Source organism: Lysinibacillus sp. CNPSo 3705, from assembly GCF_028674935.1.
Taxonomy (GTDB): Bacteria; Bacillota; Bacilli; order Bacillales_A; family Planococcaceae; genus Lysinibacillus.
On sequence record NZ_JAQZSD010000012.1, the window covers coordinates 1 to 86,518 of the forward strand.

At 34.0% G+C, this 86,518-nt stretch carries 82 protein-coding genes and 1 pseudogene; 47 read left to right on the forward strand and 36 right to left on the reverse strand.

Going from position 1 to position 86,518, the window contains the following annotated elements; translation table 11 throughout:
• Nucleotides 1-111 precede the first annotated feature (111 nt).
• The 27 genes from PVA17_RS07320 to PVA17_RS25525 all read left to right on the forward strand — a co-directional run bounded on the left by PVA17_RS07320 (nucleotide 112) and on the right by PVA17_RS25525 (nucleotide 31,693).
• Nucleotides 112-654 carry a hypothetical protein gene (locus tag PVA17_RS07320; protein WP_274067305.1) on the forward strand — a complete coding sequence of 181 codons (543 nt, stop codon included), beginning with the start codon at nucleotides 112-114 and terminating at the stop codon, nucleotides 652-654.
• On the forward strand, nucleotides 651-1,415 hold the full coding sequence (locus tag PVA17_RS07325; protein ID WP_274067306.1) for a hypothetical protein: 765 nt from the start codon (nucleotides 651-653) through the stop codon (nucleotides 1,413-1,415). Before PVA17_RS07320 ends, PVA17_RS07325 begins: the two co-directional genes overlap by 4 nt.
• A 30-nt stretch (nucleotides 1,416-1,445) precedes the next feature.
• Nucleotides 1,446-2,444: an Ig-like domain-containing protein gene (locus PVA17_RS07330; RefSeq protein WP_274067307.1), complete on the forward strand. Its 999-nt coding sequence runs from the start codon at nucleotides 1,446-1,448 to the stop codon at nucleotides 2,442-2,444.
• A 69-nt stretch (nucleotides 2,445-2,513) separates the two neighbouring features.
• Complete coding sequence (locus PVA17_RS07335) at nucleotides 2,514-3,011, forward strand: hypothetical protein (protein WP_274067308.1); 498 nt, start codon at nucleotides 2,514-2,516, stop codon at nucleotides 3,009-3,011.
• A gap of 217 nt (nucleotides 3,012-3,228) precedes the next feature.
• The gene (locus tag PVA17_RS07340; protein ID WP_274067309.1) at nucleotides 3,229-9,765 is read left to right on the forward strand and encodes a peptidoglycan DD-metalloendopeptidase family protein; all 6,537 of its coding nucleotides are present in this window, start codon (nucleotides 3,229-3,231) and stop codon (nucleotides 9,763-9,765) included.
• A complete protein-coding gene (locus PVA17_RS07345) occupies nucleotides 9,765-10,361 on the forward strand; it encodes a distal tail protein Dit (protein ID WP_274067310.1) in 597 nt (198 codons plus the stop codon). The genes PVA17_RS07340 and PVA17_RS07345 overlap by 1 nt, the downstream gene beginning before the upstream one ends.
• A 1-nt stretch (nucleotide 10,362) precedes the next feature.
• The gene (locus PVA17_RS07350) at nucleotides 10,363-11,019 is read left to right on the forward strand and encodes a hypothetical protein (protein WP_274067311.1); all 657 of its coding nucleotides are present in this window, start codon (nucleotides 10,363-10,365) and stop codon (nucleotides 11,017-11,019) included.
• A 10-nt stretch (nucleotides 11,020-11,029) separates the two neighbouring features.
• A complete protein-coding gene (locus PVA17_RS07355) occupies nucleotides 11,030-11,671 on the forward strand; it encodes a phage tail domain-containing protein (protein WP_274067312.1) in 642 nt (213 codons plus the stop codon).
• Between the two features lie 22 nt (nucleotides 11,672-11,693).
• Complete coding sequence (locus PVA17_RS07360; RefSeq protein WP_274067313.1) at nucleotides 11,694-15,458, forward strand: phage tail spike protein; 3,765 nt, start codon at nucleotides 11,694-11,696, stop codon at nucleotides 15,456-15,458.
• Nucleotides 15,459-15,470: 12 nt separating this feature from the next.
• Nucleotides 15,471-15,956, forward strand: coding sequence for a PAAR domain-containing protein (locus tag PVA17_RS07365; protein ID WP_274067314.1), 486 nt, complete (start codon nucleotides 15,471-15,473; stop codon nucleotides 15,954-15,956).
• 27 nt (nucleotides 15,957-15,983) lie between these two features.
• Complete coding sequence (locus PVA17_RS07370; RefSeq protein WP_274067315.1) at nucleotides 15,984-17,147, forward strand: hypothetical protein; 1,164 nt, start codon at nucleotides 15,984-15,986, stop codon at nucleotides 17,145-17,147.
• A gap of 53 nt (nucleotides 17,148-17,200) precedes the next feature.
• A complete protein-coding gene (locus tag PVA17_RS07375; RefSeq protein WP_274067316.1) occupies nucleotides 17,201-17,941 on the forward strand; it encodes a hypothetical protein in 741 nt (246 codons plus the stop codon).
• A 91-nt stretch (nucleotides 17,942-18,032) separates the two neighbouring features.
• The gene (locus PVA17_RS07380; protein ID WP_274067317.1) at nucleotides 18,033-18,632 is read left to right on the forward strand and encodes a hypothetical protein; all 600 of its coding nucleotides are present in this window, start codon (nucleotides 18,033-18,035) and stop codon (nucleotides 18,630-18,632) included.
• Nucleotides 18,633-18,653: 21 nt separating this feature from the next.
• Nucleotides 18,654-18,986 carry a hypothetical protein gene (locus tag PVA17_RS07385; protein ID WP_274067318.1) on the forward strand — a complete coding sequence of 111 codons (333 nt, stop codon included), beginning with the start codon at nucleotides 18,654-18,656 and terminating at the stop codon, nucleotides 18,984-18,986.
• A 25-nt stretch (nucleotides 18,987-19,011) separates the two neighbouring features.
• Nucleotides 19,012-20,094 carry a hypothetical protein gene (locus tag PVA17_RS07390; RefSeq protein ID WP_274067319.1) on the forward strand — a complete coding sequence of 361 codons (1,083 nt, stop codon included), beginning with the start codon at nucleotides 19,012-19,014 and terminating at the stop codon, nucleotides 20,092-20,094.
• Entirely contained in the window at nucleotides 20,087-21,295 is a 1,209-nt protein-coding gene (locus PVA17_RS07395; protein WP_274067320.1) for a discoidin domain-containing protein, read from the forward strand. The genes PVA17_RS07390 and PVA17_RS07395 overlap by 8 nt, the downstream gene beginning before the upstream one ends.
• Before the next feature lie 5 nt (nucleotides 21,296-21,300).
• Entirely contained in the window at nucleotides 21,301-22,455 is a 1,155-nt protein-coding gene (locus tag PVA17_RS07400) for a discoidin domain-containing protein (protein WP_274067321.1), read from the forward strand.
• A 51-nt stretch (nucleotides 22,456-22,506) separates the two neighbouring features.
• Nucleotides 22,507-23,715 carry a discoidin domain-containing protein gene (locus PVA17_RS07405; protein ID WP_274067322.1) on the forward strand — a complete coding sequence of 403 codons (1,209 nt, stop codon included), beginning with the start codon at nucleotides 22,507-22,509 and terminating at the stop codon, nucleotides 23,713-23,715.
• A 1-nt stretch (nucleotide 23,716) separates the two neighbouring features.
• Complete coding sequence (locus tag PVA17_RS07410; RefSeq protein ID WP_274067323.1) at nucleotides 23,717-24,661, forward strand: LamG domain-containing protein; 945 nt, start codon at nucleotides 23,717-23,719, stop codon at nucleotides 24,659-24,661.
• Between the two features lie 44 nt (nucleotides 24,662-24,705).
• Entirely contained in the window at nucleotides 24,706-27,012 is a 2,307-nt protein-coding gene (locus PVA17_RS07415; protein WP_274067324.1) for a LamG domain-containing protein, read from the forward strand.
• A 33-nt stretch (nucleotides 27,013-27,045) separates the two neighbouring features.
• Nucleotides 27,046-28,947: a DNRLRE domain-containing protein gene (locus PVA17_RS07420; RefSeq protein WP_274067325.1), complete on the forward strand. Its 1,902-nt coding sequence runs from the start codon at nucleotides 27,046-27,048 to the stop codon at nucleotides 28,945-28,947.
• A 25-nt stretch (nucleotides 28,948-28,972) separates the two neighbouring features.
• Entirely contained in the window at nucleotides 28,973-29,425 is a 453-nt protein-coding gene (locus PVA17_RS07425; protein ID WP_274067326.1) for a hypothetical protein, read from the forward strand.
• Between the two features lie 69 nt (nucleotides 29,426-29,494).
• Nucleotides 29,495-29,908: a hypothetical protein gene (locus PVA17_RS07430; protein WP_274067327.1), complete on the forward strand. Its 414-nt coding sequence runs from the start codon at nucleotides 29,495-29,497 to the stop codon at nucleotides 29,906-29,908.
• A 17-nt stretch (nucleotides 29,909-29,925) separates the two neighbouring features.
• Complete coding sequence (locus PVA17_RS07435) at nucleotides 29,926-30,204, forward strand: phage holin (RefSeq protein ID WP_274067328.1); 279 nt, start codon at nucleotides 29,926-29,928, stop codon at nucleotides 30,202-30,204.
• Nucleotides 30,205-30,206: 2 nt separating this feature from the next.
• On the forward strand, nucleotides 30,207-30,878 hold the full coding sequence (locus PVA17_RS07440; protein ID WP_274067329.1) for a M23 family metallopeptidase: 672 nt from the start codon (nucleotides 30,207-30,209) through the stop codon (nucleotides 30,876-30,878).
• 470 nt (nucleotides 30,879-31,348) lie between these two features.
• Nucleotides 31,349-31,540, forward strand: coding sequence for a hypothetical protein (locus PVA17_RS25520; protein WP_483308012.1), 192 nt, complete (start codon nucleotides 31,349-31,351; stop codon nucleotides 31,538-31,540).
• A gap of 60 nt (nucleotides 31,541-31,600) precedes the next feature.
• Complete coding sequence (locus PVA17_RS25525) at nucleotides 31,601-31,693, forward strand: hypothetical protein (RefSeq protein ID WP_483308013.1); 93 nt, start codon at nucleotides 31,601-31,603, stop codon at nucleotides 31,691-31,693.
• Between the two features lie 241 nt (nucleotides 31,694-31,934).
• Here the strand turns inward: PVA17_RS25525 and PVA17_RS07450 are convergent, their stop codons facing one another.
• From PVA17_RS07450 to PVA17_RS07475, 7 genes are all read right to left on the reverse strand, one after another.
• Nucleotides 31,935-32,669 (reverse strand): hypothetical protein, encoded by a 735-nt coding sequence (locus PVA17_RS07450; RefSeq protein ID WP_132359321.1) that lies wholly within the window; start codon nucleotides 32,667-32,669, stop codon nucleotides 31,935-31,937.
• A gap of 316 nt (nucleotides 32,670-32,985) precedes the next feature.
• Nucleotides 32,986-33,777 carry a GNAT family N-acetyltransferase gene (locus PVA17_RS07455; RefSeq protein ID WP_274067330.1) on the reverse strand — a complete coding sequence of 264 codons (792 nt, stop codon included), beginning with the start codon at nucleotides 33,775-33,777 and terminating at the stop codon, nucleotides 32,986-32,988.
• On the reverse strand, nucleotides 33,770-35,569 hold the full coding sequence (gene abc-f, locus PVA17_RS07460) for a ribosomal protection-like ABC-F family protein (RefSeq protein ID WP_274067331.1): 1,800 nt from the start codon (nucleotides 35,567-35,569) through the stop codon (nucleotides 33,770-33,772). The genes PVA17_RS07455 and abc-f overlap by 8 nt, the downstream gene beginning before the upstream one ends.
• A gap of 103 nt (nucleotides 35,570-35,672) precedes the next feature.
• Nucleotides 35,673-35,813 (reverse strand): RAxF-45 family protein, encoded by a 141-nt coding sequence (locus PVA17_RS07465; RefSeq protein WP_166672191.1) that lies wholly within the window; start codon nucleotides 35,811-35,813, stop codon nucleotides 35,673-35,675.
• A gap of 271 nt (nucleotides 35,814-36,084) precedes the next feature.
• Nucleotides 36,085-36,561, reverse strand: coding sequence for a YjdJ family protein (locus tag PVA17_RS07470; RefSeq protein ID WP_274067332.1), 477 nt, complete (start codon nucleotides 36,559-36,561; stop codon nucleotides 36,085-36,087).
• A gap of 288 nt (nucleotides 36,562-36,849) precedes the next feature.
• Nucleotides 36,850-37,077, reverse strand: a complete 228-nt coding sequence (locus PVA17_RS25350; RefSeq protein ID WP_132359465.1) for an RHS repeat-associated core domain-containing protein — start codon at nucleotides 37,075-37,077, stop codon at nucleotides 36,850-36,852.
• 70 nt (nucleotides 37,078-37,147) lie between these two features.
• On the reverse strand, nucleotides 37,148-38,176 hold the full coding sequence (locus PVA17_RS07475) for an AbrB family transcriptional regulator (RefSeq protein WP_132359329.1): 1,029 nt from the start codon (nucleotides 38,174-38,176) through the stop codon (nucleotides 37,148-37,150).
• A 223-nt stretch (nucleotides 38,177-38,399) separates the two neighbouring features.
• On the opposite strand from PVA17_RS07475, the gene PVA17_RS07480 reads away from it, so the two are divergent.
• The 4 genes from PVA17_RS07480 (at nucleotide 38,400) to PVA17_RS07495 (ending at nucleotide 40,722) form a co-directional block, all read left to right on the forward strand.
• Nucleotides 38,400-38,849, forward strand: coding sequence for a LytTR family DNA-binding domain-containing protein (locus PVA17_RS07480; RefSeq protein WP_132359331.1), 450 nt, complete (start codon nucleotides 38,400-38,402; stop codon nucleotides 38,847-38,849).
• 1 nt (nucleotide 38,850) lies between these two features.
• Nucleotides 38,851-39,258, forward strand: a complete 408-nt coding sequence (locus tag PVA17_RS07485) for a DUF3021 domain-containing protein (RefSeq protein WP_132359333.1) — start codon at nucleotides 38,851-38,853, stop codon at nucleotides 39,256-39,258.
• 350 nt (nucleotides 39,259-39,608) lie between these two features.
• On the forward strand, nucleotides 39,609-40,364 hold the full coding sequence (locus tag PVA17_RS07490) for a DUF2087 domain-containing protein (protein WP_132359335.1): 756 nt from the start codon (nucleotides 39,609-39,611) through the stop codon (nucleotides 40,362-40,364).
• A gap of 16 nt (nucleotides 40,365-40,380) precedes the next feature.
• Nucleotides 40,381-40,722, forward strand: a complete 342-nt coding sequence (locus PVA17_RS07495; protein WP_274067333.1) for a GIY-YIG nuclease family protein — start codon at nucleotides 40,381-40,383, stop codon at nucleotides 40,720-40,722.
• Between the two features lie 283 nt (nucleotides 40,723-41,005).
• On the opposite strand, the pseudogene PVA17_RS07500 reads toward PVA17_RS07495, so the two are convergent.
• From PVA17_RS07500 to PVA17_RS07555, 12 genes and pseudogenes are all read right to left on the reverse strand, one after another.
• A pseudogene (locus PVA17_RS07500) lies at nucleotides 41,006-41,364 on the reverse strand (MmcQ/YjbR family DNA-binding protein).
• Between the two features lie 170 nt (nucleotides 41,365-41,534).
• Complete coding sequence (locus PVA17_RS07505) at nucleotides 41,535-42,350, reverse strand: YitT family protein (RefSeq protein WP_132359341.1); 816 nt, start codon at nucleotides 42,348-42,350, stop codon at nucleotides 41,535-41,537.
• Nucleotides 42,351-42,470: 120 nt separating this feature from the next.
• A complete protein-coding gene (locus tag PVA17_RS07510; protein ID WP_337993601.1) occupies nucleotides 42,471-43,796 on the reverse strand; it encodes a M48 family metallopeptidase in 1,326 nt (441 codons plus the stop codon).
• A 377-nt stretch (nucleotides 43,797-44,173) separates the two neighbouring features.
• Nucleotides 44,174-45,283: an acyl-CoA dehydrogenase family protein gene (locus tag PVA17_RS07515; RefSeq protein ID WP_274067334.1), complete on the reverse strand. Its 1,110-nt coding sequence runs from the start codon at nucleotides 45,281-45,283 to the stop codon at nucleotides 44,174-44,176.
• A complete protein-coding gene (locus tag PVA17_RS07520; protein ID WP_132359345.1) occupies nucleotides 45,283-45,762 on the reverse strand; it encodes an SRPBCC family protein in 480 nt (159 codons plus the stop codon). Before PVA17_RS07520 ends, PVA17_RS07515 begins: the two co-directional genes overlap by 1 nt.
• 18 nt (nucleotides 45,763-45,780) lie before the next feature.
• Nucleotides 45,781-47,028, reverse strand: a complete 1,248-nt coding sequence (locus PVA17_RS07525; RefSeq protein ID WP_274067335.1) for an aspartate aminotransferase family protein — start codon at nucleotides 47,026-47,028, stop codon at nucleotides 45,781-45,783.
• A 185-nt stretch (nucleotides 47,029-47,213) separates the two neighbouring features.
• Nucleotides 47,214-48,230 (reverse strand): SDR family oxidoreductase, encoded by a 1,017-nt coding sequence (locus tag PVA17_RS07530; RefSeq protein ID WP_274067336.1) that lies wholly within the window; start codon nucleotides 48,228-48,230, stop codon nucleotides 47,214-47,216.
• A gap of 2 nt (nucleotides 48,231-48,232) precedes the next feature.
• Entirely contained in the window at nucleotides 48,233-48,613 is a 381-nt protein-coding gene (locus tag PVA17_RS07535) for a DUF5367 domain-containing protein (RefSeq protein ID WP_132359351.1), read from the reverse strand.
• 143 nt (nucleotides 48,614-48,756) lie between these two features.
• Nucleotides 48,757-49,074, reverse strand: coding sequence for a Rossmann-fold NAD(P)-binding domain-containing protein (locus PVA17_RS07540; protein ID WP_274067337.1), 318 nt, complete (start codon nucleotides 49,072-49,074; stop codon nucleotides 48,757-48,759).
• Between the two features lie 16 nt (nucleotides 49,075-49,090).
• Nucleotides 49,091-49,246, reverse strand: coding sequence for a hypothetical protein (locus PVA17_RS07545; RefSeq protein WP_274067338.1), 156 nt, complete (start codon nucleotides 49,244-49,246; stop codon nucleotides 49,091-49,093).
• Nucleotides 49,247-49,796: 550 nt separating this feature from the next.
• Complete coding sequence (locus PVA17_RS07550; RefSeq protein WP_132359355.1) at nucleotides 49,797-50,369, reverse strand: TetR/AcrR family transcriptional regulator; 573 nt, start codon at nucleotides 50,367-50,369, stop codon at nucleotides 49,797-49,799.
• Between the two features lie 98 nt (nucleotides 50,370-50,467).
• A complete protein-coding gene (locus PVA17_RS07555) occupies nucleotides 50,468-51,247 on the reverse strand; it encodes an SDR family NAD(P)-dependent oxidoreductase (RefSeq protein WP_132359357.1) in 780 nt (259 codons plus the stop codon).
• 403 nt (nucleotides 51,248-51,650) lie between these two features.
• On the opposite strand from PVA17_RS07555, the gene PVA17_RS07560 reads away from it, so the two are divergent.
• The 5 genes from PVA17_RS07560 (at nucleotide 51,651) to PVA17_RS07580 (ending at nucleotide 56,654) form a co-directional block, all read left to right on the forward strand.
• On the forward strand, nucleotides 51,651-52,100 hold the full coding sequence (locus tag PVA17_RS07560; RefSeq protein WP_132359359.1) for a PTS sugar transporter subunit IIA: 450 nt from the start codon (nucleotides 51,651-51,653) through the stop codon (nucleotides 52,098-52,100).
• A 5-nt stretch (nucleotides 52,101-52,105) separates the two neighbouring features.
• Entirely contained in the window at nucleotides 52,106-52,369 is a 264-nt protein-coding gene (locus PVA17_RS07565) for a PTS sugar transporter subunit IIB (RefSeq protein ID WP_132359361.1), read from the forward strand.
• A gap of 49 nt (nucleotides 52,370-52,418) precedes the next feature.
• Complete coding sequence (locus PVA17_RS07570; RefSeq protein ID WP_132359363.1) at nucleotides 52,419-53,687, forward strand: PTS ascorbate transporter subunit IIC; 1,269 nt, start codon at nucleotides 52,419-52,421, stop codon at nucleotides 53,685-53,687.
• 334 nt (nucleotides 53,688-54,021) lie between these two features.
• The gene (locus tag PVA17_RS07575; RefSeq protein WP_132359470.1) at nucleotides 54,022-54,996 is read left to right on the forward strand and encodes a BMP family ABC transporter substrate-binding protein; all 975 of its coding nucleotides are present in this window, start codon (nucleotides 54,022-54,024) and stop codon (nucleotides 54,994-54,996) included.
• Nucleotides 54,993-56,654, forward strand: coding sequence for a methyl-accepting chemotaxis protein (locus PVA17_RS07580; protein WP_274067340.1), 1,662 nt, complete (start codon nucleotides 54,993-54,995; stop codon nucleotides 56,652-56,654). Before PVA17_RS07575 ends, PVA17_RS07580 begins: the two co-directional genes overlap by 4 nt.
• A gap of 293 nt (nucleotides 56,655-56,947) precedes the next feature.
• Here the strand turns inward: PVA17_RS07580 and menC are convergent, their stop codons facing one another.
• From menC to PVA17_RS07595, 3 genes are read right to left on the reverse strand one after another with little or no spacing between them, the layout of a single operon-like run.
• Entirely contained in the window at nucleotides 56,948-58,057 is a 1,110-nt protein-coding gene (gene menC, locus PVA17_RS07585; RefSeq protein WP_274067341.1) for an o-succinylbenzoate synthase, read from the reverse strand.
• 14 nt (nucleotides 58,058-58,071) lie between these two features.
• Nucleotides 58,072-58,431: an oligopeptide/dipeptide ABC transporter ATP-binding protein gene (locus PVA17_RS07590; RefSeq protein WP_337993602.1), complete on the reverse strand. Its 360-nt coding sequence runs from the start codon at nucleotides 58,429-58,431 to the stop codon at nucleotides 58,072-58,074.
• Between the two features lie 36 nt (nucleotides 58,432-58,467).
• A complete protein-coding gene (locus PVA17_RS07595; RefSeq protein ID WP_132359369.1) occupies nucleotides 58,468-59,040 on the reverse strand; it encodes a helix-turn-helix domain-containing protein in 573 nt (190 codons plus the stop codon).
• Nucleotides 59,041-59,124: 84 nt separating this feature from the next.
• Here PVA17_RS07595 and PVA17_RS07600 point away from each other — a divergent pair, with 84 nt between their 5' ends.
• Entirely contained in the window at nucleotides 59,125-60,090 is a 966-nt protein-coding gene (locus PVA17_RS07600; RefSeq protein ID WP_274067342.1) for a DMT family transporter, read from the forward strand.
• Nucleotides 60,091-60,419: 329 nt separating this feature from the next.
• Here the strand turns inward: PVA17_RS07600 and PVA17_RS07605 are convergent, their stop codons facing one another.
• Together PVA17_RS07605 and PVA17_RS07610 are read right to left on the reverse strand one after the other, a co-directional pair.
• On the reverse strand, nucleotides 60,420-60,860 hold the full coding sequence (locus PVA17_RS07605; RefSeq protein WP_132359373.1) for a GNAT family N-acetyltransferase: 441 nt from the start codon (nucleotides 60,858-60,860) through the stop codon (nucleotides 60,420-60,422).
• Nucleotides 60,861-61,371: 511 nt separating this feature from the next.
• Nucleotides 61,372-62,343, reverse strand: a complete 972-nt coding sequence (locus PVA17_RS07610; protein ID WP_274067343.1) for a DMT family transporter — start codon at nucleotides 62,341-62,343, stop codon at nucleotides 61,372-61,374.
• A gap of 244 nt (nucleotides 62,344-62,587) precedes the next feature.
• Here PVA17_RS07610 and PVA17_RS07615 point away from each other — a divergent pair, with 244 nt between their 5' ends.
• Together PVA17_RS07615 and PVA17_RS07620 are read left to right on the forward strand one after the other, a co-directional pair.
• Entirely contained in the window at nucleotides 62,588-63,445 is an 858-nt protein-coding gene (locus tag PVA17_RS07615) for a LysR family transcriptional regulator (protein ID WP_274067358.1), read from the forward strand.
• Nucleotides 63,446-63,505: 60 nt separating this feature from the next.
• Nucleotides 63,506-63,715, forward strand: coding sequence for a hypothetical protein (locus tag PVA17_RS07620; RefSeq protein ID WP_274067344.1), 210 nt, complete (start codon nucleotides 63,506-63,508; stop codon nucleotides 63,713-63,715).
• A gap of 523 nt (nucleotides 63,716-64,238) precedes the next feature.
• On the opposite strand, the gene PVA17_RS07625 is transcribed toward PVA17_RS07620, so the two are convergent.
• On the reverse strand, nucleotides 64,239-64,634 hold the full coding sequence (locus PVA17_RS07625; RefSeq protein WP_132359385.1) for a VOC family protein: 396 nt from the start codon (nucleotides 64,632-64,634) through the stop codon (nucleotides 64,239-64,241).
• A gap of 118 nt (nucleotides 64,635-64,752) precedes the next feature.
• Nucleotides 64,753-65,631 (reverse strand): LysR family transcriptional regulator, encoded by an 879-nt coding sequence (locus PVA17_RS07630; RefSeq protein ID WP_274067345.1) that lies wholly within the window; start codon nucleotides 65,629-65,631, stop codon nucleotides 64,753-64,755.
• A gap of 103 nt (nucleotides 65,632-65,734) precedes the next feature.
• On the opposite strand from PVA17_RS07630, the gene PVA17_RS07635 reads away from it, so the two are divergent.
• The gene (locus PVA17_RS07635; protein ID WP_274067346.1) at nucleotides 65,735-66,502 is read left to right on the forward strand and encodes a sulfite exporter TauE/SafE family protein; all 768 of its coding nucleotides are present in this window, start codon (nucleotides 65,735-65,737) and stop codon (nucleotides 66,500-66,502) included.
• 291 nt (nucleotides 66,503-66,793) lie between these two features.
• Here PVA17_RS07635 and hblA read toward each other — a convergent pair whose 3' ends face one another.
• The 6 genes from hblA to PVA17_RS07665 form a co-directional block, all read right to left on the reverse strand.
• The gene (gene hblA / locus PVA17_RS07640) at nucleotides 66,794-67,906 is read right to left on the reverse strand and encodes a hemolysin BL binding component B (protein ID WP_274067347.1); all 1,113 of its coding nucleotides are present in this window, start codon (nucleotides 67,904-67,906) and stop codon (nucleotides 66,794-66,796) included.
• A gap of 23 nt (nucleotides 67,907-67,929) precedes the next feature.
• Nucleotides 67,930-69,162 carry a hemolysin BL lytic component L1 gene (hblD, locus tag PVA17_RS07645; RefSeq protein ID WP_274067348.1) on the reverse strand — a complete coding sequence of 411 codons (1,233 nt, stop codon included), beginning with the start codon at nucleotides 69,160-69,162 and terminating at the stop codon, nucleotides 67,930-67,932.
• Nucleotides 69,163-69,208: 46 nt separating this feature from the next.
• The gene (gene hblC, locus PVA17_RS07650) at nucleotides 69,209-70,528 is read right to left on the reverse strand and encodes a hemolysin BL lytic component L2 (protein ID WP_132359395.1); all 1,320 of its coding nucleotides are present in this window, start codon (nucleotides 70,526-70,528) and stop codon (nucleotides 69,209-69,211) included.
• Between the two features lie 496 nt (nucleotides 70,529-71,024).
• Entirely contained in the window at nucleotides 71,025-72,062 is a 1,038-nt protein-coding gene (locus tag PVA17_RS07655; RefSeq protein WP_132359397.1) for a Fic family protein, read from the reverse strand.
• A gap of 444 nt (nucleotides 72,063-72,506) precedes the next feature.
• Entirely contained in the window at nucleotides 72,507-74,003 is a 1,497-nt protein-coding gene (locus PVA17_RS07660) for a serine hydrolase domain-containing protein (RefSeq protein ID WP_274067349.1), read from the reverse strand.
• A gap of 901 nt (nucleotides 74,004-74,904) precedes the next feature.
• Nucleotides 74,905-76,047, reverse strand: coding sequence for a serine hydrolase domain-containing protein (locus PVA17_RS07665; RefSeq protein ID WP_274067350.1), 1,143 nt, complete (start codon nucleotides 76,045-76,047; stop codon nucleotides 74,905-74,907).
• A gap of 472 nt (nucleotides 76,048-76,519) precedes the next feature.
• Between PVA17_RS07665 and PVA17_RS07670 the strand changes: the two genes are divergently transcribed.
• Complete coding sequence (locus PVA17_RS07670) at nucleotides 76,520-77,473, forward strand: protein kinase family protein (RefSeq protein WP_274067351.1); 954 nt, start codon at nucleotides 76,520-76,522, stop codon at nucleotides 77,471-77,473.
• 431 nt (nucleotides 77,474-77,904) lie between these two features.
• Here PVA17_RS07670 and PVA17_RS07675 read toward each other — a convergent pair whose 3' ends face one another.
• Entirely contained in the window at nucleotides 77,905-78,636 is a 732-nt protein-coding gene (locus PVA17_RS07675) for an HAD-IIB family hydrolase (protein WP_274067352.1), read from the reverse strand.
• Between the two features lie 84 nt (nucleotides 78,637-78,720).
• Between PVA17_RS07675 and PVA17_RS07680 the strand changes: the two genes are divergently transcribed.
• The 4 genes from PVA17_RS07680 (at nucleotide 78,721) to PVA17_RS07695 (ending at nucleotide 81,445) form a co-directional block, all read left to right on the forward strand.
• Entirely contained in the window at nucleotides 78,721-79,383 is a 663-nt protein-coding gene (locus PVA17_RS07680; RefSeq protein WP_132359409.1) for a Crp/Fnr family transcriptional regulator, read from the forward strand.
• 280 nt (nucleotides 79,384-79,663) lie between these two features.
• Nucleotides 79,664-79,819, forward strand: a complete 156-nt coding sequence (locus tag PVA17_RS07685; protein WP_274067353.1) for a hypothetical protein — start codon at nucleotides 79,664-79,666, stop codon at nucleotides 79,817-79,819.
• A gap of 836 nt (nucleotides 79,820-80,655) precedes the next feature.
• On the forward strand, nucleotides 80,656-81,075 hold the full coding sequence (locus PVA17_RS07690; protein ID WP_132359411.1) for a DUF4183 domain-containing protein: 420 nt from the start codon (nucleotides 80,656-80,658) through the stop codon (nucleotides 81,073-81,075).
• A 49-nt stretch (nucleotides 81,076-81,124) separates the two neighbouring features.
• The gene (locus tag PVA17_RS07695) at nucleotides 81,125-81,445 is read left to right on the forward strand and encodes a DUF4183 domain-containing protein (protein ID WP_132359413.1); all 321 of its coding nucleotides are present in this window, start codon (nucleotides 81,125-81,127) and stop codon (nucleotides 81,443-81,445) included.
• 595 nt (nucleotides 81,446-82,040) lie between these two features.
• Here the strand turns inward: PVA17_RS07695 and PVA17_RS07700 are convergent.
• Nucleotides 82,041-82,415: a YugN family protein gene (locus PVA17_RS07700; protein ID WP_483308014.1), complete on the reverse strand. Its 375-nt coding sequence runs from the start codon at nucleotides 82,413-82,415 to the stop codon at nucleotides 82,041-82,043.
• Between PVA17_RS07700 and PVA17_RS07705 the strand changes: the two genes are divergently transcribed.
• Nucleotides 82,349-82,579, forward strand: coding sequence for a hypothetical protein (locus PVA17_RS07705; protein ID WP_274067359.1), 231 nt, complete (start codon nucleotides 82,349-82,351; stop codon nucleotides 82,577-82,579). The two genes, PVA17_RS07700 and PVA17_RS07705, sit on opposite strands and share 67 nt — an antisense overlap.
• A gap of 306 nt (nucleotides 82,580-82,885) precedes the next feature.
• Nucleotides 82,886-84,043 carry a Ger(x)C family spore germination protein gene (locus tag PVA17_RS07710; RefSeq protein ID WP_274067354.1) on the forward strand — a complete coding sequence of 386 codons (1,158 nt, stop codon included), beginning with the start codon at nucleotides 82,886-82,888 and terminating at the stop codon, nucleotides 84,041-84,043.
• 616 nt (nucleotides 84,044-84,659) lie between these two features.
• Here PVA17_RS07710 and PVA17_RS07715 read toward each other — a convergent pair.
• Nucleotides 84,660-86,300: a sensor histidine kinase gene (locus PVA17_RS07715; protein WP_274067355.1), complete on the reverse strand. Its 1,641-nt coding sequence runs from the start codon at nucleotides 86,298-86,300 to the stop codon at nucleotides 84,660-84,662.
• Nucleotides 86,297-86,518: winged helix-turn-helix domain-containing protein (locus tag PVA17_RS07720; RefSeq protein ID WP_274067356.1), on the reverse strand; the 222-nt coding region annotated here is incomplete at its 5' end. The genes PVA17_RS07720 and PVA17_RS07715, both read right to left, overlap by 4 nt.

The window sequence follows — 86,518 nt, forward strand, 5'->3', positions numbered from 1 at the left end:
GATAACCATTGTATGTATAAATATTAATATAAAAAATACATAACCTCTTTTCTAATTCATTACTGATGAAACCTTCAAAATTGCACCCTTCTTTAGGAGGAATAAAGGAGAATGAAAATAGTAAAAAACATAACCGAATTTTATCATTTATTAGTAAATGATGAAAAACTCCTTCGTTTACTGTACTACATGCCAAAGGATCGACTTGATGATCCACTTGATGACTTAAAAATGGATGTATCTCAATTACCTGAGAAAGACAGTATACTTAACAATTTAATAGTTATAGGTGATAAAACTAATGATCTAGCATCAGACACAAATATTTGTAGAATTTGTTTATACACAGGTACTCGTATGCCACAAAAAAATTATCTAAAAAACTTAAATCAATTTACGGATAATCCTTATTCTAGCACTCAACAGTATATCTTTGATATTTATACGCCTGTTTCTGTCAATAATACTGATTTTCGGCTCGATTGGCTCGGCGAAAAGCTAAACGAAGTATTGTTTCAAGAAGATGTTGAGGAGTTTGGGGATTTAAGATTCCATAGCGGATTCCCAATTACGAATGCTCCTAATGACTTTGTTGGTTATCGTTGGACTTACATTATGCCTTCAGGGCAACAGCCAATGGGATTTAGATCATGAATATCAGCACTAAAAAGGCATTTGGAAAACCGATTAAATATAAAGGTTTAAATATTTACCCTGTAAAAATGAACGATGCAGATGAATTTTATGATGCGGTACAATGCTTACTTTTACCTAAAAACGATTTTCCACAACCAGAAATAATTAGAATGTCTTACTTCCTGTTTTTACTTGCTATGTCTCAGAACGACGGTGGACACGAAATATTAGAAAAATTACTTTCATTATATCGTTTAGTTTTTAAAACTGATGACATCCAAATTTCAATGAATGAAAAGGGTATGGCCTTTATAATCGTCAACGGAATTTCTTTGCATGAGCGTGATTTTGATAAAATTAAAACTTTCATAAGTGAACAAAATCTTATTGATTTAGATGATGAATTTATCGACCCTGGTACAAAGAAAGCCATTCAAGAAGCACGTGCATTTATGGCTAAAAGAAAAACAAAACAGGCAGATTTAGAACAACAAATAATAGCATATCATTGTAAATCCGGCTTACCCTACCATGAAATTGAACAACTAACTCTTTATCAATTCCACAAAGGATTAATTCGTATGGACTATATGATCAGTAGTGATGCAATTCTTAATGCACGCTACTCCGGAATGATTGAATTCAAAAATGAACAAGATCTTCCACACTGGTTAGGCCATATTGAAGAGCCGGAGAAAAATGAGGATGTCATTATTACAAAATCAGCATTTGACCAACAAATGAAAAAACTAGGACTTGAGCCTAGTTCAAATAAATAATAATAATAACTAAAAGGATGGTAATATTTTATGACACAACAAAACCAATTTTTAACTTCAGTAGCAAACGTTCGTTTATTTGATCGCTTAACAGATGAATTAATTTTAAATGGTAAGACTCTTCTAAATTCATCTATGACACAAGCAATTCAAACACAAGCAATTCACGCAGGAAAAGGCTCTAAAAAGGTGTATGAACTTAACTACCAAAAAGAATTAACATTTTCTATTGAAGATGCTGCTTTCGATACTGCCTATATCGCTTTACAAAATGGTACAGAAATCAACCATCAACTAGCTGAATTCTTTACTGACGAAATTATTTTACTTGATGCAGACGGTAAAGGTACCTTAGCTGATACACCTGTTGGAAAAGTACACGTAGAGCAACTAAACGGTACATTTACACAATACGCGCCTGCTGGTAAAGATATTTCTGTCCCTGCTCTAGCTGGAAAAGAAGTACAGGTTGTCTATGCTGTTCAGGAAATGATGGATACAATTGAAATCTCTGCTGATTCCTTCCCTAAAGCAGTTCGCATGGAATTAAATGTCGATATTCGTTCGAATAACGGAAAAACTGGTGAAGTGATTATTGAAGTGCCCAACTTCAAGCCAAATGGAGCTGTTGAAATTTCAATGACACATGAAGGTGTTGCTTCTTCTTCCCTAGCAGGTAGCTCACTTGCAGATAAAAAAGGAAACTATGCATATATCAAGCTTCGTAATTTATCTGAGGAAAAAGTACAATTTACTGCCCTTGCTGCAAATCCTTCTCGCTTAGTTCTTGATTCTGCTGTTGCTGGGGATTCTCAACGTATTACAGTATTAGGTATTCGAGGCGCAGGCTATAGCAATGTACTTTTACAAAACAATGAGTTAACTTGGAAATCGAAGAACACGTCAATTGCTACTGTAGATGCAAATGGTGTCGTTACTTTAGGCGCTGCTGCAAAAGCAAATGATCAAACGACTATTGAAGTAACTGATGGTACATTTAGTGAAACAATTGCTGTAGATGTTATTTAAATAAATTAATTTAAAATGGGTAGAGATTTCATTCTCTACCCTCTTTATTTCTAATGAAGGAGTTCAAAAATGACAAAACGTGAAACGAAATTATCATTAGCAGATATACAAAAAAATGCAGATGCCTTAAATAAAAAGCAAATGTTTTACATTGATCAAGAGCAAGGAAAGTTTATTTATTTTTATCCTAAATTTAGTAAACGTAAAATAACAATTTTGATAAGTGAATTAGCTGATACAATTGAATATGTTCAACAAAACAAACTGGATTTCTTTCAAAATGATCATGAATTAAATAATTACATTTTATTTTTAATCATTAAACATTTTACTGATTTACAAACTGAATTAAAAGATAAGCCAATTGAAACGCATTTTGCAACAATGAATCAACTAGTAGACATTGGCTGGTATGAAATATTTTTAACTGAAATGTTTACAATGAATGAGATTTCCAATGTGTTAGAGGAAATTAATAAACGACTAAACATAAGTTTCAAATATTTAGAAATAGAAAAAGAGTTCTTCAATATCTTAAAATCAAACGTTGTTGAGACAACCAAATAAACATCCTAAAAAGAACGACTAAGGAACTTCTGATTTTTAGTCTTTGCAAATAAATTTTTAAAATTTTGAACTACTCCCCTACCTGCTTTAGGTGGGTATTTGAACATTTTAGGATATTTACTGTCTTATTCATTATTAAATAAAGATAAATTGATCAATACAGCTGCCATACAGTAGCTGTTTTTTCTGTTGTCTAAAAATTAGGAGGGAAAACCGATTGAGTACTGGTGGTGGACAAACAAAACCAACGGAGCTATTAGTCGCTCTAGGTATCAATGACGAGATTTCTAAGAAAAATATTAATACATACATACAACGATTAAAAAACATACCTAATCTAACAATTAACTTAGATGTAAAAGGACATAACACACAAATCTTTATCGAATATGAAAAACAAATAAAAGCGTTAGAACGGCAACTCGAAGCCTCTAATCAAAAACTAAAAAATATTGGAAACGGAGCATCCCCTCCCCTTCCATTTTTCGATGAATTCAAACAACAAGTCACTCACTCTGTAAAATCTATAGCCACTCTAAATAAAACTTTCGGAGATTTAAAAATAAATGTCAACGCATTTTACAAACAACTAGCAAAAGTCCCTACCGGCGACCTACAATCTCTTGAAAAAATATTGACCCAACTGAAAACAGAAATGCAAACAGTCAATACTAATGAATTTAAATTAAACGGCATTCAAGAAACACAGCAAAATTTACAAGCTTTAGAAGCCAATTTAAATAACATCTATGAACTACAAAAAGCATATGCAGACACTGCCGACTTCGAACAATTAACCTCAAAAATCGTTGAATTAAATACTCAAATTACAAATATCCAACTAGGTGAAGGTTTAAATATTACAGGTATATCGGATATTCCAAACCAATTAGAGAAAATTAATCAGGGTATTATCGAGTTCGGAAACAATACGAAAGTCGCCGCTCAAGATTCTACTAATCTCTTAACCTCGTTTATTGATGGAGCAAAACGAGCTTTTGAATTAACAGAATTTATTAAGAAAAAGAGAGAGGAAATTAAACCTCCTAAAATCGATGAAGATTCGTCATCGATCGAAAAAACTTCTAATTATGATTCAACAAACGTATCTTCTAAGAAAAATAAAAAACGACGTAATAAAGTTAATAATACTAAAACAAGTGAAAAAGCTACTGCAAAAATAGCGGAAGAAGCATCTTCAAAGATAGGCGGCGGACTTGCGGCAATTGGCGGTCTTGCTACTATCGGAAGAGGTCTCCTAGCATCAACAGGCATTGGTGCAGCATTAGTTCTTGCAGAATTCGGCATAAACAAATTACAAGAAAGCAGAGCTAAAGCCAAACAAATGGCTGAAGAATTAAAAGCAGAACAAAAGAATATAGTGGACTCTTATATTGCTAATGCCCCAGATATTGATAGCCTCACATCCAGATATGGTGAATTAGAGAAATCCATAGCATTAGGCAATACAGATTCTTCTATCTTAACCGAATATCAAGAGATTTCGAATCAACTTGGAGAAATCTTACCTCATATTGTTGCCCGTGAGGATGAATTTGGAAATAAGATTATTGGTTCTTCAGAAGCTTTGAAAGTAAAAATCGAATTGCTTAAAGAACAGCAAGCTATCGAGTCGCAAATTGCTGAACAAGCGGCCAAAGAAAAACGTGATGAAGATATAAAAATTCGAAAGAAATCTATCTCTGATCTAATGAATGAGTATGACAGTAAGATAAGTGGAGCTGCAATAAGCTTAACGCAAAATGCCCAGACTCCATTAACAACAGAAAGTGTGAAATTTTATGATGATCACTTAAAGCCATCTCTAAAAAAACCAGAAGATTTCGATAATAAAATAAAGGAAATAAAAAAACTTCAATCTGATGCTGAAATAAGTGGCAACAACTACCTGGCGGATCATTACAAAAATTTAAGTGACGCTGTTAAGCATCATAAAAAGGAGATTATTGAAACCGAGAAAGAGATTAATCTAAGTGTCTTAGCACAAAAAGATGACTACATTTCCAATATTGCTGATGTTATAAGCGAAAATGAAAGATTAACTGATAGTATTAAAAACAATGCTGAAGGTTTTGCAGCACAATTAATTGCCGCAGTAGATGCAAGTGATGTAGATACTTTGCAAAAATCATTAACCTCATTATTTTCAAACGAGGATGCAACTACATTAATAAATGATGTTATAGGTTCTTTCCAAAATATGGAGAATTCTACTTCTGAAACTTTTGACTCAATGGCTGCCCAGACTAAAGATAGAATAGGAAATATATCTGAAGATTTATCAAAGCTAGGTTTAAGTGAAAAAGAAGTAAGTAGTATTACAGATTCGTTGAAACAACGATTTAAAGAGACTACTCAGACACAAAAAGAACTTTCTATTGAAATGAAAGTTAATAACTTGACATTCGCTGAAGCAAAAGAAAAAGTTTTTGGTTATAAAGATGAAGTAGAGAAACTTACAACGAGTTATGAACAACTAGCAGGTGTTTCTCAGAAAAAAATTAGTGACACTTCAGATTTATTATTACAATATGAATCATTAACTAATCAATTAAAGGGATATAATGAAGAAGAAATTCGTAACCTTAGTCAAAAAGGAAATTTAACAGCGGAAGAACAGCGCCTTATAGATTTATTGAATTCAAAACAGTTAATCATGAGTAGTTTAAATACAATCTATCCAATCCTTCTTGATAAAGATGGTAAAGCAATAACCTTAAGTGAGGAAAAAATTAATGCTATTCAGGCCGAAAATCATGCAAATGAAACATTATTAAAAGCATACCAATTGGCTCGAGATGGAAAATTAACTGTTGAACAGCAGATGACAGTAGATGCAGCAAAAGCTGCTAAAGATCGAATTGAGATTAGAAGAAGTGAAATCCAGTCATTAATGGCGGTTAATTTAGGTTTACAAGAAGTTATTGACAACCAAAATAAGGGGTCCAAAATGACCGATGGCGAGGGTCTTGGAGCAATGAGGGCTTCTATGATTCAGGCTGCTAATAATGCGAAAATCGAGGATAAAACAAAAGAGTTAAATACCTTTCAAAAACAGTTAGATAGTAATATATCCTCAATTGACAAGTTTATTTCTTCCAATAGGTCTTCTCAAAATGCAACCAATAAGGCAAATAAAGCAGCAAAAGAAGCCAATAAAACTACAAAAGATTCCATCTACATTACAGATAAATATAAACAATCATTAGATAATTTAAATCTTGAGATTGAAAAACAAGTAAAAATTCAATCTTCTTTACCGAAACATTCCAATGAATATCGAAAATCGCTTCAAAACCAACTTAATCTTGAAAGAGAAAAATTAAATTTACTTGAAAAACAAGAGAAATCTATAAAATCCCAAATAGCATCTGGAAAGATCAATAAAACAGGGACTGTTTCAAATACCTCAACAACAACTACTACTCAAAAATTAAGTGGTTGGTCAGGTAGAATTTCAAGTAACTTTGGCTATAGAAATTTAAACGGTAATTCAGATAATCACCGTGGTATAGATATCGCAATGCAGCGGGGTACTAAGGTAGATGCAAACATTAGTGGTAAAGTAATTGCTAGTGGTCTAGCAGGAAAAGATAATGACTACCATTCATCCTATGGTAATATCGTCGTTATTCAGGATGAAAATAATTTAAAACATATATATGCCCATTTAGATAAAGCGGTTGCTAAATTGGGTTCAACAATCGACGTAGGACAGCAAGTCGGGACTGTAGGCTCCACTGGTAAAAGTACTGGTCCACATTTACATTATGAAATTAATAAAAATGGAAATATACCAATTAATCCTACAGACTACATAAATAATGCCAGGTCAGGTATTGTAAGTTCAACAGGTATTACTGCAGTTGAAACAACTCAACAAGCCATCGATCAGGCCAAATCTGAATTAGTAAGTATGCAAAGGGACATCCTTAATCAAAAGGAATTAATCTCCAAAATAGAAAAAGATATTATTGATTCCCAATTATCTTATTATGATTGGAAACGTACTAACATACAATCTAATTTAGATTATGAGGATGCTAAGATAAAATTAGTTGATAAAAGTTCTAACAGATATTCGAAGACAATTGATTTACAAACGAAATATTTAGAGCAAAAACAAGCAGTTAATAACCAAGAATTAGAATACATAGAAGGTTTAATTAAAAAAGGTTCTTTGTCTGCAAACACTCTTGATGAAATGAAAAGCAGATTATTAGAATTAAAGACTGAAATGCTTGACACTAATAATGCTATTTCGCAACTGGCCTTAAATAAGCTTGAAACATTTAATTACCAACGCAGTTTACCAGAATCACAGCTTGAATATGAAAATGTCAAAATTAAAGAGCTAGATACGAATTCAGCTAGATATGCAAAGACGTTACAGCTAATGACCACATATATGAATCAAAAACAAAATGTTAATCGTAGCGAGTTGAATTATTTGCAGCAACAAATTGCAAGTGGTAAACATTCTGGAGAAGTTTTAGAAAAGCTAAAAGAGCGTTATTCACAGCTAACAACTGAAATGAAATCTTTAGACATTGAAATACGCGAAAAAAACTATGAAATAATCCTCAATATTAAAACTCATTACGACGAAAAAAATGATGCCATTCAGTATCAAATTGATAGAAGTAAAATTATCCAGTCTATGTACAAAGAAGGCTCGGCGGATGCAACGCGTGAAATAAATTTCCAAATGAGACAAACACAGATTTTAATAGACAATGTTGCAGCATCAATTGCAAGAATCCAACAAGAAATGCTCCACCTAGATATAAATTCAAAAGACTATAAGGATTTAAATGCTCAACTTCAAGATATGTCTCGTAATTGGTGGAATTTGAAAGCTAATTTAAAAAGTTATAATGATGAATTGAAAGATACTAACGATAAAGTAGAAGAAGAACTTGCCAATAAGTTATTTAATGCCTACAAAGAATACATGCAAGAAAAACGGGACGCACATATAAAAAGTATTGACGAGGAAATTAAACAGGAAAATGAGCGTCACGATAAGGTGATTGACAATTATAAAGACGAAATGGATTTATTTAGAAAAAATGTCCAAGACAAATTGAAACTAATTGACAGACAAGAAGCCCAACGCGATTATAATCAGGATATTAGCAAGCTTGAAAAAGAACGTGGCGATGTTCAGGGACAATATAATCTACTTCTACTGGATAATTCTCATGAAGCAAAAGCGAAACGTAAAAAGCTACAAGAACAGCTTCAACAAATTGATGAGGAAATTTCCGAAAAACGTCGTGATCGTGAAATTGAGTTACGAAAAGAATCTTTAAACGATCAGTTAGAAGCGAAAGAAACTGAGATTAGTAAAAAAGAAGAACTTGAAAATGAATATCATGAAAAAGAATTAAATTTATTAGATGAGAAAAAACAATATTGGGAGCAATACTATACAGATCGGTTAAATGATGAACGAAAATTACAGGAATTTAAAGATAAAATTCGTAATAAAGAATTTGAATCTTTAAAACAGGAATTTGAGGAACATAAAGCTTGGTTAAAAGAAAGTATGCCTGAGTTAGAGAAAACTCTTACTGACTCTATGGATGTGGTTGGAACTTCTATTAGACAAAACATTATTGATGAATTAGAGCACGCTCTAAAATTAATGGAAGAGTTCGGGAAAGCACAAAATGAAAATGGCGAGTATGGATCTTCAAAAAATAATCCAACTAATGGAGATAGTAGTTCTTCCTTATCCTTAGGTGATAAGCAGGTGCTTTTAGCAAAATATATGACGGATGTTCTTACTAAAGATGAGAGTCCTGGTCGTCAAGCTAGCATTAGAGAAAAAGCACATGCATTAGCGGCTGAAGGTAGAAAAAATAACTCTTCAATTACGGCTAATACTAGTTTTGATAACTATATTAATACATTAACCCAAGATCAGAAACAAGAATTAGCGAATTATTTCAAATCATCAGCAAATACGGTTGTTGATTCTAAGTATCTTCAAGATTATATAACAGACTACGGCAATATATTGTCAGGTTCTGGAACACACTATACAGAAGAAAAAAGTAAAACGATTAACCAAGGTGATAAAGAAATTTTATTAGGAAAATATTTCACTGAAGAACTCGTTACACAAGAAAGCCTTCCATCTAGACAATCACTAATTAGAGAAAAGGGACATCAATTAGCAAACAAAGGTAGAAATCAAAATAATGGTACAATTCCTTCAGCTTTAAGTTTTAGAGCAGCTCTTAATAATTTCTCAAAAGAAGCACTAGAAGATTTTGCAAATTTTGTAGAAACAAACATTAGCCAATTTATAGAAACACCCTACTTACGTAGTGCAGCAAAAAGAATGGCTGCACAATTAAAAAACTCTGCTTCTGCCTTCCAAGGAGGAATGACGAGTTATTCAAGCAATGGTATCGACGGATTTGGAGGCAAAGCGATGATTGTTCATCCAAATGAATTAATTAACTCCCCTATCGATACTAACAACTTGCTATCAATGGCTAATATTATGGAAAGAGCAGGCTTATTCTTCCGACCACTTTTAGATCAACTCCCATCATTCAGCAATACTCTAGGTACTGTTCAAACCGCTTCTGCTTCAACTTATGGAGATATCAATATTGAATTTAACATAGACAAAATGAATGGTGATATGAATGATTTAACGAGATTTAGCAAAATGATTAACGCAGATTTATTACGTAAGAGAGGGATGAGAAACTAGTGTTAGAATCAATTCATTTTATGTATGACAATATCTCATCTAAGGATATGGGGGTTTATATAGGATGGTCTTCAGGCAACTTGTTTGAAGAAAATCTTCTTCCCACGCGACGAATTGTTGAGAAAAAAATAGCTAATAATGAAATACCTTACTTTCAGAGAGTGGAGCATGAACCACTCTCTTTTAAATTATCTTTTTATCTAGAGAATTGGGTAAATGATGGAGATTTAAGAAAAATTGCACGTTGGCTTTTCCAGCCATATTACAAGCCACTTGTGTTTGATCATAGCCCTAATAGAGTAATGTATGCCCTTGTAGAAGGTGATTCTACTTTAATCCATAACGGGCTAAAACAAGGTTATGTTGAATTAACAATTAGATGCTCCTCCCCCTATACATATTCTCACGAGCATATCAGCGATGAGATAGAATTCAGAGAATCGAATAAAAGCTATATATTAAAGGAAGACACCTCTACATTTGCTCAAGGTGAATGTCAAAATATGAAGATTACAGCAAATGGATTGACGATTGATGAGATTAATAACACATGGGGCATTCTGTATGCCAACATTAATAATTGGGGTGACATGTAAAATGGAAACGACAAAAAAGCTAGGATTAAAAATAGTAACAGATTCATCATTTGAAAAGGATGATATAAAAGAGACAGTTATCAACTACGGTACAAACTTTAATAAGCTAGAAAAATATCTTACAACTTCAGTTCAATCTATCGAAGAATTACAGGATAATACACTTTACTCCATGGGTCATATCCTTTGGAACAAAACACCTAACATTGGTGGCCACATTGGATGGGTTGCAACCCGCGAAGGTATTCACGCCAAAAGATGGAAACCTAATAAAAATTATATCGTAGGCGATTTAATAAAAGCAGAGCCTGATAATGGTGGACTGTACGAGTGTGTGGTTGAGGGCAAAAGCACCACTACCCTCCCTACTTTTCTTACAGGTATCAATCAAGAATTTTACGATGCTAATGGTATGAATTGGCGAGGAGAATATAACTACGAAGTGGGCGATCTTATTTTTCCTACAAATGGCAGTAAACAATTCTACTATATTTGTGAAACTGCCGGTTATTCCTCCCCTTCTGAGCCGGAATGGTTTTCTATCCAAAATAATACGGCCTTTGTAGATGGCTCTGTTGTTTGGAGAAAAGCTCAAACAATTAAGTGGAAACGAATTGGCAACAGCTGTGATTTTAGACCATTCGGAAAAATAGAATAGAGGTGCTTATATGAAAAGCTGGGGTTCCCTATTAAGTGTTAAAGGCTCATACACCTCCAAAGCTCATTTAATTTCAACAGATTCACCAAGTTATTTAACGACCTTTGCTGCCGACATTATAAATGTACATGCAAAACAAGTTCAATTTTTTTATTCAGTATCCTATGATCACATCACATGGACAGATTGGAAAGAAATAAATTTCAATGATACAAATCTTTTGGATCAATATGATCTCAAAGGATTATTTTTTAAATATCAAATTACAATGAGTGCCTCTAAAGAACATGAAAGGCCTTATATACAATCATTTTCAATCCAATTTGACCCATGTGCTATTTTTGAAAACTTAGGTGATTTCATTGTTAAACCTAAAGTTTGGCTTAGAAAAAAGAACGGTAATGGAGACATTGAAATTACCAATACGATGACCAACCAAAAGATGCAGTTACGAAATTTAATCAATGATGAGGAAGTATTTATTCATTGTCAGAAAGAGGAAATTGTATCGAACAGACAAAATCTAGGGGTCTATCGATATGACGATCATAATGATGAATTTTTAGAGTTAGTTACTGGGAAAAACTATTTGAAAGCAAATGGAGACTTTGATATGCAAGTTAGATATCAGCACGTATTTATACAACAATAGTTCCCTGAAAGGAGGTGATAAAGTGAATTTAGGTGATATTAACTATAACTTAAAAGCTGCACAACCAAAAGTTTTCCTCTGCAAGCCAGATAAGAAAACCATTGCATTATTAAGTGAAGCATATGATATTAGCTACAATACAAAATTATCTGTATTAAACGAATTATCCTTTAAAATCCCAACAGTAATCGTTGAAGACGGAATTCCAAAGGATAATGAAAACATAAAAAAAATAAAGAACCGCTATTTATTTAAATTTAAGTTTGGTTCTATCACGGAATACTTTTTATTAAATGAATCCAACAAATCTTATAGCGAGGACGAGTTTATCCAATACTCCGCTCTATCCCTAGGGGTTCAACTTAGCGACAAAAATATTAGAGGTTATGAGGTAGTTAGTAAAACACTCTCCCAAATTTCCGAGGAAATTTTATCATCAGCTAATACTAATTGGAAAGTCGGATATGTAGACAGCTTTTTTGAAACGTATCGTAGTTATGAAGTATCTTCCAATAACATACTTGAAATCATTTATGAGCTGGCGAATATTTGGAATGCTTTAATTGTTTGGGACACCATTAAATTCGAAATTAATTTCTATAGACCTGAAAACATCGGCAACAATAAAGGTTTTTACATAAGAGATGGAAAATACTTAGAAAGCTTTAATTTCTCAACGAACACAATCGACACAATAACTCGGTTAAAGGCTTATGGTCAGGATGGGCTAACAATACATCGATTAAATCCCACTGGACAACCTTTTATTGAAGATTATCGATATTATATCTATCCCTTCAAACGTGAAAATGGGGTAGTCATTCGTCACTCGGAATATATGAGTGATGCATTATGTATGGCATTAGAAGACTATCAAGCATTGATAGAATCACTCTCAGAAAAGTTCACTAATTTAACTAGTTCTATTACAACACAACTCTCCATTATTCAAACGGAGGAACAACGCTTTAGCAATCTTCTAACAGAACGAATTATTATAGAGGACGAGTTAGATTTATCCAATGCGAATTTTCAATCTGGTACCCCTGCTCATCAGGATATTATTAATCGATTAGAAGAAAAAAGAGCCGAAATTTCTAATCAAGAAGCTTTTATTAGAGATTTAAAATACCAATTAGGTAGTTATGAAAATGAATTAGAAGTATTAAGAAGCAAGCTACTAAGAGAAAATAATTTTTCCAAAGAATTATTAACAGAGCTCTCTAACTTCGAAATTGAAAAAGAATATATCAATGACTCGATAGTTGAAGAGGCAGATTTGCTAGAAGAAGCAAAAGAAGTTTTTCGACAGTTTTTAGAGCCTAAAATTAAATTAGATATGAATATGATTGATTTTTTATCTATCGTAGAATGTCAAAATGATTGGGACAAGCTTAATCTAGGTGATATCGTAAGTGTTCGGTATGACAGATTACAGGTTGATATAAAAGCTAAGATTACGGAAATTACATATGATATTGAAAGAGAAACCATCTCAGTTATTATCACGAACGAAATTGATGAACAAAATACATGGTTAGATAAAATTGAAAAAGCCGGAAATACTTCCACTCTCGTTCAAATGGAGAAGTGGAAATGGAGTCTATCTGAAGAAAATAACGGCGCCATCAACGACATTATTAATAATAAATGGAATGCATTGAAAAACGCTGTGACAGCTGGCTATAATCAGCAAATCGAAATAAGTGAACGCGGTATTACTGTCAAAGATTTAACGGATCCCTTAAGTTGGCTCGTCATTCAAAATGGCTTTCTAGCAATCACAAATGATAACGGGAACTCCTGGAAGCATGCGATTTCAAAGGATGGTATTTTCGGGGAAAGAATTTTTGGGAAAATTATTTCGGGAGTTAACCTTGCAATTGAAGATGAATCAGGTATTTGGTTGACACGTGGTTCACGTACTACAATTTATAATCGCAATCGAGATGAAGTAATGCGCCTAGGACTTGTAACAGACACGGGTGAGCCTGAATGCTTTGGTTTAACTTCTTGGAATGATATCACACGGGTTGCCATTACAACTTGTGAAGGCTTTTCAGTTAGTCAAAAAGATCGTGACTCCTGGAAAAAAATATTATGGGCGAATACAGATGGAACACTATACTCTCAAAATATGGTCGCTGAAAATATTAAAATCGTCAATAACTTAGACCAATTAATTTTAGATGCCGAGAATAACTATTTTGATATTGGTTTGTTTGACAAAATTGTTGCGGATGGTAAATTGACGACACTTGAAAAGCTAGAGCTTATAAAAGAACTATATAAAATTCATTCAGACTATAAGCTCCTTCTTCAACAGGCTCAAAAATACATAAAGAGTGAAAGAGATAATCTTACGGACGTAGATGGAGAATTTAATACAGCAACACAAACGTTCCCTACTGTCTACTCTACGACTGATAGATATTCAACAAGTGCTTTAAAAAATGCCTATTTGGCGTTAATGAATTATATTTCAAACTATATTAAAATCATTAATAACGGTTATTTAGAATCTCAGAACTTAAATATTGATATGACTGATCCACTTACTGAATCCACGAGTCCAATCGAGAATCGTGGTATTTTTGTGCAAAAGTTTAAAAGTTACTATGATGAAGCAACTCGCCTACGTCAATCAATCGAAGACTCCCTCTTCTATTCAGGTATTCATATGGGTTCGTATAATAACAATTTAATTATGAATGAGTTTGGCTTTATTGCTGTACGTAGTGATGGTAAATATCGTGCATTCCTAAACGCTACAAATGGTCTGGCCCTTCAAAAGTGGGAAAATAATAAATGGGTAAGTAAATTATTTGCTACTTTAGGTGATCCGAAATGGGAGGATGGGACACTTTATGCTGAAGGTTTAGTAACCAAAAATCTTCGGATCGTTGACGGAGATTTAGGAGACGCTATTAAACTTCATTGGAAGGACGGCATTACTATTTACGGCAGAAATGGCGAGATCATAAAACTAAATGCTAATGAAGCCATTTCAATTTACGTTAAACATGATAAAAAATTTTACGTTGGTACAGACGGTAGGCTCTATGCAAAGGATATTACGACACATAATCTTAAAATTGTAGATGGTTTTCTCGGCGAGAAAATTATCTTTGATCAAAGTAACGGTATTACGATTAATGGTAATAACAAAGAACAAATACGTCTAAACGCTAATGAAGGTATTGCCATTGACGCTAACGGCGATAAACGCATATGGATTGGTAAAGATGGACTTATATATGCGAAAAAGCTTCAAATTATGGGCAATGATACGGATGAAATGATTAAAGACATAGATGGAAGCTATATCTCGGATTTAACCGTCAATAAATTAAAAACACTGAACTCCAATAAGCCCCAAGACTTTATTCATATTAAAGACAACTTCTTTAAAATTAAAACAAATTATGGTGGTTCTGAAAAAGACAAACTAACGATTACAGTTAAAGAAACTGGAGATGCTGCCTATCCTCATATGACTTGGGGAGCCGGCGGTAATGGAGGTTCAGGAAACAATGTTGGCTATCAGTATAAAAAAATGGATGGTTTCTATTTCGATTACATAGGTACAGATGGTCAAAAACGAGAATTTGCGCTGAAAAACAGTGATGACTCCATTGTTATGAGAACTCCTCATTCGATGAACTTCGAAGGGAAAAACATTAATCTAAAGGCCTCTACTGCCATTACTTTAGCTGTAGGTGAAAACAAAATTGTCATTAGTTCTACAGGTGTTAAGGTGAATGGCTCTCGAATTGATCTTAACTAAGGAGGTATCATCATGCCTGGTGTAGCAACAAAAGGTAATAAAATACAAACTAGTATGACTTCCAATCATATTAGAATAAAAAAACCCAATGAATATACTTGTGAGCCTGGCTATATAGGCGGTGAGTATTATTCTGGTTATTGGTATGGAGGAGTATGTTACGGTGTTTTAACTCCCCCCTCCTCCCCTTACATTTATGATAATATTAACGGGACAATTGATGGTGAAGTCAACGAAGGAAGCTCTAATGTTTTCGTAAATGGTAAGGCAGTCGCATTTTCAGGAGCCAAAACGTTAGAAAAGGATACATATACAGTGCCTAATGGCTGGACTGTTGAAAGCGGTAATCATACTAGTGCGCACGGCTCCATAACCAGAGGTAGCTCTACAGTGTTTGTCAATGGTAAACCACTTGTTAGAAATGGTGATTCAGCATTAACCCATGCCAACTCAACAACCAAAATAAATGAAGGCTCTAGTAATGTGTTCTCAAATTAAAAAACCGTTAAGAAAGAAGGTGATAATTTGTCACTCCCTATTAATTATTTAGAATTTAAAAACCCTATTCATATTGTTTGGCGAAAGGGAACAGCAAATGATCCATTTATTGATAGACTTGATATTGCTCGTGTAGTAAACCAACGTGTTTTTTTGCTAGAAATCCCCGATCAAATGTACAAAGTACGAATTACAGGCATGTTTGAAATTAACTATGAAGCATTTATAAAAAAGAGCATCGATAAAAATGAATTTTATGTAGATTATACAAATGGCTTCGTGTATTTTCATACATCACGAGAAGCGGAGACCATTTCTATCAATTATAAAGGAAGAGGTCTTATTCTCTATCCGTCCACTCGTATCGTTCATTATGATGGTACCGATTCAACAGAGACATTACATGAAATCATTGAAAAAAGTAAATCTCAAGTCCAAGAATTAATTGATAGAACAGATAGTTACGAAGAATATTTAAAACGTCTTGTCATTGCCATCAATAATTCAAATCATGCTACTGACCAAGCTTTAATTGCTACACAAAAGGCTAAAGATGCAACAGAGCTCGTAAAAGATGCATACGAAACAACAGTCTTAATTTATCAGCCATATGTCAATACATACGATGATATAGCGAAAAAATTCCCCTATCCTGAAGTTGGATGGACAACACAAGTATTTGATACAGGTATACGCTATAGATGGAACGGCAAAGATTGGGTTCCTATCGATGCTTTAGGAGGCAATGTTCCCTTAGCAAATGAAGTGATAAACGGCTTAATGAGTAAAGAACAATACATAAAGCTTAAAGGTATCACAAAATTTGTGAATGAAAAAACAATTGTATTTATTATTCCAAAAGACATTTTACAAGGTATTCAAGACCCACATGTTGTATTTGACTGGAATGGAGAAATTACAGAGATAAAAGCCTCCGTTTCCTCCAAAGGCTCACAACCAACCCCAATTCAAATTCAAAAATCAGCGAATTTTAATGATTGGGTTGATATTACGGATAATCCAGTAATGATTGTTGCAGATAATTATCTTGATAATAAAGCCCATACATTAACTGAAACGAAAATACAAAAGGGTGATATTTTTAGATTACATATCCCCTCTTTTTCTGTTGATGCACAAAATTTATCAGTCAATATAAAAATAATGTTAAACGACTCTCTAAACCCATAATGGCTTAGAGAGTTTTTATATACAAAAAACTAGGAAGAAAGAAGGAATTTTTAATGAATAACAAACCATTGGTATCTTGGTATGAAGGAACAAATGAATTTTCTAAGAAAGTAGACTACACAGTAAATTATGGTACTGTAGATGCTTCCTCACCTTCACCGAAAAAAACATTCTTTATTTGGAATAACAGAGGGGGCCAGGAAGATTGCCCTAAAATGGAGGAGGTAACGTTTACAACTCGCGATAGAGACGGTGGTACTACCGTAGAAGCTGTTCGAGACAACTGGTTTAGAGTTCGTGTTGATTCTTTAGGTGAAACAGATGAAAAATTTTGGACGGAAGTTGGTAAAGGTGGAGTCGATACAAAAAATCCAACAGGTCTTAAGGACATAGGAACAAATGGTACTACGACTAACAAGTTTGCTGAAACAGCTCAAGTATGGTCAAGTCTTAAAACGTTCGCTTTAGGTGCATATGTTAAACCTACAACACCGAATGGATATATTTATAAAGTAATCAATGCGGGAGAAACAAGTGAAAAAGAGCCGTCATGGTTGAAAGTTGAAGGTAATACCTTTTTTGATAACAGTATTGAATATCTTCCAGTAAAAATTGAAAAAACACCAAATGCAAAAGAAATTTTAGGTTTGGCAAATAACACGAAGGAAGATGGCTCTAACGCTCACTTAGCAGGCGGTAACTTTGTTCAAATTACTGTCTATGCAGAGGTGCCAGTAACAGCATCCGCAGGGAAAAATTCTTTAGTACAGCGAGTTTCTTACCGCTACGTTTAATCAATTTAAATCAAGAGGGTTAGGGGGAACTTTCCCTACCCTTTTTTATTGGATTTTATGAAGCTTCAATACAATGAAGGGATTGATAAATATGCTATTTGCAGATTCAAAAAATGTGCAAGCAATCGGTCTTCCTTTTAACTGGAATGCCGATTATGCAAATGGAAAAAATTACGCTGAGTATGACCTGCTCACGCATAAAAAAAATGACTTTTATTTAGTACAGAAAAATCAGGTCGTTCGTTTTGGTTTGTTTGGTCAAGGGATGAAATTTTTCTTCGAAATGTCAGATGGTTCATTCAACTTAATGAGAAGAAGAATTGAAGTTGAGTATATTGATGAAAATGGAAAAACTTATCATTTAACAACAAATTTTGAAAACAAAGACCTTATCACATATAAAGAAGCCTACGCTGACTACAGTAATGCACAAGGTGTTCAACGCTCAAATATCAAGTCAATTAATTTTGGCTACAAAACAATTTACAAGAAAGATGATGTGCAACTATTCTTCCAACCTGTCGTATCACTCCCCTTTAACGAGAGTGCCTTTATTGAAGTCAAATTAACATCGAATAAGGACATGAATGGTTATTTGGCATTCAAATCAGGAGGGATTGAAGTAGAACGTTTCTATGCCCCTTTAGAAGCCAATAGAGCAGGTCAGATTAATTGGGTTATCAAAAACTAACATAAAGAGAGGAAATGCACTATGAAACGATTTTGGCTACGTCTTCCTGAAAAAAATGATTACTTAGAAATAACAGCTACGAACAATAAGTTATCATTGTTTGAATCTTCAACTGAAAAAGCTTACACAGTAGACACAGGGATATATTCACTTGAGAGGTTAAGAGACAATCTTGTTAGTAAAGGTTTAGACGCTAGGATTGGAGAAATCAAAGATTCTAAAAATTTTAAATTCATTGTATTGTTTTTAAACAATTCATTCACATATGTAAATGGTAGTTTTATTACTTTTATTGGTGGCATAGAGTCCATTGACACAGGAGATAGACTAGAAGGAAACATAATTTATATTTAAAAAATTCAGGAAAGGAAGATACTCTATGACAGTTGTAGGCGGTAATTTAGAACGCAAAGAAATTGGATTGACTATTGGTGTTTCAGGAACTCACTATAATACTGAGATTAATAGAACAACAGGTCTTCTTCAATTGATGCAGATTGATGTTGATGGTCATGGAAACCCTATTTACACCAAACAAGGTTCTTGGACTTCTGATGTAGTTGACTTAGGCGATAAGTTTAAGGACTTCGAAAAAGTATTTACCACTAACACAAATAAAGGAGCAAGCTCTTTCGCAATATTAACTAGAGTCTCAGACAATGGTATAGATTGGTCTAATTGGACAGCTATAGCTATGGATGGAGCTATTCAATCTGATACTAAACAATTTATTCAAGTGAGAATAGATTTATTTGCAGGTTTTGTGGTAGATGAATTTATTATAGCAAAAAGTGATTTTGAGAAAAATGAGTTCATTGAAGAAAGAGAAGTTTCATTAGGAAGATATGTAACACCTAAACTAACATCAAACACATCTTCATTAGAAGGGTTTGCTTTTTCTGCAACAGAGTTCCATACTGGCAATTATCCTCCTTGGAAAGCTTTTGATAAAGCAGACACAAGCGAGGGTTACATTACAAAAAGTGGTGTAATAGAAGGTATTCTTGGATTTTGTTTCAATAGTGGCAAAAGGATTACAAAGTACAAAATCAGAAGCATGGCATATAGTAGTGTTTTAAACTCAATGCCCAAAAATTGGATTGTCCAAGGAAGCAATGATACTACAGATGGTATTAACGGCAGTTGGTATGATTTAGACACTCAGAGCAATCAAATTTGGACTACAGCGAATACCGATAAAGTATTCGATATAACAAACAATGCTAGTTATCGTGCTTTTAGAATAAACTGGACAGCGAACAATAATTTCACAGCTTATTCAGGTATAGGAGAACTAGATTTCTATGAAGATGGTGCAACTGCACTAAATCTTAAACGTGAATATGAGAATGACATGACATTAGATAAAACTTGGTCAGATACAGGAAGTATTCATAAAAAGAAGATTAATCGTAATGATTGGGTAAAAATTGATAAATTGGAGGTGCGCACAATTGACTAAGACGCTTATTAAATTCTATCCTCAAATGACTTCTAATACAACTCCTTATCTAACCACATCAAGTGAAACCTATAATGCCACAAGATTGTCTTGGCACGCATTTGATGGCAATGCCTCTACAGACTGGGCTAGTAAATATGTCACAGGATGGCTAAAAATAAATTTTCTAGAACAAAAAAAACTTTCTAATATTTATATTCGTGGAGATGCTACTGCAAGATATTCCCCTAAGAATTTTACAGTTCAAGTCTCCAATGATGATGTAAATTGGGAGTTAGCGTATACTGGAACCAATATCACATGGAATGATAATGAAACAAAAGTGTTCCCTATAGAATTGGCAGAGTCTGGATATAGATATTATAAGATTAATATCACTGCTAATAACACTGGATTATATTCTACAATAACAGATATTTATTTTGATGAATTATTACCTAGTAACAAAACTCTTATTTTACATGATGATGAATATAAGAAGTTCATCCCAAAAACATACTTTCAACCTAAGGATACTAATCTTGTTCCTATAATGACTAGCAATACCACACCGAAAGGAAAAGTATCAGCAAACTACGAAGCTGACCCTGCTTGGGGTGCTTTTGATGATGGTACGAAATCTAGGTCTTTTTGGTTTTCTTCTGACAGTGGTAACCCTAATAACCAATGGCTACAATATGAATTTGTAGAAAGTAGAATTGTGAATAAAGTATCTTTACAATCTTTATCGGTCATATCAGGGGGAAATTATGGGATTAAAAATTTCACAATATTGGGCTCAAATGATGGTGTTAACTATGATGTGTTGTTTAATGGTGTTCATCCAAACAACAGTAGTGAAGTTTTTTATGATTTCCCAAATAAAAATAGCTATAAAATTTATAGAATCAAAGGAAATAGCTACAATAGTGATGCACAAATGTTAATTAGCTCTTTCAAAATGTTCGGTGATGAAGTGTTGGGCAATCCTTCTCATTGGTCAACAGTTTCCTCTACACTTCCAACTTCTACACAGTTTTCTGAAAAAGGTATGGACAACCTATCTCCCCTACTTGACCGCAAAGCAACAGAGCTAGAACCCCTAACAATGTCAGATAAAAGTGAAATTTTAGGTTTTGGTGAGACAGGAAAAGTATTCAGCAAAACTATTTATTTAAAGAAATATTTTGACATTAAAAGCACAAGAACAGAGGTGAAGTAATTACAATGGTGAATTATACTGATAATATTATACCAAAAATGACAAGTAACAGCACAAATGGATTTATAGCTACAGCTAGTAGTGAGTATAGTAGCAATTACCAGCCTTGGGGAGCATTTGATAGAGGGGATAATTATTGGTCTTCATCAAGTGGTTCTTCTAGTGGTTGGATTTCATGCGAGTTTCCAACACCTAGAAAGATTATAAAATTTACTATTAGAAATAGAATTGATGCATCTTCTCCCATAGTTTTTTCATTCGATGGATTTGATGGGGTCAATTGGATAGTTCTATACAAAGAAGACAGGGCCTCATTTTGGAAAGATGGTGAAAAAAGAGAGTACTATGTTAATAATACTAAGGAATATAAAAGATATAGAATTAATATTTCTCAGTCTCAATCTGTTGGTAGATACCCCGAAATAGCTGAAATTGAAATGATGGAAGAGTTAATTTACAAAAAGACTCTTCTTCAATCAAATAAAAAAGTATATTCACTAGAACCAATTGATGCTATCTATGAAACTAAAATGACCTCTAATACTGCCCCCTCTCCATTCGTGGCTAGTGCTAGCAGTGAATATAATTCAACATACCCTGCATGGAAAGCGTTTAATGGTACTAATACAGGTGGTAGCTATGATTATTGGAGTAGTGTTGCAGGAACAAAAGCTTGGATACAAATTAATTATGGCAAAAGAGTTCAAGCTAATATCCTTGAGTTAAGTGCTTCAATGACTACTCAAGAATTAGCGAATGGTATGCCGAGAGACTTCAATATTTTAGCGTCAAATGATAATTCTAATTTTATAAAATTATCTGAATTTAAAGACCAAACGTGGAAAAATGGAGAAACTAAAGTATTTAAGTTTAGAAACAACATTGCATATCAGTATTACAGAATAGAGGCATTTAGTACTAATGGATATGGATATGTATGTATTGGTGAAATATTATTCAAAAACATTGCAAATAATATTATAGAAGTACCAAAAGCAAGTGTGAATAATTTTGTTAACTATGGTACTAATACTTCCAAAAATCTAAACAGAATTATTGAAACTAAAGACTACATTTTACAGGATGAAGTCTCAAAAAATGAACAAGGTCTTTGGACAACTAAAATAGATAGGAAACCACTCAGCATTAGTTTTAAATAGTGCTGAGTTTTTATTTTAAATTTCTTAATACAATAAGGAAGGAATGACTAAATGGCAACAATTGGTCAAGCATTAACTTCTCCCGAAAGTGGTTGGAGAAGATATGATGATACAGATGACTCGTTTAAATATAGTGGAGATTGGAACACATCTGTAGGTGCAGGTATGTATAATGGTTCTAGAAAATATTCAAGCATAGTTGGAGATAAAATTTCTTTTTCATTCAATGGAACAAAATTGAGAATAATAGGAGTATTGGTAACAAACTCAAACACAAATGGAAGTAAAACTATAAAAATTAATATTGATGGAGAACCATATGTATTCTCTAATATAAATTCTTCTACAAGTGCTTCTAGTAATGTTGACCAAGCGCTACTTTTTGAAAAAAGTGGTCTTAATTTTTCTAACCATGTGGTTGTTATAGAATTAGCTTCAAATTTCTTTTGGTTTGACGCTATTGACATAGATGTAAATGGAGAAATATTTAGACCTCCTAATAAAAAACTTTTAATACGTAACAACAGCACTTATTACTCTCTTTCAGAAAACACTCTAATTCATCTATCTGACAACTCTATTAAAAACATGATTTTACATGGTATTGAGCAAGGTAAAGAGATTCAATTAGATGTACCTTTTGATAAACATAGATACTTTAATGACACACCTGTTGATGGTGCGAGTGGCAAAGTGTTTACACATGATGTTGGTAAAATTAATACGTTGAATATCAAAGAAATAAGAGAGAGTAAGTTTGTACCTACTTATAATATGATTGCTACAAGTATGACAGCTAACAATGCTCCTTCTCCTTTTGTAGCAAGCGTTAGTTCTATACATTCTGACCCCTACCCTGCTTGGAGAGCTTTTAATGGTACAGTTATTGATATGGCAGACGCTTGGATTTCGAGTGGTAGCTATGTAAATGGCATAGGCTCAGAATGGATACAAATAGACTATGGTGAATCTAAGTTTGTAAACACTTTGTTTCTAACACATAGAGCAATATCAACATCTAGCTACTCTCCAAAAAAAATAGAAATATTAGGTTCTAATGATGGGAAAACATTTGATGTGTTACATACTGATGATAGTCAAATAGCATGGGGAGTAGGAGAACGCAGAATCTTTACATTTAATAACACACAAGCATACAGATACTATAGATTGAAGATATTGGAGATTCATGGTACACAAGCAGGTTCTTATGTTCAAATAGGGGAAATTCAATTTGGATACAAAGGAGAGGTGAACTAAATTGGCAACAACAGAGCAATTATTAGCAAAATACGGTGTCGCATGGTTTGGTTTTGATGAAGCAAGTGGAAATGTTGTAGACAAGCTAGGCAATGGCTATACAGGCACAGTTACAAACGTAACTAGAGTTGAAGGTTGGAATGGTGAAGGGAAGGCACTAGACTTTAATGGAAATGGATATGTTGATTTCGGTAGAAATTTACTAAATGTAAATGATTTTTCAATTAAGTTTAAAGTTAAAGTTAAGTCATTCCCAACTACAACACCTGCTACTATTCTTCAAAATGAAAATCAATCTACAGGAAATGGACTAGGATATCTTTTTTATCTCTATAATAGTGGGTTATTATCATTTGAATGGTTAACTTCTCGCTCTCCATTTACTATATCTAATGCTGTAGTAACAAGCAAGCCTATAGAGTTAAATAGATATTATGATATACTAATCACTCAAAAAATTATAGACTCAAAACAAATGATATATATATATTTAGATGATGAGTGTGTTGGAATGTCAGTCAGTTCTATAAACTTTAGATTAGGTGGAACTAATCTAATGCTAGGAGCAAACGGATTGACAAGCTACAGGTATTTTTTTAATGGTCAAATTGATGATTTAAAAATCTACAACAAAGCTCTCTCCCCTTCTGACTTCACTCAAAAGCGTTTAGTAGTTAAAACAACAGACAATAAAAACCTTGTTTTATCCCCTACTTCAAATCGTGTAAAAGAGATTCCAAACACAGCAGAATATATGATGTTAGCTCAAGGTGGAGTAGTAAAAGAGATTGATTCAGCAGTTGATAGTCAACCTATTGATTTTACTAAAACTACAACTGAATATGAGATTGTGACTAATAATAAATCAGTATTAGGAAAAGGTAGAATGTTTACTATTCCTATCGGTAGTGATTTTAAAACAGCAATGATTGAGGACAACTATTAAACTAGTTGTCCTTTTAATACTGAAAAATATTGGAGGTCAATACAATGGCTAATAGTAAAGATAATTTAAGTAAATATGGTAAATCATTTATTGGTTTTGATGAACCTAGTGGTAACGCTATGGACTCAATTGGTGGAAACACAGGAACAAATTTCAATACCAATAGACTTGCAGGGTGGAATGGCAAAGGTTGGTCTATGAATTTCAATGGTTTGGCTAGTTATTTACAATTTAATGCTAAGGTCATTCCCATTGGAGCAAAAAGTATTAGATTTAAAATAAAAGTTAACGAAACATCTCTATCTACTTTTAAGTATATCTTATCTAATACTATTGAAAAAGGCAGTGGTTTAAGGTTTGTCCTACAGACAGATGGCTCTATTTTAGTTAGTTTATATCAAAACAGCGAACAGGTTTTTCAAACAGCTACATCTAGAAAGATACTTGATGGTCAATGGCATGATGTGTTATTCACATGGGATGGAACAATAAGTAGTAATGCCATAAAAGTTTATATTGATGATTTAAGTGTTCCTGATAAACAATCAACAGCAATCACAAAAGAGACAATAAATCCTACAAATAACCTTATAATAGGAAAACACACCATTTCTGACGCACATTTTTTTAATGGTCAACTAGACTCAATCGAAATCTATGATAGAGTAATCTCCCCTATCCCTGACAAATACCTAGTGCAACACAACTCTGATTACAAATACCATGATGGCACTTCTTGGCAATCAACAACAAACACAGAAGAAAACTTCATTCAGTATGGCATGAACAATTTTGACCATATTAAAGAAGCTCAATGGAAAGAATTATCAGGTGATAAATCAGTAGTAATGTGGTCTGATTTTGAGGATAAACAATTTGCTTCTGTTGTTTTAAACAAAAAGGATTTCAAAGCTCAAGATTTACTTGGTGAATCACCTCAAGCAATTTACTACACTGACTCAGACACTTCGAAAATCGTTGTAGAGACAGGTGTTGATCCTTATAGTGTTTATGACTACATTGGAGAACTCCCTACTGTAGTGGCTTATACAGAGTCCACAGACGACATTATTGTATCAACAACTACTGAGCCATTCGACATCTACGATGAATTTGGTGATAGCGTTGAGGTACTTTACTACACTGATGATGAAGCCGTAAAAGAGGCTGATTTAATCCTTGAAGCTAATTGGTCACCTGTCGATGAATTGGAAGGTGACTTCGAAGTTGTGACATGGACTGATGAAGCCCCTGAGACTGCTCAGAGAGTGCTTGAAATGACGGCAGTACCAAAACCTCAGTTCATTAAATTAGTAAATCCGAAACGCTTGTACGGATATCTAGATGATGTTTTTGTTAATGATATTTCTCAATCATACCGTGATGAGGCTCGATACTTTGTTACTGGAGAAGATACTTCTAGATGGTATGTATGGGATAAATCAGCACAGACATTTGTTGTTTCTGATGCTTCAACAGAAGAAGCTATTCTTAAAAATGGTATGAAGTACCATGAGTTAAATAGTATCACTGATAAGCAATGGAAAACATGGGGAAAGCATTATATAAATATTGGTGTGTTCTTAAAAGACAATCCTCGTGACACGATTGTTTCAGTTGTTGAGAGTATCTCTTATGAAGATTATCTTCCCCGAAATACGACTACTATTGAGAAAACAAATTTTTATATTTTAAACACAACTGCTAAGATTGATCTTTCTTTCGTTGGAAATACGCTTAAAGGTGTTTTAAGTGACGATGATCTAACTCGTGTTCAATATCGGGTGTTACTAAATGGTGGTTATTATTATCCTGCTGATGGTAGCTTTACAAAATTAAGCGAATCCCCTCATAACATTAACCTATCCATTAGTAGTAAAGATACTAAAATCGACAATTGGAATAACTTAAAAGTAGAATTCCAGGATTCCTTTGGTACTACTGATTATTGGCAAGCAAACTTCATTGGAACATATTCAGGTCTTATCTTTAAAGATGTTTATGGTAAGTATTATTCAAATGAAATCGGCGAGGTTTTAAAGTATCTAGACTTCGGTATTATTATAGCAGGCCAGACAACGGTGGAACATGAAATTTTCCTAAAAAATCAGTATGGGTATGATGTTAAAAATATACACTTGTACGCAAATACATCTAATTTCCCTACTGGAATGTCGATTGAGTTCAGTGAGAGTTCGGCTCCTTTTACTCCCTATCCTGAGCTAAAACTGAATAGAACACTTCAAAATAATGAGGAAATGTCATTCTTCGTTCGACTTACAACTGAATTAGGCGCAACGCCTGACGCTAACGGTTCATTTGACATTATCGTGAGAGCAGACAAAGCCTAATCACAATACAATGTGATAAGGAAGTGAAAACCTATGGAAGAAAATATTAATTCCGATCGAATTGAGCGGGAACTAGCAATTTCACCAATTACGGATTCGTACTTTATTAATGCTAAAGATGAAATAAAACCGAATAATCGTTTTAAAGCAAAGTATAAATTATTCGCGGTAGGATTTTCAGATGTTTCAACCGAACTAATTGTAAAACAGTTTGACAACTCCGATTTGGTGACAGAGATTACACCGCGAGCAATTGATGCAAGTGAAAAAGAAACCTATATTAATATCGTTTATCGGGATAATTCAACTGTTTTGGCAGAAATACAACCATACATCCACAATTTTGTTGAGATAGAAATTGAAGTACGTCCTCACAATAGAATGGTAGCTATTTATGAAGTGCAGCAGCCTCCTATCGCCACTGATGTGTTTAACCCAACTCAAGATGCTTTCACCCGCGAGAAATTAGACTATCAATCCATTAACTACGGTGGATATACATCTATGGTAGTTGGACGAAGTGAAGATGATATTTGGCGCTCCTTTTTACAGTTTGATTTACACTCTATCCATCCATCTTATATTTTAACCGACGCAAAATTACGTTTGTATTATAGTGGCACAGTTCCAGATGGTATTGATTTAGAACTTTTTAATGCAAATAAAGCCTGGTCAGAAAATAACATTACCCATTTAAACAGACCAACACCTATTGAGCTTGTGACAGACCAATATACAGTGAATAAAAAAGTAGGCTTCGTAGAGTTCAATGTAGTTAATATCGTTAAAGACTGGACTTCATTAAATCAACCAAATAATGGCTTTATTATTCGTGTATCAAATGAAACCTCTACTGGACAAGTAATCTTTAAAACTAGAGAATCTTCACTGCCTCCAGAGTTACTTATCGATTATTACGATTCTAGAATTTTCAGCATCGGTAAAAGCCAGCATTTAACAGAGATTTATATCTATAAAAGACAAGATTCATATATAAATACTGAGATAACGGTTGATTCAGTATTTGATTTTTCCAAACAGGAAACTGAAATATATGTACATAGAAAAGAAGTTCCACTAGATATGGATATATTCACTGAAATTACAGTGAACCAACCATATGTAAATGCAGAAATGATTGTAGCTATCCCTCTTGAAAGTAATAAATTTACAGAAATTAGTATTAGGAATCCTCGAGTAGATAAAACAAATGCAGAGATTACAATAAATAAACCAATCATTCCTGCTAAAATAACTGTTAGGAAAAGTGATAGCAATCCCATTTTAACAGAAATTATTGCATCTAAACCTAATATTCCTGTCAAAATAACAATTCCTTCTTATGATGACAGCACAATAATGGCAGTAATCGAAACGAATGATATTCATATTAATGAAGTCGATACAGTAATTATCGTTTCGATAGATACGGTTAAAACAGAAATTACTCCGCGGGTAAAAGATGAAGAGAACTTATACACTGAAATTACAGTAAGTAAAAATATAATACATACTGAAATCTATGTTAACTATTCAGACGATATTTTTGTTGAAATCGATGCAAATGTGAAGAGTGATATCGACACAGAAATAATAGCGAGCATCCCTATTATCCCTATTGAGCTCACAGTACAAAAATATGATGAGGATATTATTCTGACAGAAATATTTAGTGCTTACACTTCAAATATTTTCTCTGAAATTATTGTACATCAAGTTGATGATATAGAAACGGTTATAGATATTAAAGCAACTAGCAATATTGCTACTCGAATAATTACCTCTAAGCCTATTATATGGAGCGAAATAACTGTTCCTACATGGGATGAATCAACTATTATAACAACAATTGAACCCCGTATCTTTATGGTTAACAATGTTCAAACAGTTATTGTAGTTAACGGCGGCGTTTCAGGATACGCATTTATTATGTAACAACTATAGAAAAAGGAGAATATACATGATTATTAAAAACTATGAAATTGGCGAACTACAATCTTTTTTATTCAACTTACTTTTAAAGGGAAAAGAATCTCGAATGCGAACAAGATTTTTAAAGCTTTTAGAAAAGCAATTAAATCAAATAAATTTGGAAAGACAACAATTAGTAGCTGAGTATGCTGAGAAAGATGAACATGGAGAAGTTTTATATAAGCTAGAAACAGTCGATGGCAATGAAATTGAATTTCCGATTTTCAGTGAAGATGCTGAAAAAGAAGTTCAAAAACAAATTTTAACACTTCTCAACGAGGATTTTATTATCGAAGAAACAGCAGACAAAATTGACATGTTAAATACTCTACAAGAAATTATTTTGAATTGTGATTTAGAATTTACTGGTAAAAAGGCTACTATGTATGATAGATTTTGTGAAATTTTTGAAGAAATGAAACATCCAGAGATTACTCAGTAAATTTCTTATAAGGATAGGTGAGGTTTAATCCCGCCTATCCTTTAATAATTTATAAAAGTCGGTGATTACATGCAAAATGAAAAAATTGGCGAGAGATTGGCTAGTGTGGAAGTTGAAATAAAAAATCAAGAAAACCGAATTTCAAAATTAGAAGGTAATCATGAATTATTGTATCGCTTAACATTAGTATCGGAACAACAACAAGAGATGAATAAACACCAGCAAATCCAATTAAATAGAATGGATAAAACGTTTAATAATATCAATATGAACCTAACGAAATTAAATATGACACAGGATGAATTACAGGAGGATGTAAAAGGTATTGGAAAACGAGTTGATAGCATTGAAGATGATTTAAAGCTGGAATCTGCAAAGGACAGTATTTTGATCAGCGACATGATAAAGCAATACCTTCATTGGTGGATACTCATTCCAACAATTATTATTGGTGGTCTAATTTTAAAATCATTAGGTCTATAAGAAAGGAATTGATAGCTATGAAAATCAATTGGAAAGTTCGCATCCACAATCCTCAATTTTGGATTACGGTAGGATTATCAATTATTACACCCCTATTCGCCTATTACGGCATTACAGGAGCTGATTTAACTACTTGGCATAGTGTATGGGCCTTAATCCTAAATGCAGGCTCTAACCCATATGTATTAGCCTTAATGGCTGTGAGTACATATAATGCAATTTTAGACCCTACAACTGCTAGCTTGAATGACTCAACACGAGTATTAGCAATTAAAAAACCGAAAAGAGATGAGTAATAATGGCGAATTTTATTTGTCCTGTGAAGAACGCGAGATTAACGAGTAAATTTGGATGGAGAGATATCGGCTATGGAAAGGAATGGCACCAGGGTGTCGATCTAGCCTCAATAGGAAAAGTTCCTGTTTATGCTAGTGCTGCTGGAGTTATTAGTCGAGCTCAAGTGTTAAGCAGCTATGGGAATGTCGTTATGATAAGACATACTATCAATGGGAAAACTTATGAAACGAATTATGCCCATTTAGATTCCTCTTGCGTTCAAGTTGGACAAAGAGTGAAGCAAGGACAGGCAATTGGTATTATGGGTAACACGGGACGAGCATTTGGAATACATTTGCATTTTGAAATTCATAACGGTACCTGGGAAAAGGGTCAACCGAATGCTATTGATCCTATGAAATTTATTACATTAACGAATAAAACTACTAATGAAGGAGAACTAACGATGTCACAATACAATGAATTGCTAAATAAAATTAAAGAGCTTGAGGATGCTTTAAAAACAAAACAAGCTGTTATCCCTACTCGCAAAGCTACCGAAACTCACAATGCTGCATGGGAATGGTTGAAATGCCAAGGCATTACTAATGGCTCAAATCCTCAAAATTTCCTAACACGTGAGCAATTCGCGACAATGTTAAAACGATATAACGATTTATTCAACAAAAAGTAACCTACTTTATACATAGTTTTACCCTACACTAACATTACTTGGCGACAAATCACAAATAGATCTATCCTTAAAAATCCTATTTTTATGTTATCGTGCTGTTGTTTGCACTTATTTAATATGTGTTAGAGAGAACAGAATGAGCCGCTTGTGGCAACAGATGTTTTTGGCGCCTAAATGTCAGCTGCAGGATGTTGGTTACGAAGGCATTATCATAGGACGTTATGTTTTTTCCTTTACTTGCTCGCTCCATGGTCAATAAAAAGCATGTCAATCATTGAGCTTTACTTGGAAGCTCCAAACATTGACGTGCTTTCCGTATGATTCTAGGACACTTAGTATAGATGAAAGTCATTTAATAAAGATTCCTTGTCCTTGTGGTTGCAAACCACCATTTATACCTTTTTACAACCCCAGCTTGTCATTATTTAGTGTACGTTACAGACGCTGGTCAGTTAAAGACTCCGGATAATATGATATCAGTAATTGATACAGCTACAAATACTATAGTCGCTACCATTCCAGTAGGGCTTCAACCTCAAGGCATTGCTTATACTCCGAATGGTGCGTTAGCTTACGTTGCAGATGAAAATTCAAATGCAGTATCTGTTTTAAACACAGCAACATACAGTGATTGCGACCATCCCTATAGGGTTATCTCCTGATCAAGTAACTATCTTGCCAGACGGAAAACTTGCTTATGTCACAAATCAACTTGACAATTCGTGTCTGTAATAGATACAGCAACAAATACGGTAATCGATACAATCCCACGGTTTAACGGGCCTACCGGAAAAAAATCGGGACAATCTGCATGAAAAATCGGGTCTCTAGAGATAAAAAACAGGCCTATTTCCATGTTCATCTACATAAAAACAGACATATTTTCTATTGCAGTGTAGTCAATAAAAAGTATGTCTGGTTGATTTTGTTATAAAGTTTGTTTACGACTACTAATTCCTTGTTGTTCATTACCTTCAAATTTGGTAACTTCTGATTCAAGAGATAAAAGTGGGGCTAGCTCAAAGCTAACCCCACTTAAACCACATTACATAGCCTTTAAGATTCTAGTACATTTAAAATAGCATCAAGATCATTGACAGCAATATCTAGGCGTTCCTTCGCCTCGATATTTTGCTGTTTTAATTGACTAAACTCTAGTAAATTTTTCTCATGCTTTAACTTGATAGAAGACAAGCGTTCAATGCGCGATTCTACCTTTTCTATTGCTTGCTCACAAACTGCTGTCCATATCTTTTCTGACTGCTGCATTTCATTCGTTGACGGGTTGTGATGACGCATAATTCGTGCATATACTGCTTCAATTTGTTCAATTAGTTCTGAATAAAAATGACGCTCAACACGAGTTGTTTGGAATGTTGGGTGCTCTACCTCTTTTGCATATGGGGTAATTTGACGAAGCAGCTTTCCAGCATTTTCTCCGAAACCATGCGATAAATTCAATACATTCATTAACTGTAAAAGCAAACGAATTTCTTCTAGATTAATAAGCTGTGAATCGATGCTTTCCTTTAGCTTTAAGGATTCCATATAGCGTCGATCAAAGTGCTCAATTTCACCATTGCGTTGTTCTACTAAATGATCACCTGCATTGTCTTTTAAGCTTTTAATATAGCGAATTGCATGGCTTTTTAGCTCTTCCATCGATAGCAAGTTGTCATTGTCTTGTTGTGGCTTTCCTCGTTGAACATACGCAAATGCATCCATTTTTTTGGGCCATTGTGCTGCTGGGGTTTCATCTGAGACATTATAGCGTATATAAATTCCGTGCATTCCATATCCTCCAAGTCCATTAAACAAGTATCTCTAAAGAGAGTAAATCGAATTCGCTATTTTTTCAAGTAAAAAACTTTTAAAGATTGAAAATCCTTCTTTCGAAACATCAATTCTAATATCCCGAGTAGTCGATACTGTTCTGGATCACTCTATTTATCAAATAGAAGGTCTTCCCCCTTTACCTCTGACAAGCTTTGTTTTACACAATTTGAACATATTCTACGACTAAAATTCTCAAAATTAAACCCCCAAAAGCACCATTCCTATGGCGTTTGCTGTCCTACAGTGGCAAAATTTTTTTCGTTCATCCTAATTAAGTCTCTTGTCGTATTTGCTTAATGCTTTTACCCTCAGTAAAGGCATGAATTGATTTTATTGTGCCTACTGATTTGAAGTTTGCCCTGTCATAGACCTTGGCGACCTGTTCATTGATAGGCAAAATCCAGAGATATTCTAACCCTTTCTTTACCGACTCTTGCTGAATATATTGCAGAATATATCCAATCAATCCTCGTCCTCGATGGCTTTCAAGTGTTGCTACACTCTCAACTCTCCCTTGATTTCCTGAGACGAAAATATTGGCAGTACAGCAAGCTGTGCCATCTAATCTTAATAAATAATACGTAAAATACGGAGAATAATAGGTTTCCTCAAAAGCTTTTTTGATTAATGCAGGCTCCCCAAATGTAGAAATGCTCATTTCTACGGCTAACGCTTCCTCCATATTTGCATCTATTACTCGCTCAATCTGTATGGCAGGATTATGTGATAATTGCGAGTATTCACCATTCCAACACTGTACATCATCAGTAAAACTTTCATAATGTAAGCCATGATTCTCTAATGCTTCTATACATGACTGATTTTCCTCCACATTGTATAAATACAATCTTGGGGTGAGAGCTTTTGCTTGATAAAAATCCTTGATTTTCTTTAAAAACATATCTGGTTCGACAATCTTCTTCCATATGTGTGCATGATTGGCGTCATAATATGTTGGCATTTCATTATTGTAAAATAATACTCCTTCATGACATGTTTCCATCTCACTAAAACTTTTAATATAATCAATATCTAACTGCATGATATGCTCTATTTTATACATGTTCTGTTCCTCCCTCAATCCATTTTTCATATAAATCCTCTAGCTGCTGCTCAAGCTTTTGACGTTGCTCCTTAGCAAGTGTCGGCTCCTTTAATCTCCTTTCAAGCTTTTCAATTTGTTCTTCTATCGCTAGCTCTTTTTTAACAGCATATGGTTTTTCAGACACTTCTTTTTTAACTGGTTCTTTTACTATTTCTGAGCGTTTTTGTCTTGCCCATTCATAATCCCCTTCAAATACTTGAATGTTTTCATGGTCAATCCATGCAACTTTTGTAAAAATCTTTTGTAAAAAATAACGGTCATGCGAGACGCCAATTATGGTTCCTTCAAAGGACTCCAGTGTATCCTCCAATACCTCTCTCGCTTCAATGTCTAAATGGTTAGTTGGTTCGTCCAGCATCAATAAATTGATATCCTCATGCATTAACTGTGCTAGACGTAAGCGCATCTTTTCACCGCCACTTAAATCCTTCACTTTTTTAAAAACGTCATAGCCATAAAATAAAAACTGAGCCAGAATATGGCGTGCCTCAGCCTCTGACACAGAGACACTCTCACGAAAGGCATCTATTAAGCGAATGGCCGGATTTTTATGCTCAAATTGCTGTGATAGGTAGCCAATTTTAACACTGCTGCCGACTTGACAAGCACCTTTATTAGGTTCAACTTCACCTAACATCATTTTTAATAACGTTGATTTCCCACTGCCATTACCACCAACAATCGCCAGACGTTCTCCGAAGTAAACCGCTAAATTACTTTCCTTAAATAACGATTTCTCAAATGCATGGCTAATACCCTTCATTTGTACAACCTCTTTACCACTACGCTCAGCCATCGTTAATGCTAAATTCATTTTCTTTTTCGTTAGGGGCTTCTTCACACGCTCTATACGGGCTAGTGCTTTCTCCATACTTTTAGCACGACGATGCAAGCCAGCATTTGGCGGGTTTGCTTCATTTGCCCATTGCTTTAAGCGCTTTATTGTTTCCTGCATTTTTTTTATTTTCTTTTGCTGTTCTTCGTATTGAGCAAATTGCTGTTCAAGCTTAGTGTCCTTTTGTTCGACAAATGCATCGTAATTACCAACGTACGTAAATGCCTCTCCATCTTCAATTTCAATTATTTTATGAGCCATTTGATTCATAAAGTGGCGATCATGTGATACTGCAATAACAATTCCTGCAAAATTTCGGACATAATTTTCTAGCCATTCGATTGCCTGCATATCTAAATGATTGGTCGGTTCATCTAATAGTAAAATAGAAGGATTACTTAAAAGGATTTGCCCTAGCATTACCTTCGTTTTCTCCCCACCACTTAAGCTACTAAACGGTTGCTCAAGCAATGGTGTTATCCCTAAACCATTTGCAATCATCGCTAATTGCGCATCAATTTCATAGCCACCCTGCAGCATAAACTGTTCCTGCACATGACCGTATTGCTGGAGTACCTTATCTGTTACAGCTAACTGCATTTCCTGCTCAAGCTTTGTCATTTTAGCCTTTAATGCATAAATTTCCGCAAATGCTTCCTCCAGCACTTCCTTCACTAAGAACGTAGGATACTGCGGAATTTGATGTAAATAACCAATCGTCGCTTCCTTACTTTTTATGATTCGTCCTTTATCTGGCATATCTAAACCGGCAAGTAACTGTAATAGAGTCGTTTTCCCACTGCCATTCACACCAACAATGGCGACATGCTCCCCTGTATTTACTTCTAATTGAAGTCCTTCAAATAAAACATTTCCACCAATAATTTTTTGTATTTGTTCAGCCTTAATTTGCATCGTTTTTTCCTCCAATGAAACGTGCGAAAAACATCTAAATACACAAAAAAGACTGCTCGATTAACAAGCAGTCTTTTCCTCATTAGTTTGTGAAAAAGAATGGTTAATTCGCTACGTTTGATATTTGATTTTGCTTAAAAATGGACAGACCTATCCCGTTGTTCGCAAAATCGAAAGTAATAACACGTGCAAAATACATAGCTGTATCCACCTTTACACATGTTTTCGTAGCGTTTTTATTCATTCCTTTTCACCTCCGTTCAATATAATTAAATTTATATTACCATAATTCAGGTTATTTCGAAAAGACTAAATTACATTCTTTCACATTTTTTCTTCAAGTCACCTTACCTTGGGGCTGATTTCCGTTCCGAGCTATGTCCCTTTCTGGGGGCGTCAATGTTTTTCAAAATTCATTACCCATTCCCCAATCCAAGATGTTAATTAAAAAAGTGCGAACTCCTGTACAAATACCTTTGTACTAGAGCTCGCACGTTTACGTTACTAATCAATTTTTATGGTTGTAATTTAAACATGTATTTTTTTCTGTACCATAAACTTATCGCCATACTTACAAAAATGAATGCACCGACAGCCGTAATCCAAAAGAAAACGTTTCCTCCAACAGTTGATGAATTAAAAAATATACCGCTAATAACAATAAATAAACAACTTATAATCCCTGATAAAATAATGGCTAACTGATGATTTAGTTGAAAAATGAAAAATATAACTACAGTACAAATGTAAAGAACACTTACTATCATAATAGCCGGGAAAAATGGTTGAAATTTAGCTGCATAGACAAAGTAATCGAGCTGGCTAATATCCTGGCCATTGTTTATCTCAATATTAAATATCTGAGAAACTGGGGTTGAATACTTCCATTCAAGCGGATTATCTATAATACCACTTCCCTCATACCAAGAAATAGCTGTTGACATCAATAAAGTCAAGAAACCAAGAATTAGTTGTATCACATATTTAAACAATGTACTTCTCCCTTCACCCTTTGAAGTTAAAGACGTTACAATAGGTTCTCGGTTTCATAAATACTGGATTATATGGATTAAATAAGGGCCTTGAGATTTTCCCCCATTTGATTTTCCTAAACCTTTAGCAATCTTTACTGGGATAAACGTGCGTCACTTTCCGATGGGATGCCACTGCCCAGGCTATTTGTTTTTTGTTTTTCCCTGCTTACTTTTTATCCATCGTAGGCCGCAAAACCTGCGTTGATAACGGCCATACCCTTTTTCCATCTGAGTCTATTTTCGTTATTAGATTATCATCCCCATATGTGTTGTAACTGGGTCATCTTCGTTCCCTGGATCGGGGTCACGATAGATGAAACGTGCTGTTGCTGGATCGTAGTAACGAGCTTGTAAATAGTATAGCTTTGTTTCGGTATCGTAGACATAGCCTACGTAGCAAATAGGTTGCTCTTTGATACGACTGTCGACTTGTTCAGCTGTTAGTAAGTTCTCCCATGGGTCATAATCGTATATCGCAACGCTTGCATCATTTGGTCAACTTAGAACCTATCATATTATCAACTTTGTTTTTCACAACAGGCCTCTATGTCTTCACTTTTTTCACAAACATTTTAACAAACGGTACGAGGAAAACGGACACGACCAGTACGCGGAATAGCTGAAATGCAGTGACGATTGTGACCTTTGCATGCACAGAAGCAGCGATAATCCCCATTTGATCAAGGCCCCCTGGTACGATACTTAAAAATCCTGTTTGAAAATCAAGGCTGTAAAAACTCTCCATGACAAATGTTAAGCCATAAGCAGTGCCAATAAAGATCCCTGCCGAAACAAAAGCGTAAAATACATGCTTCTTCGATAAATGTAGATCGTCTTTTTTCAATAAAAGTCCGATGTAAATACCAAGCATTAGTTGTGCAATATGAAGTAGTGACAATGGCAATTTCGGCACATCAAGCCCTGCTATATTGATGCCCATCAATAAAAACACGGGACCGAGCATATAACCTGTCGGAATTCTCACCTTTTGCGCTAGCCACCCCGCTACGCCACACACAGTAAGTAAAACTATTAGGTTCCATGTATACGCTCCATTGACAACTGCACCAGTCCCCCCAGAGCTTGACACCATTAATGGCACAAAGCCGACAATTAAAAGAACCCGTAATATTTGGAAGAACGTAATGACGACCATATCCATATCCCCTTGCTCCTCGGCAAAGGCAACAACTTGTGACATGCCACCAGGGACGCAGCATGTCAACGCGGTCGCAAAATCTAAATCCGCACGTTTTGCAACTAAATAACTAACACCAAAAAACAATACAATAAATAATACATTTAAAATAACCATACTTCCTATAAATTGTTTAATATCCTGCACCGCTTCTGGTGTAAACGCAAAACCAATGGAATAGCCCGCAACGATTAAACCAAAATTCCGAAAATATTTATGCCATTTCAATTGTACTTTCGTCGATAACTGAACAATTAGTACCGCCGCAATTGCTCCAAGTAACCATGGCATTGGAATATGTAATAAATTAAATGAAACCGCACCTGCTAAACCGATACATAATGTCATAAACATATGTTTGTCAAAAATAAACATCGAAGCAACCCCTCTTAACTGAATCATTCTATTATGCCGTGAACCTACCTATTTTTCTACTTCATTGTTTTTTCGCAATGTAATATATCGTTAAAATTGAACCTGTTATTTATAAAATTTAACCTCTTATCCAAGATTTTCTCCAAGCCAAAATTTTCTATGCTACATTATTATTACCTGATTCAGTGTTTCTCCATAGCGGGATTTGTAAAGGAGGCCTCCAATGAAAATTCATTTAACAATCAATAGTGAACTAGAAGAAACTGAGGTTCACATACATGCGAAGGAATACACCGAGCAAATTGAACGCCTGATGAAGCAACTACAAACTTCACAAACAACAATGCTAGATGGCTACTTTCAGCAGGAAATTCATATGCTAAAAATTTCAGATATTTACTCTATTTACGCAGAGGGTGCAAAAGTATTTTTACAGACAGAGGAACAGGAATTTGAAACGAAGCGTAAATTATATGAGCTAGAAGCACAATTAGCGAAAGACTTTGCCAGAGTCAGTAAATCGACACTCGTCAACATTAACAAAATTGCCTCTATTCAAATGGGTAAAATCGGTACAACAGAACTGATTTTAGAAAACGATGTGTCCGTCCATGTTAGCCGCAAATATTTAAAAGAACTAAAACAACATTTAGGTATTGGGAGGGACTCATAATATGAAAAAAATTATTCGTATGATGACAATCGGTCTACTTATATCACTAAGCTCTTCCTACTCCTTAGTAACATTCAGTGTCCTATCTAATAACACTGTGATATCAGGGCCTGAATTACTTGAACAAATTATCGTCGCCGCCATACTTGGAGTTGTAATAGGTCTACTTTCTACCATCTATGATATTGAACGTTTACCTTTTATTGCTCAGTTTATTCTACATGTAATTGCGGTTACGATATGTGTCATGATTGCAGGCTATTTCGGGCGTTGGTTTGAACATTCAAGCATACTATATATTTTTGTAAGTGAAGCTATTATTTTCTTTATCGCTTGGTGCATTATTTATGTACTTCAAAAAAGTGATATCGCAAAAATCAATCAAGAAATTCAAAAAAGAAAGGAATAAACAGTATGACCAACTTTACTATTACGCAATGCCTTTATGGAGAGCTCAATTTCCAAGGTTTTCGAAGGTGCGCCCGCTTCACAGCTAGAAGAATACAAAAAAGGGTATTGTCTATGACCTTCACGGAAATATACTAAGTACCTCAACAAGCATGATCATTATTATCGTCACAATTATTGTGCTAGCTATCTTATCTATCATTATTTTTAAAAAGAAGAATACATAAACACTTTCGCACATCGTTTATAAAAACGATGTGTTTTTCATTGATTTTATTTAAACAATTTGTTATTTTAATAATATATAAGCAAACAAAATAAATAATTGTTTGTTTTACAGGAGGATTTCAAATGGATGTAAATGAATTATTTTGGCAAGCTCCGATCCATGACATAAAAAAAGGCTACCATGAAGAAGCAACACACTTCACTTGTTTGCTTTGCGGGGAAAAGATTGAAAAGGGTATTATTTATCCACATGAAGGCGTTCTCTACGAGGCGGAAAAATTTATGCAACATCATATTACTGCTGCACATCAATCCGTATTTCATTATTTAAATGGCCTTAATAAAAAAATGACAGGACTAACTGATCATCAAAGTCATATTTTACGCTTATTTTATGAAGGAAAAACCGATCAAGACATTAAAGAAGAATTGGAGATTGGTAGTGCAGCCACAATACGTCATCATCGCTTTACCCTTAAAGAAAAGGAACGTCAAGCAAAAACCTTTCTTGCAATGATGGAACTATTAAAAGAACAGAATGAAAAGGAAGACAGCTTTGTACCTATTCACAAAACGGCTACGATGGTCGACGATCGCTATAATATTACGATTTCTGAAGAACAACAATTACTCGAAAAGTACTTTCCAAACGGTATTGGCAAAGAGCTTGTCCGCTTCCCAAAACGTGAAAAACATAAAATTGTCATACTTCGTGCAATCACAAAGCTTTTCGATGTAACAAAACAGTATTCAGAAAAAGAATTAAACGCAATAATTCAACCAATATATGAGGACTATGTACAAATACGTCGCTATTTAATCGAATACGGCTTCATGGATCGACAAGAGGATGGCAGTGCTTACTGGATAAAAAAATAAGAAGGCAGGGTTTCCAATGGACCATAAAAAAGAATTAAAGGAAATGTATAAAGAAATAAAAATCGAAGCTGGTGTTTTCACGATGACCAATCAACAAAATGGTAAAGTGTTTGTTGGCAGCTTCAATAATTTAAAACGCTTAAACGGCTTTCAATTTATGTTAAAAACGAATACACATACTAATAAAGAACTACAAGCGGATTTTAACACATTCGGCCATGATGCTTTTGATATTGAAGTTGTAGAATATTTGAAGAAAAAAGAAAAAGGCTATTTCGATCCAAAAAAAGAGCTAGAAAAGCTGGAACAAAAATGGCTCGACAAACTTCAGCCATTTGGTGAACGTGGATATAATTAAATAACAAAAAAAGAATCTGTTTTCTACGAACTAAGCTTGAAAAACTTGCAGATTCTTTTTTGATTTCATATATTGTGTATCGCACGGGGGATTCGCTCCTTCCGGGGAAAATTCCTTTTCACTGGTAAAGTAAATATCAGTTGGATCTGATCAGTTCTTTGGCTGATCCGAGAACTTTTCTTGCACCCGATTAGTTTAGGAGTGATGTTCTTTGCATCTGAGTATTTATTCGTCGGCCTGCCCTCACTTCTTTGCGTGCGGGAATCCTACTTGCTCTCTCACTTCATTTCTGAATTTCCTGCTGAGCTTTTTTTGTTAGCTTTCCGAAAACTAGCTCATACGAATGGTTAATTAAATTTTCAACTAAATCAATAGGTACGTCATCTACATCCATATAGATTGAATTCCAATGTGTTTTATTCATATAATAACCTGGAATAATACCTTCATAGGCTTCTCTTAACTCTTCAGCTCGATTAGGTTCACATTTTAAAGTAAGTACGGGTCTTCCGGTACTATCTCCACCCATCATGCCATACATTTTACCCCAATATGATAACGATCCGCCTGCCATTCTTCTTTGTAATTATGCGTTGTTCCACGAAGTTTTAGGCAATATTCATGAATTGTTTCTTTGTTCATTATTTAACCCCATTTCGTTTTAAAATAAAGAAACACACGTTCGATTATTTTCATTATAATCTATAACGTGTGTAGAGGAAATCATTATTTTATTTTAGTTTCTAGTAAATTTTGTTCGAGCAAATCTTCAGTCACGATTTAATTTTTAAAGTGTTATGACAGGACACTTTTTACTTTATGCCCCTATCAAACACACCGATGACCTCGGTAGTTTGTAATATATTAACAAAAGCTTTAGCATCTGCATTTTTGATCAAACCTTTAACATCGGCAAGCTGATAGCGTGTAATGACGGTAATTAAAACTTTGCGTCCTTCGCCTGAATAAGCACCTTTCGCATCCATAATTGTTACACCTCTATGAAGCTTTTCCAGTAGCTGCTGTTTTACTTCCTCGCCCTTACTCGTAATAATCATCAGTGTCAATTTAATATGGCTCGTATGAATAGTGTCGACAACCTTCCCTGTAGCATAAATTGAAACGAGTGTCAGTAATGCCGCATCCCAGCTAAAGACGAACCCAGAGATAGCTACAACGATACCATTCATCGCAGAGATTAATGTACCAAGTGGAAAATCTCGCTTACGGCTTAGCAGCATCGCTATAATATCAAAACCACCAGAAGAACCTGCCGCACGGAAAATCAAGCCCAACCCTAAGCCCACAATAACACCACCAAATAATGACGCAAGAATTGGATCTTGTGTAGCTTTATAAACCGGAATAATATACAAGCTTATCGACAAGACAACTACAGAAAGAATGGTATAGCCAATAAACCGTTTCCCTAGCTTCAAGACACCTATAATTAGCAATGGTAAATTCAATAGTAAATTTAAAACCCCTGTATTCAAGGGTGTAATAATACCAAGCATGATAGCAATCCCGCTTAATCCCCCACTTAAAATCTCATGTGGAATTAACAGAAGATTGTAGGCAAGGGCGACTAATATCGATGAAAGTGTAATAATGACAATATTTCGCATAATGAATCCCCTATCATAACGAACGAGTTTTGTACTTCTTTTCATTAGAATACCCAATTTATTCGTTCAAAAAACCTTGAGTAGGGCACTATTGCAGTTAAAACAACGACATTTGTTTCTTTATTTCTTCTGCTGTTCTTTTTTCTGCTCCTCTTTTATCGGTACTTCTTTTAACGGCTCTTCTTTATTCTCTTCAGCCTTCTCCGCTACCTTATAAATACGTTCAAGCATAGGCGGATGTGTATAACGGAACCACTTTACGAGTAACTGTGGATTTACCTCACTTAAACCAGATATCGTTAGCTTCTGGAATGCAGTAATTGCGGACTCTCGATCGCCCGTTAGTGAAATCGCATATTGATCAGCTCTATTTTCCTGATACCGCGAAATATAATTCGACAGAGGGCTCGAAGCAAATAATAAAACAGATGTTAGGAGTAAGAACAATGGATAAGAGCTTATATCCCCGATTTTTTTAATTTTTAATACCTGCCCGTAACGTCCAATGAACCATCTCAAACACTTCGCTGTCAGCCATAAGCCTAGCAATGTCAACAGAAGATACACAGCAATGCCAAAATATATATGCTTCTCAACATAATGTCCCATTTCATGTGCCATGATAAATAATATTTCATTATCTGTTAAACGATTTAAGGTTGTATCCCATAGCACAATTCTTGAATTGCTGCCAATACCCGTTACATAGGCATTTAAAGCATTTGTTTTTTCTGCCATGTTAACTTCATAGACGTGCTCTGCTGGTATATTAGCCTGTGCAGCTATAGACAAAATTTTCTCTTCTAGCTCCTTATTTTTTAACGGATAAAAATCATTATATAAAGGATCGATGACTACAGGTTGAATGAACATCACGAATATTGTAAATGGAATCGTTAGAAACCATGCATATAGCCACCATCTTTTGGCACTTTTTTTGATGAGCCAATAAAGGACAGATACGATAATTAAACTCATGCCAAAGTTAACCCAAAAATCAATAATGCCGTCTCGCATCCATGAAGAAAACCCTTGTGTACTAATTCCATAAGTTTTGCTTAAATTGTAACGATAATAATCGAGTGGGAATAGTACAACATACAGTAAAAGTGATAATAAGAATAAGTAGCTTGCATTTTGTAACAGCTTCCATTTTGTTTGTGACGTCGCCACCTTTTCAAAGTAACGTGATACGCCCATAGTTAAAATTATGAAATAAATTAACCATTCCAAAGGTGTAGCAACAAAGAATAGGAAGTTCCGTATTTTAGAATATTCACCGCTTAAGTATAGTTCTTTTTCGGACATAAACATGACTGGATCTGCAGCTGTCCCTTGCATCGCACGGGGTATTGTACCACCACCGCTATGGAATATATACCAATACATACACAGCACATAAACACCGAATAAAAGTAGCGCGACAATTCCCATTTTTTTCGCTATGTCATTTCCTCCCTTGCTCAACACTAAGTTCGTCCTATAGTAAGTGTAAGCTAAAATGAAAAAGTTAGAACAATTTTTTCTTTGTTTTTATTTACCTTCTATTCTACTTCACACCAAAAAGAAAATTCGCTCTACTTCTCCAAACGCGTAACAAGCCTGTAGATGATATTGCACCACGGTCTGTTCGCTATTCCAAGAAGTATCGCGAATTTTTAAAAGTATTTTTCATTACTTATCCCAATCAATTATACTTCAGCATAATTGCCTCTGGAAGCTTACCTGCTTTCAACGGACCCGCTGAAAAGATAATTCCGAACATGCCATTCTTTTTCTATAACAGCGGTCTTTAATGCATCATTCTCTTTCGTTGATTCGATTTAGCTTAGAACACGTTCTGGAGAATACTTCAAAAAGTTATCCATTATTTGATAAGATTCTTGTTTTGCTGGTGGATGGAAATGAAGTAACTGACAAACCAATAATTGATAAGATATCTCTTTATTTGTAAGAAATTGCATTCCACCTAAAAGTTTTGTTGCATCAGAAGCAACACTCTTAATAATATCTTCTATACTTTTACGCACAAAAATTACTTCAGGTAGTATATTTTCAGAATAATTCAAGCTAAACTTGTGTGCTAAACCTTCAATAGCATTCATCGCTGCCTCTATTAATGAAACCATGCTCCTTACTTCAAAAGTAGGCAAATTCCCCTGTGAAATTACTTTCTCAACCAAAGAAGAACAAACGCCAATATATGATGTGGAAACTATTAATTCAAACCATATTAAGCCATTCACAATTGAAGGATGTAATTCTTTCTCATTTCCTGCAACAAACATTGAATCTTTAGGTACTTTTACATCTTTTAATACGATCTCTTCTGTTTCGCTCCCCTTTAATATCCAATGTTTCCAAAACTCTCTCACTTCAATTCCCTGACTATTTTTAGGAATTGTGAAAATACCAAGTCTTCCATCCGGTAGTTTTACACTGCCTGTTAAAATATCCATAGATTTCGATAAAGTACAAGGCTTTTTTGTACCATTAATAATAAAATAATCTCCTTTGTCTTCAGCACTTACTGAAGGCGAAAAAGTATTATTTGAATTTCCTTCCGCAAAACAGGAAGATAATAAGAATTTTTCTTCAACTATTAATTTTAATACAGTATCTAAGTGCCCATTAGATTGAACAATTTCAACTAAAGATGCTACCGAAAAATGATGCATCGTATATGCTATTGCTAATGATGGAGATCTAGTTGCTATTGCTCTTTGAATAGATAGACTTTCAATAATATTTGCTCCAATACCACCAAATTCTTTTGGAATCAATAAAGAAGTACCATTTATATTTCTAAATTTATTTATGAGAATTTTAGTTTCTTCTTCCCGTTCTTCAAAAGAGAAAGAGGTTAAATAATCATCAAAACCTGGGAAATATTTTTCTAATATCGCTCGTTCTTTAGCTAGAAATTGTGTCATTAAATCTCCTCCTTTAAGGCTAGTGTCCGTATATTAATGTCTATAAATTGGACATCGGAAAAGAGGCCTTTTAATATTTCTTGTATTGTATGTGCAAGAATATCACCCGCAATTGGATCTAGAATATCTTCTAATAAAGACATGCCCAAATCATATTCTGCTTCAAATGTTAATATTGAATCATTTTGTTCCTGTCTCACACTCCAATTTCCAATAAATTTATCTATATCACCTTCAAACTTTTCAAAATTAATACTTAATGCCGCCCTATCAAAAAAATCTTTTTCTTTCCAGCAAAGAACTCCATTTTCAAAATCTACTTCCCACTTCGATATACTTGAATTATCGTTTATTACTTCTACAGATATATCTCGTATCACATCAATGAAGTTAGAATATTTACTGAAATCAGATATTTTGAGATATATTTCTAGTGCTTTCGTACCTGGTATACAAGATGTTATAATAATTTTTCCCATACTATCCCCCTAGTATCATTATATTTTCACACTGATATTTGCTATTTGATTTATTACAACTTTAACAGAATTTTCAATATATTCTATCTGTTGATCCTCTAAAATCGCAGGAGGCGTAATTCGGACTACTTTATTAGAATTTAGAGAAGTAGACACAATAATCTTTTTCTTCAAAAGACCCATCATAAATCTCCCTGATAGTCCACTATTTTCAAATTCAAATCCCCACAATAAACCTCTTCCGCGTATATCAGCAAGCCCAACTTTCTTCTCTTTTAGAATTTCTCCAAAGAATTTTTGGAATCTTTCTCCTATTTTTTTTGCTTTTAAAATAAGTTCCTCTTCTTGAATTACGCGAATCGTTTCTTGTACTGCCACCATTGCTAGAGGATTTCCCGAGTATGTTGAGGTATGTAGCAAAGGATTTTTATTCAACGGCTCAAATACTCTTTCATTTGCCAATACAGCAGAAACAGGTATAACTCCACCGCTTAATATTTTTCCAGTTAACAACATATCAGGAACTATTCCCTCTTGATTTATTCCCCACCAGTCGCCTAATCTACCTAGGCCAGTTTGTATTTCATCAATTATTAATAATGCTTCATATTTATCACATAATTCTCTAACACCATGAAAGTAACCTTGGGGCGGTATATTTACTCCACCTTCTCCTTGAATAGGTTCTAATATTACAACTGCATTTGCCTGATGGTTTCTTAATGTTTTTTCGAGTTCTATCAGCGATCCATATGAAACATGGTAAACATCTGGTAAAAGTGGTTTAAAGGGTTCTTGAAACTCCCTTCTACCAGTCGCACTAAGAGCTCCAAGTGTTTTCCCATGAAAACCTTGTTTTGTAGAGATAATCGTACTACGATTATTTAGTCTTGCTATTTTTAATCCAGCTTCAACTGCTTCTGTTCCTGAGTTTAAAAAAAGTACGTAATCTAAACCCTCGGGAGTAATTTCTACCAATGACTTAGCGGCTTTACCCATTTCTGGATTTATTAATAGTTTATTTGATAGCGCAGCCTTATCTAGTTGTTGCTTTATTCTATCAATAATACGGGGGTGAGAATGACCTAATAAGAATACTCCATATCCACCACAATCTAAGTACTTCTCTCCAGCCTCATCATACACATAACATCCATTAGATGTAACTTGGAGTGGTACTTGCATTAGTTCAGTCAGTTTTGCAAAACCACTATTTACATGATCTCGATACATATTTACTACAGCTTTTCTCTCAATTTTGCCCATTAGATCTTCCCTCTATATATATTTATTGTATAATCGATTTGATTTGAGTTTCATAGAATACTTCACATCGATGTTAAAAGAAATTATTATTATCCTTCTTCATAGGTCCAATCGGTAACATTCCTTCATCATTCAAAAGGACTTTTTCATTAGAGTCTCTGAATATCCTACTAACATAAAAATTTTTATACAGTAGCTTTTAGTGATTCATTTTCTACAAGATACTTCACATTATTATATATAACCTCCTTTATATCGCGATGTTCTTCCATTCCAAAGGTATTACACAGGGATTCCATGGAACTAGGTAAACAACCACTAATATTTATATACTTAAACATATACAAAGCGACTTTTATTTCTCTCCGATATTGTATAGGTAATTTTGGTAGAAATACTGGTTTTATTAATCGATCAAACATCTCGCCCGATACTATTTTCGGTATAGAAAGCGACTGACCTGTAATCTTAATACCAGAATGTATAATATTATGGATTACCTCCTCTAAATTCGGTGCATTATTTCCTAATGTTACAAAAAATTCTCCTCCAGCTTTATTACTCCTGATTAAATGAGAAATAACATTAGCGACATAGTCTTGTGACACTATATCTATTTTCGCCTCAGCATCTCCGGGTATAATAGGTATTCGATTTTGTAATAATAATTTGGTAATATAATGAAAACCTTGTTCATTCGCAATTTCTCCTGTTTTTGAATCGCCTAAAATAATTGAAGGTCGGATGACCGTTATAGGAATATCGCTATCACAAAGATATTTTTCTGCTTCTATTTTAGAAGTCTCATAACCATTACCCGTAGTAATGTATGAATCCTCTTGATTGAAATTATGAACATATGCTGTGCTCACATGATACAATGGCACATTTGCATCTTTTGCTAGTTTTAAAACATTCAGAGTCCCTGTTACATTTGTAGTACTAATTTTTTCGTATGACATATTAAAATTTGTCAATGCTGCCATATGAACGATTAAATCTATATTTTCGCATAGCTCAATATAATCGTTATCATTTAAACCTAACTGAGGAAAACGTATATCACCTATTATCGTTTTAACATTATCTTTTTTTAGTGGCGTACTGTGGACTAAACAATATAAATTAAAATCATGTAGTTTCTCAATTACAGAGGTACCAAGTACTCCACTCCCCCCAGTAATAAATATATTTTTATACAAAACTATCCCTCCAATTTCTTTGTATTAAAAAATCCAGTTAAGAGAATCAATGAGTATGCCCACATTAGCCATGAAGCGAAAAATCTATCTGTATCGACTGACAAATTTACAAAAACTTGATCAAAGTAGATTAATACAATAGCGTCAATTAACATTCCCGGAAGAGCTATACACACTGCAGCTTTCATTCTTTCACTATTCTTTTGAATTTTTTTAAATTTATAAATAGGGAATGTAAGAACTAGAATCAACGGAATTACTAAAATATAAGACGATACCATTAGCAATGTATTGTCAGGAATAAAAAATACTTGACCTAAAACCCTAAAAATTAAACTTGCACCTAACCATACAAGAAAGCCCCAGAGTAAGAAAAACGGCATTTCTCACTACCCCCTATATTAGTTGATATATCAATAATTTGACCCATTTCTTTGGCGTTGGAAATTTCATCTTGAACCTCATAAAGTATTTTCTATTTTTTTATAACAAAATAAATTATCAGACTCTTCTAACAATTTTTATTTTATACATTTATTTTATTACTCAATGCTAAACTTCTTTGAATTTTCAAAACATAATGATTAGCAGATTCCCTTATATCACAATTAAATAAAGATTTATGTTCCAGAATATCATTAAGCGAATTATTAACGTTCGTTTCCACTTTTTCAAATATATCTTCAAAATTTGCTTGTCCAGAAGCCAACATACCAAAAAAAGCAGCTGCTCCACTATTACATATGAAATCTGGGACTATAATAATTCCTTTGTTAATTAGACGTTCTTCTATCCCTATTTCAATTGGTAAGTTTGCCGCTTCAATAATTATAGAAGCACTCACTCTATCTACATTTGATTCATTTATAGAATGTTTGATAAGCAGCAGGGATTAACAACTCCGCATCATCTAACCATGTTCCGTTGGGCTTTAAAATATAATTCTCCGATATTAACGTACGATCAATAATCCCCGTTTTATTGGTTTTAGATGAGGCTGCTTGAACTAATGTCATTAACTACTTGTTCAGAACAGCTAGTAATGAAAGAAGTTCAACAAGTGCTCTCAAAGGAGATATATGAACACTACCAAGTTTCTAAGTTTTTGTCATATACGAACAGAGGGTACACTAATAAATTCTGCCCCTGAAAAGCAAAGGATTAACTTAAAACATTGAAGATATGCATAAGATGTAATTATTGTTATGACTTATAAGGACTTCAACGTAAAATATCTACTTATGGAAAACATAAAAGTATTTGTTTACTTAGCGCGCTGGATTACTAAAAAAACAATCTTTTCATGAGAGAACAATTCCGTCGGTTTAACTTTGCGCTCGATAATGAGTGTATTCATCACACAAAGTTAAACCGTTTTTAATTTTTCAGATTAAATCACATTTATTATTATCTAAGTCAGTTAACTAATACAAATTATAACAATTTATGGAATAAATGAAAATATTTATTTAAACTATGATTAAATTTATTCTGCCTCTAAACAAATTACAAATTTTTATGATAGATCGTTTGTTGTATTCTCATTTTTTATTAGTGATTGTAGATTTACTCTTCCAATTGTTGAATCGTGATGAGTATCTTTTCTAGCTCTTTATAAAAAGTATCTATTGGAAAATCCTCACATGTAATTAACTGTATTGCTATGCCATCAATCAATGCATTAAAAAAAATACTCCATGTTGTTAACGATACCCCATCAATTGGTGAAGCTCTCCATAATTTTTTTATACCAAATAGCAAACTATCATTTTCATTCATTAAAACTTGGCCAAGTTGCTCTTTTATTAACGGGTTATTAAATCCAAGAACAATCAATGAAATTAACAATTTATGATAGAAAGCATCGTTTTTAAAACGACTTTTTATAATTTCAAGAGCAGCGCTAATTGTAAATTGATCATTCTCAAATAATTTTCCCCAAGAATCTTCACAAATATATTTAATTATTTCTAAAAGTATTTGTTCTTTCGTTTTGAAATGGTAATAAATAGTCCCCTGTGTTACATCAGCATATGTAGCAACCAATTTCAACGTAAAATTTGCAATTCCGTTATCTACTAAACATTGCATTGCTGCCTGTATTAATTCCTGCTTTGATTTTCCAATAGGTTTCGCCAAAAGAATACCTCCGATTCTGTTTAAAATTAGTAAAAGAGTCAGTTAGTTAAATAACTAATTTTATTGTGATAAAACATTTAGATTTTTCAAATACCACCTTATTTACTTAGCATCAATTTACCAATTAAAAATTGAACTAAATATCTTGGTAAGAATCTCATACTTATTATAGCGACTTTGTAACGCTTACCAGGTATATTAGTAATTTTTTTCTTTATTAATGAATTATAAGCCACTTCAGCTACCTTTTCTGGTCTAGTACCAACCATACTTGCTATTTGATCTAATTGATTCATATTATTATTTTTAGAAAAATTTGTTTTAGTAGGTCCAGGACAAACAACTGTTACAGCAAAATCTCCTTTGTTCTGAAGTTCTATATTTAATGCTTCTGAAAAAGACAATACATAAGCTTTAGTTGCTCCATATACAACCATACTTGGTGTAGCAATAAAAGATGAAATAGAGGCAATATTCATTATACGACCATAACCACTTTTTAGCATATCCTGTATACATAAATGAGTAAGTTCAGTTAAAGTCATAATATTCAACTGAATCATGCGTAGCTGTTCTTGCTCTGATAGTTGATGAAAATATCCTTGCAATCCCATCCCAGCATTATTAACAAGTATATCTATGTGTTCTCCCTTTAATCTTATTTCATCATAGATTTCCTTAGCTGCGCCAATTTTTGATAAGTCTTTCTCTATTATAATTACTTCTGTTAGCGGACTTAGAATTTGGGAAACCTCGACTAATTTCTTTTGGTTACGAGCAATCAAAATAAGTCTATCTCCATTTGTAGCAAATATTTTTGCTAGTTCCAATCCTATCCCTTCACTAGCACCTGTCAATAAAACAGTCTTCTTTTTCATATAATACTCCTCTCATTTAATATAAGGAATTGCCCATATACATCCATTAAATAGAAATTTATTACATATAAGTATATAGCATACCAGAAAGAAGTAAATACATTTCCTTATTTTCCATGTATATACTATTCCCTAAGATGCTTTTGCACCTCTTAATTTCAATTACATTTCGTTACTCTCAAAGGCCAATATTTTTTCATCACTACTCCCAAAATCGACAATTTTTATTATTTCAATAATTATTGCCATGGGTTGAGTGACATCTAGTATACTGTCATGGTTGCTCCTTTTACACTTATCAATTTAGCCAAACAAAAAATATATTCTCTTATGACATAATTCCATATTCAACATTAATAACATGGAATGGGAACTGTTTATCCCTATGAAAGGAGGGTTGTACTTGTTAACTGAGTTACTGACAAAAGATACTATACAACTCGCAAATTTTGTAAATACTTGGCAGGAAGCTATTCATTTAGCGGCAAGTCCACTACTAAAACACAATAAAATCGAAGAACGTTATATTGAATCAATGATTCAATCCATTGAAAAACACGGACCTTATGTAGTCATAACACCAAAAGTAGCCATTCCACATGCACGGCACACAGATGGAGTTAACGAGCTAGGCATGAGCCTATTAAGCTTACAAAAACCTGTTTTGTTTGGACCAGAAAAGCCTGTTTTCTTAATTATTATCTTAGCTGCGACAGATAATGTATCGCATCTACAGGCATTAGTTGACTTAACAAAGATTTTGCAAGAACCCAATCAAATAGATATCATCATCACCTGCCAGCATAAAGACGATATTATTAAAGAAATCCAACAAATTATGACAAAGGAGTAACCTTGATGAAAATATTAGTAGTGTGCGGGAATGGCTTAGGCAGTAGCTTTATCATGGAATTGAATGTAAAAAAAGCGTTAGCTGAACTTGAAAAAGTTGCAGAAGTAACGCATACGGATTTAGCATCTGCCAAGGCAGAGAAAGCGGATATTTATATTGGAGCAGAAGATATTGTCAATCAATTGCCCGAAGGGAGAGGTCATATCGTTAGTATTGTTAATATGATGAGTATTTCAGAAATTAAATTAAAGCTTCAACCACTGCTATAAAGGATTGAATTTGAACTTAATTAAAAAATGGATAGGATGAGGTGTTAATATGTTAGATGTTATTATGAATGACATTTTAGGAACACCAGCTATATTAGTCGGCCTATTCGCTTTTGTCGGTTTATTAATCCAAAAAAAATCAACTTCAACAGTACTTTCTGGTACGTTAAAAACGGTTATGGGTTTTGTGATCCTTGGCACAGGTGCAAGCGTTTTAATTGGTTCTTTAAATCATTTTAGTAAAATGTTTGATCATGCATTTCATGTCCAAGGGGTTATCCCAAATAATGAAGCGATTGTAGCAGCCGCTCAAACTAGTTTCGGAACATCTACGGCCATGATTATGGTTTTCGGTATGATTATGAACATATTATTTGCGCGATTTACGCCTTTTAAATATATATTTTTAACTGGTCATCATACATTGTTTATGGCGTGTTTAATCGCAGCATCACTGTCAGTCGGCGGTATGAATGGTACACCTCTTATCATCGTCGGTTCTATTATACTAGGTCTTTGTATGGTCGTATTCCCTGCCATGTTACAACCAACTGTTCGTCAAATAACTGGCAGTGATGATTTTGCTGTTGGCCATTTTGGCAGTGTTGGTTATTATGTCTCTGCTAAAATTGGGAAGCTGCTTGGAAACAAAGCCAAATCAACAGAAGACATAAAAGTCCCAAAATCTCTAGGTTTTTTAAGAGATACATCTGTAGCTGTGTCCTTAACTATGAGTCTATTTTTTATTATCATTGCTCTATTTGCAGGTTCATCCTATATTGAGACACAATTATCTGGCGGTTCGAATTTTATCGTCTTTGCCATTATTCAAGCTATTACTTTTGCCGCTGGTGTTTATATCATTTTGGCTGGCGTGCGAATGCTAATTTCCGAGATTGTTCCTGCCTTTAAAGGGATTGCAGATAAACTTGTGCCAAACACAAAGCCTGCATTAGACTGCCCTACAATTTTTCCGTTCGCACCGAATGCAGTTATTATCGGCTTCTTGTTTAGTTTTGTAGCAGGTTTAGTGTCCATGTTTATACTACCTCTCATAGGGCTAAAAGTAATTGTACCTGGGCTAGTACCACATTTTTTCACGGGTGCTGCTGCAGGAGTATTCGGAAATGCAACTGGTGGTAGACGCGGTGCTATCGTAGGAGCATTTGCCAACGGATTAATGATAAGCTTTATCCCTGCGCTTCTACTGATCTTTATGGGTGATATCGGCTTTGAAGGAACTACATTTGGTGATTCAGACTTCGGCATTGTAGGGATCATACTAATAAATATAGTAAAGTTATTTAGTGCAGTTTAATTCATTCGTATGTCTCGCAAACTCTGTAGATGTTTGCGAGGCTTTTTATTTGCTAAAGAAAAGGGATGATTTTGCAAAATATATAAATATTTCACATTATTCCCCGACCTTTTTCACTATACAAATAGAGGAAATCCATTACAAAACAAACTAAATACTCAGTGATTAGAAAATATCGAGAATGATTTAAACCCATTTTCCTGTAGTAAATTGTAAATAATCTGATAGTATTTAATGGTAAAACAAAAAATCATCGTCTGACCTCTGACTTAGAATAACTTATTGCCGATATAAATAATACATACAATTGGAGGTATTCATATTGAAAAAATACATGATGGGCTTTTGCTTAATAGCTTTGTTATTAGCAGGCTGTTCCATTACTCAGCAGGAAAAAGCGCAAGATGACTATAAAATTGGTATCTTACTTTCGGATGCAGGGCTTGGTGATGAATCGTTTAATGACTCAGCTTTTAAAGGGCTTGAGAAAGCACGCGATGAGCTAGGTATTTTGTTTGATTATAAAGAGGCGCCAGATGGCAATTACGAGCAGAAGCTCGAGGAACTTGTCGCAGAAAAGTATAACGTCATTATTGGTCTAGGCTTCTCTGTACAGGAAGCTTTAGAAAAGACTGCGAAGAAATATCCTAATCAGCAATTTATCCTTATAGATGGGCAATCAGATGTTGCCAACATCACTTCAATTACTTTTAAAGAGCAGGAAGGAAGCTTTTTACTTGGAATGGTTGCCGCAATGACGAGTAAAACTGGAAAATTAGGATTTATTGGCGGTGCAAATGTTCCAGTTATCCATCATTTTGAAAACGGCTTTATTGAGGGTGCTCGGTATTTTAATCCAAAAATCGAAATTGTTAGTGAGTACGCTGGCACATTTGATGATACCGACGCAGGTGCCGCAATCGCAGAACGTTACATTAAGAACGGCGTAGATTTTATTTATCATGCAGCTGGATTCACAGGCTTTGGCGCCATAAAGAAAGCCGAAGATATGGGCATATATGCGGCCGGAGTTGATATTGATCAATTTTACATTGCAGAAAAAACTGTCGTAACATCCATGTTAAAAAACGTCGACCAAGCTGTTTTTAAAATGGCTAAAACATTAGATGAGGAAGGGAAAATTTCCGAAAAATCGTTGTCATTCGGTTTAGCTGATAATGGCGTGGGCCTAGCGGATATACGTGTTATTAAACTTACACCTGAGCAACAAGCTGCTATTAAAAAAGCTCAAGAAGATATTGTTTCGGGTAAAATAAAAGTTACTGCAGAAAAGGGGAACAGCCAGTGACACTACGAAAAAAATTATTCATGAACATACTTATTCCCATTGTCCTCGCAATGGCTATGATTGGTTTTATTATCGTTCAAACATTTGATATACAAACAACTGCACAAGATGATACAGAACTTTTGCTGGCAGTGAAAGAACTTGAACAAAGTTTAGTTTTAGCGAGCCAATCATTAAATAACTACACTTTTTTAGATAGTGAGGCCAATAAAAATGAAGCTCTTTCAACTTTGCAAGAAACGAAAGTAAATTTAGAAAAACTCTCAACTATTGCAAAAATAGCTGAGCATAAGGCCATCATCAAAAAAATCGGGGGTAAATACGACGAATTAGAAAAAGCTTCAGAAGCAGGATTTCTTGCTCACAATCGTCCTGAGATAAAAAAACAATCCATCAGAATTTCCGGTATTTTGAACGATATGTATCTACTGAAAAAAGAAACAAATGAATGGTATAAAGAAACGAATGATTTGGCAACACAAAAAATTTCTTTTATTACTACATCAACAATAATAGGTAGTATCTTTCTACTTATCGCTACTATTATTTTTTCGTATGCCGCAACGAAAAAAATTACAAATCCGATTAACCGAATCGTGGATTGTGCACAATTGGTGGCTGCAGGGAATTTGACAATTGACACCTCTTCCCTTCCCTATAAGAAAGGTAGTCGCAATGAAGTTGATCAACTGACTGAGAACTTTTCCAAAATGATTGTTAGCTTAAAAAGCACCGTACAATCCATTGATCATGTAGGTAAAAATGTTGGTCTATTTACTAAAGATGTCACAAGCTATATTGAAACTGTTAACGAAGGCAGTAAACAAATTGCTACATCAACCGACGAATTGGCAAAGGGAAGCCTCACTATTTCAGAAGATATCCAGTCAACGGCTATCCTGATGAATACGATGGCAGATCAATTTACTACTGTTCAGAAAACAAGTGAACAATCCGCAGTAAACGGTAACAAAGCACTTACTGCTGTTCAAAATGGTCGTAGCTCACTAGAGAAGCAATCCTCTATTGCAAAGGATATTTCATCCACTTCGATTAATATTAAAGAGGCTGTTACTCAATTCTCTCAATTCACAACAGAAATTGAAGGTGCGGCTAATGCCGTTCACGCGATTGCTGATCAAACAAACCTCTTAGCATTAAACGCTGCAATTGAAGCGGCACGTGCTGGCGAAGCCGGAAAAGGATTCGCTATTGTAGCGCAGGAAGTCAAAAAACTATCTCATGAAACAGAAAAAGCCACTACTTTCATCTCTTCGATGGTGACACAGATACAAGATGGCATTACACGCATTCTTTCTACGGCAGAACATGGACATCAGCTTTCAAAGGAACAATTACAATCGATGACCGATACAGAAAAGTCTTTTGAGGTAATTGCAACTCATGTATTAGACATTAATGATCAATTAAAGCACCTTACGAAGGATATGGAGAAAACAAGCGAAATGAGCCAGCACATGAACAATGCTATTGAAAACATTTCAGCTATTACGGAAGAAACCGCAGCAGGAACAGAAGAAATATCCGCTTCTACTCAAGAACAGTTAGGATCATTCAAAAAAATTAGTGAGAAGGTTTCAGAACTTCAAGAAATGACAAATACATTGTCTGTAGAACTAAAAAAATTCACATTATAAATTTCGTATTATTTTCGTCTATTACTTCAGAGTAATAGGTGCGTTTAATGAAAAGACGCTAATATCTGCTACACGGTGTTCACGCTCTCCTGCTAAAGAGCGTCAAGCCACATACAATAAAATGAGCAATTGTAGCAAGAACTTTTACACATAAATAACCTTCACAATTTTTAGATTGTAGTATTGGGGCTCTAAAGCCTCCATCTTTATAGTGAACTGCACCCCAATTGTTAGACACAATCTAACAATTGCAGGTGCAGTTTTTGTATGACTAAAATTTAGAGAAGCCTTCATTATGCTTCGTAAATATATTTTTCTATTGTGTATTTTTCAAGTTTGTCTTGCGCAACATTATAACCAATACCTGGTAGATCAGAAACTTGGATATGTCCTTGGTCATCCATGACAATCTCTGGCTCAATAATGTCCTCATGCCAATAGCGAGAAGACGGTGCTGTATCACCAGGTATTGTAAAGTTTGACAGTGTTGTAATGGCGATATTATGAGCACGACCAATCCCTGATTCTAGCATACCTCCACACCATACAGGGATCTGATGCTGCTGACATAAATCATGAATCTTTTTAGCCTCAGATAAGCCTCCAACACGACCTACCTTTATATTAATCACTTTGCAGCTACCTAGTTCAATTGCACGTCTGGCATCATCGTATGAATGTATACTTTCATCTAAGCAAATCGGTGTATTGAGTTCTCTTTGTAAATTTCGATGATCGACAATATCATCATGCTCAAGTGGTTGCTCAATCATCATTAAATTTAATTTATCCATCTCTTTAAATAATGGAAGATCTTCTAACGAGTAGGCAGAATTGGCATCTGCCATTAAAGGAATATCACCAAAACGATTACGGATTACACGCAGTACTTCGATATCTTTTCCAGGCTTAATTTTAATTTTAATTTTTTTGAACCCTTGTTTTAAATAACCTTCAATGCTTTCCAGCAATACATTCGTATCCTCTTCAATGCCTAGGCTAATGCCAACTGTAATTTCTTTTTTTTCTCCTCCAAGAGCTTGTGCTAAAGGTATGCCCTGCTCTTTGGCATATAAATCCCAAATGGCTGCTTCCACCGCAGATTTTGCCATATTATTGCGACGCACACGAGCAAATTTCTCATTTACTTCATCTGGGTGGTTGAATTCCTGATTGATAACAAGTGGTATTAAAAATTCATCGATAATAGAGAATGCCGTTGAAGCCGTTTCTTCTCCATAATAAGGATAAGCGCTAACAACACATTCTCCATAACCAACATGCTTCTCACCATACGCTTCAATAATTAAGAAAATACGTTCTTGCTGCTTCATAAAACTTGTTTCAAAGGGTGATTTCATGGTCATCTTCATTTTGCGAACTATAATTTTTTCAATTTTCATTTCTCAAAACTCCCCTACATGTAATATAAATGACAGGCCGTTTTATGGGCAGGTGAATGTTCGACTAACTCCGGCTCCACCGTCCGGCATTTTTCCATTACAAAAGGGCATCTCGTCTGGAAAACACAGCCTGTTGGTGGATTCAATGGAGAAGGGATTTCACCTTGCAGCTTAATCTTTTCACGTCTTATTCGCGGATTGGGCACAGGCATTGCTGATAAAAGTGCTTTAGTATAAGGATGCATTGGGTTGATAAAAATTTCATCTGTCGTTGTTTCTTCTACTAGCTTTCCTAAATCCCACTCTGCTCTTTTCTTTGAAACACAAATTCCACTGGTGCTGTCAATACAGCTCTCAACTACAGCGTGGCACATAAAATCCAAAGATCAAAATACGCGTGATACCTTATTTCAAGATAAATATTTCATTGTTAAATGGAGCACTGCAACTTCATTCCCCTTGTTTTCATAGCTATGCTTTCTATTTGCTTCAAATTGAATAGAATCAAACTCGTTTAATACATGTACTTCTTGTCCAACTTGAATCGAAATTTCCCCTTTCATTACTGTTACATATTCGATAGCTCCTTCATGATGAGGTTCTGCCTCATATACGCTATTCGGTTGCAAACAAGCACGATGCATTTCCAATCCTGTTTCTTTTTTATAACGAAATATAGTCTCTAATCGCCAAATTTGATTTTCTTCGATAATAATTCCTTGTCCACAGCGTGCAACATTTACTATATCTTCTATCACCATAAGCCGTGATAACGGAATGGATAATCCTTTTGTAATCTTCCAAATGACGCCTAATGTAGGATTCGTTTCTCCTCTCTCAATTTTCCCTAACGTTAATTTACTAACACCTGTTTTTTTCGCTAACTCTTCTAAACTTAATTTCTGTTCATTCCTTATTTGTCGTAACAATTGACCAACTTGCAAAATGACTTCTTTTGTTTGCATATCCTCTTGTTCTTTCATATGAACCCCACTTTCAGTATATTATAATTTACTTTTTACACAGATAATTATATTATAGTATATATTCAGAAAGGAGCGAACGAAATGCGTGCTATCTTATTAGGTATTTTATCATCTGCGTTTTTTTCAGCTACATTTATTATAAATCGAGTTATGAACGTATCAGGAACAAGCTGGGCTTGGACTGCTTCCTTCCGATTTTTATTCGCTTTACCCATTTTATTCTTTATCGTTCTATTTCGCAAAAACCTTCGTCCACTATGGGTAGAAATGCGTAAACACCCTTTGGCATGGCTTGGCTATGGCACAATAGCCGGGGTTGGATTTTATTCATTATTAAGCTATGCTGCTGTATTTAGTCCTGCATGGCTCGTAGCAGGTACATGGCAAATAACCATTTTAGCTGGTTTGTTATTATCCCCGTTATTCTTTATTACATTGGAGACGAAATCCGGAGTTAAACAAGTTCGCGGTAAAATTCCAATGCGAAGCTTACTCGTTTCCTTATTTATTTTAACGGGTGTCATTTGTATGCAATTAACAGAAGCTGGAAATATTACTATTTCTCAATTTTTATCTGGCTTCCTCTCTGTAGTTATCGCTGCATTCTTATATCCTTTCGGTAATCGAAAAATGATGGAAGTCGTTGCTGGTCGCTTAGATACATTTCAACGCGTGCTAGGCATGGCAATTGGCAGCCTTCCTGTCAGTATTCTATTAGCAATTTATGGTTGGACAACAACTGGCATTCCAACATCTGGGCAAATCACGCAAGGTTTCTTATTAGCATTATGTTCGGGTGTTATCGCCACAATGACATTTTTCTTCGCTACTGACTTAGCGAAAAATAACCTGTCTTTGTTAGGTGCAGTGGAGGCAACGCAAGCTGGAACAATGATTTTTACTGTTCTTGGTGAAATCCTTTTTTTAAATGGTTCTTGGCCTGTTGGAGTATCTCTAATCGGTATGATCATTATTATGATTGGAATGATAGCTAACAGTATTTTAAATCGGTCAGTTCCTGTATCAAAGCAAAAGAAAATAGTATAGTTAAAGAGCGTGTTTTAAACCGAAAACGGATTAAAACACGCTAAATTGAATTATTCATTTATAACTATGTTGATAGACACTTTAGAATCTATTAAAAACACAAGATAAGAAAAACAAAATTTTATATAGAAGCTGTTCAATGTCCATCTCTCGCAAACTTTTCAATCTATCCTCTTTTGATAGATTTTTAATAACGAAACGACATGATAATGTGAAGGGGAAATTGGAAATGCAAAAATTATATAAAAAGGGATGCTCCTAAAGCCCTTTATAAACTTTAAGAACATCCCACGTTAACATTAGTAATATTTATTATTCACTTAGACATTCTAATGAAAACTATATTTTGCTAGCATTTCTCCCCAAGGTGCCATTCCAGACTCTTTAAAACCCATACTGGCGTATAGTTTTCTTGCTTGCTCATTGTCTGGCTGATACCCGAGCAAGATGACATCAGTGCGATCATCCCTACTCCGGATGTCTTCAATTATTAATTTCATTGCGCCCTTGCCATGTCCACGCCCTTGAAATTGCTCATCAATCATAAACCGATATATCCAATAGTTTCCATCATCGGAATCAATCCCGTACATCGCAAAACCGATAAGTATTTCCCCACAATAGATTGCCTTGATCTTCATTTGTGGTAAAAATTTACTTTCTGCAATTGAATACAGATTCGAAGCAATAAACTCTTCCTGTTCTTGCTTTGGCTTCAGTTGAATACAAGCTTCCCAATTACTTTGATCAATTGATCTTAAACTAAGCAAACTTCCGATTCCTCCTCTAGTAGTAGAGAAATCCATAATCTCGAACTCTCTACTAAATAAGTGTTCCCCTACTGATTAAACAACTTGTTATTTTTTTATACATACTACATCACTCCTCATCAGATGGTAGTCATCGTAAATTGTACAATTATATAGAAATATTGCTCTCTATTTGTACTCTTGTTTATTTCGGCATACAGGGAAAAAATACCTTCTATATTTCTAACTCATCACCATAACGTGTGGTTGATTTCCGTTCCGACTAGGCGGCACAGATCCCTAATACACGCATACGTTTAACAAATGTCATCCAATCATCATAACTTTTAACGTTGATCTCAGATGTGTTTTGTAATGATGTTTTTTCCATAATATTTCCACTACGGTCGCTAGATATTAGTATACTTACGTCGAAACTGTAGTAATAATATCTAGCGAGTAGTTGTATAAATGTCGCTACGTTAAAATGCTTAGAAGACAATTGACCCAACAAAAAATAATATGCCTTGTACTATCCAGCCTGCCGCAATTCTTCTTCCTCATGCATAACCTGTAAAATCATGTTTTCTTCTCTACGCTGACAGATGTTATTCCAAATAAGAGCAGAAATAACAAATAAGGTCCCTACCATATCAAAAATTGTTATGTTGTATCCTTTTATCATCATAATGACCAATGTAGTGATTGGAACAAAATTAATAAATAATATCCCATTAATGGATGATAGGATTTTCACACCATAATTCCAACTAAGCAATGCTACAATACCCGGCAGTGTCATCATAAACAATAAATCATATTTAATAGCAAAAATCGTTTCCATACTTGGGACTGATACAACTCCTTGTAACGTCATGATCATTGTAATGATACCTGTTACAGCTGTCCCAAATACACATGTTAATGTAGAATAGCGCAGCGTAGACCAATCATTAAATGTTTGACCGCCCATTGTATAGATGACCCAGCCTATAACACCAATTAAAATGAATGCAAGCGAAACCAGATTATGTTTAAGTGTAAGAAAGAAGCCCATATCGCCTTTTGTAATAACAAAAATAGCTCCAACAAAAGCAATGATCATACTACTAATCATATACTTCTTCGGTTTCACATGTTTATACCCCCATAGAATAGCAATCGAAATCATCGGCATGAGTGCTTCCATAATCGACGCTACCATAACACCGGATTTCCCCATCAACATTTGGCCTAAGAAAACAAGCACGTTGTAAACTGTAAATGCCATCGTCCCAAAAAAGACGAGCAATTTACCTTTCCCTTCTAAACGAAATGCTTTCTTCCCTTCTTTCATCCATAATAAAATGACTAATACAATCGATACCGCTCCATATCGAATCGTTGAAAAATAGAGCGGATTTATATATTCAAGTGCATGATCTGCTACTGGAAACATGGCTCCCCATGACATACTTGCAATTAAACATGCGATCACGCCTACTATTATTTGATTTTTTCTCACTGTTTTTCCTCATTTCTATATAACCCTATCAATTATGGCTCGTCATAATTGCGAGCGGAATCGGCTTCGTGCTTTTGCCGCACGATGTTGGCCACTCAGTCATTGCCACAGGACGTAGCGTTTTTAGAAGAAGTTCCTCTATTGCACAATGAGAATTATAAAAAAGAAAATACATCACGTAAAATGATTGAAAGTGATATTAACTATCATTTATAATGATAGTTTTTAAAGGGGGAAAAGTTTGATGGAACTACGAGATTTACAGATTTTCAAAAGCGTCGCAAATAACGGGAGCATTAGCCATGCTGCAAAAGAATTAAATTATGTACAATCCAATGTAACTGCACGTATTAAGCTATTAGAAAAGGAGCTCAATACGCCGCTATTTTATCGTCATAAAAAAGGGATGACATTAAATCCAGAAGGGCGAAAAATGCTTGCTTACGTTCATAAAATTTTGCAGGATGTCGAGGAAATGAAACAAGTATTTTTAGATAGTGATGCACCGACTGGTACTTTAAAAATCGGTACAGTCGAAACAGTGAGTATTTTACCTACCATTCTAGCGTCCTACTATAAAGGTTATCCGAATGTCGATTTAACACTACAAGCTGGTTTAACTGAAGAGCTTATTAAAGAAGTAGCGGATCACCAATTAGATGGGGCTTTTATAACTGGACCGATTAAACATCCAGCTTTAGAACAATATGATGTATTTACCGAGAATCTCGTTCTCATCTCACAAAACAAAGCCTTCCGTATTGAGGAGTTTATGTCTACACCAATCCTTGTTTCTAATCAAGGTTGCGGCTATCGTACCAAGCTAGAACTCTGGCTCAAAGATGAGGGTTTATTGCCAAAAAGAATTATGGAATTTAATATTTTAGAGACAATTTTAAACAGTGTTGCCATCGGTCTTGGCGTTACACTTGTACCACAATCAGCCGCTGAACATCTATCTACTACAGGCAAGGTTTATTGTCATCCAATTCCTGAAAAATACGGTACGATTTCAACCGTCTTTATTCGACGAAAAGATGCCTATATGACAAATTCGATGGAATGTTTTTTAAAAACAATTGCTGAGCATCAGCATATATAGGGTTATGTCTTTTTCCGTGATATTGAAAGAGAAGTAGATCCAAACAATGGGAGAGTGTTTTTGGTAACATATACAGAGAATGTGGAAAGCTTACGACCTAAAATTGAAGTAGCAACAGGCAAAATGAATGAAGTTGTCTTAAGTAATCAACACCCGAACATCGCTGATAGAAGAGCAAAAATCGCTGATAAAGCATCGAATATCGCTGATAGAAGACCAAGAATCGCTGATAAAGCATCGAATATCGCTGGTAAGGAGTCAAGTCCTTAATGTTGTGTAAAATTCTATACAATGTTCTTCAACTCTGACTTTAGTTTTGTTCGCCGCTAAAAGTGTGAGTTGCGCTGCTAACCACAGGAAGAACGCCGCTAAAACACGAAATTCCGCCGCTAACCAAGCAAGGAACGCCGCTAAGCATCGAACTTCGCTGATAGAAGAGCAAAAATCGCTGATAAAGCATCGAACTTCGCTGATAGAAGAGTAAGAATCGCTTCTCCATTCCAGATCAAAAAATAATAAAAAAAGGATTACAAGCAATCATCCATACAGATTTTTCATAAGAGCATTTTGATCCAAAGAAATAAATCATGATATTAAGAAATCCAAAAAGCGTGTTTTGATTAAAAATTAAATCAAAACACGCTCTTATTAAAAAATCACGTGTTCTACATCCCGAGCTGCCCGTCAAAGTAATTAGAGCAAGCAAAAGCTATTCAGCTGTTTAATTTTTAGTGAAACAGCTTCTCGTAGTCTAAGTCTGGATTTTTAAAAATGCTTGTTAACTATTAGAGCTCTATTTTGCATTTTTGTCAGGTTGATGAATTCCGAATATATTGCCTTCAGTATCAATATAGTATCCTTGCCACGCCATTCCTGGTAGTGCATATTTCGGCATGGCAACCGTGCCGCCATTCTTAAGAATTTTAGCTTCTGTTATATCATAATTTTCCACACCCATTGTACAAGCAAATCCATTTAAGGCTTGGTTTGGTTCCGGAGAAGTACCTTGACGTTGCATTAAAGCACCATTGATTCCTAGCTCGTCCTCATTGCCAGTCACCGCTCCAAAGTAAGGCATTCCTGCATAATCACTCCAGTCTTGAAATGACCATCCGAATACCTCTCCATAAAATTTCTTTGCACGTTCCATGTCACTTACATGAATTTCAAAATGAACTAATCTCCCCATTATACCCTCCAATTTAAGAATAATATTAATCATTGTGGATGATTACCATCACTATATATTAATACAGCAGGAAATGGAAATATAAAATTCCCTTTTCTCAATCTTAAGATTGGTTAATTTATGGCGTTAAATGTTCTTTTAAATACTGTATAAATGGATGCTCTTCTATATCTGATTTGCGTGTACATATAAATAAGCTTTGCTGAATATCTGCCTGTTCAACATACACCCGAGCTAGTTTCTTATTTGCTATACTTTCCGTTACACTGTAGGACGGCGCTAAAGTCATACCGTATCCTGCTTCTACTACTTTAATTGATTCATGTAAGCCCTGCATTTGAAGTCCTAATTTAGGTAATTGACCGTTAAACGTGTAAAAAACCGACTCCAATAAATCAAGTGTCGAGCTACCACGTTCCCGATAAATAAAGTCCTCATTCGATAAATCATTAATGTGGACAATTTGATTTGCTAAAGAATGTGATGGGTGAACAACAAACCAAAACGGGATATCTACTATTTTTTCAAACCGTAAATCAGGGTGACCAATTTTATTTTGCACGACAAAGCCAAGATCTACCTCATAACTCAGGACTTGCTCTTCCACAGATTTTACATTGCCTAAAGATACAATAAATTCAACGCGAGGATTAGCAAGCTTATACGCTGCTATAATAGGCGGGAGTATATAGTTTATTGGTATGTAGGACGAAGCAATATGTATTTTTTCTTCTTTCGCTAAAAATTTACCGAGCTTGTCATCAATTTGCGCTTCTAAATAAAATAAACGCATTCCTTGCTCATACAAAAACTTCCCCTCAGGCGTTAATTGAATGCCACGTCCTTTTCCTTCGATCAATTTTGCCCCTATTTCGCTTTCTAATTTTCGTATTTGAATTGTGACAGCTGGTTGGCTAAGAAGCATTTTATTCGCTGCTGCGGTAATTCCTCCAAGCTTTGCTACATTCGTAAAAATCCTTAATGCATGCAAATTCATTTCATTCACACCTTTCCATCCATAAATTATATTTATGAATAAGTAATTATTATATATTTGTTTTATGTATTAGTTAGCAGTAATTTAAGTATGAGGTGATTTGATGGAAATTTTACTACATGAATGGTTATCAGTAAATGGGTTTATGTTATTTACAATTGGCTTACTCGCAGCAATTATTGGTGTTCTTTTCGGCGCTGCCGGCTTCGTTTTGTTACCCGCAATGTTACTTATTGGCATTCCAATTCATACAACGGTAGCAGTTAATAAATTCGCGACAGGAATGTCAGCCCTATCCAATGTCGTATCGTTTATAATTAAAGGACATTTATCGGTCAAAAAATTCACATCTTTAATTATGATATCTAGTTTTGGAGGTTTATTTGGTGCATTTTTAGCCACCCGATTATCAGAGCAAGTCATGAATGTTGTAGCTTGTGTATTCTTAATTTTCGCATTTTTCATTGTACTTTGCAGTAATAAATTTATGGTTAAGGATATAAAAGAAACGGAGGAACAACCAATTAATAAACTCATTCCGTTCGCGATTTCAATATATGACGGTGGTTTTGGACCAGGCTCAGCCCTAATGCATATAACCTATCATCTTAAAAAGCAATATAACTATATAAAAGCAGTTGAGGTAACAAGAATTATTACGTTTTCAAGTTGTACAGGTGCATTTCTCTTTTACTACTTTACGGGCATTGTTAATTGGGGAATCGCAATTCCTGTTTCAATTGGCTCAATTGTTGGCTCGTTTTTAGGTTTAAAGATCATTCCATATATCAAAACAACATGGATTCAAATTTTATTACCCATTATTTTTTTCTTGCTAATTGTTCAGGTCGTATCAGATTTATTGATATAACACCCATTGGCTAGTATACGTTATTTGGCTTGTTGTGCAAATTTATCTTACTAGTAAAGACACAGCGTTATTTTTGTTTATTACATCAAAAAAGGTTGGGCAGTTAGTTAGGATGAAAGAAAATAACTGTCTTTGTCTGAATGAATGTTACATAAAAAATTCTACACCACTTACTGGTCTTGCTAAAAAAGTGTTCTAATTGCAAGAAAGCAGTCTAAAAAACTGAAATAAAAAAGCAGATTTGGACAATGAAATATTCCCCAAATCTACTTTTCTATTATTGAAAACAGGCTATATTTTTAACTCTTTTATCCCTGCTTTTAATGTGTCTGCATCTACTTTTAATGTTCCCCAGCTGTCTTTAGCTGATTTCACATTAGGTAGTAAAAATTTGAATTTATTTTGTTCCGCTTTTGCAGATGCATTCTCGATATGTCTTAGTACGCCTGAATATTGAGAGTCTAAATCATTCCATTGTGTAGACATAAAAGTAAGAGCGTTAATAGCATCATCGAGTGCATTGTACATTTCACTAATATTACTATGTGCAATGCCAACTACACGATTTAATGTTGTTTTATAATCAACTGTCTGATTTAATTGTGCTAATAATGGTTCTAATTGACCTAATTGATCTCTTGCTATCCCTAACATAATACCACCAGCAATCCACGTAGGAATAGAGGGTACAGATACTGTTATTATTCCATCAGACTCTAATTTTTTATAATAGTTTACCGATTCTAAAACTTCTTTCAGTCGCTTTTGATCATCCTCAACTGCAACCCCCTGATTTTTTAAAATCGACTGTAAAAGATCTTTGTTACTGCCGAATGCTCTTACATCTTGTCCAATAGCGTCTCTTAATTTAGTTAATTCTGCTATTAATTGTTGTGCATATTTTTGATTTTGTTGAATTTCTTCGCGTAAATCTGAAATCCCTTCTATTAACGTCTCTCCATCTCCTGTATGAATGGCCTCTACAATTATGTCATAATAATTTTCAAATTTAGTGTCGTATTCAATAATACCTGTCAATGTATCTATCAGCTGTTTTTTTACTTTTGTATCCCATGTAAGGGCATGTGCTCTTGCATCTTTTTGATCCTGTATAATTTTACCAGGTAAATTTGGATAACCTTTAATGTTAATTCCTTCAAAGTTGACATCTGGATTCTTAATTAACATATAAGAATAGGCATTCATAGATTTCGCAAAAAGCCCCGCCATTTGCAAGGTTTCTCTCATCTTCGCTTCATTTGCTGAAAGAGATGTATCACTATTGATAGTTTGCTCAATCTTACTTGTCTCTGCAAATACTGCTACTGGAGAGATTACAGAAGTTGTTGTCAAGGTTAAAAGCGTCGATACAGCGAGTACTTTGTAAAGAGATTTTTTTTTCATTTTGTATTCCTCCTAGATGTCTTTCAATTCTTTTCTTCTTGTTTAAACGCAATGTCTTTTGCAATAAATTCTGCATCTTGATGAATATCATTCCAACTCTGTTTAGCTGCTTTTAAATCATCAGGTATTAAAGAGAGCTTATGTTCTTGCATTTGATCGATATTATCATATAAATCTTTATAATTTGCCCCCATTGTATTCCATTGTTGCTGAATATTCGTTAGAGACATTATCGCTTGATCCACTGTTTGATACAAATATGTCAAAGTGTCTTTAGCGTTAGTAAGTGCAATAACTGCTTGGTTAGCAAAATCGGCTTTCATCGTTAATTCTCCGATTTTATTAGAAATTTCGTTATAGGAGTTCATATGACTAGATGCCGTAACACCAGCTGCTGTTCCTAAACCAATACCAGCAGAACCTAGAACGGCAAGCCCACCTACAACTGCCGGTGTAGCTGTTCCGCCAGTCACAACGATTACTACTCCTCCTGCAATCGTTCCAATAACTAAAACAGCTGCTCCTAAGCCACCACCAATTGACCATGCTAGTACATTGTCAAAATGGGACTTCTGAGTAGAACGCAAATTTTCAATTTCAGCTTGAAGCTGTGGAATCAATGCTTGTTTTCCCGCTAATATTGCCGTTAATCCACCTTTCCCATCTGGTCCGCCAATATTATTTTTAAAATCTATCGTATTTGTATACAGTTTTGTTTTGAAGGCTTCTAACATTTTAATTACTTCTGTAACTTCTTTCGAATTTGTATGAATTGTACTAATTAAATCGCCTATACCTTCTTTTAAGCCTTCCTTATCTTTCTTTTTTACAGTGTCTATCAATGTGTCGTAATAGTTATTAAATTGTTCATCATAATTTACAATATTACGTGCTGTTTTTTGAATTTTTGGTTTCGCCGTATCTAACCAATAATTCGCATGGATTCGGGACAATTCCTGATTAAGGTGAATATTTTTGATTAATTCTCCCCCGTCTGAACCTAAATCAATATTGGATAGATTTACATTCGGCTGTTTAATCATTGTTTTTGCGTACAAATCCATTACAAGAATATGAGATCCTGTTTCAGCTAACGCTTTTTTCAGTCCTTCAGGTCCTAATGTGTAATAATTTCCTATTTTTTGTTCCTGAGTAATGTGTTCTTGTGCAAGTGCATGAATAGTGCCACTGTTAGTAGCGGTTATAACCGTTGCTAAAGTTGCCACAGTTAATACTTTAAAAGGGAATTTCTTCATATTAAACGCCTCCAAATCTTCGATAGATTTTTATAATTTCACAACATTAAAATTTATCAACTTGTTCCTCTAGTTGACTTATTATATTTTTCAATTGTCTTAATGTATCTTTTTGAGACGAATTGTCAGTAGTATCAGCATCAGTACTTAATTTTTTGATACTATTTTTTATTAAATTCAAGTCTTCTTTATAGCGTTTCAATAGGTCAAGTTCTACATCCACTTGGCTAGCAAATGTATGTAAATCATGTTGCATAAGAAGTAGCATTGATTTTTGTAAATCCGCTATCGTTAGTTTCGTTGTTAAATCATATAATTTTTGATTTTGTTGCCCTAAATCATCTAAGTATGCTCGTTGTTCTGCCTTTAGCTTATTTACTTCAGCGAAGGTACTATATGTTTTTTTGATTTTTTCTGGGTCAATTGCTTTCATAAGGTCATACTCTTTCGCTTTTGTAGCAGCCGCTGCAGCAATTTCACCTTTTTTATTTTTCTCAATGGCTTCACGAGCTTCTTTTTTAGCAGCCTCAATTTCTAAAGCAGATTTACCCTTTTCTTTTGCTTCTTGCTCTGCTTTTTCCTCAGCCTCTAGAATAGATTTATTAATTTCTTTTCCTTTGTTATACGCCGCCGCCGCTGTTTGTGCAGCTGGGTCGATAATATCTTTTGCAAGACTATAAATCTCTTGGAATATTTTAAGTCCTTGTACATTTAAAGCTCCCGGCAGTAATGCCATTTGCTGTAAATCATGTTGAATTAATTTTTTAGTAGCTAGTAATTCGTCTTTTAGCTTGTCTATCTTGCCCGTTCCCTCTAAACTTAGTACTCCCTGAGCTTTTGTCACATCCGTATCGAGATCGTTAAGTTTTTTTTCAAGCTGTAATTTAAGGTCTGTTAATTCATTAATTTGAAGTTGCACATTTTCTTGATTCGTTATAGCCATTTCTTGAAGGACTTCTAATCTATCCAAAAAACCTTCCCTATCGTCCTTATTATCTACATACCCTTTCAATGTTGGATAATAATTATTAAATTTAGTGGCAAACCCTTTACTTTTTGAATTTATTAGCATTAACTTTGGATAATGTTCCGATGACCATTCTTTCATATCCTGTTTTATTAGAAATTGCTCTGTGTTTAAAGCTGGTACTTCCTCTAGCTGTACATTAGGGCTTATTAAAGCCTGATCTATATATAGTTGAATCAATTTAGACTGTGCACCTAATTTTCTTAAAGATGAGGAAATAGCGATGTTCTCTTCTTGAACTTCCGCATGAACTAAAGGCGTTGTAAAAGTATGTACAGGAATAGCCCCCGTTGTAACAATGGACGTTATCATTAACCCTGTAATTATTTTCTTTTTCATTTTGTTTAGGTCCTTCTATAATATTTTTCAAAGTAATTTATGCAATTACTTCTTAAGTCTTTTGTTTCAGGAAAGATCTTTGCGAAAACGATTTATGCTTTCCTGTAATGTAAATTTTAGGTATTGTCACAATTTTTGGCAAACTGCAGTGTAAAGAATCTATTTTATGTGTAAAATAGTTAATTCTCGCCGGAATATTGATTTTAAAGTAGATGAATAGGAACATAATTAACATAAAGATGCCATAATATGGCGAAAATAAGCAGATTGAAATGGCAATATGGACATATTTTTGTTAACAGATTAGGAAATAAATCTTCTAAATTTAGACATATTGGTTATTTTAGAAAAGACGTATTTATTGCTTTCCATTCCTTATCAGATAGATAACTAAAGAACCAATTGCCGCTTAAGATTGGCAATTGGTTCTTACAATAGATTTTTAATTTTTTAGTAAAAATTGATTAGCCCCGACTTTAAAAGGTGTAGATTAAGACTATACTTTCATCCAGCGCGCATTTCTCCCTTTTGAAATAAGTTTAATTTCACCTAATAGTTGCAAATCAGTTAAAGCTTTACTAATAGTACTTTCAGCTATATCTGGGTAAATGCTTCGAATGCATTCTTTTGTAAATGGTTGCTTTTGATGATGAATAAAATTTTGAATTCGCTCTACCTTCGTATGTTTACATATAGAATCTAGTACTCTGCTATGTAGATCTTCATAAGCTTCTAAAATAATAAGTAAAAACTCTTTTAGCCAGAAGCTACTATTATGCCCATTACAATACCAATTAACCGATGATTTAAATATGGCTTCATAGTATTCTGACTCTCTCTTCTTTATATATTCATCTAAACAAACATATTTCACAAATGTATGTCCGCTTTTTACTAATAGTAATTGCATTAACATAATTGTTAATCTACCATTGCCTTGACTAAAAGGAATTATGCAATAAAAGTTCAATATAAAGCGAGCTATTAATATAAGTGTAGGTAACTCTTTTTTACGATGTAATAAATTATACTGGTTACATAGTTGTTCTATTGCCCGCGGAATATTTTCAGGTGGAAAAGGACGATAACAAATCGTATGCATCCCTTTTTCGGGAAGTCCTGGGATAGAAAATGGCTTTTGGCGCCATTTTGCACCGTCAGAGGTATTATAATGAATTAATTGGAAATGCAATTCTTGTATAGTATCTGGACTTATAGAAAAAGTACAAGATTTTTTATGAACTAAATTCAAAGTTTCATAATAACAAAATATTGCATCTTCCGAAATTGATTGGGGCATCATATCATCTAAAATTAGTTCTTTTAATCGCTTATTTGAAACTTTTATATCCTCATAAACTGAAATATAGTTTTTTATGTATTGTAGGGGTATAGCTTTTTCAAGGCTAGTGAATATGTCAGGTCTTTGCTCTTTATAAGCGGTCAACATTCCTTTATATTCACTAATTTCACTGACCAAGTTTATTAGTTGTTGCTCGATATTTATGTTCGGATCTTCGAAATAATTTCTCATTTTGTTCCTCCTGTTACTATCTCTCAATGCTCTATTACAATAATAAATTTTTGATTTTAGGATTTCCTAATGTTATTCAGTATTACTATTCAAATAACATCCGGTTTAATAGAGCTTTTACTTTCTAAAAAAAGAGGATTAATTTATTATTCAAATTTTTGTATAAGTTTAGACTGATTTATTTAACAAGTGGATGTATCGTTAATATAGATGTTAGACATTAGACATTATTAAATATCGGAATATTATCTTGTAAATGTACTGATTTTTATTATTTTTTGTGACATTTTATATATTTTTTCTTCCCGCTATACAATCCTCCATTTTAACGAAGGCTAGTTATTCCACTATGTTGAACAACTAAACCCGCTTCGTTAGTTCAATTTGCTTCAATAAAAAGAGCGTTAATCCCTTGTTGGATCAACGCTTTAATTTCTAATTAAACTATACCGATTGGATCTGTTTAACCTTGTGAATTATTAGGATTTTCAAGAATAAAACTATAGAGAACAATGTATGTACTATACTAAATATAATCAGTCCTGATGTGACATCTGGTTCTTTTTTAAAGTTGAATAACGAGGGAACTCCCACGTAAAAAGGTAGTAAAACGTAAATGTAATACATTACTCCAAAGTATAATACTAGTATGAAGGTGATCACACAAAATCTACTGAAACTAAATTTCGCAAAAGCTACCCTATGCCTTCCTTTTGCTAAACTATAGCATGTTGATCCTAATACAGAGATTAACATAATAAAAATGAAGATTGTAATACCAAGAATGATCTTAGCGGCAGCATTCACCTTTGGAAAATCCTTACCTAGTAAAGGTTTAGGGGTTCCTCCTTCCACTATTCTAAATAAATTAAATCCAGAATGGTATGTTATATCTTGTTTCGAATTTGATAAGAGAACAAGACCAAAGGATTTATCAGAAGAAAGGACCATCGTTGAAGTGAAGCCTGATAACCCACCCTCCATATACATATTATGAGGATATACATACCAATTGTACCCTACGCCATATTCATTAGCTTTGAATATTTCAGTAATACTATTTGAACGAATCAGATTACCCGTAGGCGTTATTCCCCCGTTGAGTAAACACTTCATAAACTTTGCTAAATCTGTTGCATTTGAGGATAACCCAGCCGAGCTAGATGTAGCATAGACTAGCTTTTCCTCATAGGGTTTAATTTTACTCCATTGATAGCGATGCGCCATTGCTGTATTGGAAAGGTGATGATTATCAAATGTAAAATACCCTGTTCTGTTCATTCCAAGAGGCTTAAAAATATTTTCATCCATATACTTTGTAAAACGGACACCTGAAACTTCCTCAATAATTAGTTGCAACAAATCTGTATTCATATTGGTGTATTCAAACGTTTCACCTGGTTTTGCAGCTAACATAACATTACCTAGTTTTTCACTAATTTGCTCTATAATCTCCCGGCGATCTACACTTTTAACATCATGAACATTGAGACGACTTGGCAAACCACTCGAGTGATTAAGTAAATGTTTAATAGTAATTTGATTTGACATGAAAGCATCCTTTGTCTTAAACCAAGGAAGATGGTCAACAACAGGATCTTCTATACTTAAAAATTCTTTCTCCTGAAGTTGCATAATAGCTACTGTGGTAAACACTTTAGAAAGCGATCCTAAGTTAAAGTTTGTATTTTCGTCAATCTGCTGGGTATCATCTCGTATATCTAAAACTCCAAAACCTTTAGAATAAATAATCCCATTAGAATCAACTAGCGCAAAGGCCATCCCCGGAATATCATGTTTTTTCATGTTGCTCTCAATTTCAACTTCAATAAGTTTTATTTTCTCATCCCTATCACTTATTGTTGCCATAACTTTATCTGTAGACATAATTAGTAAAATACAGAGAATGCTAGTAATTAAAACTATAATTTTTTTAATCATACTTCCCCCTACTCTTTCATAATAAACTACTCTACACTTAGTAATGTTTTTACTACTGTACAAAGTATCAAAAGATTTTTTAAGGACTCTTTTTCGATAAAAAACCAATGTTGCGAACTTGGACTATTACTGATGTTGCAACATTGTTTTCTTATCATGAATTGTTTTTTCGATTCCCTTAAATTTATATGTTGTTGCTGTTGACGTTGTTGGTATAGAAAGTTCTCTTATTGTACTAGGCACATTTATGTTAGCAATCGTTGCTACAGCCCTTTTATAAAAATATTCACTGTATAATGGTCCCATTCCTGCTAATATCCAAGCATGGAATATGTCACTATCTTCTCTATAATTCTAACAAAAGCACCCAATTTCCTTATAGAAAGTTTGACCCAATACAGCAAAAGAGCGCCATCCTTCCTGGATAACGCCCAATTCTTGAAGAAGCTACTGTAGCATGCGTAATTAATGTTTAACAAGCTTAGAAGTATCTTCTTCACCTACACGATACTTTCCCAATAATGCTCGAATTTTCCCTGCTACATCTTGCATAGGTGTGTCCTTGCTCCATTTTCCCAATCAAATAGAGATTTACTTGCAAAAAAAATAAAATATAGCTTTACAATAAAGAATGATTAAAAAGTGCCTTCAGCTTTGCTTAACAGCAAATGAAAAAACTCCATTTGGAAAAAAATTAATCAAAATGAAGTTCATTTTAGTTAAGTATGAGAGTTTTATAAAAAGATCATTTCTAGTGTTGTTCCACGATTGCGCCCGTTGAATGCAATTTTATAGACTTTCAAATTCCCTATTTTCGATTAGATATTACTCCAAATTTGATGCTTTAATATATGTTTACCCTTGTAGTGTTAGTCAAAAAGATACATCAAATATGCTTTTTCTAATGATTTGACATTATTAACTGTTCAAACTTTTGTAACCCAGCTTTTTCTCCGAATAAAATCTTTTCTAAAGTAAGAGTTAACAAATATGGTGTCTTGTTTAACTCGTTATCCGTAAAGTCTAGGTTATTTAGTATTATTATAGTTTTGTGACTCTCCTTATAACTAATTAAAACTGAATAATAACCTGCCCAATATCCATCGTGAAAAATAATCTTCTTATATTGAGGATGGTCCTCTATTTTCCAACCAAGTCCATATCCCCCTAAATTTTCGTGCAAACAAGGACAATACCCATTAGCAGCTTCTCCTGTAATGAAAACTGGATCTATAATACTTTCCTTTGTTTGTTCTGATACTAGATCATTATTATAAATAGCACGCTCCCATTTCAGCAAATCATCTACGGTGGATTTTATACCACCATCACCTTTAACACCACCGAAGAAGTAAACATACTTATGTTCTTCCATTTCAGTTGGTAGTCTATACAAGTCCTGTTCCCAATCATAGATAAAACCTGACGAAAAGTTTTCAATTTCGCTATCTAGAAATTGTGAATATGTTGATGTATTGAACATATTTAAAGGTGTGAATATTCTTTTCTGTAAAAACTCTCCGTACTCTATTCTAGAAACCATTTCTATGATTTCTGCAAGTAATACATACCCTGTATTACAATACTCCCACTTTTCATTCACGCGGAATAACACTTCTGGCTTTTCATCTTTCAAAAATTTAACTACATCTTTATTCGTTGCAATTTTATTTGGATCCCAGTTACTTGGATGTTCAAACCATTCCATGTAATCCGGAAGTCCAGAAGTGTGAGTTAACAGATTTTTAATAGTAATGTTTTCATAAGGGAGAAAAGGAAAAAACTTTTTAAGATTATCATCTATCGTAAGTTTTTTCTCCTCAATTAGTATCATAATTGCCATTGCTGTAAAGCTCTTTGAAAGCGAGGCAATTTCGAAGACTGCATCAAGAGACTGTTTACTTGAGTTATTTCTCTTGCCAATTGCTCTCTTGTAAAATGTTTTGCCTTCCTCAGATAATAGTACAACCCCGCTAAATAGCCTATTTTGTTCCAAGAAATCTAATACCTTATCTAGCTCTTTACGTTTCAAATTTTGATTCATATTTCGATGACCTCCATTTATGAGTTTTGTATTAATGAGTTACATTATTATTAGGTTTGCAAAGCTCTTATTGGTGGTTATTTATAGTTGGAAATATTAAACAATTTAATTACTATTAAATATTAATTATTCCAAAATTAAGCAACTCGAGCAATGTCTTTATTATAAACGTCACGAAACTTCTTATCTTTTTATAAACATCGCAACTTTATGTCAAATTCTCATGTCTCTTAACGTCATTTGCGCGTTACATTCCTTCATTCGGTCTATTCATAAGGCAAAGGCCAAAAGCCATTCAATAGGAAAAAATGATCTTAATGATTCAGAGCTTTTATATCCCATTTGAATTACATCACTTAGTTTATTCGGTGGAATACAATCTCTATTTTTTTATATACAATTGTAAAAATATTCTATAAAATAAAATTGCAGATTTAACATCCAGGTAAGGGTAAAGTTTATGGAGGTTGAGATGGATAATCAAAAAATAATGCTTATATGTAGTCATTACGACGTTACCCCTAAAAATATAGATATTTTTAGAATGGGTGAAAGTGTTTTAGCAAAAATTGAAGCAGAGTATACATATATCTTAAAAGGAGAACAAGCAAGTAAAACCTATTGGGAACAATGTTGTCATTTTGCTAATAGTCTATCAGAAAAAGGGATGAATGTTTCTCAATATGTAAAATCTAAAAGTGATTTTTACGTTGTAGAAATTGAGGAGAAAGTATATTCATTAGAAAGAGAACTAAAGGGCGAAATAATTGAAACTATAACAGATGCAGAACTTGTTGAAATCGGTCGTTTGTTAGGTGTTCAGCACTTCATCTCTCAACAATTATCAACTCCATTCAACACAGCTACTTCTTGGAGTTTATTTGGTGGAAATCAAACTGATGCAATTGGGGATTACGATGAAAATGAGTTAAGCTTTATAGACTTTAAAAAACAGTTTAAATCACACCCGATCTTTACTAAAATAGAATCTTTATATAATGATTATCGTCAAAGATTAAAGTTAATTTGGAGTTATTTACCACAAGGAGCGATTCAAGGTGATTTTTGTTATTACAACATGTTAAAACAAAATCAAGGGAGTCTAGCAATTTATGATTTCAATCTAGCTGGAAATGAAGTTTATTTAAATGAATGTATTGCAGTTGGTGTATATCATGCTTGGCATGTTCCCTACGAAGGTAGATTAAATGGAACGGAGCGATTTAAATTATTTATGGATGCATATAACAAAGAACGCCCCTTAAATGAATTAGAAAGAACTTATGCTGCTTACACAAAAGCCATTATACGCGCGTTTCGTTTTGACAGAGTAGAAGATGGTATTTTGTTAGAAAGTAAAGAAGAACAAGATTTATTTTTACAGGAAACGTTACATATACTTGAAGAATTAGAATTTAATAATTAGTGATTACTCGATAGTAACTTTAAAAAGTTTTATTAAATTAGTTATCCTTTAAATGAGAACAACTATCAAAAGCATGTTTTGATTAATCTTTTTCAAAACATGCTCATATATACTTATTGCCCAGTTTATTTTTTATAAGAAGATATTGTGCCGGAACGTGATTCACAAATTGACTTTTGTACAAGGGTCACTTTCATTTCAAGACCCTTTAAAAAGCTTTGGTAGTTTTGTCAGTATACCGTTTAACGCATAAGTACTGATATATCATTCACTTTTTTTCATAAAGTACAGCGCTTAACAGGCTTTAATTAAGACATAAAATGAAAGTAACCTGTTATTCCTGAATAAATCCTAAACCCTTCAATATTTCTATTATTATGTTGCTGATGTTGAAATCGTCTAAAAGTGGTAAAATATTTATTAATTTCGAATTATTTTAAATCATATTTTCTCATTAGTTCACGAATCATCTTCGCTACACCAACTCGTTCAACAATGTCATTCGCATAACTTTTCACATCATTACTCCCAACACATACACTATGAGCTGCATGCTCAAACAAGCATTGGTCATTGCTATCGTTCCCAAAAGCAATAAACTGTTGAATGTTCAACATATGTAGTCCTCTAACTTTATTAATCCCTAGAGGGCTAATGTCGATGGCATGCTCAGTTTTATAGTGTGTGACTAGGACCGGAAATGCTTCAAGCACTTCTAACACTTCCTCATTTGGTTGGAATAAAACTAATTTGCAGACTGGTAGTAATTGTTCCAACGGTATGTTCGTTGAATTGGTTTTATCGATATTTCGATAAATAGGATGGTCAATATCACCTGTAAAGGAGAAATCCCACTGACCATCTGCTAAATATTTCAACTGATGTCGATGAATAAGTGTAATGAGTTGGTCCAATATTTGTTGTTCAAAATGTGTCACTTGAATTTGCCCATGATCATACGTAAATGTTCCATTTCCTCCGACTAATAGACCTTCATGAAAATCCTTTGGTATGATAGGTACTAAATCACGAATAGGTCTTGCTGAGGCAAAAATCACTTGATGCCCTGCTACCTTTAATTCCTGAAGTGCTTCAATAATTTCTCTATCAATACTTTTACCATCAAAGCAAAGTGTTCCATCTAAATCGAATACAAAGTTCATTTGAATACCTACCTCTTTATTAATTAACTATAACTATATTAAAATTAAAAATATTAATACAGGACAGATGTCTCGGAGGAAAAAATGAATCAAAGTCTATTTAAATCTATTTATAACTACACTTTTACACAAGAACTAACTCCATCCCTTATTGTATGTCCTTTCCAACCGAATGAATACATTTTAAAAGCAGGAGACCAGATAGACGGATTATATTTTTTACTGTCAGGAAGGTATATGGTATCAAGTTTAGAAGTGACTGGGAAAGAGTTATTATTAAGGTACTGCCAGCAGCCCTCGATTATGGGCGATATTGAAATATTTACAGATTGTTTAATTGTATCTAACTGTATCGCTGTAGAGCCATGTGAAGTTTTAATTATTCCATTAGACGTGTACGAAACTCATTTAAAATTTGATAGTAAATTTAATCAATTATTATTAAAAGAGTTAGCATATAAGCTCCTAACTTGCACAATTTCATCTAGAGTTAATGCGCTTTCTCCAGTAAATGTACGTTTAGCAGCTTATTTATGTACTGTTGAATCTCCAACACATGTCAATCAATACATAAAAACAAATTCTTTAGATGATGTTGCCTCATTAATTGGTACTACAAAAAGACATATAAATCGTATCCTAAAGGACTGGTCAGAACAAGGGATTATCAGTCGAGAAAATAATGCGATAGAAATTTTGGATTGGGCTAAGATGAAAGAAATTTCCGAAAATGTACGCTTTGAATAAACATGGAAAACAGAACTTCAATGAGGTTTTTCATTTCCTTAATCCTCACCAAAATAAAGCTTTTATACTTGGTCACTTCGATTTAGAAGTGATTTTTTATGTACTATGTTTTACAAAATAAATCGTGAAATTAAGGAACGATTATAGTAATTTCACACTTTAAATAATAAACTGCCAAATTATCGGTAAAAGTATTAAATTAATAAAAAGTTCATAGTATATTAATAAATCATTCTTTAGTACTTGTAATTGATGGAAAATATAACAAAGGGGAATGGCTATGAGCATTGAATTTATTACACTAGCACCAACATTATTTCATGTGTTTAAAGCGGGCGAATCGAATCCCAAAAAAGAAAAGCGCATTGTTTATGGACAAGCTATATCAGACACAAATGGTAGCTACATTTTATTTTACAGACAATGCATTGGCTAATGGCAATCCACTGTTATCAACTATTGACTTTGCAGTTTCAACTTTCTACAAATTCAACGATAAATTTAAGACCGAGAGTACAAATGAGAGAGAAGAATATTACTTCAAAATATGTCTCTGCTAATATTACAAACATTAGTGGTGTAACCGTATTAGGAATTAATGTATTAGGATCGGAAAATCCAGTAAGTGGAGTTATTGTAGATTTTATGATTGTAGGCAGTTTTTGATAGTTAACCGAAAGAGACGAAGAGTTTGTAGTTGGTTCCAATAACTTCAATTTGCGGAATGTTATAACTTTACTCGACACGTTAAAATCTATAAATTAAACCGTTTTATCGTTCTCTTTACGTTTCTTCAAAATACGAATAAATCCTTTTCACGCCAAACAGGTTCACCTATTAATTGACACCCCCATAAAATTACCTTCCAGTATAATATCTTTCTTATAAGAACCAGCCATTCAAAAGGGCATTTAGCTGTAGCGTGTTGCGCTACGGCTTTTTCATTTATTAAATCTACAAAAGCTTAATTCTTCAAGACTCATCTATTGCAAATTCCTTTAGTCTAATTCTTTTTTTTGCTTTTTTAACAGTATTTCTATCACTTTTTGCTTGTATAAAACGCTACTTTAATTGCTTTAAGGTATTCAAAAACCTATTTTTTCGTAAAAAAATTGATTTAATTCTCTTTTTATAGACTAAGTGCCAATCACCTTCCCATGCTATTTCATAAAATATAGTAAAAATAAGATAATTTTTTTTGAAAATCTTTCTTTATAACAAATGCCTATACCTTACGGGGTCAAAAACATATGAAAAAGGGAGGTGAAAAAAATGGGAAAATTGGACCCGCTAAAATTGATTTGTGACAGTTGTTGTGAAAATAACCGAATTTTTTGGCCCCGTTTAAAAGCTATTGATGTAGGTTCTATTCAACCTCCTCCAGTTGTTATCCCTGAAGGAACTATTATTCCAATAATAAATAGATATTTTTATATTGTGACAGATGATATTGATTTAACAAACGGAATAACTCTTCCTGCTAATTTATTTACTGATGATAATGGCGATCCAGTAACAGAATTCAAGCTTTTTAATCCCAATGGATATGTCAATCTTTACATCAATGCTGTGATGCAAGAAGGCGGTGCTTATAAAGTAACCCCTAATTCGTTAATCCTTACCCCATTTAATACAACTATTTTTGCCGGAACTCCAATCATTATTGAATCATTGGGTTTCCAACAAATGTGATATGAGAACTTACTAAATTAATCTTTTTACCTTGAAAGGAGGTGAAAAAATGGCACTTTCAATTATTAATATTCATGTAAACGTTAATGGTACTTCCACACGATTTTTTGATGTGTTAGCAGCAGATTTAACAGTTGCTGACGGTACTACAATCCCTGCTACTGCCTTTTTAAATGATAGCGGTACTGCCGCTACTGCTTTTCCAGTAGTAACACACGGCTACTATAACTTCTATATAAACGGTGTAATGCAAGAAGGCGGTTCGTATACAATTTCTGCAACAGAGTTAACTTTTAACGGTGTTACTGGTACAATCTCAGCCGGAACTCCATTAGTAGTAGAAGCTGTAGAATTAGTCACACAAACTTAATGATTAATTTTTAAATAATCGCAAGTTGTAAATGTCTAGCCTTTCTTCTACCTTTTGTACAAGGGTCACTTTATTTCAAGTGACCCTTTATTTATCATTTCCTATCAAAGCTCCGATTTGAGGTAGTTTATATTTTGACCTTTTTAATATCCATATCTCACTCTAAGGCTGAATACTGTAATAGCACTCGCTTTGTTTTTACTATAAAGGGTCGGTAATTGAAAGTAACCTGTTATTCCTTGAGGACCTGTTACTACCTGATATGTAAACTTTCTTAATTCGAAGTGATCCTTTTTATTTTTTAGATAATCTTATTTGTTTCAAGCTATTCCCAAAGTTAACTATCACAACAAAATTAGCTTAGCTTGTGCACCTTCTAAAATTCTGGATAGATCCTGTTGCATGATGTCGCTACGTTTGAAATCAATTTCGGACTACCAAACGCCAACAAAAGAATACATAATACAAATGCTATATTCATAACTTTTCTTACATTAAAAACCTCCAAAAAGGCTTAGGGATATTTCCTAAGCCTTTCAGTCTTCTTATAGTGACTAATGTACAACAGACCAACTTGACTCGAGCTACTACCTCATTACATACAGCTAATAAACTTTTTTATAGCTTGTTCTCCCGCATGTACCCATTGGTTTTTATTCCTAATGTAACCGTCTTTATCAAGGGGATCCTGAAATTGGCTAAATCCCGTGGCACTCAATAAAGAATTTTTATCATTGTCCAAACCAATATTTACGACATGCTTTATAACGTATGGTTTGCGGAAAATAATGGATGCATCGTATTCGTCGAGCTCTCCTTCCAAAACTGAAAATGGAACTCTTAAGTAAATGGTTTCTCCTCCTTCTCTCCACAGGTGCTCTTTTATTTTGTGGTGTTTATAACATGGAGAAAATAGGTGCTCAGTCATCTCCAATAATAAAAAAAGGTATACAATCAGTATTTTGGGCATATACAGGAAAAAAAGATTTCAAGTCCTTCTCTAGATTAAATGAGATGTCTACAGTTAACCATATAACACCTAATTACCCTCCAACCTTTTTGACAGTCGGAGATGCTGATCCACTAGCTCCACAATCGACAGAGCTTATTGATATTCTCCAAAAAATGGTGTAGAAGTAGAAAGTGTTTTATTTGACGGAACAAATACTGACCTAGGTCATGAGTATCAATTTGATTTTACTACTACACACGCTGAACAAACACTAGGAAAAACACTTGCCTTCTTGAAAAAACATAGTGAGAAATAGCCCAATACGTTTTTATAATTTGAATCAAAAAAACCGATTTCCATACTATACAGGTAATCGGTTTTTTCTATAAAGAAAATCACTTATCCTATAAAAAAAAGACCCTTTTATTTATAATTATCTTCATTTTTGCCAAACTAAAAATATGTATTGATATTTAAGGTGGAGAGCAATGAGTAGAATAATTAAGGGCTTTTTTATATTAATTGTAACACTCCCTATTCTATCCGGATGTTGGGATGAGATAGAACCCCAGAGAATGTACTATGTTAATGGCGTTGGGGTGGATTTTAAAGATAATCAATACGAAATTTATCTACAATTAATTAACTTTAAAGACATAGCAAAATCTGAAATACCCTATGTTCCGGAAGCGCCTGCAGAGATTGGATATGCTATAGGGGAAACTTTGGAGGAGGCTATTTATGAATTATATCGTTCCATTGATCAAGAAGTATTTTGGGGACATATGAACTTTCTGATATTTACAGAAGAGGCTCTAAAACACGAGGAAGTTATTTCAGTTTTCGATACTTTTTTGCGATTTAGAGAAACAAGATACCAAATGAATGTTCACTTAACCCAAGACTCACTAAAAGAAATTCTTTTGACAACACCTATTTTAAATAAATCACTAATCGACTCAAAATTAAGCCATCCATTAAATGCACGAAAATTAGAAGTATTTACAGAACCTGTAAATTTAAAGAATCTAGTTATCGGTTTAAATGAACCTAGTCATGAAGTTAGCTTACCTCTTGTTTCAATTGTTAAAAATTGGGACACAACAAAAGAGCACCCTTCAAAAGAAACTACAATAAAAGGGATTGGGATACTTTCAAAAGATGGATTTAAAGGGGTAATTATAGGTGATAATGCAAGAGGTATCAACTGGATGCAGAACAAAAAGAATAGAGGAGACTTAACCTTCAAATTAGACAATAATAAAAGTTTAACAGTAGATATGGAAGAAAAATATTTTGATGTTAAACCAGTTATTAAAGGCAATCAAGTACAGTTTGATGTTGACATTAAAGTCGATGTTATCCTTAATGGTTTCAAAAAAAAGGCAACAGAAAATGCAATACGTAAGGGAGTTATTAAGAAAGTTAAAGAGGAAATAAAGGCAACCTATGAAGCAGGGTTGATGTTAAACGTTGATATTTATCGTTTGTCTGAACACCTTTATCGAAACAACGTAAAAGTATGGAAAGCATTAGAGAACAATGGGAAAATACCCTTGAATGAAGAATCAATCAGAATAATAAATGTTGAAATAGATAAAATAAAATCAGGAAGAAAAACATTTTCAGAAACAATTAATAAATAAACACAAAATGACCAGGCTCACAAAAAATTGTGATTACCTGGTCATTTATTTATAGTTGATAATCCTTTTTGATTCGAGGGTCCTTTGTTCGAAGAGGCATTAACCTGTACAAAGCTGAAATCAACGGTGGCTAATCAAAAAAGATTCTTTTGGTTACTTCTTTCGGGCTACCAAACGCACAAAGAAATCTTTTTAATACATAATACAAATCCCTATATTCATAAATTTTTCTTTCATTGAAAATCTCCAAAAGGCTTAGGAATCAACCCCCAAAGCCTTTCAATCTTTCTTCAAGGATAAAAACTAATCCAATGATTAATCTTCAACTTATATTTTCATTTAAAAGAAAATATACCTAGAAAATAGCTGATACTGGCACTACGTATGTAGAAGCGAAGTTCGGACTTCGTACAATGCTTAATCTTTTAATAAAACTATAACTATTTATCTATTTCTTTTTTAGCTTTTTATTAAGTCCAATTATAGATTGATGTATGAGAAAAAGTTATGAAAAAGCTGTTCATATAGGGATAATCCTCTTAAAAAACTACACTTTAACTTCAAGCCTGTTTAAGAGTGAATGATTTTCACCTGTACTGCCCAAATTTTCAATGTTTTAATATTTAAATTTCAACACAAAAACTGTACCTCCTGCTCCCGATTGAACACTAATGGCTCCATCATGCAAATCAATTAACTGTTTAGTAATAGCCAATCCTAGCCCTGTACCCGTTGTATCGTCTGTCGTATTTGTCCCTCGATAATATCTCTCAAAGAGGTTATCGAGCTCCTTCTGAGGGATCCCAGGACCTTTATCAGCAATGGTCAGTATAATTTCATTACCGATATTTTTCGCTTCTACACTTACCTTCGTACCATCAGGCGTATATTTTTTAGCATTAGTTATTAAATTGTCTAAAATGCGCTTTAATAAAAGCTCGTCTGCTTCGAGCATAACATCCCCATAAACCTTTACAGACACCTGCTCATCTTCATATTGAGGTAACCATATGTTAAGTGGTAATAATACTTTTTCAAGCTGGATCGCTTTATTTTTTAATTGGTACGTATAGGTTAAGTCTTGTATAAGAGCATCCATGTAGGTTGCCTTCTCCTGCATTGTAGTTGCAAAGACGCGCATTTCTTCATTTGTCCACTCATAATCTTTAGAAGCAAGCATGGATGAATAACCATATATAGAGCTTAACGGTGTCTTTAAATCATGGGATAAGCCTGTTATCCATTCTTCACGTAATTGCTCTGCATGCTTAATTTGTCGTTCATTAGAGTCAAGACGTTCCGATAAGTGATTGAGAGATTCATCAACTGGCTTAAATAACTTAAATTTCCTTTTTAATTTACCTGTCTTTCGATGATGTACCTTCTTATCTCTTACTTTACTGTAATCAAAATGTGAAAGTCGCTCTATTCGAGATAGTATATACAAAAGCGGACGAACAAATTGACGAGAAATGCTAATCGATAAAAAGAATACCCCTATTAACATGATAATACTTTCACCAAAGAAGCTGAAAATAAATAAAAACATTGCATTTTTAAAAGGATCTTCCAAAGGCTTGTATGACGGATTTGGCATCCGTACAACTAGTGTCGAGCCATCCTCCAAAGCAGCATTTGCTATAAACTCTTTATGCTCAAAAATATCATATTTCTCTTCTAGCAATTGAGGCTTATGTAGCTTTTTATAACGCTCTCCAATGATCTCTACCCTATCCCATTGCTCATTATAGATTTCAACAGATGCCTTATTGTCTTGTAAACGCTGAAGTACCTCATTTGAAATTCCACCTGTAGCTTTCCAATTTTGTAGTGCCTCCTCAAAAAGTGGATGGACAGATGATATAGGTAGAAATAACAAATAATATTTAGGAATCTCCCAAGTGTGCATTCCCGGGCGTTGAAGAGCCATTATTTCGTTATCTGTCATTCCACATAGTTCACATGAATCTCCTGTGTAATCAACAATATCCATCGATTCATTGAACAAATATAATTGCCCTGCGTTCTCTTCAGCTCGCTTCACTAAATAATCAGCAAGCTTAATGGATTTACCTTTTTCTATGACAGCATTATCTTCAATTTCAGAGGAAGTCATTGTATGAATATTGTCACCCATATGAACAATGAGAGATTGAAAGAAAAACACCAAACAAATAATAAAGCCTGAAATGATTAGTATATAAAAGATGCTGAAATAAGACACAAAACGAAGTGTTAATCTCCTAGCTGGCTTCATGAATGAACATCTCCAACAAGTTTATAACCAATCCCCCTTACAGTAATAATGCAAGTTGGTTTACCCGGATTCTTTTCTATTTTTTCTCGCAGTTTTCGAATATGAACCATCACAGTATTATCATCAAACAAACAGTCACCCCATACACGCTCATAAATTTGCTCTTTTGATAATACTTGCCCTACGTTTTCACATAAATACTTCAATAAGTAAAATAA

What these genes read in the sequence shown, in the direction of transcription:
- PVA17_RS07320 (WP_274067305.1), top strand. Translation starts at nt 112, where the DNA reads ATGAAAATAGTAAAAAACATAACCGAATTTTATCATTTATTAGTAAAT.
- PVA17_RS07325 (WP_274067306.1), top strand. Translation starts at nt 651, where the DNA reads ATGAATATCAGCACTAAAAAGGCATTTGGAAAACCGATTAAATATAAA.
- PVA17_RS07330 (WP_274067307.1), top strand. Translation starts at nt 1,446, where the DNA reads ATGACACAACAAAACCAATTTTTAACTTCAGTAGCAAACGTTCGTTTA.
- PVA17_RS07335 (WP_274067308.1), top strand. Translation starts at nt 2,514, where the DNA reads ATGACAAAACGTGAAACGAAATTATCATTAGCAGATATACAAAAAAAT.
- PVA17_RS07350 (WP_274067311.1), top strand. Translation starts at nt 10,363, where the DNA reads ATGGAAACGACAAAAAAGCTAGGATTAAAAATAGTAACAGATTCATCA.
- PVA17_RS07355 (WP_274067312.1), top strand. Translation starts at nt 11,030, where the DNA reads ATGAAAAGCTGGGGTTCCCTATTAAGTGTTAAAGGCTCATACACCTCC.
- PVA17_RS07365 (WP_274067314.1), top strand. Translation starts at nt 15,471, where the DNA reads ATGCCTGGTGTAGCAACAAAAGGTAATAAAATACAAACTAGTATGACT.
- PVA17_RS07375 (WP_274067316.1), top strand. Translation starts at nt 17,201, where the DNA reads ATGAATAACAAACCATTGGTATCTTGGTATGAAGGAACAAATGAATTT.
- PVA17_RS07380 (WP_274067317.1), top strand. Translation starts at nt 18,033, where the DNA reads ATGCTATTTGCAGATTCAAAAAATGTGCAAGCAATCGGTCTTCCTTTT.
- PVA17_RS07385 (WP_274067318.1), top strand. Translation starts at nt 18,654, where the DNA reads ATGAAACGATTTTGGCTACGTCTTCCTGAAAAAAATGATTACTTAGAA.
- PVA17_RS07390 (WP_274067319.1), top strand. Translation starts at nt 19,012, where the DNA reads ATGACAGTTGTAGGCGGTAATTTAGAACGCAAAGAAATTGGATTGACT.
- PVA17_RS07400 (WP_274067321.1), top strand. Translation starts at nt 21,301, where the DNA reads ATGGTGAATTATACTGATAATATTATACCAAAAATGACAAGTAACAGC.
- PVA17_RS07405 (WP_274067322.1), top strand. Translation starts at nt 22,507, where the DNA reads ATGGCAACAATTGGTCAAGCATTAACTTCTCCCGAAAGTGGTTGGAGA.
- PVA17_RS07415 (WP_274067324.1), top strand. Translation starts at nt 24,706, where the DNA reads ATGGCTAATAGTAAAGATAATTTAAGTAAATATGGTAAATCATTTATT.
- PVA17_RS07420 (WP_274067325.1), top strand. Translation starts at nt 27,046, where the DNA reads ATGGAAGAAAATATTAATTCCGATCGAATTGAGCGGGAACTAGCAATT.
- PVA17_RS07425 (WP_274067326.1), top strand. Translation starts at nt 28,973, where the DNA reads ATGATTATTAAAAACTATGAAATTGGCGAACTACAATCTTTTTTATTC.
- PVA17_RS07430 (WP_274067327.1), top strand. Translation starts at nt 29,495, where the DNA reads ATGCAAAATGAAAAAATTGGCGAGAGATTGGCTAGTGTGGAAGTTGAA.
- PVA17_RS07435 (WP_274067328.1), top strand. Translation starts at nt 29,926, where the DNA reads ATGAAAATCAATTGGAAAGTTCGCATCCACAATCCTCAATTTTGGATT.
- PVA17_RS07440 (WP_274067329.1), top strand. Translation starts at nt 30,207, where the DNA reads ATGGCGAATTTTATTTGTCCTGTGAAGAACGCGAGATTAACGAGTAAA.
- PVA17_RS25520 (WP_483308012.1), top strand. Translation starts at nt 31,349, where the DNA reads ATGATATCAGTAATTGATACAGCTACAAATACTATAGTCGCTACCATT.
- PVA17_RS07450 (WP_132359321.1), bottom strand. Translation starts at nt 32,669, where the DNA reads ATGCACGGAATTTATATACGCTATAATGTCTCAGATGAAACCCCAGCA.
- PVA17_RS07455 (WP_274067330.1), bottom strand. Translation starts at nt 33,777, where the DNA reads ATGTATAAAATAGAGCATATCATGCAGTTAGATATTGATTATATTAAA.
- abc-f (WP_274067331.1), bottom strand. Translation starts at nt 35,569, where the DNA reads ATGCAAATTAAGGCTGAACAAATACAAAAAATTATTGGTGGAAATGTT.
- PVA17_RS07465 (WP_166672191.1), bottom strand. Translation starts at nt 35,813, where the DNA reads ATGAATAAAAACGCTACGAAAACATGTGTAAAGGTGGATACAGCTATG.
- PVA17_RS07475 (WP_132359329.1), bottom strand. Translation starts at nt 38,176, where the DNA reads ATGTTTATTTTTGACAAACATATGTTTATGACATTATGTATCGGTTTA.
- PVA17_RS07480 (WP_132359331.1), top strand. Translation starts at nt 38,400, where the DNA reads ATGAAAATTCATTTAACAATCAATAGTGAACTAGAAGAAACTGAGGTT.
- PVA17_RS07485 (WP_132359333.1), top strand. Translation starts at nt 38,851, where the DNA reads ATGAAAAAAATTATTCGTATGATGACAATCGGTCTACTTATATCACTA.
- PVA17_RS07490 (WP_132359335.1), top strand. Translation starts at nt 39,609, where the DNA reads ATGGATGTAAATGAATTATTTTGGCAAGCTCCGATCCATGACATAAAA.
- PVA17_RS07495 (WP_274067333.1), top strand. Translation starts at nt 40,381, where the DNA reads ATGGACCATAAAAAAGAATTAAAGGAAATGTATAAAGAAATAAAAATC.
- PVA17_RS07505 (WP_132359341.1), bottom strand. Translation starts at nt 42,350, where the DNA reads ATGCGAAATATTGTCATTATTACACTTTCATCGATATTAGTCGCCCTT.
- PVA17_RS07515 (WP_274067334.1), bottom strand. Translation starts at nt 45,283, where the DNA reads ATGACACAATTTCTAGCTAAAGAACGAGCGATATTAGAAAAATATTTC.
- PVA17_RS07520 (WP_132359345.1), bottom strand. Translation starts at nt 45,762, where the DNA reads ATGGGAAAAATTATTATAACATCTTGTATACCAGGTACGAAAGCACTA.
- PVA17_RS07525 (WP_274067335.1), bottom strand. Translation starts at nt 47,028, where the DNA reads ATGGGCAAAATTGAGAGAAAAGCTGTAGTAAATATGTATCGAGATCAT.
- PVA17_RS07535 (WP_132359351.1), bottom strand. Translation starts at nt 48,613, where the DNA reads ATGCCGTTTTTCTTACTCTGGGGCTTTCTTGTATGGTTAGGTGCAAGT.
- PVA17_RS07545 (WP_274067338.1), bottom strand. Translation starts at nt 49,246, where the DNA reads ATGACATTAGTTCAAGCAGCCTCATCTAAAACCAATAAAACGGGGATT.
- PVA17_RS07555 (WP_132359357.1), bottom strand. Translation starts at nt 51,247, where the DNA reads ATGAAAAAGAAGACTGTTTTATTGACAGGTGCTAGTGAAGGGATAGGA.
- PVA17_RS07565 (WP_132359361.1), top strand. Translation starts at nt 52,106, where the DNA reads ATGAAAATATTAGTAGTGTGCGGGAATGGCTTAGGCAGTAGCTTTATC.
- PVA17_RS07570 (WP_132359363.1), top strand. Translation starts at nt 52,419, where the DNA reads ATGTTAGATGTTATTATGAATGACATTTTAGGAACACCAGCTATATTA.
- PVA17_RS07575 (WP_132359470.1), top strand. Translation starts at nt 54,022, where the DNA reads ATGATGGGCTTTTGCTTAATAGCTTTGTTATTAGCAGGCTGTTCCATT.
- menC (WP_274067341.1), bottom strand. Translation starts at nt 58,057, where the DNA reads ATGAAAATTGAAAAAATTATAGTTCGCAAAATGAAGATGACCATGAAA.
- PVA17_RS07590 (WP_337993602.1), bottom strand. Translation starts at nt 58,431, where the DNA reads ATGTGCCACGCTGTAGTTGAGAGCTGTATTGACAGCACCAGTGGAATT.
- PVA17_RS07595 (WP_132359369.1), bottom strand. Translation starts at nt 59,040, where the DNA reads ATGAAAGAACAAGAGGATATGCAAACAAAAGAAGTCATTTTGCAAGTT.
- PVA17_RS07600 (WP_274067342.1), top strand. Translation starts at nt 59,125, where the DNA reads ATGCGTGCTATCTTATTAGGTATTTTATCATCTGCGTTTTTTTCAGCT.
- PVA17_RS07615 (WP_274067358.1), top strand. Translation starts at nt 62,588, where the DNA reads ATGGAACTACGAGATTTACAGATTTTCAAAAGCGTCGCAAATAACGGG.
- PVA17_RS07625 (WP_132359385.1), bottom strand. Translation starts at nt 64,634, where the DNA reads ATGGGGAGATTAGTTCATTTTGAAATTCATGTAAGTGACATGGAACGT.
- PVA17_RS07630 (WP_274067345.1), bottom strand. Translation starts at nt 65,631, where the DNA reads ATGAATTTGCATGCATTAAGGATTTTTACGAATGTAGCAAAGCTTGGA.
- PVA17_RS07635 (WP_274067346.1), top strand. Translation starts at nt 65,735, where the DNA reads ATGGAAATTTTACTACATGAATGGTTATCAGTAAATGGGTTTATGTTA.
- hblA (WP_274067347.1), bottom strand. Translation starts at nt 67,906, where the DNA reads ATGAAAAAAAAATCTCTTTACAAAGTACTCGCTGTATCGACGCTTTTA.
- hblD (WP_274067348.1), bottom strand. Translation starts at nt 69,162, where the DNA reads ATGAAGAAATTCCCTTTTAAAGTATTAACTGTGGCAACTTTAGCAACG.
- hblC (WP_132359395.1), bottom strand. Translation starts at nt 70,528, where the DNA reads ATGAAAAAGAAAATAATTACAGGGTTAATGATAACGTCCATTGTTACA.
- PVA17_RS07655 (WP_132359397.1), bottom strand. Translation starts at nt 72,062, where the DNA reads ATGAGAAATTATTTCGAAGATCCGAACATAAATATCGAGCAACAACTA.
- PVA17_RS07660 (WP_274067349.1), bottom strand. Translation starts at nt 74,003, where the DNA reads ATGATTAAAAAAATTATAGTTTTAATTACTAGCATTCTCTGTATTTTA.
- PVA17_RS07665 (WP_274067350.1), bottom strand. Translation starts at nt 76,047, where the DNA reads ATGAATCAAAATTTGAAACGTAAAGAGCTAGATAAGGTATTAGATTTC.
- PVA17_RS07670 (WP_274067351.1), top strand. Translation starts at nt 76,520, where the DNA reads ATGGATAATCAAAAAATAATGCTTATATGTAGTCATTACGACGTTACC.
- PVA17_RS07675 (WP_274067352.1), bottom strand. Translation starts at nt 78,636, where the DNA reads ATGAACTTTGTATTCGATTTAGATGGAACACTTTGCTTTGATGGTAAA.
- PVA17_RS07680 (WP_132359409.1), top strand. Translation starts at nt 78,721, where the DNA reads ATGAATCAAAGTCTATTTAAATCTATTTATAACTACACTTTTACACAA.
- PVA17_RS07685 (WP_274067353.1), top strand. Translation starts at nt 79,664, where the DNA reads ATGAGCATTGAATTTATTACACTAGCACCAACATTATTTCATGTGTTT.
- PVA17_RS07690 (WP_132359411.1), top strand. Translation starts at nt 80,656, where the DNA reads ATGGGAAAATTGGACCCGCTAAAATTGATTTGTGACAGTTGTTGTGAA.
- PVA17_RS07695 (WP_132359413.1), top strand. Translation starts at nt 81,125, where the DNA reads ATGGCACTTTCAATTATTAATATTCATGTAAACGTTAATGGTACTTCC.
- PVA17_RS07705 (WP_274067359.1), top strand. Translation starts at nt 82,349, where the DNA reads ATGGAGAAAATAGGTGCTCAGTCATCTCCAATAATAAAAAAAGGTATA.
- PVA17_RS07700 (WP_483308014.1), bottom strand. Translation starts at nt 82,415, where the DNA reads ATGCCCAAAATACTGATTGTATACCTTTTTTTATTATTGGAGATGACT.
- PVA17_RS07710 (WP_274067354.1), top strand. Translation starts at nt 82,886, where the DNA reads ATGAGTAGAATAATTAAGGGCTTTTTTATATTAATTGTAACACTCCCT.
- PVA17_RS07715 (WP_274067355.1), bottom strand. Translation starts at nt 86,300, where the DNA reads ATGAAGCCAGCTAGGAGATTAACACTTCGTTTTGTGTCTTATTTCAGC.